Source organism: Burkholderia sp. Bp9140 (genome assembly GCF_003853425.1).
Classification (GTDB): domain Bacteria; phylum Pseudomonadota; class Gammaproteobacteria; order Burkholderiales; family Burkholderiaceae; genus Burkholderia.
The window spans coordinates 115,344-228,731 of the sequence record NZ_QTPQ01000002.1 but is presented as its reverse complement, the minus strand read 5'-3'; the positions used below and the strand labels follow the sequence as shown (position 1 = coordinate 228,731).

The 113,388-nt window shown below is 67.9% G+C and carries 104 protein-coding genes and 1 riboswitch (2 of these 105 running past the window's edge); of the genes, 64 read left to right on the top strand and 40 right to left on the bottom strand.

The window, feature by feature from the left end; translation table 11 throughout:
• The 5 genes in view from DIE21_RS02660 to tssJ are tightly spaced (at most 13 nt apart) and all read left to right on the top strand, a layout consistent with a single transcriptional unit that may run on beyond the window.
• A protein-coding gene (locus tag DIE21_RS02660; RefSeq protein WP_124495756.1) for an ImcF-related family protein crosses the window boundary here: on the top strand, positions 1-865 show its final stretch. It extends 2,873 nt beyond the left edge of the window; the window shows 865 of its 3,738 coding nt (coding positions 2,874-3,738); its start codon lies beyond the left edge, outside the window; its stop codon occupies positions 863-865.
• A gap of 8 nt (positions 866-873) precedes the next feature.
• Entirely contained in the window at positions 874-2,457 is a 1,584-nt protein-coding gene (gene tssA / locus DIE21_RS02655; RefSeq protein WP_124495754.1) for a type VI secretion system protein TssA, read from the top strand.
• A 9-nt stretch (positions 2,458-2,466) separates the two neighbouring features.
• On the top strand, positions 2,467-4,278 hold the full coding sequence (gene tssF, locus DIE21_RS02650) for a type VI secretion system baseplate subunit TssF (RefSeq protein WP_124495752.1): 1,812 nt from the start codon (positions 2,467-2,469) through the stop codon (positions 4,276-4,278).
• Positions 4,275-5,393 (top strand): type VI secretion system baseplate subunit TssG, encoded by a 1,119-nt coding sequence (tssG, locus tag DIE21_RS02645; RefSeq protein ID WP_260432263.1) that lies wholly within the window; start codon positions 4,275-4,277, stop codon positions 5,391-5,393. The genes tssF and tssG overlap by 4 nt, the downstream gene beginning before the upstream one ends.
• Before the next feature lie 13 nt (positions 5,394-5,406).
• A complete protein-coding gene (gene tssJ / locus DIE21_RS02640) occupies positions 5,407-5,940 on the top strand; it encodes a type VI secretion system lipoprotein TssJ (RefSeq protein WP_124495748.1) in 534 nt (177 codons plus the stop codon).
• 47 nt (positions 5,941-5,987) lie between these two features.
• Here tssJ and catC read toward each other — a convergent pair whose 3' ends face one another.
• From catC to DIE21_RS02625, 3 genes are read right to left on the bottom strand one after another with little or no spacing between them, the layout of a single operon-like run.
• A complete protein-coding gene (catC, locus tag DIE21_RS02635; RefSeq protein WP_059448784.1) occupies positions 5,988-6,278 on the bottom strand; it encodes a muconolactone Delta-isomerase in 291 nt (96 codons plus the stop codon).
• Positions 6,279-6,321: 43 nt separating this feature from the next.
• A complete protein-coding gene (gene catA, locus DIE21_RS02630) occupies positions 6,322-7,224 on the bottom strand; it encodes a catechol 1,2-dioxygenase (RefSeq protein ID WP_124495746.1) in 903 nt (300 codons plus the stop codon).
• A 36-nt stretch (positions 7,225-7,260) separates the two neighbouring features.
• Entirely contained in the window at positions 7,261-8,394 is a 1,134-nt protein-coding gene (locus DIE21_RS02625; protein ID WP_124495744.1) for a muconate/chloromuconate family cycloisomerase, read from the bottom strand.
• Positions 8,395-8,485: 91 nt separating this feature from the next.
• Here DIE21_RS02625 and DIE21_RS02620 point away from each other — a divergent pair, with 91 nt between their 5' ends.
• Positions 8,486-9,376 carry a LysR family transcriptional regulator gene (locus tag DIE21_RS02620; RefSeq protein WP_124495742.1) on the top strand — a complete coding sequence of 297 codons (891 nt, stop codon included), beginning with the start codon at positions 8,486-8,488 and terminating at the stop codon, positions 9,374-9,376.
• A 237-nt stretch (positions 9,377-9,613) separates the two neighbouring features.
• Here the strand turns inward: DIE21_RS02620 and andR are convergent, their stop codons facing one another.
• Complete coding sequence (gene andR / locus DIE21_RS02615; RefSeq protein ID WP_124495740.1) at positions 9,614-10,570, bottom strand: anthranilate 1,2-dioxygenase regulatory protein AndR; 957 nt, start codon at positions 10,568-10,570, stop codon at positions 9,614-9,616.
• A 213-nt stretch (positions 10,571-10,783) separates the two neighbouring features.
• Between andR and andAc the strand changes: the two genes are divergently transcribed.
• The 5 genes from andAc to DIE21_RS02590 all read left to right on the top strand — a co-directional run bounded on the left by andAc (position 10,784) and on the right by DIE21_RS02590 (position 15,584).
• Positions 10,784-12,055 carry an anthranilate 1,2-dioxygenase large subunit AndAc gene (andAc, locus tag DIE21_RS02610; protein WP_124495738.1) on the top strand — a complete coding sequence of 424 codons (1,272 nt, stop codon included), beginning with the start codon at positions 10,784-10,786 and terminating at the stop codon, positions 12,053-12,055.
• Between the two features lie 17 nt (positions 12,056-12,072).
• Entirely contained in the window at positions 12,073-12,558 is a 486-nt protein-coding gene (andAd, locus tag DIE21_RS02605) for an anthranilate 1,2-dioxygenase small subunit AndAd (protein ID WP_124495736.1), read from the top strand.
• Between the two features lie 26 nt (positions 12,559-12,584).
• Positions 12,585-12,911, top strand: coding sequence for an anthranilate 1,2-dioxygenase ferredoxin subunit AndAb (gene andAb, locus DIE21_RS02600; protein ID WP_124495734.1), 327 nt, complete (start codon positions 12,585-12,587; stop codon positions 12,909-12,911).
• Positions 12,901-14,121, top strand: a complete 1,221-nt coding sequence (gene andAa / locus DIE21_RS02595; protein ID WP_124495732.1) for an anthranilate 1,2-dioxygenase system ferredoxin--NAD(+) reductase — start codon at positions 12,901-12,903, stop codon at positions 14,119-14,121. Before andAb ends, andAa begins: the two co-directional genes overlap by 11 nt.
• Positions 14,122-14,297: 176 nt before the next feature.
• On the top strand, positions 14,298-15,584 hold the full coding sequence (locus tag DIE21_RS02590) for a DUF445 domain-containing protein (RefSeq protein WP_124495730.1): 1,287 nt from the start codon (positions 14,298-14,300) through the stop codon (positions 15,582-15,584).
• A gap of 39 nt (positions 15,585-15,623) precedes the next feature.
• On the opposite strand, the gene DIE21_RS02585 is transcribed toward DIE21_RS02590, so the two are convergent.
• Together DIE21_RS02585 and DIE21_RS02580 are read right to left on the bottom strand one after the other, a co-directional pair.
• A complete protein-coding gene (locus DIE21_RS02585; RefSeq protein WP_006750245.1) occupies positions 15,624-15,923 on the bottom strand; it encodes an addiction module antidote protein in 300 nt (99 codons plus the stop codon).
• A 3-nt stretch (positions 15,924-15,926) separates the two neighbouring features.
• Complete coding sequence (locus DIE21_RS02580; protein WP_124495955.1) at positions 15,927-16,244, bottom strand: type II toxin-antitoxin system RelE/ParE family toxin; 318 nt, start codon at positions 16,242-16,244, stop codon at positions 15,927-15,929.
• A gap of 387 nt (positions 16,245-16,631) precedes the next feature.
• On the opposite strand from DIE21_RS02580, the gene DIE21_RS02575 reads away from it, so the two are divergent.
• The 11 genes from DIE21_RS02575 to DIE21_RS02520 all read left to right on the top strand — a co-directional run bounded on the left by DIE21_RS02575 (position 16,632) and on the right by DIE21_RS02520 (position 32,510).
• A complete protein-coding gene (locus DIE21_RS02575; protein ID WP_124495728.1) occupies positions 16,632-18,272 on the top strand; it encodes an acetolactate synthase large subunit in 1,641 nt (546 codons plus the stop codon).
• Between the two features lie 28 nt (positions 18,273-18,300).
• Positions 18,301-19,734 carry an aldehyde dehydrogenase family protein gene (locus tag DIE21_RS02570; RefSeq protein WP_124495726.1) on the top strand — a complete coding sequence of 478 codons (1,434 nt, stop codon included), beginning with the start codon at positions 18,301-18,303 and terminating at the stop codon, positions 19,732-19,734.
• Between the two features lie 245 nt (positions 19,735-19,979).
• A complete protein-coding gene (locus tag DIE21_RS02565) occupies positions 19,980-21,563 on the top strand; it encodes a Na+/H+ antiporter (protein ID WP_124495724.1) in 1,584 nt (527 codons plus the stop codon).
• A gap of 521 nt (positions 21,564-22,084) precedes the next feature.
• Entirely contained in the window at positions 22,085-23,218 is a 1,134-nt protein-coding gene (locus DIE21_RS02560; RefSeq protein WP_124495722.1) for a hybrid sensor histidine kinase/response regulator, read from the top strand.
• 123 nt (positions 23,219-23,341) lie between these two features.
• The gene (locus DIE21_RS02550) at positions 23,342-25,018 is read left to right on the top strand and encodes a methyl-accepting chemotaxis protein (RefSeq protein WP_124495720.1); all 1,677 of its coding nucleotides are present in this window, start codon (positions 23,342-23,344) and stop codon (positions 25,016-25,018) included.
• Entirely contained in the window at positions 25,015-25,527 is a 513-nt protein-coding gene (locus DIE21_RS02545) for a chemotaxis protein CheW (protein ID WP_124495718.1), read from the top strand. The genes DIE21_RS02550 and DIE21_RS02545 overlap by 4 nt, the downstream gene beginning before the upstream one ends.
• Positions 25,524-26,963: a protein-glutamate O-methyltransferase CheR gene (locus DIE21_RS02540; RefSeq protein ID WP_124495716.1), complete on the top strand. Its 1,440-nt coding sequence runs from the start codon at positions 25,524-25,526 to the stop codon at positions 26,961-26,963. Before DIE21_RS02545 ends, DIE21_RS02540 begins: the two co-directional genes overlap by 4 nt.
• 45 nt (positions 26,964-27,008) lie before the next feature.
• Positions 27,009-27,713 (top strand): chemotaxis protein CheW, encoded by a 705-nt coding sequence (locus DIE21_RS02535; protein ID WP_124495953.1) that lies wholly within the window; start codon positions 27,009-27,011, stop codon positions 27,711-27,713.
• Positions 27,710-30,010 carry a hybrid sensor histidine kinase/response regulator gene (locus DIE21_RS02530; protein WP_124495714.1) on the top strand — a complete coding sequence of 767 codons (2,301 nt, stop codon included), beginning with the start codon at positions 27,710-27,712 and terminating at the stop codon, positions 30,008-30,010. Before DIE21_RS02535 ends, DIE21_RS02530 begins: the two co-directional genes overlap by 4 nt.
• The gene (locus DIE21_RS02525; RefSeq protein WP_124495712.1) at positions 30,007-31,026 is read left to right on the top strand and encodes a chemotaxis response regulator protein-glutamate methylesterase; all 1,020 of its coding nucleotides are present in this window, start codon (positions 30,007-30,009) and stop codon (positions 31,024-31,026) included. The genes DIE21_RS02530 and DIE21_RS02525 overlap by 4 nt, the downstream gene beginning before the upstream one ends.
• A gap of 59 nt (positions 31,027-31,085) precedes the next feature.
• Positions 31,086-31,189, top strand: a riboswitch (Fluoride riboswitch).
• Positions 31,190-31,268: 79 nt separating this feature from the next.
• On the top strand, positions 31,269-32,510 hold the full coding sequence (locus tag DIE21_RS02520; protein WP_124495710.1) for a voltage-gated chloride channel family protein: 1,242 nt from the start codon (positions 31,269-31,271) through the stop codon (positions 32,508-32,510).
• 86 nt (positions 32,511-32,596) lie between these two features.
• On the opposite strand, the gene DIE21_RS02515 is transcribed toward DIE21_RS02520, so the two are convergent.
• Together DIE21_RS02515 and DIE21_RS02510 are read right to left on the bottom strand one after the other, a co-directional pair.
• Positions 32,597-33,310, bottom strand: a complete 714-nt coding sequence (locus DIE21_RS02515) for a riboflavin synthase subunit alpha (RefSeq protein WP_124495709.1) — start codon at positions 33,308-33,310, stop codon at positions 32,597-32,599.
• Between the two features lie 207 nt (positions 33,311-33,517).
• Positions 33,518-35,380: an ABC transporter ATP-binding protein gene (locus DIE21_RS02510; protein ID WP_124495707.1), complete on the bottom strand. Its 1,863-nt coding sequence runs from the start codon at positions 35,378-35,380 to the stop codon at positions 33,518-33,520.
• A gap of 486 nt (positions 35,381-35,866) precedes the next feature.
• Between DIE21_RS02510 and DIE21_RS02500 the strand changes: the two genes are divergently transcribed.
• Complete coding sequence (locus tag DIE21_RS02500; RefSeq protein WP_124495705.1) at positions 35,867-36,748, top strand: Dyp-type peroxidase; 882 nt, start codon at positions 35,867-35,869, stop codon at positions 36,746-36,748.
• A 139-nt stretch (positions 36,749-36,887) separates the two neighbouring features.
• Here DIE21_RS02500 and DIE21_RS02495 read toward each other — a convergent pair whose 3' ends face one another.
• Both DIE21_RS02495 and DIE21_RS02490 read right to left on the bottom strand, forming a co-directional pair.
• Complete coding sequence (locus DIE21_RS02495) at positions 36,888-37,289, bottom strand: OsmC family protein (RefSeq protein ID WP_059466564.1); 402 nt, start codon at positions 37,287-37,289, stop codon at positions 36,888-36,890.
• 117 nt (positions 37,290-37,406) lie between these two features.
• Entirely contained in the window at positions 37,407-38,327 is a 921-nt protein-coding gene (locus tag DIE21_RS02490; protein WP_124495703.1) for a LysR family transcriptional regulator, read from the bottom strand.
• A gap of 439 nt (positions 38,328-38,766) precedes the next feature.
• Between DIE21_RS02490 and DIE21_RS02485 the strand changes: the two genes are divergently transcribed.
• The 6 genes from DIE21_RS02485 to DIE21_RS02455 all read left to right on the top strand — a co-directional run bounded on the left by DIE21_RS02485 (position 38,767) and on the right by DIE21_RS02455 (position 44,695).
• Positions 38,767-39,828: a helix-turn-helix domain-containing protein gene (locus tag DIE21_RS02485; protein ID WP_124495701.1), complete on the top strand. Its 1,062-nt coding sequence runs from the start codon at positions 38,767-38,769 to the stop codon at positions 39,826-39,828.
• Positions 39,777-41,093 carry an Nramp family divalent metal transporter gene (locus tag DIE21_RS02480; protein ID WP_124495699.1) on the top strand — a complete coding sequence of 439 codons (1,317 nt, stop codon included), beginning with the start codon at positions 39,777-39,779 and terminating at the stop codon, positions 41,091-41,093. Before DIE21_RS02485 ends, DIE21_RS02480 begins: the two co-directional genes overlap by 52 nt.
• A gap of 81 nt (positions 41,094-41,174) precedes the next feature.
• Positions 41,175-41,762 carry a phosphatase PAP2 family protein gene (locus DIE21_RS02475; protein WP_124495697.1) on the top strand — a complete coding sequence of 196 codons (588 nt, stop codon included), beginning with the start codon at positions 41,175-41,177 and terminating at the stop codon, positions 41,760-41,762.
• Positions 41,763-42,186: 424 nt separating this feature from the next.
• A complete protein-coding gene (locus DIE21_RS02465; RefSeq protein ID WP_124495693.1) occupies positions 42,187-42,975 on the top strand; it encodes an SDR family oxidoreductase in 789 nt (262 codons plus the stop codon).
• Between the two features lie 34 nt (positions 42,976-43,009).
• Positions 43,010-44,026, top strand: coding sequence for an NADP-dependent oxidoreductase (locus DIE21_RS02460; RefSeq protein ID WP_124495691.1), 1,017 nt, complete (start codon positions 43,010-43,012; stop codon positions 44,024-44,026).
• A 165-nt stretch (positions 44,027-44,191) separates the two neighbouring features.
• On the top strand, positions 44,192-44,695 hold the full coding sequence (locus tag DIE21_RS02455) for a thioesterase (protein WP_124495689.1): 504 nt from the start codon (positions 44,192-44,194) through the stop codon (positions 44,693-44,695).
• 9 nt (positions 44,696-44,704) lie between these two features.
• Here DIE21_RS02455 and DIE21_RS02450 read toward each other — a convergent pair whose 3' ends face one another.
• The 4 genes from DIE21_RS02450 to DIE21_RS02435 all read right to left on the bottom strand — a co-directional run bounded on the left by DIE21_RS02450 (position 44,705) and on the right by DIE21_RS02435 (position 49,154).
• Positions 44,705-45,757: an AI-2E family transporter gene (locus DIE21_RS02450; RefSeq protein ID WP_124495687.1), complete on the bottom strand. Its 1,053-nt coding sequence runs from the start codon at positions 45,755-45,757 to the stop codon at positions 44,705-44,707.
• A 230-nt stretch (positions 45,758-45,987) separates the two neighbouring features.
• Positions 45,988-46,572 carry a YSC84-related protein gene (locus DIE21_RS02445; RefSeq protein WP_124495685.1) on the bottom strand — a complete coding sequence of 195 codons (585 nt, stop codon included), beginning with the start codon at positions 46,570-46,572 and terminating at the stop codon, positions 45,988-45,990.
• A gap of 64 nt (positions 46,573-46,636) precedes the next feature.
• On the bottom strand, positions 46,637-47,023 hold the full coding sequence (locus DIE21_RS02440; RefSeq protein ID WP_124495683.1) for a YqjD family protein: 387 nt from the start codon (positions 47,021-47,023) through the stop codon (positions 46,637-46,639).
• Between the two features lie 328 nt (positions 47,024-47,351).
• Entirely contained in the window at positions 47,352-49,154 is a 1,803-nt protein-coding gene (locus tag DIE21_RS02435) for an ExeM/NucH family extracellular endonuclease (protein WP_124495681.1), read from the bottom strand.
• Positions 49,155-49,361: 207 nt separating this feature from the next.
• On the opposite strand from DIE21_RS02435, the gene DIE21_RS02430 reads away from it, so the two are divergent.
• From DIE21_RS02430 to DIE21_RS02390, 8 genes are all read left to right on the top strand, one after another.
• Positions 49,362-49,715, top strand: a complete 354-nt coding sequence (locus DIE21_RS02430) for a YciI family protein (protein WP_124495679.1) — start codon at positions 49,362-49,364, stop codon at positions 49,713-49,715.
• Positions 49,716-49,840: 125 nt separating this feature from the next.
• On the top strand, positions 49,841-50,263 hold the full coding sequence (locus DIE21_RS02425; RefSeq protein ID WP_124495677.1) for a YciI family protein: 423 nt from the start codon (positions 49,841-49,843) through the stop codon (positions 50,261-50,263).
• Between the two features lie 38 nt (positions 50,264-50,301).
• Entirely contained in the window at positions 50,302-50,718 is a 417-nt protein-coding gene (locus DIE21_RS02420; protein WP_124495675.1) for a VOC family protein, read from the top strand.
• Positions 50,715-51,983 (top strand): RNA polymerase sigma factor, encoded by a 1,269-nt coding sequence (locus DIE21_RS02415; RefSeq protein ID WP_124495673.1) that lies wholly within the window; start codon positions 50,715-50,717, stop codon positions 51,981-51,983. The genes DIE21_RS02420 and DIE21_RS02415 overlap by 4 nt, the downstream gene beginning before the upstream one ends.
• A 337-nt stretch (positions 51,984-52,320) precedes the next feature.
• Complete coding sequence (locus tag DIE21_RS02410; RefSeq protein ID WP_124495671.1) at positions 52,321-52,743, top strand: rubrerythrin family protein; 423 nt, start codon at positions 52,321-52,323, stop codon at positions 52,741-52,743.
• 121 nt (positions 52,744-52,864) lie between these two features.
• Positions 52,865-54,202 carry a heterodisulfide reductase-related iron-sulfur binding cluster gene (locus DIE21_RS02405; RefSeq protein WP_124495669.1) on the top strand — a complete coding sequence of 446 codons (1,338 nt, stop codon included), beginning with the start codon at positions 52,865-52,867 and terminating at the stop codon, positions 54,200-54,202.
• A gap of 44 nt (positions 54,203-54,246) precedes the next feature.
• Positions 54,247-54,828 (top strand): DUF3501 family protein, encoded by a 582-nt coding sequence (locus DIE21_RS02400; RefSeq protein ID WP_124495667.1) that lies wholly within the window; start codon positions 54,247-54,249, stop codon positions 54,826-54,828.
• A gap of 709 nt (positions 54,829-55,537) precedes the next feature.
• On the top strand, positions 55,538-56,479 hold the full coding sequence (locus DIE21_RS02390; protein ID WP_124495665.1) for a transposase: 942 nt from the start codon (positions 55,538-55,540) through the stop codon (positions 56,477-56,479).
• A gap of 123 nt (positions 56,480-56,602) precedes the next feature.
• Here DIE21_RS02390 and DIE21_RS02385 read toward each other — a convergent pair whose 3' ends face one another.
• Positions 56,603-58,129 (bottom strand): mannose-1-phosphate guanylyltransferase/mannose-6-phosphate isomerase, encoded by a 1,527-nt coding sequence (locus DIE21_RS02385; protein WP_124495663.1) that lies wholly within the window; start codon positions 58,127-58,129, stop codon positions 56,603-56,605.
• A 438-nt stretch (positions 58,130-58,567) separates the two neighbouring features.
• On the opposite strand from DIE21_RS02385, the gene DIE21_RS02380 reads away from it, so the two are divergent.
• From DIE21_RS02380 to DIE21_RS02335, 10 genes are all read left to right on the top strand, one after another.
• Complete coding sequence (locus tag DIE21_RS02380) at positions 58,568-59,941, top strand: undecaprenyl-phosphate glucose phosphotransferase (protein ID WP_124495661.1); 1,374 nt, start codon at positions 58,568-58,570, stop codon at positions 59,939-59,941.
• Between the two features lie 67 nt (positions 59,942-60,008).
• On the top strand, positions 60,009-61,424 hold the full coding sequence (locus DIE21_RS02375; protein WP_124495659.1) for a UDP-glucose/GDP-mannose dehydrogenase family protein: 1,416 nt from the start codon (positions 60,009-60,011) through the stop codon (positions 61,422-61,424).
• Positions 61,425-61,464: 40 nt separating this feature from the next.
• Positions 61,465-61,908 carry a low molecular weight protein-tyrosine-phosphatase gene (locus tag DIE21_RS02370; protein WP_124495657.1) on the top strand — a complete coding sequence of 148 codons (444 nt, stop codon included), beginning with the start codon at positions 61,465-61,467 and terminating at the stop codon, positions 61,906-61,908.
• A complete protein-coding gene (locus DIE21_RS02365; RefSeq protein WP_124495655.1) occupies positions 61,902-63,080 on the top strand; it encodes a polysaccharide biosynthesis/export family protein in 1,179 nt (392 codons plus the stop codon). The genes DIE21_RS02370 and DIE21_RS02365 overlap by 7 nt, the downstream gene beginning before the upstream one ends.
• Positions 63,081-63,133: 53 nt before the next feature.
• Positions 63,134-65,356 (top strand): polysaccharide biosynthesis tyrosine autokinase, encoded by a 2,223-nt coding sequence (locus DIE21_RS02360; protein WP_124495653.1) that lies wholly within the window; start codon positions 63,134-63,136, stop codon positions 65,354-65,356.
• Between the two features lie 62 nt (positions 65,357-65,418).
• Entirely contained in the window at positions 65,419-66,378 is a 960-nt protein-coding gene (locus DIE21_RS02355) for a glycosyltransferase family 2 protein (protein WP_124495651.1), read from the top strand.
• Positions 66,379-66,421: 43 nt separating this feature from the next.
• Complete coding sequence (locus tag DIE21_RS02350) at positions 66,422-67,558, top strand: glycosyltransferase family 4 protein (protein ID WP_124495649.1); 1,137 nt, start codon at positions 66,422-66,424, stop codon at positions 67,556-67,558.
• 10 nt (positions 67,559-67,568) lie between these two features.
• Complete coding sequence (locus tag DIE21_RS02345; protein WP_124495647.1) at positions 67,569-69,035, top strand: O-antigen ligase; 1,467 nt, start codon at positions 67,569-67,571, stop codon at positions 69,033-69,035.
• Positions 69,032-70,216 carry a glycosyltransferase family 4 protein gene (locus DIE21_RS02340; protein WP_124495645.1) on the top strand — a complete coding sequence of 395 codons (1,185 nt, stop codon included), beginning with the start codon at positions 69,032-69,034 and terminating at the stop codon, positions 70,214-70,216. The genes DIE21_RS02345 and DIE21_RS02340 overlap by 4 nt, the downstream gene beginning before the upstream one ends.
• Before the next feature lie 41 nt (positions 70,217-70,257).
• Positions 70,258-71,382, top strand: a complete 1,125-nt coding sequence (locus tag DIE21_RS02335; protein ID WP_124495643.1) for a glycosyltransferase family 4 protein — start codon at positions 70,258-70,260, stop codon at positions 71,380-71,382.
• Between the two features lie 144 nt (positions 71,383-71,526).
• Here DIE21_RS02335 and DIE21_RS02330 read toward each other — a convergent pair whose 3' ends face one another.
• Positions 71,527-72,762, bottom strand: a complete 1,236-nt coding sequence (locus DIE21_RS02330) for an MFS transporter (protein WP_124495641.1) — start codon at positions 72,760-72,762, stop codon at positions 71,527-71,529.
• Between the two features lie 151 nt (positions 72,763-72,913).
• On the opposite strand from DIE21_RS02330, the gene DIE21_RS02325 reads away from it, so the two are divergent.
• Positions 72,914-73,384 (top strand): helix-turn-helix domain-containing protein, encoded by a 471-nt coding sequence (locus DIE21_RS02325; RefSeq protein WP_124495639.1) that lies wholly within the window; start codon positions 72,914-72,916, stop codon positions 73,382-73,384.
• Positions 73,385-73,650: 266 nt separating this feature from the next.
• Here the strand turns inward: DIE21_RS02325 and DIE21_RS02320 are convergent, their stop codons facing one another.
• A complete protein-coding gene (locus tag DIE21_RS02320) occupies positions 73,651-74,418 on the bottom strand; it encodes an AraC family transcriptional regulator (protein WP_124495637.1) in 768 nt (255 codons plus the stop codon).
• A 25-nt stretch (positions 74,419-74,443) separates the two neighbouring features.
• Entirely contained in the window at positions 74,444-74,785 is a 342-nt protein-coding gene (locus tag DIE21_RS02315) for an FKBP-type peptidyl-prolyl cis-trans isomerase (protein WP_044846591.1), read from the bottom strand.
• 581 nt (positions 74,786-75,366) lie between these two features.
• On the opposite strand from DIE21_RS02315, the gene DIE21_RS02310 reads away from it, so the two are divergent.
• From DIE21_RS02310 to DIE21_RS02300, 3 genes are all read left to right on the top strand, one after another.
• Positions 75,367-76,284 (top strand): metal-dependent hydrolase, encoded by a 918-nt coding sequence (locus DIE21_RS02310; protein WP_124495635.1) that lies wholly within the window; start codon positions 75,367-75,369, stop codon positions 76,282-76,284.
• A gap of 439 nt (positions 76,285-76,723) precedes the next feature.
• On the top strand, positions 76,724-78,196 hold the full coding sequence (locus DIE21_RS02305) for a sigma-54 dependent transcriptional regulator (RefSeq protein WP_124495633.1): 1,473 nt from the start codon (positions 76,724-76,726) through the stop codon (positions 78,194-78,196).
• 61 nt (positions 78,197-78,257) lie between these two features.
• Positions 78,258-78,731, top strand: coding sequence for a hypothetical protein (locus tag DIE21_RS02300; protein ID WP_124495631.1), 474 nt, complete (start codon positions 78,258-78,260; stop codon positions 78,729-78,731).
• Positions 78,732-79,173: 442 nt separating this feature from the next.
• Here DIE21_RS02300 and DIE21_RS02290 read toward each other — a convergent pair whose 3' ends face one another.
• Positions 79,174-79,956, bottom strand: coding sequence for an ABC transporter substrate-binding protein (locus tag DIE21_RS02290; RefSeq protein WP_124495629.1), 783 nt, complete (start codon positions 79,954-79,956; stop codon positions 79,174-79,176).
• A gap of 235 nt (positions 79,957-80,191) precedes the next feature.
• Between DIE21_RS02290 and DIE21_RS02285 the strand changes: the two genes are divergently transcribed.
• A complete protein-coding gene (locus DIE21_RS02285) occupies positions 80,192-80,611 on the top strand; it encodes an MbcA/ParS/Xre antitoxin family protein (protein ID WP_124495627.1) in 420 nt (139 codons plus the stop codon).
• A 2-nt stretch (positions 80,612-80,613) separates the two neighbouring features.
• Positions 80,614-81,309: an RES family NAD+ phosphorylase gene (locus DIE21_RS02280; RefSeq protein ID WP_124495625.1), complete on the top strand. Its 696-nt coding sequence runs from the start codon at positions 80,614-80,616 to the stop codon at positions 81,307-81,309.
• Between the two features lie 60 nt (positions 81,310-81,369).
• On the opposite strand, the gene DIE21_RS02275 is transcribed toward DIE21_RS02280, so the two are convergent.
• Positions 81,370-82,095: a metallophosphoesterase gene (locus DIE21_RS02275; RefSeq protein WP_124495623.1), complete on the bottom strand. Its 726-nt coding sequence runs from the start codon at positions 82,093-82,095 to the stop codon at positions 81,370-81,372.
• A 136-nt stretch (positions 82,096-82,231) separates the two neighbouring features.
• Between DIE21_RS02275 and DIE21_RS02270 the strand changes: the two genes are divergently transcribed.
• Positions 82,232-82,885, top strand: coding sequence for a DUF1345 domain-containing protein (locus DIE21_RS02270; RefSeq protein WP_124495621.1), 654 nt, complete (start codon positions 82,232-82,234; stop codon positions 82,883-82,885).
• 6 nt (positions 82,886-82,891) lie between these two features.
• Here DIE21_RS02270 and DIE21_RS02265 read toward each other — a convergent pair whose 3' ends face one another.
• The gene (locus tag DIE21_RS02265) at positions 82,892-83,560 is read right to left on the bottom strand and encodes a glutathione S-transferase (protein WP_124495619.1); all 669 of its coding nucleotides are present in this window, start codon (positions 83,558-83,560) and stop codon (positions 82,892-82,894) included.
• 133 nt (positions 83,561-83,693) lie between these two features.
• The gene (locus DIE21_RS02260; RefSeq protein WP_124495617.1) at positions 83,694-84,404 is read right to left on the bottom strand and encodes a class I SAM-dependent methyltransferase; all 711 of its coding nucleotides are present in this window, start codon (positions 84,402-84,404) and stop codon (positions 83,694-83,696) included.
• Positions 84,405-84,700: 296 nt separating this feature from the next.
• On the opposite strand from DIE21_RS02260, the gene DIE21_RS02255 reads away from it, so the two are divergent.
• On the top strand, positions 84,701-86,350 hold the full coding sequence (locus DIE21_RS02255) for a DUF3459 domain-containing protein (RefSeq protein WP_124495615.1): 1,650 nt from the start codon (positions 84,701-84,703) through the stop codon (positions 86,348-86,350).
• A gap of 37 nt (positions 86,351-86,387) precedes the next feature.
• Here DIE21_RS02255 and DIE21_RS02250 read toward each other — a convergent pair whose 3' ends face one another.
• The 5 genes from DIE21_RS02250 to DIE21_RS02230 all read right to left on the bottom strand — a co-directional run bounded on the left by DIE21_RS02250 (position 86,388) and on the right by DIE21_RS02230 (position 91,084).
• On the bottom strand, positions 86,388-86,972 hold the full coding sequence (locus DIE21_RS02250) for a thiamine phosphate synthase (protein WP_124495613.1): 585 nt from the start codon (positions 86,970-86,972) through the stop codon (positions 86,388-86,390).
• A 22-nt stretch (positions 86,973-86,994) separates the two neighbouring features.
• Complete coding sequence (locus DIE21_RS02245; protein WP_124495612.1) at positions 86,995-88,338, bottom strand: hemolysin family protein; 1,344 nt, start codon at positions 88,336-88,338, stop codon at positions 86,995-86,997.
• 76 nt (positions 88,339-88,414) lie between these two features.
• Positions 88,415-89,194: a sensor histidine kinase KdpD gene (locus tag DIE21_RS02240; RefSeq protein ID WP_124495610.1), complete on the bottom strand. Its 780-nt coding sequence runs from the start codon at positions 89,192-89,194 to the stop codon at positions 88,415-88,417.
• A gap of 67 nt (positions 89,195-89,261) precedes the next feature.
• Positions 89,262-90,185, bottom strand: coding sequence for a DMT family transporter (locus DIE21_RS02235; protein ID WP_124495608.1), 924 nt, complete (start codon positions 90,183-90,185; stop codon positions 89,262-89,264).
• A gap of 41 nt (positions 90,186-90,226) precedes the next feature.
• Positions 90,227-91,084, bottom strand: a complete 858-nt coding sequence (locus tag DIE21_RS02230) for a LysR family transcriptional regulator (protein WP_124495606.1) — start codon at positions 91,082-91,084, stop codon at positions 90,227-90,229.
• A 109-nt stretch (positions 91,085-91,193) separates the two neighbouring features.
• On the opposite strand from DIE21_RS02230, the gene DIE21_RS02225 reads away from it, so the two are divergent.
• The 3 genes from DIE21_RS02225 (at position 91,194) to DIE21_RS02215 (ending at position 94,237) form a co-directional block, all read left to right on the top strand.
• Complete coding sequence (locus tag DIE21_RS02225; RefSeq protein WP_124495604.1) at positions 91,194-91,577, top strand: tautomerase family protein; 384 nt, start codon at positions 91,194-91,196, stop codon at positions 91,575-91,577.
• 138 nt (positions 91,578-91,715) lie between these two features.
• Positions 91,716-93,341 (top strand): CHAD domain-containing protein, encoded by a 1,626-nt coding sequence (locus tag DIE21_RS02220; protein WP_124495602.1) that lies wholly within the window; start codon positions 91,716-91,718, stop codon positions 93,339-93,341.
• A 56-nt stretch (positions 93,342-93,397) separates the two neighbouring features.
• Positions 93,398-94,237 carry a TOBE domain-containing protein gene (locus DIE21_RS02215; RefSeq protein ID WP_124495600.1) on the top strand — a complete coding sequence of 280 codons (840 nt, stop codon included), beginning with the start codon at positions 93,398-93,400 and terminating at the stop codon, positions 94,235-94,237.
• Between the two features lie 192 nt (positions 94,238-94,429).
• Here the strand turns inward: DIE21_RS02215 and DIE21_RS02210 are convergent, their stop codons facing one another.
• The 4 genes from DIE21_RS02210 to DIE21_RS02195 form a co-directional block, all read right to left on the bottom strand.
• On the bottom strand, positions 94,430-95,131 hold the full coding sequence (locus tag DIE21_RS02210; protein ID WP_124495598.1) for a sulfate/molybdate ABC transporter ATP-binding protein: 702 nt from the start codon (positions 95,129-95,131) through the stop codon (positions 94,430-94,432).
• Between the two features lie 106 nt (positions 95,132-95,237).
• Positions 95,238-95,915: a molybdate ABC transporter permease subunit gene (gene modB, locus DIE21_RS02205; protein ID WP_124495949.1), complete on the bottom strand. Its 678-nt coding sequence runs from the start codon at positions 95,913-95,915 to the stop codon at positions 95,238-95,240.
• A 10-nt stretch (positions 95,916-95,925) separates the two neighbouring features.
• Positions 95,926-96,723: a molybdate ABC transporter substrate-binding protein gene (gene modA, locus DIE21_RS02200; RefSeq protein WP_124495596.1), complete on the bottom strand. Its 798-nt coding sequence runs from the start codon at positions 96,721-96,723 to the stop codon at positions 95,926-95,928.
• 136 nt (positions 96,724-96,859) lie between these two features.
• On the bottom strand, positions 96,860-97,558 hold the full coding sequence (locus tag DIE21_RS02195; RefSeq protein ID WP_124495594.1) for a phosphatase PAP2 family protein: 699 nt from the start codon (positions 97,556-97,558) through the stop codon (positions 96,860-96,862).
• 247 nt (positions 97,559-97,805) lie between these two features.
• On the opposite strand from DIE21_RS02195, the gene DIE21_RS02190 reads away from it, so the two are divergent.
• Positions 97,806-98,915, top strand: a complete 1,110-nt coding sequence (locus DIE21_RS02190; RefSeq protein ID WP_124495592.1) for a PHB depolymerase family esterase — start codon at positions 97,806-97,808, stop codon at positions 98,913-98,915.
• A gap of 81 nt (positions 98,916-98,996) precedes the next feature.
• A complete protein-coding gene (locus tag DIE21_RS02185) occupies positions 98,997-99,173 on the top strand; it encodes a DUF3563 family protein (RefSeq protein WP_006753395.1) in 177 nt (58 codons plus the stop codon).
• Between the two features lie 113 nt (positions 99,174-99,286).
• On the opposite strand, the gene DIE21_RS02180 is transcribed toward DIE21_RS02185, so the two are convergent.
• The 5 genes from DIE21_RS02180 to DIE21_RS02160 form a co-directional block, all read right to left on the bottom strand.
• Positions 99,287-99,706 carry an organic hydroperoxide resistance protein gene (locus tag DIE21_RS02180; protein ID WP_011658280.1) on the bottom strand — a complete coding sequence of 140 codons (420 nt, stop codon included), beginning with the start codon at positions 99,704-99,706 and terminating at the stop codon, positions 99,287-99,289.
• Positions 99,707-99,873: 167 nt separating this feature from the next.
• Positions 99,874-100,326: a MarR family winged helix-turn-helix transcriptional regulator gene (locus DIE21_RS02175; protein WP_124495590.1), complete on the bottom strand. Its 453-nt coding sequence runs from the start codon at positions 100,324-100,326 to the stop codon at positions 99,874-99,876.
• A 180-nt stretch (positions 100,327-100,506) separates the two neighbouring features.
• On the bottom strand, positions 100,507-101,316 hold the full coding sequence (locus DIE21_RS02170) for a BPSS1780 family membrane protein (RefSeq protein WP_124495588.1): 810 nt from the start codon (positions 101,314-101,316) through the stop codon (positions 100,507-100,509).
• Positions 101,307-102,305 (bottom strand): homoserine kinase, encoded by a 999-nt coding sequence (locus DIE21_RS02165; protein ID WP_124495586.1) that lies wholly within the window; start codon positions 102,303-102,305, stop codon positions 101,307-101,309. The genes DIE21_RS02170 and DIE21_RS02165 overlap by 10 nt, the downstream gene beginning before the upstream one ends.
• 106 nt (positions 102,306-102,411) lie before the next feature.
• Positions 102,412-102,819 carry a hypothetical protein gene (locus tag DIE21_RS02160; RefSeq protein WP_124495584.1) on the bottom strand — a complete coding sequence of 136 codons (408 nt, stop codon included), beginning with the start codon at positions 102,817-102,819 and terminating at the stop codon, positions 102,412-102,414.
• 140 nt (positions 102,820-102,959) lie between these two features.
• Here DIE21_RS02160 and DIE21_RS02155 point away from each other — a divergent pair, with 140 nt between their 5' ends.
• On the top strand, positions 102,960-104,486 hold the full coding sequence (locus DIE21_RS02155; RefSeq protein ID WP_124495582.1) for an AMP nucleosidase: 1,527 nt from the start codon (positions 102,960-102,962) through the stop codon (positions 104,484-104,486).
• A 27-nt stretch (positions 104,487-104,513) separates the two neighbouring features.
• Here DIE21_RS02155 and DIE21_RS02150 read toward each other — a convergent pair whose 3' ends face one another.
• The 4 genes from DIE21_RS02150 to DIE21_RS02135 all read right to left on the bottom strand — a co-directional run bounded on the left by DIE21_RS02150 (position 104,514) and on the right by DIE21_RS02135 (position 107,922).
• Complete coding sequence (locus tag DIE21_RS02150; RefSeq protein WP_124495580.1) at positions 104,514-105,077, bottom strand: Tautomerase enzyme; 564 nt, start codon at positions 105,075-105,077, stop codon at positions 104,514-104,516.
• A 148-nt stretch (positions 105,078-105,225) separates the two neighbouring features.
• Positions 105,226-106,218, bottom strand: a complete 993-nt coding sequence (locus DIE21_RS02145; protein WP_124495578.1) for a GlxA family transcriptional regulator — start codon at positions 106,216-106,218, stop codon at positions 105,226-105,228.
• Between the two features lie 274 nt (positions 106,219-106,492).
• Positions 106,493-106,789, bottom strand: coding sequence for a hypothetical protein (locus DIE21_RS02140; protein ID WP_124495576.1), 297 nt, complete (start codon positions 106,787-106,789; stop codon positions 106,493-106,495).
• Positions 106,790-107,163: 374 nt separating this feature from the next.
• On the bottom strand, positions 107,164-107,922 hold the full coding sequence (locus DIE21_RS02135; protein ID WP_124495574.1) for a TIGR00730 family Rossman fold protein: 759 nt from the start codon (positions 107,920-107,922) through the stop codon (positions 107,164-107,166).
• Between the two features lies 1 nt (position 107,923).
• Here DIE21_RS02135 and polA point away from each other — a divergent pair, with 1 nt between their 5' ends.
• The 3 genes from polA to DIE21_RS02120 form a co-directional block, all read left to right on the top strand.
• Complete coding sequence (polA, locus tag DIE21_RS02130; RefSeq protein WP_124495572.1) at positions 107,924-110,677, top strand: DNA polymerase I; 2,754 nt, start codon at positions 107,924-107,926, stop codon at positions 110,675-110,677.
• A gap of 280 nt (positions 110,678-110,957) precedes the next feature.
• Positions 110,958-112,292, top strand: coding sequence for an NAD(P)/FAD-dependent oxidoreductase (locus DIE21_RS02125; RefSeq protein WP_124495570.1), 1,335 nt, complete (start codon positions 110,958-110,960; stop codon positions 112,290-112,292).
• 399 nt (positions 112,293-112,691) lie between these two features.
• Positions 112,692-113,388, top strand: the 5' portion of a protein-coding gene (locus DIE21_RS02120) for a dienelactone hydrolase family protein (protein ID WP_124495568.1). The gene runs 179 nt beyond the window's last position; the window shows 697 of its 876 coding nt (coding positions 1-697); the start codon lies at positions 112,692-112,694; the stop codon falls past the right edge of the window.

Here is a 113,388-nt window from a genome sequence, read left to right as displayed (position 1 = left end):
CTGGGTTGCTTCGCAGGGGGCCGATTCCGGTGCACTGGCGATCGATCCCGTCTTCCTGACCGGCCTGAACAAGCTCACGCGCACGTCGACGGTGCTGTTCCCGTCCGGCGATGCGCGCGTGCGCTACGAATTGCAGGCGGTGCCGACGCCGGGTGTCACCGACATGCGATTCGTGCTGTCCGGCCGCGAATTGCACTACTTCAACCAGAAGCAGGAATGGACGCCGTTCGAATGGCCCGGCCAGTCGCTCGAAAACCGGGCGCATATCGCGTGGCGGACCGAGCAGGGCGGATTGCGTACCGCGCTCGATTCACAAGGGCGCTTCGGCCTGATCCGGCTGCTGGAACGAGCGAAGGTCACGCAACAAGACAACGCACGTTATTTGCTGACGTGGACGCCGGACACGAGCCAGGGTATTGCGCTGAGCGTGCAGTTGCGCAGCGAGGCGGGTGCCGGGCCGCTCGATGTGCTCCAGCTTCGCAATTTCGCGTTGCCGGCACGGATTTTCATGACCGGCGCGACGAGCGTCGGGCCGAAGGGTTCGACGGCCAGTCCGCCGCCGTTGCCCGCGGCGGCGATCGCTGCGGCAAAGCACGCTGCCGTGCCGCTGCCGCCCGGGCTCCCGGGTGTCATGTCGATGCGGGATGCGCCGATGACCGAGATGTCGCAACCGGCACCGCGTCGATCCGCGGCGACGCAATTGGCTCGACCGGACGTGCAACCTGTCTCGTCCGGCACGAAGCAACCCGGGACCCATCCGGGCATGGCGGTATCGTCGTTGGCGACGACTTCAATGTCCGCCGACGAGCCATCGAGACCCTTTGGACACGCCCTCCGGTTGTTGGGCGATGCATTTGCGTTTTGAGAACGGCCATGACGCTCGCCCATTTCGTCAAGACACTCGTCGGCGGTTCCCGCATCGATTCGCTTCGCGCATCTCGTCAGTCCACCTGGTCGGCATGGCTCGCGCCTATACCGGGCGAGCACGCGTACGGCCGCGATCCCGGCTACGAGGACGCATTCTTCGCACTGAAGGACGAAGCGACCAAGCTGTCGGGAATCGACGACGGGCTGATCGTTCGCGCATGCGAACAGCTTCTCAAGGAAACCGGCAAGGATCTTCGTCTGGTCGGTTACTACGCATTTGCGCGGCTGCGCCAGGATGGGCCGGCGGGATTCGCCGACGGGCTCGAACTCGCCGCGTCACTCGTCGACCGGTTCGGCGAAGCCGTGCTGCCCGCACGGGCCGAAGCGAAGCGGGCAGCGCTGGAAATGCTGGCAACCGCCCGCGTGACCGAGGCGCTGGACGCACGCGGCGACTTTGCGCAAGCCGATCTCGAGCGTACGTTGGCCGCGCTCGACGAGCTCATCGAACAAACGGGAAACTGGCAGGACGCCGCTCGCCCGAATTTGCAGCCGCTGGTTACTCGCTTCGAGCGCAAGGAGGAGCCGGTTCGAGGCACGGATCCACACGCATTGCCTGCCCCGAAGGCTGCTTTCGCGTCCATGTCGAGCGGCGCCATCACTTCGGCGCGCGACCTGCTCGAGCAGGCTCGCTCGATGTCGGCGTGGCTCAGGGATCAGGAAAACGGCTATTTGCCCTCGGTGCGGCTCGTGCGAAGCATTCGCTGGGACACGCTGCACGACGTGCCGCCGTCGGATGCCGCGTCGCATACGCGTCTGGCGCCGCCACGCGCCGAGTTGCGTCAGCAGATGAAGCGCCTCGTGCTGCAGAAGCACTGGCACGAGCTGCTGGAGCGTGTCGAGGGGGCGTTCATGGAAGGCGTGAATCATCTGTGGTTCGACCTGCAGTACTTTCAGCACGTCGCGCTCGACCACGTCGGTACGCCGTACAGCGCATGGCGCGAACTGCTGCGCGCCGACTTCGCGCTGTTCCTCGAGAGACTGCCGGGTATCGAACGGCTGGCATTCAGCGATGGAACGCCATTCTCCGACGACACGACACTCGAATGGATTGCACGGCATGCGGTCGTGCGCGACCTCGAGGCGGGGGAGGCGGTCGCCCCGCTGCCCGTCTCGGCAGACAGCGAGGCCGATGCCGCCGGCGACTGGCCGGAAATCGAGACGCAGGCCCGCGAACTGACGTCACGCGAAGGTGTCGAGACTGCCTTCGCATGGCTCGAGGCGCTACCCGGCATGAAAACCGATCGACATCGCTACCTGCAGCGGCTCGTGATGGCCCGGCTGGCCGATCACGCCGGCCGCCCCGACGCGGCCCTCGCTCTCCTTGCCGAACTCGATGCATCGTCACGATCGTTGCCGTTGATGCGCTGGGAGCCGGCGCTGACGTTCGAGGTCAAGCAGCAACTGGTCAAGGTGCTGAAGGCGCTGGGCAACCGCAAGGACGCGGACAAGCCGGCGCTCACGCGTCGCATCGCCGAGCTGCAGGCCGAACTGACGGTGCTCGATCCTGCACGCGCGCTGACTCTTTCGTAACGAAACGCCATGAACGACAACGATTCCATCCTGCGCTACTACGAAGCGGAAATGCGCTACCTGCGCGAATCCGGCAAGGCATTCGCGAAGGCGCATCCCGATCGCGCGCGCCTGCTCAATCTCGACCGCGTCGGCGATCGGGATCCGTACGTCGAGCGGCTGTTCGAGGGCTTTGCCTTTCTGACCGGCCGACTTCGACAAAAACTCGACGATGAACTGCCCGAGCTGACCGAGGGGCTCGTCAGCCTGTTGTGGCCGCACTATCTGCGAATGATTCCGTCGCTGTCGATCGTCGAGCTGATTCCGTTCGCGCAGAAGCTTCAAAAGACCGAAGTGCTGCCGGCCGGCATCCCCGTCAGGTCCGCACCGGTCAATATCCCGTCGCCAGGCGGCGACGGTTCCGCGCCGCGGGCAGTTCAGTGCCGGTACCGGACCACGCAGCCCGTTGCGCTCCAGCCGATCGCGATCACGCATGCCGGTCCAGGCGTGCGCCATGACGGCCGGTCGGTGATCCGGATCGGTTTCGCGCTCGAAGGCTCGGCGTTGCGCAACGAAACCGATCTGTCCCGCCTGCGTTTGCATTTGAACGCGGATTTGCCGACCGCATTCGCGATGCATCTCGCGCTGACGCGACAGGTCGACGCGATCCACTGGCGCATCCCGGAAGTTCGCGACGGCGAGCCGGTGCCGCTCACCGCCGTGACGATCGAGCCTGCGGGGTTTTCGACGGAAGAACGGCTGTGGCCGAAGGCCGACGCGGCGTTTTCCGGGTATCAGCTGTTGCTCGAGTACTTTACGTTCCGCGAGAAGTTCCTGTTCGTCGATCTGTGCGGGCTGGATGTGACGAAGCTTCCGGAAGGCGCGACGCGTTTCGAACTCGAGATCGTGCTGAAACATGCGTATCCGTCCGATCAGCGTTTCAACGCGGAGAACCTGCGCCTGTTCTGCACACCGGTCATCAACCTGTTCGAACTCGACGCCGAGCCCATCGAGATCGACCATCATGAAACGGAGTATCGCGTCGTTCCGGCCGGCCACCAGGGCGAGCATGTCGAAACGTATTCCGTCGATGCGGTTGCGACGTTCGACCACGACACGGCCGAGCGATACGAGTACGTGCCGTTTGCCACGTTCCGGCATCGCGGCGGCATGCTGCGGCACGAAGCGCCGGAGCGCTATTTCCATACACGGGTGCGTCCCGGCATGTCGGGGCTGCACGAAACCTGGGTGATTCTCGGCGGCCATGCATGGGAGACGATGGACACGCTTCCCGAGGAAAGCCTGTCCCTGCGCGTGACCGGCACGAACGGGATGTTGCCGCGCAAGGGGTTGAGGGAGGCGAGTCTCGAAGAGGTCGTGGTCAGTTCGCAGAGCGTCGCCGGCGTGCGTAATCTCGTGTCGCCGACGATGCCGCTGTATCCGCCGACCGAGGATCGCTTCCAGTGGCGTGTACTGTCGCATCTGGCGCCGAATTTCCTGTCGATGATGAACGCGGAAGTGTTGCGCGGCGCCTTGGCGCTGTACGACTGGACGGACGACGAGCTGAACCGGCGCCGGCTCGCGGGCATCCTGCACGTGTCTCAGGAATTGATCGAGGAAGTGTCGGGCGGCGCGGTCGAGCGCGGCGTGCTGATCGAGGTCACGCTCGATTCGCATGCGTTTTCCGGCGAAGGTGACGTGATGCTGTTCGGCGAGCTGCTGCATCGGTTCTTCGCGGCGTATGCGGAGATCAACCTGTTCACCAAGCTGGCGATCGTCAGCCTGCCTGCCCAGGTCCGAACGGAATGGCCGCGCAGCAAGGCGAGCCGGGCGGCGTTATGAAGTACGCGCTCAATCGGGATGGCATCGTGACGGCCGGCGAGCGACGACTTCCGCCATTCGTCGCGGCATTGCTGGCGAGTGCGCCGAAGATGAGCTTCATGCAGTTCTGTCGGCTCATCGAAGCGAGCGCCCCTGACACACCCGGTTTCGGCATGCGCGATACGCCGGAACAAGAACCGGTGCGGTTTCGTCCGCGTCCGCGCCTGGGCTTTCCCGCAGGCGAGATGGCCGCGGTCGAGCGTGACGATCCCGATGCACCGCCGACCGTACGTACCACGTTCATGGGACTGTACGGCGTCGATGCCGCGATGCCGTCGCATACGATCGACGAGATTGCGCTGCGCGAAGAGGGGCATGAAGCGGTCGAGGCCTTTCTCGACCCGTTCAATCATCGCATCGCGACGCTGCTGTATCGCGCATGGAAGAAATACCGCTATCCGGAGCGTTTCCAGGCCGGCGGTACCGACGACTATTCGCGGAGCCTGTTGTGTCTGGCCGGATTCGGATGGGGCGACAAGCCTTCGCGTGCCGGATTGCCGGCGTCGCGCATGCTTGCGTTGCTCGGTCTGCTGATTCAGCGCACGCGGACGTCCGAAGGGCTGGCTGGCGTCATCGCGCTGGCCGCGCCGGGTGCCGACGTACGCGTCGACGAATTCTGGGCGGTCATGACGAGCGCGGGCAAGCAGCGGCCGTTGACGTCGACGAATTCGGCCGCCGCCGCTGACGAGGACGCCGGGCGTGTCGGTCTCGGCGGCGGTTACGTGCTCGGCAAGCGCATTGCGTACCGGAGTCGGGCGGTGCGTGTCACGCTGCGACCTGCCGACGCGCGGCAGGCGCACGATCTGTTGCCGGGCGCATCGCTGCATCGTGAGCTGATGGCGTTCATTCGGATGTATGTCGGCATCAAGGCCGACGTGCATGTGCGAATGAAGGTGTCGTCCGGATTCGTCCCGAAACCGGTCGTCTCGATCGGGCGCGCCGATCCTGCGCCGCGCCTCGGCTGGACGACCGTCCTGCCGTCGTCGGACACGCGTTTGATCGATATCGGGTTAGGCGTCTATGAAGCGTTTCCGATGCCTCGACCCAACCCGCATCTCGTGCGTCGCACGATCTGATTTCGGAGTCTCAATGTTCAATCGAATGAGTGTGGCAGCCGTTGCTGCAGGATTGCTTTTGTCGGGCTGCGGCGCCTGGCAGTCGGTGTCGGATGCGTCGTCGAACGCGTATCGCGCAGTGTTTTTCAAACAGGTGAAAGTGCTGAACGTGGATCTGACGGCGCGCGCCGAACTGAATCCCGACGAAGCGGGGCGGCCGACATCGGTGGCGGTGCGCGTGTATCAGTTGAAGGATCGCAAGGCGTTCGATGGCGCGTCTTACGAGGATCTGCTGAAGCACGATCGAACCGTGCTTGCGCAGGACTGGCAAGCCGACACGTCAACGGTCGTCAATCCGGGGGCGTCGGCAAGCCTGTCCCAGCCGATGCAGCGAGAGACGAATTATGTCGCGATCGTGGCGCTTTATCGGAATCCCGGGGAAAACGGTGGTTGGAAGCGAGTCGTCGAGAAGAAGAAACTCGACGCCGAAAAGCCGCTTAGGCTGGAACTGTCCAGGAACGATTTGCGGGCGGCTGGCGCGATGCCGGGAGTCAGGGAAACGCGGTGATTTCGCGACGGATGCCGTCTTTTCGTGACGGCATCCATCGCATTGAATTACCGATCGTCTTCCCGCACGGAAGACGGATGCCGGCACAGCGCCCGCACCTCCATCTCCATATACGGAAACAACGGCAGCTGGCTCAAGACATCATGCAGCTGCTGCACGCTTTCCACATCGAAAATGCTGACGTTCGCATACTGCCCGGCGATGCGCCACAGATGCCGCCAGACACCTTCGTTCATCAGCCGCTGGCACATCGCCTTCTCTTCGGCCTTCAGCGTCGCCGCCTTGACCGGATCCATGTCCGCCGGCAGGCGGACGGTCATTTCCACATGAAACAGCATCCTGTACTCCTTGCGTGATCGATGCGTCGAACGGGACGGGCGCTCAGGCCTGCGCACGCGCCCGCTCGACTTCGCTCGCCGGCACGTCCTGCTTGTCCTTGAGCAGCGAGAAATCGAAGTCGATCAGCGCGAACTGCCCGTCGACGCCATACGGCTTGCCTTCCGCGCCCTCGGCCTGCTTGACCTGCGGGATCAGCCCTTCGCGGGTCGCGAATGCGAAGTCGTCCCAGATATGCGGATCGCCTTCGATGTTGATCTGCGTCGTCAGCTTACGATATCCGTCCGCGGAAACGAAGAAATGGATGTGCGCGGGACGATGGCCGTGGCGGCCGAGCTGGTTGAGCAGTTGCTCGGTCTTGCTGCCCGGCGGCACGCTGTAGCCGACCGGCAGCACGCTGCGGAAGCTGTAGCGGCCCTCGGCATCGGTGCGGATCGAGCGGCGCAGGTTGAAAGCGGGCTGCGACGGGTCGAAGTACGAGTAATTGCCGAGATGATTGGCGTGCCACACCTCGACGAGCGCATGCGCGAGCGGCGCGCCGTCCTGGCCGAGCACCTGGCCGCGCATGATCAGCGTCTGGCCCGGATCGGTGCCGTCGTCAAGGCGTGCATGGCCGACCGATTCCGGCGCGCCCGCGACATACAGCGGCCCTTCGATCGTGCGCGGCGTGCCGCCCTGGAAGCCCGCCTTCTCCTCGGCCTCGTCCATCCGCACGTCGAGGAAGCGCTCGAGGCCGAGGCCCGCGGCGATCAGCCCGAATTCACGGCCGGCTTCGTTCAGGTAGTTGAGCGCGGTCCAGAACTCGCTCGGCTGCACGTCGAAGTCCTCGATCGTATAGCAGATGTCCTTCACGATCCGGTTGACGATCGCGCGCACGCGCGGGTTGCCGGGCTTTTCCGCGGCGTCGTCGAAGGTCTTCAGCAGGGCGTCGATGGCTTGCTTGTTCATCTGTGTCTCCGGTTTCGGTTGTCGTGTCGTGTGGGATCAGCGGGCGTCGCGTCGCATCCGTTCGATGCGGGCCCAGTCGAAGGTGATGCCAAGGCCGGGCGCGGCCGGCAGGTGCAGCTTGAAATCCTGGTAGCGCAGCGGCTCGACGAGGATCTCCTCGGTGAGCAGCAGCGGGCCGAACAGCTCGGTGCCCCATTTCAGCGAGCCGAACGTGCTGAACAGCTGCGCGGACGCCATCGTGCCGGCCGCGCCCTCGAGCATCGTGCCGCCGTACAGGTCGATGCCGGCCGCCGACGCGATCGATGCGACGCTGGCCGCGCCGAGCAGGCCGCCCGATTGCGCGATCTTCACCGCGAACACGTCGGCCGCGCGGTCCTGCGCGAGCGCGAACGCATCGACGGGGCCGTGCAGCGCTTCGTCGGCCATGATCGGAATCTGCGCGAGCTGCGTGAGGCGTTTCAGCCCCGCGCGATTGGTTGCGGCGATCGGCTGCTCGACGAGGCTCACGCCGGCGTCCGCGAGTCGGGCGCCGGCCCGGATCGCGTCGGTTTCGGACCATGCCTGGTTCACGTCGACGCGCACGTCGCCGCGCTCGCCGAGCGCACGCTTGATCGCGATCACGTGCGCGACGTCGTCGTCGACCGCGTTCGAGCCGATCTTCAGCTTGAACGCGCGATGGCGGCGCGCGTCGAGCATCGCCTCGGCTTCCGCGATGTCGCGCTGCGTGTCGCCGCTCGCGAGCGTCCAGGCGACGTCGACCGCATCGGTCGTGCGGCCGCCGAACAGCTCGGACAGCGGCACGCCGAGGCGGCGCGCCTGCGCGTCGAACAGCGCGGTCTCGAGCGCGCACTTCGCGAACCGGTTGCCCTGGAACAGCTTGCGCGCACGTGCCATCGCGGCGCCCGGGCGCGTCGCGTCCATGCCTTGCAGCAGCGGCGCGAAGTAGGTGTCGATGTTGACCTTGATGCTCTCGGGGCTCTCCTCGCCATACGCGAGACCGCCGATCGTGGTCGCCTCGCCGACGCCTTCGATACCGTCCGTGCATCGAACGCGGACCAGCACGAGGGTCTGGCAATTCATCGTGGCGACCGACAGTTTGTGGGGCCGGATCGTCGGCACATCGACCAGCAGCGTCTCGATGCTTTCGATGGTGGCGGCAGTTGCTATCATGCGATTCCTCCTGTTGGTGCACATGGTAGGAATTCCCGCCCGGCGTCGTCCAACACTCTTTCCGACTACTTCCATACCTTTGAGGCATGAAATGGAATTGCGTCAGCTCCGGTACTTCATCGCCGTCGCGGAAGAAATGAACATCACGCGGGCCGCGGAGCGGCTGCACATGACGCAGCCGCCGCTGAGCCGCCAGCTGCAGGCGATCGAGGACGAGGTCGGGTTGCCGCTGTTCGAGCGCGGCGCGCGGCCGCTGAAACTGACCGACGCGGGGCGCGTGTTCTATGCGCAGGCGACGCGCGTCGTCGAACAGGCGGACGAGCTCGGCCCGCTGACGCGGCGGCTCGCGCAGCTGTCGGAGCGGATCGTGATCGGCTTCGTGCCGTCGACGCTCTATGGCGCGCTGCCGGACGTGATTCGCGCATTTCGCGAGGCGCACCCGGACGTCGAGCTGTCGCTGATCGAAATGTTCACGCTCGAGCAGCTCGGCGCGCTGAAGGGCGGGCGGATCGACGTCGGGTTCGGCCGCCTGCGCTTCGACGACGACCAGCTCGTGCGCGAGGCGCTGATCGAGGAAAAGCTGATCGCGGCGCTGCCGGTCGGACATCCGCTCGCCGATCCGGACCGGCCGCTGACGCTCGCGGACATCGCGAAGGAGACGCTGATCGTCTATCCGAGCACACCGCGGCCGAGCTTCGCGGATCAGCAGCTGTCGGCGCTGCGCGACGGCGCGCTGGTGCCGGCGGCCGTGCACGAGGTGCGCGAGCTGCAGACGGCGCTCGGGCTTGTCGCCGCGCAGGTGGGCGTGTCGCTGGTGCCGGAAAGCGTGGAGGGCGTGCGCGTGAAGGGCGTCGTCTACCGGCGGCTGCCGGAACCCACGGCGACGTCGCCGATCATCATGAGCCGCCGGCTGCACGGCGAAAGCGCCGCGACGACCGCGTTCTGCGCGATCGCGCGGGAGATGATCGCGCCGGCCGGGTAAGGGCGGGGCCGTTTGCGTATCGATCGCAACTAACGGTCAATTTCGGCGCGTCAGGTCGAATGCGGGGAGGGTGTCGCGATGCGACGTCATTCGCCGCTGATGCGAGCGGGCAGGCCGATCGGTCGGATCGGCCACGCCGACCAGCCGACCAGCCGACCAGCCGACCAGCCGACCAGCCGACCAGCCGACCAGCCGACCACGCCGACAATCAGCCAGGCAGCACGCCGGCGCGCCCGCCTAGCGCTTCCCGTCGAGCGTCTCCGACGGCGATTCGCCGAACTTTTCCCGATACGCGATCGCGAACCGCCCGAGGTGCGTGAACCCGCAATCGAGCGCGATATCGGCGATCCGTCGCTCGGACACCGACCCGCGCAGCAGCTCCCGCGCATGCTCGAGCCGCGTCGCGCGCAGGTATTGCATCGGGCTCATCCCGCGGAACTGCAGGAAGGCGTCGCGCAGCGTCCGTTCCGGCACGTTGGCGGCCTGGACGATATCGGCGAGCTGCAGCGGCTGCGCATAGTACGCGTTCACGAACTCCTGCGCGCGCCGCACGAAGCCGGGCGCCGGATCGTGGCGTGCACTCAGCACCGACGGCGGGTGGCCTTCGATCAGCAGGTCGATCAGCAGGTGCTCGAGCTGCGACGCGACGCGCGGGTTGGCATTCGCGCGCTCGAGCAGTTCCGGCGAGCGGGCGACGAGCATCAACTGCTGGCGCCACGCGGCGAGCGCGGCATCGCTGATGTGCAGCACGGGATCGAGCGTCGCGCGCGGGTCGCCGGTCAGCGAACCGACGGTCGCCGCATCGATGCGCAGCACGAACTGCTCGCAGTCGGCGGACAGCACCGCGTCGAAGCGCTCGCCGGGCGCGCACAGCACGCCCGTCTGCCCGTCGACGCCGAGCCGGCGCCCCATTGCGCGGACCTCGGCCTGCCCGGACAGGCAGAACATCAGCAGGTAATAGCCGTCGACGGCGTCGACCTGCACGCGCATCGCGTCGCCGAACGCGATGGTGCCGATCCCGAGCCCGCCGAGCCGGACGAAATCCATGTGCGATGCGCCTTGCACACGGCCGCTCGGCAGCAGCGCGTGCGGCTGCATCACGCGCGAGATCCGCTCGCGCGTCTCGTCGAGATCGCGGGATTCGAACAGCCGGTGCGCGCGCAGCGCAAGCGGCTCGAACGACGTTGGGGACATGGGCCTCAGCCTTGGTTTGTGCGACACGCGCTTCGATCCGACGAATGGGTCGCGATCGCGCGCCGGGTCGCGTGTGCCGCCATGCTAGCGCAGAAATCCGCCGAAAGTGGATATTGCGCCGCCGCAATCGCACTTTCCGGATAGACGCCGAATATTAGCTTTTCAAAAATCGGCTCCATGCAATCAACGAAACGGAACCACAAGGAGTCCGACATGGAGCAGACAGAATCGCCCGTCGTATTCGCCGCGCGCGACGACGCGTCCGATGTGCGTTTTCCGCACGACGACGGCTCGCGCGTACCGTACAAGGTGTTCAGTTCGCGTGCGGTCTACGATCGCGAGCAGGAACGCATCTTCCGCGGGCCGACGTGGAACTTCGTCGCGCTGGAAGCGGAAATCCCGAACGCCGGCGACTTCAAGAGCACGTTCGTCGGCGACACGCCGGTCGTCGTCACGCGCACCGAGGACGGCACGCTGTCCGCATGGGTGAACCGCTGCGCGCACCGCGGCGCGCAGGTGTGCCGCAAGTCGCGCGGCAACGCGAGTTCGCATACGTGCGTGTACCACCAGTGGAGCTTCGACAACCAGGGCAACCTGCTCGGCGTGCCGTTCCGGCGCGGCCAGAAGGGGATGACCGGGATGCCGGCCGACTTCGACCCGAAGCAGCACGGGCTGCGCAAGCTGCGCGTCGACAGCTATCGCGGGCTCGTGTTCGCCACCTTCAGCGATGAAGTGGGGCCGCTGGCCGACTATCTGGGCGAGCAGATGCGGCCGTGGATCGACCGGATCTTCCACAAGCCGATCGAGTATCTCGGCTGCACGCGCCAGTATTCGAAGTCGAACTGGAAGCTGTACATGGAGAACGTGAAGGATCCGTATCACGCGAGCATGCTGCATCTGTTCCATACGACCTTCAACATCTTCCGTGTCGGGATGAAGGCGCGCTCGATTCCGGATGCGAACCATGGGCTGCACAGCATCATCACGGTGACGAAGACGGGCGACGACACGTCGGCCGCGTACAAGCAGCAGAACATCCGCTCGTTCGACGAGGGCTTCCATCTGGAAGACGAGTCGATCCTCGATCTCGTGTCGGAATACGACGAGGACTGCACGAACCATATCCAGCCGATCTTCCCGCAGCTCGTGATCCAGCAGATCCACAACACGCTGGTCGCGCGCCAGATCCTGCCGAAGGGGCCGGACAACTTCGAGCTGATCTTCCACTTCTTCGGCTATGCCGACGACACGCCCGAACTGCGCGCGCTGCGCATCAAGCAGGCGAACCTCGTCGGGCCGGCCGGCTATATCTCGATGGAGGACACGGAGGCGACCGAGCTGGTGCAGCGCGGTACCGTGCGCGACGCCGACGCGACGTCGGTGATCGAGATGTCGCGCGGCAATCCGGACCAGCAGGACACGGTGATCACCGAAAGCCTGATCCGCAAGTTCTGGGTCGGCTACCAGCAGCTGATGGGCTATTGAAGCGGGAGCGCGGAACGATGGAAAACCTGACGGAAGACATGAAGACGTGGTTCGAGATTTACATGCTCCAGAACCGCTACATCGGCCACCTCGACAACGACCGGCTCGAACGCTGGCCGGAAATGTTCACCGAGGACTGCACGTACGAGATCGTGCCGAAGGAGAACGCGGATCTCGGGCTGCCGGTCGGGATCGTCCACTGCACGAACCAGCGGATGCTGCGCGACCGCGTGGTGTCGCTGCGGCACGCGAACATCTATGAAGAGCACACGTACCGGCACATGACGTCGGGCCTCACGATCGTCGCTCAGCGCGACGGCGAGATCGACACCGAGAGCAACTACGTCGTCGTGCAGACGCGCAGCAACGGCGAATCGAACGTGTACCAGGCCGGCAAGTACTACGACACGGTCATGCGCACGCCCGACGGGCTGCGCTACAAGACCAAGCGCGTGATCTACGACACGTCGCGCGTGCAGACGCTGCTCGCGACCCCGATTTGACCGATCCGACGAAGCAAGGAAACGACATGACCGAAGCAACGCTCGCCGAATGGCATCCGCTGGGCGCATTCGACGAATTCTCCGAAGACGAACCGGCGGCGCGCGTCGCCGGCCAGAAGCCGATCGCGGTGTTCCGGATCGGCGACGAACTGTTCGCGATGCACGACCTTTGTTCCCATGGTCACGCACGCCTGTCCGAAGGCTATGTGGAGGACGGCTGTGTCGAGTGCCCGCTGCACCAGGGGCTGATCGACATTCGCACGGGGGCGCCGAAATGCGCGCCGATCACCGAGCCGGTGCGGACCTATCCGATCCGGATCGTCGACGGGCAGGTGGAAATCAATGTCGGCTGACCCGTTCGTGATCGTCGGCGCCGGCCACGCGGCGCGGCGCACTGCCGAGGCGCTGCGCGCGCGCGACGCCGATGCGCGCATCGTGATGATCGGCGCGGAGCGCGAACTGCCGTACGACCGGCCCGCGCTGTCGAAGGACGCGCTGCTGAGCGACGGCGGCGAACAGCGCGCGTTCGTGCGCGATGCCGCGTGGTATGACGCGCAGCGCATCGAGCTGCGGCTCGGCACGCGCGTCGATGCGATCGAGCGCGATGCACGGCGTGTGCGGCTCGACGACGGCGCGACGTTGCCGTACGCACGGCTCGTGCTCGCGACGGGCTCGCGGGTGCGTGCGTTCGGCGGTCCGGTCGACGAAGGCGTGGTTCCGCATTACGTGCGCACCGTGGCGGACGCGCGGGCGTTGCGGGCACAGCTTGCGCCGGGGCGTCGCGTGGCGGTGCTCGGCGGCGGCTTCATCGGCCTCGAAGTGGCGGCCGCGGCGCGCCAGCTCGGTTGCGACGTGACGGTGATCGACCCGGCCGCGCGCTTGCTGCAGCGTGCGTTGCCGGAAGTCGTCGGCGCGTATGCGCGGCAACTGCATGACGCGCGCGGCGTGAACTTCCGGATGGCGACGCTGCCGCGCGCGATTCGCCGAGCGCCGGGCGGCGGCGCGATCGTCGAGACCGATCGCGGCGACGTGCAGGCCGATATCGTCGTGATCGGGATCGGTGTCGTGCCGAATGTCGAACTCGCGCAGGCGGCCGGCCTCGCGGTCGACAACGGGATCCATGTCGATGCGGGATGCCGCACGGCCGACCGTGCGATCTTCGCGGCGGGCGAGGTGACGATGCACTTCAATCCGCTGCTCGGGCGTCACGTGCGGATCGAGTCGTGGCAGGTCGCGGAAAACCAGCCGGCCGTCGCGGCCGCGAACCTGCTCGGCGCGGACGAAACCTATGCCGAACTGCCGTGGCTTTGGTCCGATCAGTACGACTGCAACCTGCAGATGCTCGGGCTGTTCGGCAGCGAGCGGACGACGGTTGTGCGCGGCGATCCGGCGAGCGGGCCGTTCACGGTGTTCGGGCTGGACGACGACGGGAAGATCGCGGCGGTGGCCGCGGTGAACCTCGGGCGCGACATCGGTGCGTCGCGGCGGCTGATCGCGGTGGGGGCGGCGCCCGATCCGGCGAAGCTCGCCGATCCGGCGGTGAACCTGAAAACGTTTCTCTGACGCAGTGCGCGAACGCGACCCGTGTGGCCGGGTTCGCATCGATATCGGGCGACGAGCGGATCGACCGTAGCCAGAGCGCGGTGCGGACAATGTTCCCGGCTCGCGCGTCACGCGCGGGTTTGTCGCGGGCGGGCGATCGGTGCATATTAGCGGCATTGCCGTTTCACCGGTCGCCCATGACGCCAGACAAAGCCCTCGAACTGAAACGAAGCAAGCGCCGCGCGCTATGGCTGCTGCTGGCCGCCGTCGCGGTATTCGTCACGACGATCCTGCTGCCGCGCGGCCCGTGGGTCGACGGTTTCAAGGCGGTGGCCGAGGCCGCGATGGTCGGCGCGCTCGCCGACTGGTTCGCGGTCGTCGCGCTGTTTCGCCGCGTGCCGATCCCGTTCGTGTCGCGCCACACCGAGATCATCCCGAAGAACAAGGACAAGATCGCCGACAACCTCGCGGTGTTCGTGCGCGAGAAATTCCTCGGCCCCGACGCACTTGCCGCGCAGATTCGCCAGCACGACCCCGCGCAGAAGCTCGGCGCGTGGCTCGGCGAGCCGGCGAACACCGACGCGCTCGGCGGCTACGTGACGAAGCTCATGAGCTTCGCGCTCGACATGACCGATGATGCGCGGATCCAGTCGTTCGTCCACGACGCGTTCCGCGCGGTGATCGACCGGATCGACCTGTCGCAATCGGCCGGCGCGATCCTCGACACGCTGACGAAGGACGGCCGCCACCAGGCGCTGCTCGACGACGCGATCGAACAGGTGGTCGACGTGCTCGACAAGGAGGAAAACCGCGAGGTGATCGCGGGCTTCATCGTCGAATGGCTGAAGACGCAGTACCCGAAGGTCGAGAAGATCATGCCGACGCAGTGGTTCGGCGAGAACGGCGCGCGGATGCTGGCGAGCGCGGTGAGCCGCGTGCTCGAGGGAGTGGCGGCCGATCCCGAACACGAACTGCGGCAGCGCTTCGACCGCACGGTCGTGCGGCTGACCGAGCGGTTGAAGCATGACCCCGCATTCATCGCGAAGGGCGACGAGATCAAGCGCTACATCCGCGACGGCGATGCGTTCAACGACTATGTGCGCGATCTGTGGGGTCAGTTGCGCGCCTGGCTGAAGGCGGATCTCGCGCGCCCGGATTCGGCGCTGCACCGGCAGGCCGCGACGCTCGGCGGCTGGCTTGGCGCACGGCTTGCGGAAAGCCCGGCGCTGCGCGCGTCGCTGAACGAGCATGTCGAGAAGGCCGTGCACGAGATGGCGCCGGATTTCGCGGATTTCCTGATGCGTCACATCCGCGATACGGTGCGCAACTGGGATGCGCGCGAAATGTCCCGGCAGATCGAACTGAACATCGGCAAGGACCTGCAGTACATCCGCATCAACGGCACGCTGGTCGGCGGGTTGATCGGGCTCGGGCTGTATCTGGTGTCGCTGGTGCCGCGCTGGGCGGGCGGATGGCTGCATTGACGCGGCCGCGGCCCGCGCGCACTGCCGCGCGCCGTCGAATCACGCGTGCGCCTTCGCGCCGTGCAGTTGCAGGCCGAGCGCCTTGATCACCTTCAGGATCGTGCCGAAGCTCGGATTGCCGTCGTGCGACAGCGCCTTGTACAGCCCTTCGCGCGACAGGCCCGCGTCGCGCGCGACCTGCGACATGCCGCGCGCGCGGGCGATCACGCCGAGCGCATGCGCGATGAAGGCCGGGTCGTCGCCGGCTTCCTGCAGACAGGCCTCGAAGTAGTCGGCCATGTCGTCGTCGGTTTTCAGGTGTTCGGCCGAATCCCACGGCCGGGTCTTGATCTTGTCCATCGATCACTCCAGGTCGAGCCGCTCGAGCATCGCGTGCGCGGCGCGGATGTCCGCCTGTTGCGTCGACTTGTCGCCGCCGCAGAGCAGGATCACCCATATCGTTGCGCGCCTGACGTAATAGACGCGATAGCCAGGGCCGTGGTCGATACGCATTTCGACGACGGGGGAGCCGGCGGATTTCCAGTCACCCGGATTGCCCATCGACAGGCGGTCGATGCGGGCCTGGATGCGTCGCCTGGCGACGCGATCCTGCAGGCCGGCAAACCACGCGTCGAAGACGTCGGTGGTCCGGATGCTGAATGTAGGCGCACTGTAGGGCATGAATCGCAGCATGTCAACCATGGTTCACAGATTGGATGAATGATTTCGGTCCCCCCCACAGTAGGGCCGCGCGCGCCGTTTGACGCCGAATTGGCCGTCAGGCCGATCTTTTCGCAAGGCCGGCCCCGGCCATCCGGTCGAAGCCGGAATTTCTCGAATCCGTCTACAATCAAAAACGTCCTTGCCGCCCGCGCATGCGTGCTTGCCGCGCGCGGGCGGATCCGTTTGTCCTCCTGCACAGGGAGGCGCCGCCGCACGTTGCACGTGCGGCGGGCAGTGCCGTGGTCAGTGTCCAGTAGGTAAAGCGTCCGCGTGCCGTAGGCCGGCGCGCGTTCTGAACGTCGCGCGCCCGTAAGCCGGGCAGGCGGCATCAACCGAGAGTCCCCCATGAAAGCATCGGATCTGTTCGTGAAGGCGCTGGAAGCCGAAGGCGTCGAATACGTGTTCGGCATTCCCGGCGAGGAAAACCTCGATCTGCTCGAATCGCTGCGGCGATCGAAGATCAAGCTCGTGCTGACCCGGCACGAGCAGGCGGCCGGGTTCATGGCCGCCACCTACGGCCGCCTGACGGGCCGCACCGGCGTGTGTCTCGCTACGCTCGGGCCGGGCGCGACCAACTTCGTGACGGCTGCCGCGTATGCGCAGCTCGGCGGCATGCCGATGCTGATGATCACCGGGCAGAAGCCGATCAAGTCCAGCAAGCAGGGCCACTTCCAGATCGTCGACGTTGTCGACATGATGCAGCCGCTCACGAAGTTCACGCGGCAGATCGTGTCGATCGGCAACATCCCGTCGGCGGTGCGCGAGGCGTTCCGCCGCGCGGAGGAGGAGCGCCCGGGCGCCGCGCACCTCGAGCTGCCGGAGGACATCGCGCACGAGGAGGGCGACGGCAAGCCGATCCCGCGCAGCTACAGCCGGCGGCCGGTGGCCGAGGAGAAGGCGGTGGCGCACGCGATCGACGCGATCCAGGCCGCGCGCCATCCGCTGTTGATGATCGGTGCGGGCGGCAACCGCAAGACGACCTGCAAGATGCTGCTCGAATTCGTCGACAAGACGGGCATCCCGTTCTTCACGACGCAGATGGGCAAGGGCGTGATCGACGAAACGCACCCGCTGTGGCTCGGCAACGCGACGCTGTCCGACGGCGACTTCGTGCATCGCGCGATCGAGCACGCGGATTGCATCATCAACGTCGGGCACGACGTGATCGAGAAGCCGCCGTTCTTCATGCGCGCGGACGACAAGACCGTGATCCACGTGAACTTCCTCGGCGCGCAGGTCGATCCCGTCTATTTCCCGCAGATCGAGGTGGTCGGCGACATCGCGAACGCGGTGTGGCAGATGAAGGAAGCCGTGACGCCGCCGCCGCACTGGGATTTCGAGCGCTTCGCGATGATCAAGGCGCATTTCGACGCGCATCTGCAGAAGGGCCAGCACGACCCGCGCTTCCCGATGTATCCGGTACGGATCGTCAACGACCTGTACAACGCGCTGCCGGTCGACGGGATCGTCTGTCTCGACAACGGCATGTACAAGATCTGGTTCGCGCGCTACTGGCGTGCCCACGAACCGAACTCGCTGCTGCTCGACAACGCGCTCGCGTCGATGGGCGCGGGCCTGCCGTCGGCGATCGCGACGAAGATCGTGCATCCGCGGCGCAAGGTGATCGCCGTGTGCGGCGACGGCGGCTTCATGATGAATTCGCAGGAACTCGAAACGGCCGTGCGGCTGAAGCTCGACATCGTCGTGATGATCCTGCGCGACGATGCGTTCGGGATGATTCGCTGGAAGCAGGAAAACATGAATTTCCCCGATTTCGCGATGACGCTGAAGAACCCCGATTTCGTGTCGTATGCGCAAAGCTACGGCGCGCACGGGCATCGCGTCGAATCGGCCGACGATCTCGAGCCGCTGCTGCGCGACTGCTTCGCGACGCCGGGCGTGCACGTGATCGACGTGCCGATCGACTATTCGGACAACGAGCGCGTGCTCAACCGCGAAATCAAGCGCCTGTCGGCGCAACTCTGAATCCGCCGTTCACCGGAAGGAGCGTTCCATGTTGAAGGATACCTATCCGTACTATCTGGCCAACGAAGCCGTCTACGCGAACACCGATCTCGAAGTGACCGACAAGTTCAGCGGCAAGGTCGCGACCCGTGTCGCGCTGGCCGATGCGAAGGCGATCGACGCGGCCATCGGCGCGGCGGTCGACGCCGCGAAGCCGATGCGCGAGCTGCCGGCCTACAAGCGGCAGGCGGTGCTCGACCACTGCGTCGCGCGCTTTCGCGAGCGATTCGACGAACTGGCCGAGGCGCTGTGCATCGAGGCCGGCAAGCCGATCAACGATTCGAAGGGCGAAGTGACGCGGCTGATCGATACGTTTCGCGTCGCGTCCGAGGAGTCGGTGCGCATCGACGGCGAAGTGATCAACCTCGAGATCTCGGCGCGCGCGCAAGGCTATACCGGCTATACGCGGCGCGTGCCGATCGGCCCGTGCTCGTTCATCTCGCCGTTCAACTTTCCGCTGAACCTCGCCGCGCACAAGGTCGCGCCCGCGCTGGCCGCAGGCTGTCCGTTCGTGCTGAAGCCCGCGAGCCGCACGCCGATCGGCGCGCTGATCATCGGCGAGGTGCTCGCGGAAACCGACCTGCCGAAGGGCGCGTTCTCGGTGCTGCCCGCGCATCGCGACGGCGCTGATCTGTTCACGACCGACGCGCGCTTCAAGCTGCTGTCGTTCACGGGTTCGCCGGCCGTGGGCTGGGCGCTGAAGGAGAAGGCCGGCAAGAAGAAAGTCGTGCTGGAGCTCGGCGGCAACGCGGCGGCGATCGTCGACGCGGATCAGCGCGGCCAGCTCGACTACGTGGTCGACCGTCTCGCGTTCGGTGCGTATTACCAGTCGGGCCAGAGCTGTATCGGCGTGCAGCGGATCCTCGTGCATGCGGACCTGTACGACGCGCTGCGCGACAAGCTGATCGCGAAGACGCGTTCGCTGAAGATGGGCGATCCGAAGGATCCGTCGACGTTCGTCGGCCCGATGATCTCCGAATCCGAGTCGCGCCGGTTGTCCGGCTGGATGGACGCGGCCGTCGCGGCGGGCGCGAAGATCGTCGCGGGCGGGAAGGTCGACGGCGCGATGTTCGAGGCGACGCTGCTGGAAAACGTCGGCCGCGAGCAGGACCTGTACCGCAAGGAGGCATTCGGCCCGGTCGCGATCCTCGAGAAGTTCGACCGCTTCGACGATGCGCTCGCGCGCGTGAACGACAGCGACTTCGGGCTGCAGGCCGGCGTGTTCACCGATTCGCTCGCGCATGCGCAACGGGCATGGGACGAACTGGAGGTGGGTGGCGTCGTGATCAACGACGTGCCGTCGTTCCGCGTCGACAACATGCCGTATGGCGGCGTGAAGGATTCGGGGCTCGGCCGCGAAGGGATCCGCTACGCGATCGAGGACATGACCGAGCCGCGGCTGATGGTCGTGCGGCGCCGCTAGCGCGAGGGCAGGCGGCATGGCGGCACGCGGGCGGGCGATCGCGCCGGCCCGCGTGCCGTTTTTCGTTTCGACGCACACCGGCGGGCGCGGCGACTTCCCGCCGTGCGCCATCGACGCGGCGCCGCGCGCCGCGCGTGCCGAACGCGCTCGACTGCAAGCGTCGCATCGTGATGTAATCGCGCGCAATGGCCAACCGGGGTACGACGCCGGCTGGCGCACGCATTCATTCTTCACGAGGTCGATTCATGTCCCCCGTCTCGGCATTCAAGCTGGTTCTGTTGTCATTCCTCGCGATCGTCGCGCTCGAATGCATCGCCAAGCGGTTGCGGTTGCCGCCCGCGGCCGCGCTGCTGATCGGCGGTATCGGCATCGCGTTCATTCCCGGCCTGCCGCCGATCAACCTCGATCCGGAACTCGTGCTGCTCGTGTTCCTGCCGCCGCTGCTGATGGACGGCGCGTATTTCTCCGTGTGGGAGGAGTTCAAGCGCAACGTCGGCGGCATCCTGATGCTCGCGATCGGCGCGGTGGTGTTCACGACGTTCGCGGTCGGCCTTGCCGTGCACTGGGTCGTGCCGTCGCTGCCGTGGGCCGCATGCTTCGTGCTCGGCGCGATCGTGTCGCCGCCCGACGCGGTGGCCGCGAAGGCGGTGCTCGAACGCGTCGCGCTGCCGCGCCGGCTGATGGTGCTGCTCGAAGGGGAAAGCCTGTTGAACGACGCGGCCGGCCTGGTGCTGTTCCGCTTCGCGGTTGCCGCCGCGCTGACGGGCGCGTTCAGCCTCGAGCACGCGGTCGTGCGCTTCTCGGAACTCGCGCTCGGCGGCGTCGTGGTCGGTTTCCTGGTCGGCAAGCTCGTCGTGTGGTTCCTGAAACTGCTCGATGACGACTATCTGGCGATCACCGTCGCGGTGATCGCCGGCTGGATCGCGTACATCGCGGGCGAGATGGTCGAGGTGTCGGGCGTGATCGCGACGGTGACGGCCGGCATGATCGTCGGCTGGCATCAGCACGAGGTGTTTTCGGCGGCCGTGCGCACGCGCGGCACCGCGTTCTGGCAGGTCATCGTGTTCCTGCTCGAAGCGCTGGTGTTCGTGCTGATCGGGCTGTCGCTGCGCGGCGCGGTACACCGGCTCGGCGGCTTCGAGCAGGTGCTCGCCACGATGGTGCCGCCGGTGCTCGCGGTGCTGGCGGCGGTGGTCGTGTCGCGCTTCGTATGGATCTATGCGGTCGAGGTGCTGAAGGTGCCGGTGCGCGGGATCGTCGGGCGCGGGATTCGGCCCGACTGGAAGGCCGCGACGATCATGAGCTGGGCCGGGATGCGCGGGGTCGTGACGCTGGCGATCGCGCTGTCGTTGCCGGAGGCGATGCCGGGCCGCGACGTGATCCTGGTCGCGTCGTTCGCGGTGATCCTCGTCACCGTGCTGCTGCAGGGCACGACCATCGGGCCGCTGATCCGGCTGCTGCGCCTGCCTCAGCACGATCAGCGCGCCGCGCATCACCTGACCGAGCCGATGGCGTGGGCGCACATCGAGGCGGCCCAACTCGCGGCGATCCAGCCGCTGGTGCGCGACGAGAGCGGCCAGGTGATTCACCCGCGCCTGCTGGAGCAATACACGTATCGCGCGCAACTGACCGAGCGGGCGAAGAACGAGCCTGCGTATCCGGCGGAGGTACGCACCGCGCATTACGATGTCGTGCTGGCCGCGATCAAGGCCGGACGTGCGGAACTGTTGCGCCTGCATCGTTCGGGCCGCATCCACGACGAGATGCTGCACATGCTCGAGCGCGACCTCGACCTGCAGGAAGTGTCCGCGCAGCACGCGCGCGGGTAACCTGCCGCGCGGACCGGCCGTGCGCGCACGGCCGTCGTTGTTGCAGTTGCCGGTTCCCGTCCCGCTGTGCCCCGGGCCTTCGCGGCGCGGCCGATCCCGATCGCGGTCGCGGTCGCGGCGCGCGACTTCCCCCCTCCATCTCTTCCGGTTTCGTCGCCTCGGAATCCGGCCCCAATACGCTCGGCGCGCGGGCCTTGCAGCGAATGCAAACCTCGTGGCGCCGGGTTCGCAAACGTTATCGTCTTTCGCGTGCGGAAATGATCTGATTTATCTGAATTCCGCTCTTTCAACATATTTGGCAAAACTAAACCGGAAGGAGATAGATGCTGTGTTCTAATTTCATTTAGAATCAGCCGGTTATCTTTATTGAGAGAAAGCGCGCGGAGGTAATGCGACCGTCGTCGGGGGAAAATCGGCGTTCGGATCCCCGTGAGGCAATGCCGACAGGCCAGATCGGCAGCAATAGGCGGATTTCTCAGCCGCTAAATTAAGATGGCGCCCAAGTCGGATAAACAACTCCTATGAAAGAATCAATTGGAGATTTGGCGTTTGAAACGGTATTTATGAAAGAATCGAGCGGTGAAAATGCGCCGGATTGTCTCGAATCGGGGCTGTCGGTTCTGCTTGTCGACGATCAGCCGTTCGTCGGCGAGGTGATCCGCCGCGCGCTGCGCAGCGAGCACGATATCGACCTGCATGTGTGCACCGACGCACACCGGGCGATGGCGGTCGCGCGCGACGTGAAGCCGACGGTCATCCTGCAGGATCTCGTGATGCCGGATATCGACGGCCTTGACCTCGTCCGCGCGTGGCGCGCGGACGCCGCCACCGCACGTGTGCCGATCATCGTGCTGTCCGCGAAAGAGGAGCCGATCGTGAAGCGCGAGGCATTCATCGCCGGCGCGAACGACTATCTCGTGAAGCTCCCGGACGCGATGGAGCTGACCGCGCGCATCCGCTATCACTCGAATTCGTACCTGATGTCGCGGCAGCGCGACGAAGCACTGGATTTCCTGTCGCACGACATGCGCTCGCCGCAGACGTCGATCCTCGCGCTGCTCGAGGTCTACCGGACCGAGCACGGCGACATGCCGCCGATCATGGAGCGCATCGCCGGCCACGCACGGCGCGCGCTCGCGCTCGCCGACGGCTTTATCCACCTGACGCGCGCGCAGTCGGAACGCCGCGCGCACGAGGTCCTGAGTCTCAACGAGATCGTGCTCGACGCCGCCGATCAGCTGTGGGAAAAGGCGGCCGGATTCGGCAGCCGCGTCGTTGCCCACGTGCCCGACACCGAGTGCGTGACGATGGGCGACCGCATGATGCTCACGCGCGCGGTCGCGAACCTGGTCGACAACGCGCTGAAATACGGTCCGGCCGGCACGGACGTGCACTGCACGCTGAGCGACGACGGCGATGCCTGGCTGATCGGTGTCGAGGACACCGGCAACGGCATCGCGCCCGAGCAGCGCACGGCTGCGACCGAGTCGTTCGTGCGGCTCGAATCCGCGCACGGCGCGGCGCGCAGCGGCTTCGGCCTCGGGCTCGCGTTCGTCCGTGCGACGGCCGCGCGGCATCGCGGCCAGATCCTGATGCGCAATACGCCGCGCGGCTTCATGGTCGCGCTTCGGCTGCCGGCGCAAGCGGAGCGATGATTTCGCGGCGCGGCCCGCCGGTGCCGTGCCGCCCGCAGACCCCGATGCGCTCGTGGCGCGCCGTCCGGCGCGCAGGCGGGCGCGGTTTTTTTCAACGCTGATTTTAGAAAGCCCATAACGAACATGGCCACCGTGACGCCCCGCGCGACCAATGAAAGCCTGCATCCGACGGTCGGCGCTGGCCGGCTGACGCTCGGCAACCGCATCCTGCTCAGCTTCGGCGTGTTGTTCGTGCTGATGCTGGTGACCGCCGGCGTGTCCTACGAGCGTTTGCGTGCGATCAACGCCGAAGCCGTCAGCATCGAACGCGACTCGCTGCCCGGCGTCTATCTCGCGGCGTCGCTGCGCGGCGCGGTCAACGAATCGTTCACGCAGCTGCAGCAGGCAACCTTCGTCGATACCGATCCCGAACTCGTGCAGCGCGATTTCGCGAAGATCGCCGAGGCGCTCAAGGCGGTCGAATCGTTGTCGGTCGACTACCAGAACACGACGTTCCGGGATGACGACCGCCAGCGCTTCGCGACGTTCCGCGGCTCCTTCGACCGCTACCTGCCGCTGCTGAACGACGCGGTGCAGAAGAGCCGCGTGTCGCGCGAACAGGCCGTCGCCGCTTATGCGAAGGTGCAGCCGTCGTGGGCCGAGGTCGTGCGCAACGCGAATATCCTGGTGCAGGAGAACCGCACGTTCGCCGACCAGTCCGCGAAGCTGATCCGCGAATCCGTGCAGGCCACCGAGGTCGTCCTCGCAACGGCGTTGGCGATCGTGCTGCTGTCCGCGCTCGGGCTGGGCTACGGGCTGTACCGTTCCGTTACCGTGCCGATGGCGCGGCTCGTGGAAGTGCACGACGTGATGCGCACCGGCAACCTGACGCGCCGGCTCGACCTGCGCCGCCGCGATGAATTCGGCACGCTCGAGACGGGCTTCAACCGGATGGCCGACGAACTGACCGAGCTCGTCTCGCGTGCGCAGCAGTCGTCGCTGCAGGTGACGACGTCGGTCGCCGAAATCGCGGCGACGTCGCGCGAGCAGCAGGCGACCGCCAACGAAACCGCGGCGACGACGACCGAGATCGGTGCGACGTCGCGCGAGATCTTCGCGACCTCGCGCGACCTGCTGCGCACGATGAACGAGGTGGCCGGCGTGGCCGAGCAGTCGGCGACGCTCGCGGGCGTGAGCCAGAGCGGCCTCACGCGGATGGGCGAGACCATGCGCAGCGTGATGGACGCGGCCGGTTCGGTGAATGCGAAGCTCGCGATCCTCAACGAGAAGGCACTGAACATCAACCAGGTCGTCGCGACGATCACCAAGGTGGCCGACCAGACCAACCTGCTGTCGCTGAACGCGGCGATCGAGGCCGAGAAGGCCGGCGAGTACGGCCGCGGCTTCGCGGTCGTCGCGACCGAAATCCGCCGCCTCGCCGACCAGACGGCGGTTGCGACCTACGACATCGAGCAGACGGTGAAGGAGATCCAGTCGGCCGTGTCGGCGGGCGTGATGGGGATGGACAAGTTCTCCGAGGAAGTGCGCCGCGGGATGCTCGACGTGCAGCAGGTCGGCGGGCAGCTGTCGCAGATCATCGCCGAGGTGCAGACGCTCGCGCCGCGCTTCCAGATGGTCAACGAAGGGATGCAGACGCAGGCGAACGGCGCAGAGCAGATCACGCAGGCGCTGTCGCAGTTGTCGGAAGCCGCGCAGCAGACGGCCGAATCGCTGCGCCAGTCGTCGCAGGCGATCGACGACCTGACGCTCGTCGCGAACCAGTTGCGCACCAGCGTGTCGCGCTTCAAGGTCGACGCGTGACGCGCGCCGAGAGTCACGGCGGCGCGCACGCGCTGTTCCTGATGTTCGAGCTCGACGGCGAGCGCTATGCGCTCGACGCGGCCGACATCGACGAGGTGTTGCCGCTCGCGACCACCAAGGCCGTGCCCGGCGCGCCCGAATGGATCGCCGGGCTGCTGATGCGCGGCGGTCAGCCGGTGCCCGTGATCGACGTGCCGATGCTGGCGCTCGGGCGGCGCGCGCATGCGCTGCGTTCGACGCGGCTCGTGATGGTTCGCTACCGCGTCGAGCAGCGCGATCGCGAGCGCGTGATCGGCCTGATCGTCGAGTGCGCGACGCAGACGCTGCGGATCGACCGCACGGCATTCCGTGCCAGCGGCGTGACGACCGCGCGCACGCGCTGGCTCGGGCGTGTCGCGAACACGCCCGGCGGGATCGTACAGCAGGTCTCGGTAGCGGACCTGATCGACGACGTTGCGCGCCTGTATCTGTTCGACGGCCTGCCGGGCCACGGAGGGGAGTCCGCATGAAAGCGTCCGATTCGCGATTTCGCGGCTGGCTGCTGCGCGAGACCGGTATCGACCCCGATTCGCTCGGCAACGATTTCCTGAGTCGCGCGCTGACGGAGCGCGTGCACGCGCTGCAGGGCGACGGCGAGCGGCTGCCGTCGGCGGCGCGGCCGCCCGTCACGCCGGAAGCGCTCGACGCCTATTGGCAACAGCTCAACGCGTCGGCCGACGAACGGCGCGCGCTGATCGAACTGTTCATCGTGCCCGAGACGTGGTTCTTCCGCGATCGCGAGGCGTTCGCGACGCTCGCGCGGCTCGCGATCGAGCGGCTTGCCGCGATGCCCGGGCGCGTGATCCGCGTGCTGAGCGCACCCTGCTCGACCGGCGAGGAGCCGTATTCGGCGGCGATGGCGCTGCTCGACGCCGGGCTCGATCCGGCCAGCTTTACGATCGACGCGATCGACCTGAGCATACGCGCGATCGAACAGGCGCGGCTCGGCTGCTATGGGCGCAATGCGTTTCGCGGCACGGCGACCGAGTTCCGCGCCCGCTACTTCACGCCGGTCACGGATGGCTGGCTGCTCGACGAGCGCGTGCGCGCATGCGTGCAGTTTCGCCAGGCGAACCTGGTCGAGCCGGGAGCCGATACAGGCACGCGCTACGATTTCGTGTTCTGCCGCAACGTGCTGATCTATTTCGACCGCGACGCGCAGGATCGCGTGATCGGTTCGCTCGAGAGCTGGCTCGTCGACGACGGGATGCTGTTCGTCGGTCCGGCCGAAACGGGCGTCGCGATGCGGCGCGGGATGTGCTCGGCGCGCGTGCCGCTGGCGTTCGCGTTTCATCGCGTGCAGGGCGGCGCAGCGGCGGACGGGTACGCGGCGCGGCATGCGGCACCGATGCCCGCGATCGCGCCGTACCGGCGCGCGGAGCGCTTCACGGTGGCGCCGCCGGCCGCAGCCCGCCCGCTGGTGGCCGTCGTGCCGCCGGCGTGGGGTGGTCCCGCGCCTTCGCCGGCTCCGCTCGCGCCGGCCGAGCGCGCGACGGCGTTCGAGCGGCAGACCGGCATGCGGGCCGACTCGCCGGCCAATGCGGCCCACGCGGTCAACACGGTCAACGCGATCAACGCGCCCGCCGCACCGGTCGCCGACGGCGCCGCGCCGACGCTCGAGGAAGCGCAGGCGCTGGCCAACGCAGGCGCATTCGACGAGGCCGAGCGCGTGCTCGCGCAGTTCTCCGCGCATGCCGGGCCGCACGCGGACGCGTTCTACCTGAACGGGCTGATCGCGGATGCGCGCGGGCGGGTGGCGGAAGCGGGCGACTTCTACCGCAAGGCGCTGTATCTGCGGCCGACGCACCACGAAGCGCTGACGCATCTCGCGACCTTGCTCGACGTCGGCGGCGACGGCGCCGGCGCGCGATGGCTGCTCGAGCGTGCGCGGCGCTCGGCCGGATAATGAGAATACGGGTTGGGAGCCGACATCGGGATGACCGACGAAAGAATGAACCGCGACGCCGTTGCCACTGAAGGCACGACGATCGGCGTCGACGATTGCTGGAACCGGATCGGCACGCACGGCGACCGCTCCTGCGAGCGGCTGGCCGACTGCCTGCGCTGCCTGAACTGCCCGGTCTACGCGTATCACGCGGCGAAACTGCTCGAACGCCCGCTCGGCGTCGCGGAGATGGCCGACGCCACGCAGCGCATCAGTGCGTTCGATGCGACCCGCGTGCACGGCGACGACGATACGCGCCAGGCGGCGCTGGCGTTTCGCGTCGCCGACGAATGGCTCGCGCTGCCGATCGGCGTGCTGCGCGAGATCGCCGGCACGCGTCCGATCCATTCGCTGCCGCATCGCCGCCAGTCGGCCGTGCGCGGCGTGGTCAACATTCGCGGCACGCTGCGCATCGCGATCTCGATCGGCGCGCTGCTCGGCCTCGATGCGGGCAAGGGCGGCAGCCGCAGTGCGGACGGCCGCTTCACGCGGCTGCTGGTCGCCGCGCACCAGGGCGAGCCGGTGGTGTTCCCGGTCGACGAAGTCGAGGGCGTGCTGCGCTTCGGCGCATCCGAATGGGTGCCCGTGCCGGCGACGGTCGGGCGCGCAAGCGGCGGCCTGTCGCGCGGCGTGCTGTCATGGCGCGGCAAGTCGGTGGGCCTGCTCGACGACGATCGGCTGTTCGATGCCGTCACACGGAGCATGCGATGAGCGGCGATGACGACCTGAGTCACCTGTCGCTGCTCGAGCTGTATCGCGAGGAGACGCGCACGCAGACCCAGGCGCTGTCCGAACGCCTGCTCGCGCTCGAATCGGGCGAGCCCGACTCCGTCGCGCTCGAGGCGTGCATGCGCGCCGCGCATTCGCTGAAGGGGGCCGCGCGCATCGTCGGCGTGCCGCTCGGCATCGACATCGCGGGGCGGATGGAAGAATGCTTCGTCGCCGCGCAGGCCGGCACCATCGCACTGACGGCCACGCATGTCGACGTGCTGCTCGCCGGCGTCGACCTGCTGGTGCGGGTCGCCGATCCGCAGGCGCAGCCCGTCTCGTCGGTGGAGATCGACGCGTTCGCGCTGGCGCTGACGGGCGCCGACGGCACGCACGCGATGCCGGCACGGGCCTTCGCGCCGCCGCCGTTCGCCGTGCCGTTTCGCGATCACGACGGTGCGGCGAACGAGCCCGTGGGGACCGGTGCCGCGGTGCCGCCGCTCGCCGTGTCGGCTGCCGTGCCCGATCCGGTCCCGGCCGGACGCGCGGCCAGCGCGGGCGCGATGCGCCGCGTGCGGGCCGATACGCTGAACCGGCTGCTGAGCCTGTCCGGCGAGTCGCTCGTCGAATCGCGCTGGCTCAAGCCGTTCGCGGAATCGATGCTGCGCGTGAAGCGCGCGCAGCGCGATGCGGCCCGCTCGCTCGATCTGTTGTACGAACAGTTCGCCGACGATCTCGATGCGGGCGTGCTCGCGTCGGTGAACGAAGTGCGGCACATGCTCAACGACCTGCAGCGTTCGCTCGCCGAGCGCATGGACGAATTCGACCGCTTCGAGCGCCGCAGCACGCATATCGCCGAGCAGCTGTACGACGAGGCGCTGCAGTGCCGGATGCGGCCGTTCGGCGACGCGACGCGCGCGTATCCGCGCATCGTCCGCGATCTCGCGCGCTCGCTCGGCAAGCAGGTACGCTTCTCGATCGTCGGCGAAGGCACGCAGGTCGACCGCGACATCCTCGACCTGCTCGACGCGCCGCTCGGCCATCTGCTGCGCAACGCGATCGATCACGGCGTCGAATCGCCCGATGCGCGCCGCGCACGCGGCAAGCCGGCCGAGGCGGGCGTCACGCTCGAAGCGCGCCACAGCGCCGGCTCGCTGCTCGTCAGCGTGATCGACGACGGGCCGGGCGTCGACATGGACGCGCTGCGCGCGGCGGTCGTGCGCCAGCGCCTGACCGACGACGAGACGGCCGCGCGGCTGTCCGATCCCGAGCTGCTCGAATTCCTGCTGCTGCCGGGCTTCTCGATGCGCGACGCCGTGACCGACGTGTCGGGGCGCGGCGTCGGCCTCGATGCGGTGCAGGAGATGGTGCGCGGCGTGCGCGGGGCAGTGCGCATCTTCAACGAGCCCGGCGCGGGCATGCGCTTCGTGCTGCAGCTGCCGCTCACGCTGTCGGTGATCCGCAGCCTGCTGGTCGAGGTCGGCGGCGAGCCGTACGCGTTTCCGCTCGCGCACGTGCGCCGCACGCTCGAACTCGCGCACGACGACATCGACGTGCTCGAGGGCCAGCCGCATTTTCCGTTCGACGGCCGGCGTGCGGGCCTCGTCGCCGCGCATCAGCTGCTCGATGCAGGCGAGCCCGACGTCGCGCGGGCGAGCACGGCGGTGGTGGTCGTCGGCGGCGAGCCCGAGCTGTACGGCGTCGCCGTCGACCGTTTCCTCGGCGAACGGATGCTCGTCGTGCAGCCGCTCGACAGCCGCCTGAACAAGATCCAGAACATCGCGGCCGGTGCGTTGCTCGAGAACGGCGACCCGGTGCTGATCGTCGATGTCGAGGACCTGATCCGCTCGGTCGACAAGCTCGTGCGCGGCGGCCAGCTCGCGAAGCTCGCGCGCGATCCGCAGCTCGCGCTCGCCGACCGGCGCCGCCGCGTGCTCGTCGTCGACGATTCGCTGACGGTGCGCGAGCTCGAACGCAAGCTGCTGGAAAAGCGCGGCTACGACGTGACCGTCGCGGTCGACGGGATGGACGGCTGGAATGCGGTGCGCAGCGACGCGTTCGACCTGGTCGTCACCGATGTCGACATGCCGCGCATGGACGGGATCGAGCTCGTCACGCTGATCAAGGGCGACCCGATGCTCAAGCGCGTGCCGGTGATGATCGTGTCGTACAAGGATCGCGACGAGGATCGCCGGCGCGGGCTCGATGCCGGCGCCGACTACTACCTCGCGAAGAGCAGTTTCCACGACGAGGCGCTGCTCGATGCGGTGCACGACCTGATCGGAGAGGCGCGCGGATGAACATCGGCATCGTCAACGATCTGCCGCTCGCCGTCGAGGCGCTGCGCCGCGTGATCGCGCTGCGCACCGATCATCGCGTGCTGTGGGTCGCGACCGACGGCGACGAGGCGGTGGACTTCTGCGTCGCGCATCCGCCCGACCTCGTGCTGATGGATCTCGTGATGCCGAAGCTCGACGGCGTGGCCGCGACGCGGCAGATCATGGCGCGCGCCCCGTGCGCGATCCTGATCGTGACCGCGAGCGTCAGCGCGAACACGTCGTCGGTCTACGAGGCGATGGGCGCCGGCGCGCTCGACGCGGTCGACACGCCGACGCTCGCGCTCGGCCTGCCGTCGGACGCGGCGCCGCAGCCGCTACTCGCGAAGATCGACCAGATCGGCCGGCTGCTCGAAAGCCGGGCCGCGACGCCCGTGCAGCCCGTGCCGGTGCCTGCGCGCGGCGAGCCGACGCTGATCGCGATCGGCGCGTCGGCGGGCGGGCCGACCGCGCTCACTGCGCTGCTGCGCGCGCTGCCGGCCGATTTTCCGGCCGCGCTCGTGATCGTGCAGCACGTCGACCAGGCGTTCGCGCTCGGCATGGCGGAGTGGCTCGACGGCTATACGCGGCTGCCCGTGCGCGTCGCCCGGCAGGGCAGCGTGCCGCAGGCGGGCGAGGTGCTGCTCGCGGCGACCAACGATCACCTGTGCCTGTCGCCGCGCGGCGTGCTCGGCTATACGCGCCATCCGGCCGAGACGCCGTATCGGCCGTCGATCGACGTGTTCTTCAACAGTGTCGCCGACGGCTGGCGGGGCGACGCGCTCGGCGTGCTGCTGACGGGGATGGGCCGCGACGGCGCGCTGGGGCTGAAGGCGATGCGTGCGAAGGGCTGCTACACGATCGCGCAGGACGAAGCGACGAGCGCCGTCTACGGAATGCCGAAGGCGGCCGCGGCGATCGGCGCGGCGTCCGCGATCCTGCCGCTCGACCGGATCGCGCCCCAGCTGATCTCGCGCGTGACGCGCATGCCGCTCGACTGACGGTGCGCAGCGGCCCGGCCGGGCCGCATTGCACGCGACGGGCGGCGTCGCGTACAATTGCCGCCTGCGGAGATGGCATGCCTCCCTGCGGTCGATCGCGGCGCCTCGCGCACGGTTCGGCCCTCAACCGCCGGTTTGCCCGGCTGATGATGCCTGCGTGTTCCTGGGTCGTCAGGAGGTCGCAGGCCGTCCACGCGGTATTCTGCCGCCCAGGTTTTGATGTCCCGTCGAATCTGGAAATCATGTTTTTCTCGACTTCTGCCGATTTTTTCGCGACCGTGCGCTACGTATGCCGCTGGCTCGCGCTCTCGGCCTTGCTCGGCGCGCTGGCCGGCACGGCGTCCGCGCTGTTCCTGATCGCGCTCGACTGGGCGACCGGCACGCGCGTCGCGCATCCGTGGCTGCTGTGGGGGCTGCCGGCCGCCGGCTTCGCGACCGGCTGGGTCTATCACCGGTTCGGTCAGTCGGTCGCGCGCGGCAACAACCTGCTGATCGACGAGATTCACGACCCGAAGGCGCTCGTGCCGAAGCGGATGGCGCCGCTCGTGCTCGTCGCGACCGTCGTCACGCACCTGTTCGGCGGGTCGGCCGGCCGCGAGGGGACGGCCGTGCAGATGGGCGGCGCGCTCGCCGATCGCGTCACGCACCTGTTCCGGCTCGATCGCGAGCACCGGCGCGTGCTGCTGATGGGCGGCATCGCGGCCGGGTTCTCGTCGGTGTTCGGTACGCCGCTCGCGGGCGCCGTGTTCGGGCTCGAGGTGCTCGCGATCGGCCGCGTGCGGTACGACGCGCTGCTGACCTGCGTCGCGTCGGCGATCGTCGCGGATGTCGTGTGCCGTGCGTGGGGCGTGCATCACACCGTTTATGCGATTCCGTTCGTGCCGGTCGTGTCGGCGACGGCGCTGGCCGCGACGGTCGTCGCGGGTGTCGCGTTCGGCGTCGTCGGCCGGCTGTTCGCGTTCGCGACGCATGCGCTGACCGCGTGGTTCCGGCGCGTCGTCCGCCATGCGCCGCTGCAGCCGGTGCTCGGTGGCGCGATGGTGGCCGTGGCGGCAACCGTGCTGAACGTGCCGCAGTATCTCGGTCTCGGGATTCCGACGATCGAGGCCGCGTTTCACGGGCCGCTGCCGGCTTACGATTTCGCGGGCAAGTTCGCGTTTACCGTCGTCACGCTCGCGTCGGGATTCAAGGGCGGCGAAGTGACGCCGCTGTTCTACATCGGTGCGACGCTCGGCAACGCGCTGGGCCAGGTGCTTGCGCTGCCGGTGCCGGTGCTCGCGGGGCTCGGCTTCGTCGCGGTGTTCGCGGGTGCGGCCAACACGCCGATCGCGTCGACGATCATGGCGATCGAACTGTTCGGCGCGGATGTCGGCGTGTATGCGATCGTCGCCTGCGTGGTCGCCTATCTGTTTTCAGGGCACGCGGGGATTTATCGGTCGCAGCGGGTGGCGGTGGGGAAGGGGGCGCAGGTGGAGGCGGAGTGACGTCGGCGTGCGGGGCGGCCGGCCAGGGCGTGTCGACCCGAACCGATACCCGGTGATCCCGCCGATCACCGGGAACAGGGGGGCCGTTACTGCTTCGGCAGCCGCGCGACGTTGCGGGCGAGCAGTTCCTCGATATCGATGCCCTTTTCCGCCAGCAACGCCGTCACGACGCCGGTCAATTCCCCGAGCGTTTCCTTGACCGACTCCCGGATCGTATCCACGACGACCTGGGTGCTGCGCTCGATCTCGATATTGACCTTGTCGTTGCCGCCCTTCGCATCGAAGGTGGTGGCGCGGCGCGTTTCGGGAATCAGCCAGACTTCGAACCAGCCTTCGTCGCGATTGACGTCCGACACGGTGAGGCTGCAGCCGTTGATCGCGATATAACCCTTGCCGAACACATAGCGTTTGAAGTCGGCCGGCACACCGATGCGGATCATCCGGTTGTGTTCGGACGTCGCGACGTGCAGGATGGTCCCCATGAAGTCGACGTGGCCGGACAGCGGATGGCCGCCGATTTCCGCACCGTCCTTCGCGGCCCGCTCGACGTTGACTCGCGCACCGGTCGTCAGGTCGGCCAGCGTGGTGATTCGCAGGCTCGGCAGCATCACGTCGAAGTCGACCAGCACCGGGGAGTGGAGGGTCGTCACCGTCAGGCAGACGCCGTCGACCGACACGCTCGCGCCGATCTCGATGTCGGCGGTGAACCGGTCGGGGAATTCGATGCTGAACGTTCTCAGTTCGCCGTGATCCTTGATGGCCTTGATGACGCCAACGCCCTGAACAATGCCTGTAAACATGATCTGCCTTTTGTCGCGAATTGCCTGGCCGGTATGATAAGTGATCCGGGGAACCCCCATCGCGAACAGGGTCGCGGCGCGGCGGCATCCACCGAAGCCGCGGTAACGAAAACAGGTCGTGCACCGGCACGGCCTCGATTCAAACCCGATCAAGGACGTGACCCGACGGCAACCACCTCGCCATCGGGCCACACAGGCCTGCCTGCTTCAAGCCTCCGCCGGCTCCCCCAGCGGCCCGGCATCACCATCCGCCATGCGCCGCGGCGAATCGATCAAGCCCTTCGCCAGCTCGAGCGCCTGCCGCTCGAACAGCCGGCGATAGATCCCGCCGTCGATGCGGATCAGCGCGTCGTGGCTGCCTTCCTCGATCACCTTGCCGCGATCGAGCACGAGCAGGCGGTCGAGCGCGCGCACCGTCGACAGCCGGTGCGCGACGACGAGCGTCGTGCGGCCGACCATCAGCCGCTCCATCGCCTGCTGGATCAGCACCTCGCTTTCGCTGTCGAGGCTCGACGTCGCTTCGTCGAGGATCAGGATCGGCGCGTCCGCGAGGAACGCACGCGCGATCGCGACGCGCTGGCGTTCGCCGCCCGACAGCTTGATGCCGCGCTCGCCGACGAGCGTGTCATAGCCGTCCGGCAGCGCGACGATGAAGTCGTGCGCGCTGGCCAGACGCGCGGCGCGCTCGATCTCCGCGCGGCTCGCGCCGGGGCGCGCATACGCGATGTTCTCCGCGAGCGTGCGATGGAACAGCACGGGCTCCTGCTGGACGATCGCGATCTGGCTGCGCAGCGAATCCTGCCGTACCTGCGCGATGTCCTGGCCGTCGATGGTGATGCGGCCGCCCGACACGTCGTACAGGCGCTGGATCAGCTTGATGAACGTCGTCTTGCCCGACCCGGAATGACCGACGAGACCCACGCGCTCGCCGGGTGCGATGCGCATCGAGAAGTCGTCATACAGCGGCACCGGATGATTGCCGTAGCGGAACGTCACGTGTTCGAAGCGGATCTCGCCTTGCCCGATCCGGATCGCCGGCGCGCCGGGACGATCGTCGATGCCGAGCGGCTGGCGCTCGAGCGCGACGAGTTCTTCCATGTCGTTGACCGAGCGCTGCAGGTTGCGGATGTGCATGCCGACGTCGCGCAGGTAGCCCTGCAGCATGAAGAACATCGTCAGCGAGAACGCGATGTCGCCGACGCTCGCCTCGTCGTTCGCCCATAGCCGCAGCGCGACGCCGATCATCGCCGCCTGCATCGCGACGAGCATCGCACCCTGCAGCCCGCCGTTGAACGTGCCGCGCACCCACGTGCGGCGCGTGCGCTGACGCCACTTGCCGATCACGCGCGCGAGTCGCGCTTCCTCGCGCGTTTCCGCGCCGAACGCCTTGACGACCGCGTTGCAGCTCACGGCGTCGGCGAGTGCGCCGCCCATGCGCGTGTCCCACAGGTTGCCGAGCCGCGCGGCCGGCGCGACGATGCCGAGCGACACGGCGACCGTCACCGAGATGTACAGCAGCGAACCCGCGCCGACGACGAGCCCCATCACCGGCCAGTGCGTGCCGAGCAGCACGGTTGCGCCGACGAGCATCGTGACCGACGGCAGCAGCGCGATCAGCACCGTGTCGTTCAGCAGGTCGAGCGCCCAGATCCCGCGCGTGATCTTGCGCACGGTCGACCCCGCGAAGCTGTTCGCGTGCCAGTCGGTCGAGAAGCGCTGCACGCGATGGAACGACGCGGCGGCGATCTCGCTCATCATTTTCAGCGTGAGCGTGATGATGTTCAGGTAGACGCCTTGCCGCAGCAGCGTCGCGCCGATCCCGAGCGCGGCCAGCGTGCCGAATGCGGTGACGGCCGCATGCCACGCGGCGGCACGGTCGGTCAGGCCGGCCGACAGCGCATCGACGAGGCGCCCGGCGAACAGCGGCGTGAGCACGTCGGCGAGCGCGCCGAGCAGCGCCAATGCCGCGATCGCCGCGATGCGCACCGGCTGCCTGCGCCAGTAGCGGAACGTGAAGCCGAAGACGGCCTGGAATGCCTGGCCGCCCGAATGGGTGGTTTTTTGGGTCATGTATCGTTGCCCGGCGCATCGCGCGACGGGACTTTCCGGTTCGGAGAACGTCGAAAACGCAACAGCCGGGCCGCACGGACGACGCGGGCGAAACGAAACGGGCTGTCGGGAAAATGCGCGGGCTGGCGGGTTAGCGGAGCACCCGGGGGCTGGCGCGGACGACGGGCTGGGTCAGCCGCGTCGTGGGACCACGTTCGGGAAGGTTGCTGGCATTCGGAACATCTGCACCTCCCTGAAGTGAACGGTTGAAAGGACGCCGAAAAGACGTGAAGGGATTTTATCAGCAGTGCCGGACCCGCCGCAATGTCTGACGAATGCGGCGTTGCAGCGTCGATGCGGTTAGTATTCGGGATTCCGGCCCTTCTTTCGTGCACGTCTCGCGGTGCGGTGCCGCACGAGGCGGCGCCGTGCATCGATTACACTCTGCGGTTGCGCGCCGGCCGCTGCGGCCCCGCGGATTCACCACGATACATTCCTGAGGAAACGATGAGCGACGTTCAGCAAGGCATCCTGGCTCCGATCGACACGGCGGCCCGATACCTCACTTTCACGATTTCGAACAACGGCAATGTCGCGGCGGCGCTGACGGCATTGCGCGAGCTCGTCGATGGGCGCGACACGGTCGCCGGCTTCGGACAGGCGCTGGCCGCGCACCTCGGGCACCCGGTCCCGGGCCTCGCCGAATATCCGGCGTTCGCCGTGAACGACCGCACGCTGCCGATCACGCCGGCCGACGTCTGGATCTGGCTGCGCGGCGACGATCGCGGCGATCTCGTGCTGCGCGCGCGGGCGATCGAGCGGGCGCTCGCGCCGGCATTCGCGCTGCAGGACGCGGTCGACGGGTTCCGCTATTCGAGCGATCGCGACCTGTCGGGTTACGAGGACGGCACCGAGAACCCGACCGGCGACGACGCGCTGGCCGCGGCGATCGTCACGGGGCAGGGCGCGGGGCTCGACGGTTCGAGCTTCGTCGCGGTTCAGCAATGGCTGCACGACTTCGACCAGATGGAGCGCATTGCGTCGGGCGACATGGATCACATCATCGGCCGCCGCCGCTCGGACAACGAGGAACTCGATGACGCACCCGAGTCCGCGCACGTGAAGCGCACCGCGCAGGAGAGCTTCGAGCCGGAGGCATTCATGCTGCGCCGTTCGTCGCCGTGGTCCGATGCGCGCCGCGCGGGGCTCTACTTCGTCGCGTTCGGTGGTTCGTTCCGCGCGTTCGACGTGCAGATGCGCCGGATGAGCGGCGCGGACGACGGCATCGTCGACGGCCTGTTCCGCTTCACGCGGCCGCTGACGGGCGCGTATTTCTGGTGTCCGCCGGTGAAGGACGGCAAGCTGGACCTGTCCGCGCTCGGACTGTAAGCGCCTGCGACCTCGGCAAACGGGCGGGCCGCGCATCGTGCGCGGCCCGCCCGTTTTGCTTGTCGCGCGTCGATTGCGTGCGGCGCGGTGCGGCGCGGTGCGTTTCTCGCCCGGCCCCGCGCGCCCGGCACGTCGCGCGTCAGTTCAGCGTCGTTTCGATGCGCGTGCCGCGCTTGATGAACAGCGTCACCGGCGTCTTCTCGCAGATTTCCGCGAGACGCTGGCGCTGCGCGTCGTCGAGCGGACCATCGAGCGTGACGACGCGGCGCACGTATTGCTGACCTTCGCGATCGGCATGCAGTTCGGTGCGCACGTCGATGCGCACAGCCGGCCACGTCTTGCGCTGCATATACATGCGCAGCGTCGCGGCCGTGCATTGCGCGAGGCCGGCCAGCACGAACTCGAACGGCGCCGGCCCGAGGCCCTGGCCGCCTTCGCGCGGCGCTTCGTCGCCGGTCAGCGCGTGCGTGCCGGCCTGCAGCTGGACGACGTAGTCGGGCGCGTCGGCGGCGAGGGTGGCGGCAGCGTGGATGAGCGGCATGGCAAGTCTCCGGTAAGCGGGAAAGAGGGGGCGCGACGATGCGCGGCGTGCGAGCCGCCAGCATACCGTCCTGGCGGAAACCGCGGGCGCCGTGAGCGTCGACGCGGCTCGACGGGATCAGCCGGCGACGCCGGCAGCCCGGCGCACGAGCGTGGCGACGCGTTCGCGTACCCACTGGTGCGCTCGGTCGGTCTCGCGCGATTCGTGCCAGTACGCGAGCAGCGGAAACGGCTTGAGCCGCAACGGCAGTGGCTGCACGACGACCGGCAGCAACGCCGCCATGCGCAGCGCATACGTGCGCGGCAGCGTCAGCAGCAGGTCGCCCGCCGCCGCGATCTGGCAGGCGGCGAAGTAATGCTGGCACACGAGCTGGATGTGCCGCAAGCGCCCGTCGTTGCCGAGCAGCACGTCGAGCGATTGCGGTTCGCCGAGCGACGACACCGCGATATGCCGCGCGGCGAAGTAGTCGCCGCGCCGCAGCGGACCGCTCGTCAGCGGATGATCGCGCCGCATCGCGATGACGAGCGAATCGTCGAGCAGGTGTTCGGTCGCGATGCGCGGGCCGGTTTGCACGCGTCGATCGACGGCGAGATCGAGATTGCCCGACGCGAGTTCGCGTTCGATGTCGTGCACCGCGACGCGGCGGCTCACGAATCGCAGCCCCGGCGCTTCGTCGGCGAACGCGGCGACGATCTGCGGCAGCGCGATCGATTCGAGCACGTCGCGAATGCCGACCGCGACGCTCAGGTCGAGCGTCGCCGGGTCGAATGCCGACGGGTCGCGCGCGGTGCGCTGCAGGCCGGCGAGGTGAAGCTGCACGTCCGCGATGATCGCGCGCGTGCGCTCGGTCGGCACGACGCGGTTGCCCTGGCGGACGAACAGCGGATCGTCGAAATGCGCGCGCAGCCGGTTGAGCGCATGCGTGACGGCCGGCTGCGTCAGGTGCAGCGCGCGGGCGGCCGCGCCGATGCCGCCGTGCACGTAGACGGCGTCGAGCACGCGGAACAGGTTCAGGTCGAGACGATGATCGGCGGGCACGGACGAAGTCGGCGTGGTGGGCGGTGGAGCGATTCTAATGGATGGGCGGACGACGGAACGCCGGGCGTGCGTTCGTGCGTTCGCAGCGGTGTTGCCGCCGGTGTTGCCGCGAACCTCGCGAGTATCGGGCATGCCGCGCGCGGTGCGGGCCCGCACGTTGAAGGCGCGTTTCGGCACGGCATGCGATCGGCCGGTGACAGCCTGTAGTAATCCGCCATCATGCTGTCACTGTCAGCCATTTCTCGCCAAAGACAGAACCCGTTCGGCTAAGATGCCGTCGCTTCACATTTCGAGATAGCCGTCCTGTCGCACGTGTTCAAACCAAATATAAGCCTGACAGTTCGACGGTATTAGAAGAAGTCGAAACAGTCCGGGGGCTTGGCCAGTGGAAGCAGCAGATCAGAGGTGGGTCGTTGTCTATTTGAGTACGGGGTTTTCTTTGGCCCAGGCCGCGCGTCTCGGCGAGGCCTTCAACCTGGCGAATCGCCTGCACGCGTTCAGTGCCGATTACCAGCTGAAGTACGTATCCGAAAGCGGGGGATTGCTGCAGTCGTCGTCCGGCGTGAGGATTGCCGCCGAGGCGCTCGGCGACGAGCACGGCCATCGTGCGCTCGCGTTCTTTCATCTTCACGGTGACCGCGCGTCGGTCAACTGGAGCGATGCGTTGCGGCGGCGCCTGACCGACATTCGCCGGCATGCGCGGTGGATCGTCGATGCGATGGACCTGCCGACGCTCGCGGCGTCGCAGCGGCAGACGGATGCCGGGCACCCGCGAACGGAGCGCGCCCGCCGTGCGGCGGCAACGATCGAACTGCAGGCCGGCGAGGCCGACGTGTTCGCGGCCGTGCTCGACATGTTCCGCGCCGATCTCGGCGACAGCGCCGCGCAGGAGATCGCCAGCAACCTGATGCGGCCGGTGGAGCAACGCTACGCGCAGTCGATGTGGGCGTTTCGCGAGCTGAGCGCGAGCCCGTCGATCCGGATGTCGGCGCAGCGCCTGCGCGCGCAGAGCGCGAACCGCATTTCGATCGCGGAGGTCGCGCGGACGGCCTCGATGAGCGAGCGCAATTTCCTGCGGCGCTTCAAGAAGGAAGTCGGCGTGACGCCGACCGAGTTCGTGCAGCACGTGCGGCTCGAGCGTGCCTGCCATATGCTGATCCACACGACGCTGCCGGCCGACAAGGTCGCGCGGCGCACGGGCTTCGGCAGCGGCGAGCGTCTGGCGAAGCTGTTTCGCCAGCGCCTCCTGGTGTCGCCGACCGAGTTTCGCGTCGCCGAGCGTGAGCGGATCCTGGCGAACGGCGACGGGGCGCCCGACCCGCAGCCTGCGCCCAGGCCCGCGAAAGCCGGCGGCGAGCGGGCAAGCCGGGGGGCGCGCACCGACGCGCGGGAGAAAGCGGGGCGGATGACCGTAAAATCACCGTGTCGCGATCACGATCCCCGCTTTCCATGCCCCTGCTCCCCACTACCGCCACCGCCCCCTTCTGCCCGTCGGAAGTAAAGGGCAGCATCACGATCGACGCCGGCGCATCGCGCTGGATGAAGCTCAAGCGCTTCTTCGGCCCGGGCCTGCTGGTCGCGATCGGCTATATGGATCCCGGCAACTGGGCCACCGACCTCCAGGCCGGCTCGCAATTCGGCTATTCGCTGCTGTGGGTCGTCGCGTTCTCGAGCCTCGCCGCGATCTTCCTGCAGATGCTCGCAGCGCGGCTCGGCCTCGTCGCGGGCAAGGATCTCGCGCAGGCCAGCTACGACCGTTATGGCCGCTTCGGCCGCGTCGTGCAGTGGGTGACCGCCGAGGTGTCGATCATCGCGTGCGACATCGCCGAAGTGCTCGGCTGCGCGCTCGCGTTCAAGCTGCTGCTCGGCGTGCCGCTCGCGTGGGGGATCGTGCTGACCGCGTTCGACACGGTGATCGTCCTCGGGCTGCAGGGCAAGGGCGTCCGGCAGATCGAGGCGATCGTGCTCGGGCTGATCGCGACGATGGCGTTCTGCTTCGTCGCGCAGGTCGCGATCACGCCGCCCGACTGGCATGCGGTCGCGAAGGGGCTCGTGCCGGGCGACCCCGGCCACGACCGCAATGACGCGATCGTGCTCGCGCTCGGCATCGTCGGCGCGACGATCATGCCGCACAACCTGTATCTGCATTCGTCGGTCGTGCAGACGCGCCGTGTCGTCGGCGGCGCGCGCGGCCTGGTCCGCGACACGCTCGCGCTGGTGCGGATCGATACCTGCGTGTCGCTGTTCGTCGCGATGCTCGTCAATGCGGCGATCCTGGTCGTTGCAGGCGCGGCGTTCCATGCGACCGGCCAGCACGGCGTCACCGACATCGAACAGGCGTACCGGCTGATCACGCCGATCGCGGGCGGCGCGGCCGCGCTGCTGTTCGGCATCGCGCTGCTCGCGTCCGGGCAGAGCTCGACGCTGACCGGCACGATCGCGGGCCAGGTAATCATGGACGGCTTCCTGCATACGAAGATCCCGTGCTACCAGCGCCGGCTGATCACGCGCGGGCTCGCGCTGGTGCCCGCGCTGATCGGCGTGCTGTGGCTCGGCGAAAATTCGGTCGGCCAACTGCTCGTCTGGAGCCAGGTGCTGTTGAGCCTGCAACTGCCGTTCGCGATGTGGCCGCTGATCCGGTCGGTCAGCGATCGCAACACGATGGGCGAGCATGCGATCGGCCGCAAGATGCAGGTCGCCGCATGGGCGCTGTTCGTCGTCATCACCGGCACGAACCTGCTGTTGATCACCGGTGTCGCGGGCTGATACAGCCTGTCACAGGCTGAAACAGGCGCGCGGCGCGCTTGCGTTAAACTTCCGCCTTTCGCTAGCCGTCCGACGTTCGTTATGTGGAGTGAAATCAGCAACCTCGGCGACGCCGCGCTGACCCTGCCGGTTGCGCTGACCTGCGCAGTCTGGCTCGCGCTGTCCAACTGGCGGCTCGCGGTGCGCTGGATCGTGCTGCTCGCGGCCGGCATGAGCCTGGTCGGGGCCACCAAGATCCTCTATGCGGGTTGCGGTGTCGAGATCCCGCAGTTCGATTTCCGCGTGATCAGCGGTCATGCGATGCTGTCGACGTCCGTATGGACCGTCACGCTGTCGATGCTGTGGCAGGCGTTCCGTCCGGGCAAGGCGCCGGGCGTGGCGGCCGGTCTCGCCGTCGGCGCGGTGACGGCCGTCGCGCGCGTGTTCGACCATTCGCACACGATTCCCGAAGTCGTCGTCGGCTGGCTGCTCGGTGCGCTGGTCGCGCTGATGTTCCTGCGCGCCTATGGCCACGCGCACAAGCGCTCGTTCTCGCCGCGCATCGCGGCCGTCTGCCTGCTCCTCGTGTCCGGTATCGCGTACGGTCATCGCGCGCCGTTCCAGCAGATGATCGATACGCATTCCCCGCAGTTCTGCGCGTTCATGCGCGCGTCCGGCGACGGGTTCTGACGGCTGTCGATTCCGGCGCGTCGCCGCCCGGGTGCCGGAGCGTCGCCGCCGCGGCGGCTGCCCGTGCCGGATTCCTCGTTCCATTCGTTCCCTGTCATTGGCAAAAGCCGGCGCCTGGTCTTCATTGAACCGAAATCCGCGGTGATCGGCCGCGCCATATCGTTCCATCCCGCCGGCCGCGGACGCGAAGGTCATGAGCCACGCCTATGACCGGGCATTACGAATATTCATTTCATCGATTGGCGGCAATCGCGTACGCTGGCGTTCGTTCGATCGGGGGCGGCAGCGGTCGCATACCCGGTTTGTCCGGCACGGTGCGGCCGGCTCGCTATACTCGCGCAAACCGCGCGGCCGTCGGCCGGCGCACGGCAACCGTCGTCGCGGCACCGGTCCGCCATGACGATTCACGACAGGAGCAGGTCCCATGACAGTCATTTCCTCGCGCCTCGCAGGCAAGTGCGCGTACATCACGGGCGCCGCCGGCGGCCTCGGCCGCGCGATCGCGCGCCGGATGGTCGAGCAAGGCGCGCGCGTGTTCCTGACCGACATCGCCGACGCGGCGGTGCTCGGCACCTTCGCGCACGAACTCAATGCGGGGCACGCGGCGCCGGTCGCGTTCGCGGCCACGCAGGACGTGCGCGACGAGGCGCGCTGGCAGGCGCTGCTCGCGCAGGCGAACGAAGCGATGGGCGGCTTGTCGGTGCTCGTCAACAACGCGGGCGTCGGGTCGATCGGCGCGCCCGCGCAGATCGAGATCGACGAGTGGCGGCGCGTGATGGCGATCAACGTCGAGAGCATCGTGCTCGGCTGCAAGCATGCGCTGCCGTACCTCGGCGCGAGCCGTCCGGCGTCGATCATCAACATCTCGTCGGTGGCCGCGTTCAAGGTCGAGCCGGATTTCGCCGCGTACAACGCGTCGAAGGCCGCGGTCGCGTCGCTGACGAAGTCGGTCGCGATCGATTGCGCGCGCCGCGAGCTCGACGTGCGCTGCAACTCGATTCACCCGGCGTTCATTCGCACGGGGATCGTCGAGCCGTTGTTCCAGTCGCTCGGCGAACGCGATGCGACGCGCAAGCTCGCGCGCGGCATTCCGCTGCGCCGGCTCGGCGAGCCGGACGACGTCGCGCATGCGGCCGTCTATCTGGCGTCCGACGAAAGCCGCTTCGTGACGGCCGCCGAACTCGTGATCGACGGCGGCATGCGCGCGGTCTGACGCGCATCGAAAACAACACCTGGAGGAGAACATCGTGTCGTCACTCGTGAACCGCCAACTGTTGCTGAAGACGCGCCCCGAAGGACGGGTCGGCCGCGAACACTTTTCGCTCGTCGAAACGCCGGTGCCGGCGCTCGCCGACGGCGAAGTGCTCGTGCGCGTGCTGTATCTGTCGATGGATCCGACCAACCGCGTGTGGATGAGCGACGTGCCGCAATACCTGCCGCCCGTCGCGATCGGCGAGGTGATGCGCGCGCTCGGCATCGGGCGCGTGGTCGCGTCGCGCCATGCGGGTTTCGCGCAAGGCGATCTCGTGCAGGGGCTCGTCGGCTGGCAGGACCATGCGGTCGTCGCCGCCGACCAGGCCGCGCAGCTCGTGAAGCTGCCCGCGCAGTCGGGCCTGCCGCTGCCGACGCTGCTCGGCGCGTGCGGGATGAGCGGGCTGACCGCGTACTACGGGCTGACCGACATCGCGCCGGTGCAGCCGGGCGAGACGCTCGTCGTGTCGGCGGCGGCCGGGTCGGTGGGCTCGATCGCCGGCCAGATCGGCAAGATCCACGGCGCGCGGGTGGTGGGCATCGCGGGCGGCGCGGACAAATGCCGCTACCTGACCGAGACGCTCGGCTTCGACGCGGCCGTCGACTACAAGGCCGACGATTTCCGTCAGCAGCTGAAGGCGGCGACGCCGGACGGCGTGCACGTGAACTTCGAGAACGTCGGCGGCGAGGTGATGCGCGCGGTGCTGTCGCGGATGGTGATCGGCGGGCGCGTCGCGCTGTGCGGCGTGATCTCGAACTACAACAGCGGCCGCGCGGCGGACGATGTCGGCGTGCTGATCTCGAAGCGGATCACGATGCGCGGCTTCCTGATCCTCGACTACCGCAAGAGCCGCGAAGCGGTGCAGACGCTCGCCGGATGGCTGCGCGACGGCCACCTCAAGGCCGAGGAAACCGTGGCCGACGGGCTCGAAAACGCCCCCGACGTGCTCAATCGCCTGTTCGACGGCGATCATCGCGGCAAGCTCGTGCTGCGTGTCGATCCCGACGCGTGAGCGGCAGCGCGCGCACGCGTTGAGTTCGAAGAGGCGGACATCGATTTAGGACTTGTCCCATATATTGTTCCGGTTGCTCTCCTTAAAGTAACTGCAGGCAAACGGCGGCGTGACATGCGCGTCACGCCGCCGTTTTTGTTTGCGCGGCGAGAAGGGAGGCGGAACATGCGAACGAAGGCAACGCAGGCAGCATCGGCGGTGGTGCGCGATCGCACGATGCGGCGCGTGTGCGACAGGCTGCGGATCGTCGCGACGGGGATCGGCATCGCGTGCGCGATGTCGGGCGCCGGCGCGGCCGGGCACGCGAACGCGGACGGCATCGTGCGATTCGCCGGTGCGCTCGTCGATCTGTACGACGTGACGTTCGAGGCGCCGTCGATTGAAGCGGCAGGCAGCGCGACGGCAGCGACGCTACGGTTCGATGCGCACGGCCGGCGCTTGCCGGGCGCGCAGGTGGCGCTCGTGGGGCTGGACGGCCGGCCGCTTGCGCAGTCCGCGGGAGCGGACGTTCGCGCAACGTGGCGCGATGCACGCGACGATCGAAGCGTGCCGCTCGTATCGGGCCGCGCGCATCGCATCGGGCCGTATGGCGGCGTGATGACGATAGCAGGGCCGGACATGAAAACGGGCGCCGTGGCGCCCGTCGTGATCAAGGTCCGTCATCCGTGACGCGCTGCGTCATTCCCCTTGTTCGGCGCGCGCGTAGATGTCCCAGCTCGCCATGAACAGTGCGGCGACGAGCGGCCCGATCACGAAGCCGTTGATCCCGAACAGCGCCATCCCGCCAAGCGTCGAGATCAGCACGACCCAGTCGGGCATCTTCGTGTCCTTGCCGACGAGGATCGGGCGCAGCAGGTTGTCGACGAGGCCGATCACGCCGACGCAGAACGCGACGAGGATCACGCATTTCCAGATCGCGCCGGTCGCGAGGAAGTAGAGCGCGGCGGGCACCCATACGAGGCTCGCGCCGATCGCCGGCAGCAGCGACAGGAACGCCATCAGCGCGCCCCACAGCACGACGCCCTCGATCCCGAGGATCCAGAAGATAAGGCCGCCGAGCGCGCCCTGCACGAGCGCGACCGCGATGTTGCCTTTCACGGTGGCGCGCACGACCGTCGTGAACTTCGCGAGCAGCAGGTTCTTGTGCTCTTCGTCGAGCGGTATCGCACGGCGCACGCGGCGGCCGATTTCGCCGCCGTCGCGCAGCAGGAAGAACACCATATACAGCATCACGCCGAAGCTGACGATGAACTGGAACGTGTTCTGGCCGATGTTGAGGGCCTGCGCCGCCGCGAACTGGCTGATCTGCGCGGCGCCGTCGGTCAGCTTCTTCTGGATGCCGGGGATGTTGGTCAACCCGTATTTCTGCAGCAGGTTCTGGATCGACGTCGGCAGCGCATGAATGATGTCATGGAAGTACTGCGAATAATTCGGCTGCGCGCTCTTCAGTTCCTGGTACACATACGCGATTTCCTGCACCAGCGTCGCCGCGACGAACACGAGCGGCAGGATCACGATCAGGACGATCAGCGACATCGTCACGAGCGCGGCGAGATTGCGCCGCTTGCCGAAGCGCGCGGCGAGCCAGCGCTGCACCGGCTGGAACAGGATCGCGAGAATGGTGCCCCAGAAGACGGCGCCGGAGAACGGCGCGAGTATCCAGCACAGTCCGACGGTGACCGCGAACAGCAGGAAGTAAAAGAATTTTTGGTGATCGTGTCCGCTATCCATGGATGGTTCGCGCAGATTGATGCCTGGTTTGATTGAATCTCGTTGCCTCGGGCGCGATCGGCTCGCGAACGTCAAGGGTTCGCGGCGCAGCGCGCGGCAGGGCGGCCCGATCGGCAGTATGCCCGCAAAGGTGTCGCCATCATAGCCGCTGCGCGCGGCGCACGCGAAAACGCCGCGGCCGGGCCGCGGCGTTGCGGGGGAAGCGGACGCGGCGGAGCCGCGCCGGAGCGTCAGATGTGGAGCCGGGTGACCTTGGTGCCGTTCACCGACAGGTCGCCCATCAGGCCCGCGTTGGTCAGCACCAGCACCTCGACCGGTGCGGTGGCCGTGTTGGAGTCGACCACGCCGTTCGCGCCGACCTTCACGACCGCGACGGAAGCGTCGGCGCCGGCCGACCAGCCTTCGGACTTGCGGAACGAGTCGAGCGCATCCTGCGTCATGAACAGGAACACGATCGCCTTCGATTGCGCGCCGGCCTGCAGGCCGACCGACAGCGACGACGTGTTGTAGTAGCCGACGGTGCTGCCGCCGACGCGCAGTGCGCCGTTGCCGGACTGGCCGCCGACGATGAGGCCGGCCTGCAGCACGTTCGGAAACACCAGCACGCCGCGCGACTTCGCGACGAGCTCACGCGAGCCCGGTACCGTCGAATACAGGCGCGACAGCGTCGCGTTCACGCTCGCGTCGATCGACTCGCGTTTCGACGCGCTGGCTGATGCACTCTCGGGTTTGTCAGGCGTGGTGGTGCAACCGGCGAGCGCGAGACTGCCGAGCATGACGGCGGCGGCGGCTTTCATGCCGAGGGATTTCTGCATGGCGATGCTCCTTCGTTGTCGGGTTGAGGACGGGCGGGGCGGGCAGCGGGGCGGCCGGCCCTGTTCAACGGCGGGCGAGCAGCAGGCCTGCGACGAATGCCAGGCCCGCAACGACGCCCGCCGTCTGCCACGGGTTGTCGTGCACGGCTTGCGACACGCGCTCGGCCGAATCGCGCAGCCGGGCGGCCGCGCTGCCCGACGCGTAGTCGAGTGCGCTGCGCGCTTCATCGAGCCGTGACTGCACGCGCTTGCGCAGCGCGGCGATATCGCCGTCGCCGTCGCTCTTCAGCAGGTCTTCCAGTTCATCGACCAGCCCGCGCAGATCGTCGGTCACGTCCGCGTGCAGATCGCGGGCGGCCGAGCGCGCCGTGCGGCCCACGCGCCGGCCGGTGCGACGGATGTCGGACAGGCCGCGGTCCAGCTTGTGTTCGATCGAGTCGGTGAGCGCCATGGTGTTTATCCTCCTTCGATTTGATTTGCAGACCCATTTGAAGATAAGACGAATCCCAGCAACCAGTGTGATTCACATCAGCCAATTGAGTTTCGAGACAAATTTTCAATTCGTCGGCAAGTTTCCCGGGAAGCCCCGCGCGATGGGGCGGGGCGACGGTTGAAAAAATTTCGCGATCGAGCGAGGCGAGGCCACTGCACGACGTGAAAGCCCGGTAAATATGGCACCGCCCGGCGTGTCAGGTAATTAGTGCCGTTGCACGCGTCGTGTTGATGCAATTGCACTCATCGCCATTTCTTCATCGAGCAGGGTTTGTGCCCGCGGCCGGTCAGGTGGTGCCTTCCTCCAGCGCAAGGTCGATGACGACGGGATCGTGATCCGACGAACGGTATGCATCAGGTGCGTAATAGGCAGCCTGTTGCACCGGGGTTTTGTAATCAGGCACGGATTGCAGTGCAATCGGCTCATCGGCGTTGATGTGCCAGGCATGCACGGCCTTCACACGGGCGGCGAGCGGCGACGTGGCGAGTGCGTGGTCGAGGTTGCCTGCTTCGCCGCGAAATACGTAGCTGTAGCCGGCATTGCCGACGAAGCGGGCGACGAGGTTGGTGTAGCCGCGCGATTCGAGCGTGCGCAGCGGGTCTTCCTTCGCGTAGCTGTTCAGGTCGCCGATCAGCAGCACGCCGTCGGCTGCGGCACCGGTCGGCGACGTGGCGAGCCAGGCCGCGACGCGTTCGGCCGCCCGCGTGCGCGTCGCATTCCAGCAGCCCTGGCCGTCCGACTGGTCGAGATCCGGGCCGGTGGCGTGCGGACAGTTCTTCGACTTCAGGTGGTTGACCGCGACCGTGAACGCGCGGGTGCCGCCCATGCGACGGAACGTCTGCGCGAGCGGCGGGCGATTCCGGCCGCCGAGCACGACGGTCGCGGCACGCCCGACGGGCTCGATCGTCCGGCTGTCATACAGCAGCGCGACCGCGATCGCATCGCGGCCGAGCCGTGCGGTGCCGGGGTCGACCACGCGCCAGCCGCCGCCGAGCCGGGCCGCGAGCCGCTGCACGGCGCTCGCGGGGCCGTGGCCGTTGTTCGCGATTTCCATCAGGCCGATCACGTCGGCGCGCAACGCACGCAGCGCGGCCACGATCTTCGCTTCCTGCCGCGCGAAGGCGGCGGGTGTCTTCGCGCCGCGGTTGGCCGGATCGTCGAAGCCGCTGCCCGTGCCGTCGCCGTTGAAGTAGTTGAATACGTTGAACGACGCGACCCGCACGTCGGCTTGCGGATGCCGTGCCGGCGCATCGGTTCGCGGATTCGACGCCGCGTCGAAGACCGGCACCGCGGACGGTACGGGCTGCAGTCGCCACGTGCCGTAGCGCTTTTCGAGCACGCCTTCGATGCCGCGCACCGTGTAGCCCGCACGCAGCGTGTTGGCGGCGCTCAGCGCAGGCGGCGGATAGCGGGCGGTTGCGGGGTTCACGCGGGGCGAACCGTCGTCGAGCACGATGCGGTTGCGGGCATTGGCCGCCGCCTGCGCGGCGGCTTCGGCCGGCGGCACCACGTGAGTCGGCATGTACAGGCGGCCATGGCTGAGCACGATGCTGCCGTAGCGGCCGAGCGCGTAGGTATCGCTGACCGTCAGCGTTTGTGGAAAGCGCACCCGCATGCCTTCATGCGCGGCGAATACGGACTCGCTGTCGACCGGCAGCATCAGCGTTGCCGGCGTGACGGTCTGTCCGCGCGCGCAGACGGCCACGTGGCCCGACAGCGCGAGCTGCGTCCGGCCGTACTTCTGCTCGATCCTGCCGGTGATGTGCACGCGCTCGCCCGGGCGGGCGCGCGCATTCGGCGCATGGACGAACAGGCCTTCCGGGACGCCCGGCCGGTGCCGTCGCTGCGCGTCCGCCTGCTGGACGAAGAAACCGCCGAAGCCGTCGGTGCCGCCGAATGCCGCGGTGACGACTGCTTCGATCGACGTGGTGTGCCCGGCCAGCGGCGACCGGCCGCCGGGGTGCCGGATGTCGGCGATCGGCGTGGCGGCGCCGCCGCAGCCCGCGCTGACCGGCAGCGCGGCGGCGGCGGGCGCGGCGGAAAGGGCGAGCGAGGCGGCAAGCGCGAGCGGCGGCAGCAGGCGTGACATGGAGCGGTCCACAGGAAGAGAATTCGAAGGTTCGGGAAAGCATCTTGACGGCAAAATCGCGTGCGGCGACCAAAATGGCCATCAGGCCAGTGCCGAACGGCCAACGATGACGGCAGGGCCGGCCGGGGCTGTTACGCTTCGCACCTGACGTGTCATTCCGGCCCGCGATTCGAATGCTTGCGTGCACGGCCCCTACAGGAGATCTCCATGTCCTACATGCTGTTGATTGTCGAACCGACCGGCCAGCGCGCCGAACGCACGCTCGAAGACGGGCAGGCGCTTTATGCACGGATGGTCGATTTCGCCGAGACGCTGAAGGCGCGCGGCGTGCTGCGCGGCGTCGAGTCGCTGGAGCGCTCGGAACGCGCGACGCGCGTGCAGGTGCGCGACGGGGAGACGCGCCTCGTCGACGGCCCGTTCGCCGAGGCGAAGGAAATGGTCGGTGGCTTCTTCATCGTCGACGTCGCCACGCGCGACGAAGCGATCGAGATCGCGCGCCAGTGCCCGGCTGCGCAATGGTGCACGGTCGAAGTGCGGGCGGTCGGCCCGTGCTTCCAGTGACGGCGGCACCCTGGTATTTACCCTGATTCATCGCGCGGCACGTCGATCCGGCAGCCTGCCGCCCGTCGTCCGGATAAGGCGCGGATGAACGGGCGCCCCTTTTCACCGACGACAAGGAGTGAACGATGCGATTCATGATCATGATCCGGGCGAATGCCGTCAGCGAATCCGACGCTTTGCCCGACAACCGGCTGGTCGAGGCGATGACGGTCTATCACGAGGAGCTGGCCAGGGCCGGCGTGCTGCTCGATGCGAACGGCCTGCGGCCGAGCGCGCGCGGCTGGCGCGTGCGGTACACCGGCGGCAAGGGCACGGTGGTCGACGGCCCGTTCGCGGAGACGAAGGAACTGATCGCCGGCTATACGCTGATCCAGGTGCGCTCGCGCGACGAGGCGCTCGAATGGACGCGCCGGTTCCCCGCGCCGTTCGGCGCGGAGATGGACTGCGAGATCGAGGTGCGGCCGCTGTTCGAGCTCGACGACCTCACGCCCAGCGACGCGGTCGAACGGTTCCGCGAACTCCACGTCGGGCGCAACAACGCCGCCTGAATGCCCGCCTGAATCCAACCCCACCGGGAGCATCCGTCATGCACAAGATGGTTTTCATCAACCTGCCCGTAGCCGACCTGCCGCGCGCGAAGACGTTCTACCAGGCGCTCGGCTTCGAGGTCGTGCCGGCCTATACCAACGATCAGGCCGCCTGCCTGAAGATCAGCGACACGATCTTCGCGATGCTGCTCGTGCGGCCGTTCTTCCAGACCTTCACCGACAAGACGATCGTCGATCCGGCGACGCACGTGCAGGTGTTGTCGTGCCTGTCGTGCGAAAGCCCTGCCGAAGTCGACGAAGTCGTCGCGAAGGCGCGTGCGGCCGGCGGCACCACGCCGCGTCCGCCGATGGAATACCCGGGCATGTACGGCCACAGCTTCGCCGATCCGGACGGCCACGCATGGGAGCTGATGTACGTGGCGCAGGACGCGTCCGCGCAGGGGCACGCGTCGTGACGCGTGAGGCGACTCACCGTGCGATCGAAGCGGTCTGGCGAATCGAGGCGCCGAAGATCATTGCCCGCGCCGCGCGCGTGGTGCGCGACGTCGGCGTGGCCGAGGAACTCGCGCAGGACACGCTCGTCGCGGCGCTCGAGCACTGGCCCGTCGACGGCGTGCCCGACAACCCGGCTGCGTGGCTGATGACGGCCGTGAAGCGGCGCGCGCTCGACCGGGTCAGGCAGGAGTCGCTGCACGCGGCGAAGCGCGACCAGCTCGGGCATGAAATGGACGCGCTCGAGGCGCACGTCGTTCCCGACATCGCGGAGGTGCTCGCCGATGCGCGCGACGACGATATCGGCGACGACCTGCTGCGGCTGATCTTCACGTCGTGCCATCCGGTGCTGTCGACCGATGCGCGCGTCGCGCTGACGTTGCGGCTGCTCGGCGGGCTGACCACGAGCGAGATCGCGCGTGCGTTCCTGTCGCCCGAGCCGACGATCGCGCAGCGCATCGTGCGCGCGAAGCGCACGCTTGCGGCGGCGCGCGTGCCGTTCGAGGTGCCGTCCGCCGGCGCGCGGCCCGCGCGGCTCGCGTCGGTGCTCGAGGTGATCTACCTGGTGTTCAACGAAGGCCATGCGGCAACCGCCGGCGACGACTGGACGCGCCCGGCGTTGTGCGACGAGGCGCTGCGTCTCGGCCGCGTGCTGGCCGGGCTCGTGCCGGACGAAAGCGAAGTGCTCGGGCTCGTCGCGCTGATGGAACTGCAGGCGTCGCGCATGCATGCGCGGACCGATGCGCAGGGGCGCCCCGTGCTGCTGCTCGACCAGGACCGCAGCCGCTGGGATCCGCTGCTGATCCGGCGCGGCCTCGCGGCGCTCGATCGGGCAACGCAGCTTGGCGGCGTGCGCGGCCCGTATGCGCTGCAGGCCGCGCTGGCGGCGTGCCATGTACGCGCGCGGCAGGCGTCGGAAACGGACTGGGCGCAGATCGTCGCGCTGTACGACGCGCTCGCCGAAGTCGCGCCGTCGCCGGTCGTCGAGCTGAACCGCGCGGTGGCGGTGGGGATGGCGTTCGGGCCTGCCGCGGCGCTGGAGATCGTCGACGTGCTGCGCGACGATCCGGCGCTCGCGCGCTATCACTGGTTGCCGAGCGTGCGCGGCGACCTGCTCGCGAAGCTCGGCCGCGCCGACGAGGCGAAGGCCGAATTCCGCCGCGCGGCGGAGTTGACCCGCAACGAGCGCGAAAGGGAATTGCTGCTGAAGCGCGCGACAGACGCGTGACGTGTAACAAGCGACGCCGGTGCGCATGCACCGGGCGTCGCGCCGACCGCCGACCGCCGACCGCCGACCGCCGACCGCCGACCGCCGACCGCCGACCGCCGACCGCCGACCGCCGACCGCCGACCGCCGAACCCGCCGGCGACCCATTCCGACCCGTCAACCGTTCCCCGTTCCCGTCCGCCGCTATCGCCCGGATTGAAAAAGCCTATTGGGGGATGCGAACGCCAGCGCCTAGATTGAAAAGCACGACGCGTGCACGTCTGGCGTACGCATCGTTCCCCACATACATCATCGGCCGGCTTCGCACGCGGTCGCGCCGACTCGTACGGAGGCGCAAATGGCTCAACTCAAGGGCAGCAAGACCGAAGAGAACCTGAAGGCCGCGTTCGCGGGCGAATCGCAAGCGAACCGGCGCTATCTGTATTTCGCTTCGAAGGCGGACGTCGAAGGCCAGAACGACGTCGCCGCGCTGTTCCGCTCGACCGCCGAAGGCGAAACCGGCCATGCGCACGGCCACCTCGAATACCTCGAAGCAGTCGGCGATCCGGCGACGGGTTTGCCGTTCGGCCCGTCGCGGCTGAACCTCGAATCGGCGATCGCCGGCGAGACGCACGAATACACCGACATGTATCCGGGCATGGCGAAGACGGCACGCGACGAAGGTTTCGACGAAATCGCGAACTGGTTCGAGACGCTCGCGAAGGCCGAACGCAGCCACGCGAACCGCTATACGAAGGCGCTGGACGCACTCGTCGACTGACGCGGGCGCCGCAAGGCCGCACGGCCGGCCGGGCATTGCCCGCGGCCGGCCGTCTGTTGATCGCTGCCCGCATCGTGCGGGCGGCGCGCCCGCGCGCATGCGCGCCACGCTGGAGCGCCCCATGCCCCACAAGGAAGGCAGTCTCGAAGCCCCGACCCGGCATCCGCTCGACTGGCAGTCCGAAGCGTTCTACGACCAGGCCGCGATCGATGCGGAAATGACGCGCGTGTTCGACATCTGCGCCGGGTGCCGCCGCTGCGTATCGCTGTGCGGCGCGTTTCCGAGGCTGTTCGATCTCGTCGACGAAACGCCGACGGGCGATATCGAGGAGGTGCCGAAGGAGGCATTCGGCAAGGTCGTCGACCAGTGCTACCTGTGCGACCTCTGCTACATGACGAAGTGCCCGTACGTGCCGCCGCACGCATGGAACGTCGATTTCCCGCACCTGATGCTGCGTGCGAAGGCCGCGCGCTACCAGCGCGGCGAAGCGCCGCTGCGCGACAAGGTGCTGTCGAACACCGACGCGCTCGGCCATTTCGCGGGCATCCCGATCGTCACGCAGACGGTGAACGCGGTGAACCGCACGCCGCCCGCGCGCCACGCGCTCGAGGCGGCGCTCGGCGTCGATCGCAACGCATGGCTGCCGGAGTTTGCGCCGCGCAAGTTCCGGCGCGCAGCGAAACGCTCGGACGGCCCGCCGGTACGCGACGGCGAACGCACGCCCGGCAAGGTCGCGATCTACGCGACGTGCTACGTGAACTTCAACGAGCCGGGCATCGGCCACGACCTGCTCGCGATCCTCGCGCACAACGAGATCCCGTACGAGCTCGTCACGCGCGAAGCCTGCTGCGGGATGCCGCTGCTCGAGCAGGGCAATCTCGCGGGCGTCGCCGCGAAGAAGGCCGTGAACGTGCCGGTGCTGGAGCGCTATGCGCGCGAAGGCTATGCGCTGATCGGCGCGATCCCGAGCTGCGTGCTGATGTACAAGAGCGAACTGCCGCTGATGTTCCCCGGCGACGAAGCCGTGCGCGCGGTGGCCGACGCATTCTGGGATCCGTTCGAATACGTGATCGCGCGGCATCGCGACGGTTTGCTGAAGACCGATTTCAAGCAGGGCCTCGGCACCGTGTCGTATCACGTGCCGTGCCATGCGCGCGTGCAGAACATCGGCCGCAAGACGGCCGACGCGCTGTCGCTCGTGCCCGATACGCGCGTCAACGTCGTCGAGCGCTGTTCGGGGCACGCGGGCACGTTCGGCGTGAAGAAGGCGTTCCATGCGGACGCGATGCGGATCGGCGCGCCCGTGTTCAAGGCGATGGCCGAGCCGAAGCCCGATTTCGTGTCGTCGGACTGCGCGCTCGCCGGCCATCACATCGTGCAGGGCATCGACGACAAGGGGCTGCCCTCCGCGCCGCTCGCGCATCCGCTGACGCTGCTGCGCCGTGCGTACGGCATCTGAGACGGCCGCCCGGCGAACACACCGACGACATCCGAGGACATCCCATGACGCTGACCCGCGACTCGCTGCTGACGCTCGAAGCGTACGCGAAGATCCGCAGGACCGAACACGCGCGGCTCGTCGCGTACAAGCGCCGCCGCGCGGTGGCGCTCGGCAACCATCTGCGCCTCCTGTTCGAGGACGAGACCACGATCCGCTACCAGATCCAGGAGATGCTGCACATCGAGAAGATCTTCGACGAGGCGGGCATCGAAGGCGAACTGGAAGCCTATCTGCCGCTCGTGCCCGACGGCTCCAACCTGAAGGCGACGCTGCAGATCGAATACGAGCACGAGGCCGAACGGCGGGCGGCACTCGCGCGACTGATCGGCGTCGAGGATCGTGTGTACCTGCAGGTCGACGGGCATCCTGACGTGTATGCGATCGCCGACGAGGATCTCGATCGCGACAACGCGGAGAAGACCTCGGCCGTGCATTTCGTGCGCTTCGAATTGAGCGGGGCGATGCGCGCGGCGCTCAAGGACGGCGCGACGCTGTCGATCGGCTGCGACCATCCGGCCTATACGTTGCCGCCGCAACGCGTGGACGCGGACGTGGCCGCGTCGCTGGCCGGCGATCTGCGCTGACGCACGGCCGCGCGTGGCCGTGCGCATCGCCTGTTCGGCACGTCGTTCCAACCCGAATCACGCTCATCCGGCCGACCGTTTCCCGAGGATGTAACAGACGGGCTGCGCTTGCATGCCGGGAAACAATGTGCATTGCACGTCAGATCGCTTTCATCGTTCGCAGAGAAACAATAAAAAGATTGTGCACGGAGAAAATTCAGTCCATTGGAATTTGAATGATTTACCGATCCGTGAATATCTTGTTACGAAATTTTCCCTGATTTACCGATTTTAGGCGGCAATTCCCGCAATTGTTGCCGTCAAGGGTCGGAACACATCGGGAGGCCCGCCGGCCGGGGCGCGGTCGCACCCCGCAGAGCCCCGCCAGACGGGGCTTCCCGGCGTCGCGCATAACGATCGCGTAAAAAAATTCAAGCGTAAATAGATCACGCATCCATGGCAGGTTGTTTCAGTGCGTAACATTAAGTCATTGTCATATTGAGATAAACCCTGAGGATGGTATGCTTCGTGCACAAAAATTCCCACATTGGAGTGAGACCGTGATTTGTGCGCCATTGCCGGGAATGGCGGCACCGCGAAAGTGCGGTGCCGCGCCGGCATGCACAACAATCGGATAACCATAATGTGCAACCGGGGCGCCCCGTGACGCGATGCGTGACGACGGCGCCGACAATCGCAGCCCCGGCCTGGCTGCGTGGAGAAATCAACTATGTTCTTCGATGAGCTTAACGATGAAGAGTGGTTTCGTCTTTCAACGCTGATCGCGGATGAACCCATCCGGCTGAACCGTCGAGGCCGTCCGCGCGCCGAACCGCGCGTCGTCGCCAACGCGGTTCTCTGGATCCTGACGACCGGTGAAGCGTGGTCCAAACTGCCCGGGCGCTATCCGTCCGGGCCGACGTGCCGCCGCCGCTACGAAGAGTGGCTCGCGAACGGCACGCTGCTGCAGATGATCGACGTGCTGACCCAGTTCAGCGGGCGCACGTTCGCGTATGTTCCGCCGCCGCCGGTGCCGGTCGCGCCGGCATGCCGTGCGGAGCCCGTGCCCGACAACGATCGTCTGCGCGGCGTGTTCTGGCAGAACCCCGAGTCGTGGCAACTGCCGGTCGCGCAGGCAAACGTTTGGGAGGGCGAGGGCGCGACGCTGACCGCGATGTCGAACGCCGGCGCGGACGCGTCGTCCGGTTCGTCGTTCGCGGTACCCGGCGCGCAGCCCGCGGGGCTGCGCCACGGGCGTCCGTCCGCCGCGAGCTTCGCCGCGGCCGAACCGCAAGTCGACGAGTATCGCGGCTACACGGTCTACGGCAGCGCACAGCCGGTGCAGAACCTGATGTACCGCGCGTGGGCCGAGATCATGCAGGACGACCGGCGCGTCGAGCGCTCGGGCCTGATCGGCCCGCGCTTCACCGACGCGGACGAAGCGGAGCAGTACGCGCTCGACTGGGCGCGCCAGTGGATCGATCGTCATGGTGCGAGCGACGAGCCGGTGCGTGCGCCGCAAAGCGAAGTGCTGGCCGGCCTGTCCGCGCTGGCGCGTGCCGAGTCGGACATCAAGCGCTTCATCGCCGAGCGTCGCGCGGGTGCGCTGTCCGAGGGCCGCAACGACCCGGTGCAGTCGGATCGCCGCGAGTATGCGTACCGCGTAGGTTGATCGTCATCCGAACGAAAACGCGCGGGTCGTCGTGTGTCACGGCGCCCGCGCGTTATTCCTTGTCTCCCCCATGCCCGTGATGCCGGGCGCGCCGTCGAGACGGCGCGCCCGGCATGCGCTGCGTCACTGGCGTCCGTAGGTGTCGTCGAAGCGGACGATGTCGTCCTCGCCGAGATACGCGCCCGATTGCACTTCGATCAGCTCGAGCGGCATCTTGCCCGGGTTCTCGAGACGGTGCGACACGCCGAGCGGGATGTACGTCGATTCGTTTTCGGACAGCAGGAAGGTTTCGTCGCCGCGCGTGATGCGCGCGGTGCCGCGCACGACGATCCAGTGTTCGGCGCGGTGGTGGTGCATCTGCAGCGACAGTCGCGCGCCCGGCTTCACGACGATGCGCTTCACCTGGAAGCGCTCGCCCATGTCGACCGAATCGTAATGACCCCACGGGCGGTGGACCTTGCGGTGATCGGTCGCCTCCGCACCGCGCTCGGCCTTGATGCGTCCCACGATCTTCTTCACGTCCTGCACGCAGGACTTGTCGGCGACGAGCACGGCGTCGGGCGTTTCGACGACGACGAGATTCTGCGTGCCGACGCACGCGACGAGCCGGCTTTCCGAATGCGCGAAGGTCGATTCGGCGTTCTCGAACAGCACGCGGCCGCGGCCGACGTTATCGGCATCGTCCTTCGGCAGGATCTGCCAGATCGCGTCCCACGAGCCGACGTCCGACCAGCCCGCATCGAGCGGCACGACGACGCTTTCGCACAGCTGCGGCAGGTTCGCGAGCGGCTCCATCACCGCGTAGTCGATCGAGTTCGACGGCGACGCGGCGAACGCGTCGCGATCGACGCGGAAGAAGTCGCCGTCTTCCTTGCCGCGTGCGACGGCCTGCTCGCAGGCCGTGTAGATTTCGGGTTCGAGCTGGCGGATCGCGTTCAGCCACACCGACGCGCGCACGATGAAGATCCCGCTGTTCCACCAGTATTCGCCGGACGCGACGTACTGCTGTGCGAGTTCGAGATGCGGCTTCTCGACGAAGCGGTCGAGGCGGCGCACGTCGAGGCTGCCGGTGGCGGCGTCGCCGAGCGGCGCGCCGACGCGGATGTAGCCGTAGCCCGTTTCGGCGCGGCCCGGCACGATGCCCATCGTCGCGATCTTGCCCTGGGCCGCGCAGTGCACGCCGGCCGCGACCGCCGCATGAAAGCGCGGCTGGTCGGCCACCGCGTGGTCGGCCGGCATCACGGTCATCACGGCGTCGCCGCCGCGGGCGACGATCCGCAGCGCGGCGAGCGTCAGCGCGGGCGCGGTGTCGCGGCCGAGCGGCTCGAGCATGATCGATGCGCGCTTGCCGGTCAGGCGCAGTTGTTCGGCGGTCGTGAAGCGGTGATCCTCGCCGCACACGATCAGCACGTCGTCGTTCAGCGGATGACCGGTCGTGAGGCCGTCGAGCCGCAACGCGGTGGATTGCAGCAGCGAATGATCGCCGAGCAGGCCGATCAGCTGCTTCGGATAGTGTTCGCGCGACATCGGCCACAAACGCGTGCCCGAACCGCCGGCAAGGATCACCGGCTGCACCGCGACGCGCACACTGGCGTCGGTTGCGGCGGAAGAAGAAGGGCGCGTATCGGCTGCCACGGCCGGAGCATTCATGATGACACTCTCCTCGATTGAAGTCAGTGCCTGTTTGTAGCATGAAGTAAATCGACAATAAAACCGGACGCCTTGCACGATATTCGTCGCGCACTTCGTCGCGCACGTATCCGGGAAAATTTTCCGCGATAGCATCGGATGCAAACAAAAAAATAAAAAATAATTCGGGCAATCGGGCTGACGTCCCGTCCTGCAAGGGGCTGGCGGGAACCGTAAAGTGTTCGAAAAAATCCCGATTCGCGCTCGTTTCGGGAAAACGTGCCGATTTAATTCAAGAATTTCGCGGCAAGAATTTCCGATTATTTTTCGAAATACTTGTGCGCTTGAGGAGAGATTTTCTTGTCGCTTCAATAGCGTCATGCAACGTTTGAATCGAATGTGCGGCACGGGCGGCACAAGGAGCTGTTCGACAAACGCCTGTTCAAAGAGGAAGCGAACATGTTGAGCGTGCTGGCGAGAGTCATCGATATCGCGATGGTCGTGTTGGGGGCGTTGATCGCCGCCACGCTGCACGGCGGCAGCATCTGGCTCAACGACCTGCAGCGCACGACGGTATTGTTCGACTGCCTGCTGGTCGTGGTGTTCTTTCCGGCGATCGGCATCTATCAGTCGTGGCGAGGCAAGCGTCTCGTCGGGCTGGTGGGGCGCGTGGCGTTCGCGTGGCTGGTGGTCGAGCTCGCGGGCATCCTGATGAGCTTCAGCTTTCACCAGTCGGGCGACCTGTCGCGGCTGTGGCTGGGTTACTGGGCGCTCGTGACGATGGCGCTGCTCGTCGGCTCGAAGGCCTGCGTGCACGTCGTGCTGCGACAGCTGCGGCGCGGCGGCTACAACCTGAAGGCGGTCGCGATCGTCGGCGGCACGCCGGCCGCGCGGCGGCTGATCGCGCAGATGCGGGCGCGTCCGGAAGCGGGCTTCAACCCGGTATGCGTGTACGACGAAAGCGAAGTGCCGGGCGAGGTCGCGCTCGACGACGTGCGCATCGAGCGGCAGTTCGAATCGCTGGTGTGGCTGGTGCGCAGCCGCGCGATCAGCGAGCTGTGGCTCACGCTGCCGATCACGGAGGAGCGCCGGATTCACCAGATCGTGACGGTGTTCCGCCACGACTTCGTGAATATCCGTTTCATTCCGGACGTGCGCACGCTGTCGTTCTTCAACCAGGAAGTGGTCGAGGTGCTCGGCGTGCCGGCGATCAACCTCGCGGCGTCGCCGATCACCGACGTGCGGATCCTGCCGAAGTTCGTGTTCGACCGGCTGTTCGCGCTGGCGGCGCTCACGGCGCTCGCGCCGGTGATGGTGCTGATCGCCTGCCTGATCAAGTTCACGTCGCGCGGGCCGGTGTTCTTCCGCCAGAAGCGCAAGGGGATCGACGGGCACGAGTTCGAGATCTACAAGTTCCGCTCGATGAAGGTGCATCAGGAAGTCACGGGGCAGGTCACGCAGGCGACGAAGAACGACTCGCGCGTGACGCCGGTCGGCCGCTTCCTGCGCCGCACGAGCCTGGACGAACTGCCGCAGTTCATCAACGTGCTGAAGGGCGAGATGTCGGTCGTCGGCCCGCGGCCTCATGCGCTCGCGCACGACGACATCTACAAGGATCTGGTGAAGGGCTACATGTTCCGCTACCGGATCAAGCCGGGCATCACCGGCTGGGCGCAGATCAACGGCTTTCGCGGCGAGACCGACCAGATCGAGAAGATGATGGGACGCGTGAAGCTCGATCTGTACTACATGCAGAACTGGTCGTTCTGGCTCGACATCAAGATCGTCGTGCTGACGCTCTGGAAAGGCTTCACCGGCAGCAACGCTTACTGACGCGGAACGCGCGCAGACACTCCGGTTTTACGAATTTCGAATCATTGGTCACGAGGTCCGACATATCATGAATCTGACTATCATCGGCAGCGGTTACGTAGGTCTTGTCACCGGCGCCTGTCTCGCCGACATCGGGCACGACGTGTTCTGTCTCGACGTCGATCGGGCGAAGATCGACGTCCTGAACAGCGGCGGCGTGCCGATCCACGAGCCGGGCCTCAAGGAAGTCATCGCGCGCAACCGCGCGGCGGGCCGCCTGCGCTTCTCGACCGACATCGAGGCCGCGGTCGCGCACGGCGACGTGCAGTTCATCGCGGTCGGCACGCCGCCCGACGAGGACGGCTCGGCCGACCTGCAGTACGTGCTCGCGGCGGCGCGCAACATCGGCCGTTACATGAAGGGCTTCAAGGTGATCGTCGACAAGTCGACGGTGCCGGTCGGCACGGCCGAGCGCGTGCGCGCGGCAGTCGCCGAGGAACTCGCGAAGCGCGGCGACGACGACCAGATGTTCTCGGTCGTGTCGAACCCGGAATTCCTGAAGGAAGGCGCGGCGGTCGACGATTTCACGCGGCCGGACCGCATCGTGATCGGCTGCGACGAAGACGTGCCGGGCGAGCGCGCGCGCGAACTGATGAAGAAGCTCTATGCGCCGTTCAACCGCAACCACGAACGCACGCTGTACATGGACGTGCGCTCGGCCGAATTCACGAAATACGCGGCGAACGCGATGCTCGCGACGCGCATCTCGTTCATGAACGAGCTTGCGAACCTGGCCGACCGCTTCGGCGCGGACATCGAGGCCGTGCGCCGCGGGATCGGCTCCGATCCGCGCATCGGCTATCACTTCCTGTACGCGGGCTGCGGCTACGGCGGCTCGTGCTTCCCGAAGGACGTCGAGGCGCTGATCCGCACCGCCGACGAGCACGGCCAGTCGCTGCAGATCCTGAAGGCCGTGTCGTCGGTCAACGCGGCGCAAAAGCGTGTGCTCGCCGACAAGATCGTCGCGCGCTTCGGCGAGGACCTGACGGGCCGCACGTTCGCGATCTGGGGCCTGGCATTCAAGCCGAACACCGACGACATGCGCGAAGCGCCGAGCCGCGAGCTGATCGCCGAGCTGCTGTCGCGCGGTGCGCGCATCGCCGCGTACGACCCGGTCGCGCAGCAGGAAGCGCGCCGCGTGCTCGCACTCGATCTCGCCGACCACCCGAGCTGGCTCGAACGCCTCACCTTCGCCGACGACGAGGCGCAGGCCGCGCGCGATGCCGACGCACTCGTGATCGTCACTGAATGGAAGGCGTTCAAGAGCCCGGATTTCGCCGCGCTCGGCCGCCAATGGAAGTCGCCGGTGATCTTCGACGGCCGCAACCTGTACGAGCCGGAGACGATGAGCGAGCAGGGCATCGAATACCACCCGATCGGCCGCCCCGGCTCGCGCCAGGCCGTCGCCGCCCGCGTGCCGGGCGCCGCGCGCGCGAACGCCTGACCCGCGCGTCGCCGTTACCCGTAACCCGATTCGAGCTGCCATGTTCCGGAACATCCTGATCGTCTGTCACGCGAACGTCTGCCGCAGCCCGGCGGCGGAAATGCTGTTCAAGTCGCACGCGGCGTCGCGTGGCGGCCCGCGCGTGACGTTCCACTCCGCCGGTGTACGGGCGAACGACGGCGACGGCATCGATCCGGTGATGCGGCAACTGCTCGCCGAGCGCGGCGTCGACGCGACGCCGCACCGGTCGCGGCGGCTGTCGCGCCGGATCGTGCGCGACGCCGACCTGATTCTCGTCAGCGAGCGCGAACAGATCAAGGCCGTCGAATCGGTCGATCCGTTCGCGCGCGGCAAGGTCCACCTGCTGGGCAAGTGGGAGGACGCCGAGATCGCGGATCCGCATGGCGGCCCGGAGGCCGACTATCGCGAGAGCTACTCATTGATCGAACGTCTGGTTCAAGGATGGCTGCAAAAACTATGCTGAAACGTCCCATGCGCCCGCTGGCGCTTGCCGTCGCGATGACGACATTCCTGTCGGCCTGCGCGACCGCGCCCGGCAACTATCTCGACTCGTCGAACCTGAAGGACGAAGGCCGGCAAGGCCAGGCCGAAACCTATCCGGTTCATTACATCGACGCGAAGCTGGTGATGGATCAGCTGCAGAAGCAGCAGGTCGAGCACCCGCTGCCGCCGGGCCGTTACACCGATCCGTCGCAGTACGTCTACCGCGTCGGCCCGCAGGACATCCTCGGCGTCACGGTGTGGGATCACCCCGAGCTGACGACGCCGCAGGGCCAGTCGTTCTCGAGCGGCGGCAACACGACGCAGTCGGTCGCGGGTGCGCTGCAGCAGCCGTATACGACTGCGCTGCCGGGTCAGGCCGATCCGTACGGCCAGACCGTGGCCGCCGACGGCACGATCTTCTTCCCGTTCGTCGGCCGCATCCGCGTGGCGGGCAAGACGGTTGCACAGATCCGCGAGCAGATGGCGTCCACCCTCGCGCGCTACGTGAAGAATCCGCAGCTCGACGTGCGCGTGCTGTCGTTCCGCAGCCAGAAGGTGCAGGTGACGGGCGAGGTGAAGCAGCCGGGCCCGCTCGCGGTGAGCGACGTGCCGCTGACGCTCGTCGACGCGATCTCGCGCTCGGGCGGCTCGACCAACGAGGCCGACCTGCAGCGCGTGCGCCTGACGCGCGAAGGCAAGCTCTACACGCTCGACGCGAACGGCGTGCTCGATCGCGGCGAAGTGAAGCAGAACGTGATGCTGCAGCCGGGCGACATCATCAACGTGCCGGACCGCAGCGACAGCCGCGTGTTCATCATGGGCGAGGTCAAGACGCCGGTCACCGTGCCGATGCTCAAGGGCAGGCTGACCCTTGCCGATGCGCTGACGTCCGGCGGCGGCATCCTCGACACCGATGCGAACCCGCGCAAGATCTACGTGATGCGCGGGATGCATGACAACCCGACGAAGCCGGAAGTGTTCCGTCTCGACATGACGCAGCCGGATGCGCTGATGCTGTCGAGCCGCTTCCCGCTTCAGCCGCTCGACGTCGTCTATGTCAGCACGGCCAGCTCGGTGCAGTTCAACCGTGTGCTGCAGCAGGTGTTGCCGACGATCCAGACGATCTTCTTCATGCGGCAAATCACGCGCTGATAGCCCGCCGGGGCGGCGCCTCCGCCCCGGCACCACTCAAGCGGGAACGAACGGTGAACACGCAAGCGAAACACTCCTACGCGGATCTGACCGCGAAAACCGAGGAAGAGGACGTCGTCCTCGGCCAGCTGCTCCAGGTGCTCATGGACGACATCTGGCTGCTGCTCGGCATCGCGGTGACCGTCATCGCGCTCGCCGGCCTGTACTGCTACGTCGCGAAGCCGGTCTATCAGGCCGACGTGCACGTGCGGGTCGAGGGCAACGACAACACGTCGCAGGCGCTCACGCAGACGCAGACGGGCGCGATGATCAACAGCGGTCCGCAGCAGGCGCCGACCGATGCGGAAATCGAGATCATCAAGAGCCGCGGCGTCGTCGCGCCGGTCGTCGAGCAGTTCAAGCTGAACTTCTCGGTCGTGCCGAAGGCGCTTCCGGTGCTCGGCAGCCTGGCCGCGCGCATCGCGACGCCGGGCGAGCCGTCGCGTGCCTGGTTCGGCCTGCGGTCGTACGCATGGGGCGGCGAAGTCGCCGACATCGACACGATCAACGTCGTGCCGGCGCTCGAAGGCAAGAAGCTGACGCTGACGGCCGGCCCGAACGGCACCTACACGCTGGTCGACCAGAACGGCAACCGTCTTCTGTCGGGCCGCGTCGGCGAATCGGAGCAGGCAGGCGGCGTGACGCTGCTCGTGCAGAAGCTCGTCGCGCGTCCGGGCACGCAATTCACGGTGGTCCGCTACAACGATCTCGACGCGATCGGCGGCTTCCAGTCCGGCATCCAGGTGAGCGAGCAGGGCAAGCAGACGGGCGTCGTGCAGATCTCGCTCGAAGGCAAGAATCCGGACCAGACCGCCGCGATCGCGAACGCGCTCGCGCAGTCGTACCTGAACCAGCACGTGATCGCGAAGCAGGCCGAAGCGACCAAGATGCTCGACTTCCTCAAGGGCGAGGAACCGCGCCTGAAGGCCGACCTCGAGCGCGCGGAAGCCGCGCTGACGCAGTACCAGCGCACGTCCGGCTCGATCAACGCGAGCGACGAGGCGAAGGTCTACCTCGAAGGCAGCGTGCAGTACGAGCAGCAGATCGCCGCGCAGCGCCTGCAGCTCGCGTCGCTCGCGCAGCGCTTCACCGATTCGCATCCGATGGTGATCGCCGCGAAGCAGCAGCTCGCGGAGCTGCAGGGCGAGAAGGACAAGTTCAGCAACCGCTTCCGCAGCCTGCCGGCGACTGAAGTGAAGGCCGTCCAGCTCCAGCGCGACGCGAAGGTTGCCGAGGACATCTACGTGCTGCTGCTGAACCGCGTGCAGGAACTGTCGGTGCAGAAGGCCGGCACCGGCGGCAACATCCACCTCATCGATTCGGCGCTGCGCCCGGGCGACCCGATCAAGCCGAAGAAGGTGCTGATCCTGTCGGCCGCCGTGTTCCTGGGCCTGATCCTCGGCACCGGCGTCGTGTTCCTGCGCCGCAACCTGTTCCAGGGCATCGAGGATCCGGACCGCGTCGAGCGTACGTTCAACCTGCCGCTGTACGGGCTGGTGCCGCAAAGCGCCGAGCAGGTGAAGCTCGATGCCATGGCCGAGAAGGGCGGCGGCCGCGCGCGGCCGATCCTCGCGAGCCTGCGCCCGAAGGACCTGAGCGTCGAAAGCATGCGCAGCCTGCGTACCGCGATGCAGTTCGCGATGATGGATGCGAAGAACCGCGTGATCGTGCTGACCGGCCCGACGCCGGGCATCGGCAAGAGCTTCCTGACGGTCAACCTCGCGGTGCTGCTCGCGCATTCGGGCAAGCGCGTGCTGCTGGTCGACGCCGACATGCGCCGCGGGATGCTCGACCGCTACTTCGGCCTCACCGCGCAGCCGGGCCTGTCCGAGCTGCTGAGCGATCAGTCTTCGCTTGAAGAGGCGATCCGCGAGACGCCGGTGCCGGGCCTGTCGTTCATCTCGGGCGGCACGCGCCCGCCGAACCCGTCGGAGCTGCTGATGTCGACGCGTCTGCCGCAATACCTCGAAGGGCTCGGCAAGCGCTACGACGTCGTGCTGATCGACTCGCCGCCGGTGCTGGCGGTGACCGACGCGACCATCATCGGCCGCATGGCCGGCTCGACCTTCCTGGTGCTGCGCTCGGGCATGCATACCGAAGGCGAGATCGCCGACGCGATCAAGCGCCTGCGCACTGCGGGCGTCGATCTGGAAGGCGGGATCTTCAACGGCGTGCCGCCGAAGGCACGCGGCTACGGCCGTGGTTATGCGGCCGTCCACGAATACCTGAGCGCCTGACCGCATTGCACGAAACCGGGCCGGCGCGCGCAGCACCGGCCCGGCCGACTGGAGAACCCTCGATGAAAATTTCCGTGCTCGTTCCGACCTACCGGCGCCCGGCCGACCTCGCGCGCTGCCTGCTGGCGCTGCAGCGCCAGCAGCGGCTGCCCGACGAGGTGATCGTCGTCGCGCGCCCGGAGGACGATGCCACGCACGAGCGCCTCGCCGATCCGTCGGTCGGCGGCGCGCTGCCGCTGCGGGTCGTGCCGGTCGACGTGCCGGGACAGGTCGCGGCGCTGAACAAGGGGCTCGACTCGGCGAACGGCGACATCGTCGCGATCACCGACGACGATGCGGCGCCGCGCGCCGACTGGCTCGCGCGCATCGAAGCCGTGTTCCTGGCCGATCCGCGCGCCGGCGCGGTCGGCGGCCGCGACTGGGTGCACGAGAAAGGCCGCGTGCTCGACGAGTCGCGCGAACTCGTCGGCCAGCTCATGCTGTCCGGCAAGATCATCGGCAACCATCACCTGGGCGTCGGCGGCGCGCGCGAAGTCGACATGCTGAAAGGCGCGAACATGAGCTACCGCCGCGCCGCGATCGAACGGCTGCGCTTCGACACGCGGCTGCGCGGCGCCGGTGCGCAGGTGCACAACGACATGGCCTTCAGCATGCACGTGCAGCGTGAAGGCTGGAAGCTCGTCTACGACCCGGCGATCGCGGTCGATCATTTTCCGGCCGAGCGCTTCGACGACGACCGGCGCGATGCTGCATCGCTGAATGCGATCAGCAACGGCGCGTACAACCTGCACCTGATCCTGCGCGAGCATCTGCCGCTGGTGCGGCGCGAGATCGCATGGTGGTGGTGGACGCTGGTCGGCACGCGCGTCTACCCGGGCCTCGCGCACGTGCTGCTGTCGCTGCGTGGCGCGCAGCGCGACCGCGTGCGCGAGCACTGGCGCGCGGTGCGCCGCGGCGCCCGCGATGCGCGCCGCGCGAACCTTGCCCCCCACCGTGCGGCGATGCCGCCGGTGACGTCTTGAACGGGCCGCGCGCATCGCGCACGGCTACCCCCGGAGGGCTTGCATGACCACGACGAAAGTTCACGTCCACCTGTTTTACGGCGCAGATCCGCGTACCTACCGGAAAGGCGAGGACATCGGCTGCCTGTACGGCTATCACCACGCCGAATCCGACGAATTCCGGCTGACCTATTCGCAGGACCGGCGCGAGAGTCGCGTCGCGAGCCTCGCGCGCCGTGCGCTGAAGGCGACGCTCGGCTTCGACGTCGTGCACGCGTGGCGCAATCGCGCCGCGCTGCTGGGCACCGACGTGATCTGGACGCACACCGAGCAGGAGCACCTCGCCGCCGCGCTGATCCTGAAGCTCGCCGGTGCGCAGGGCAAGCGCCCGCTGCTGCTCGCGCAGAGCGTCTGGCTGTTCGACAAGTGGAACACGTTCGGCGGCCCGCGCCGCTGGCTGTATCGCAAGCTGCTCGCGCGCGCCGACGCGCTGACGACGCTCGCCCGCGACAACGCCGAGCTGTGCCGCCGCTATCTCGGGCGCGACGCGGAGTTCGTGTACTACGGGCTGAACACGCAGGACTTCCCGCCCGCCGAGCCGCGGCAGTGGCAGCCGAACCGGCCGCTGCGGATCGCCGCGATCGGCAACGACCGCGATCGCGACTGGCGCACGTTCCTCGCCGCGTTCGGCGGCGACGAGCGCTACGACGTGCGGCTCGCGACGCGGCGCCGCGTGCCGCGCGAGTGGCATGCGCCGAACGTGAAGATCGGTTCGGCGTCGGGCCTCGCGAAGCAGCACGAGCTGTATGCGTGGGCCGACGTGATCGTCGTGCCGCTGCGGCCGAACTTCCACGCGTCGGGCATCACGGTGATGCTCGAGGCGGCGGCGGTCGGCAAGCCGATGATCGTGTCCGACGTCGGCGGGCTCAGCGACTACTTCCCGCACGACACGGCCGCCTACGTGCCGGCGTTCGATGCACCGGCGATGCGCCAGGCCGCCGACCGCTTCGTGGCCGAACCGGCCGCCGCGCTCGAATGCGCGCGTGCCGCGGCGGCGTGCCTGCGCGAGCGCGACCTGACCACGCAGGCGTTCGCCGAACAGCACGTGCGGATCACGCGCGACATGCTGCGCCGGCGCCGCACGCCGGCGGCCGCCGGTCTCGCGATGCCGCTCGCGGATTCGCGTCCTTCGTCGCGGTGAGAGCGGATCGATGAGTACGATTGCCGCCGAACGCGCACCGTCGCGCAACCGCCGCCGGTTACCCGAACCGAAGCACTGGGCCGGGCAGGCCGGGCTGTGGACGTTCACCGCCGCGCTGATCGCCGTTCACCAGGGCAAGGTGCTGACGCTCGCGTTTCCGGTGCTGGCGATCGCGGTCGGCATCTGGCTGTATTTCAAGAGCCCGGCGCGCTACGTCGGCTTCATGTGGTGGGTGTGGTTCCTGAGTCCCGAAGTGCGGCGCCTGGCCGACTGGTCGAAGGGCGCGTTCACGCCGACGAGCCTGATCCAGGTCGCGCCGCTCGCGGTGACGATGATCGCCGGGTTCGGGCTCGTCAGGCATTACCGCGTGCTCGCGCAGCGGCGCGGGATTCCGGTGCTGCTGATCCTGTTCGGGCTCATGTATGCGTATCTCGTCGGGATCGTGTCGAGCGGCGTGATGGCCGCGACCTACGACCTCGCGAACTGGGTGTACCCGGTGCTGATCGGTTTTCACATCATGGTCAACTCGCGCAACTATCCCGAGTACCGCGACGTGCTGCTGTCCACGTTCATGTGGGGCATGCTCGTGATGGGCGTGTACGGGGTCGTGCAGTACTTCGTGATGCCGCAGTGGGACGTGCTGTGGATGGTCGGCTCGCAGATGGGCTCGCAGGGCGAGCCGGTGCCGTACGGCGTGCGCGTGTTCAGCACGATGAATTCGTCGGGGCCGTTCGCGTTCGCGATCATGGGCGCGCTGGTGTTCGTGTTCGCGGCACCGCAGAAGGTCCGCTGGTTCGCGGGCGCCGCCGGCTTCGTGTCGTTCGCGCTGTGTCTCGTGCGCTCGACCTGGGGCGGCTGGGTGATCGCGCTCGCGATCCAGCTCGTGCAGTCGAGCAACCGCGTGCGGATGCGGATCCTGATCAGCGGCGTCGTGCTGGTCGGGCTGTGCGTGCCGCTCCTGACCGTCGGGCCGGTGGCCGACCGGCTCGGCCAGCGTCTCCAGTCGATCACGAACCTGAAGGACGACCGCAGCTATGACGACCGCAACAAGTTCTATGCGACCTTCGCGCAAACGGCGTTCACCGACGTCGCCGGCGAAGGGATGGGCGCGACCGGCGCGTCCACCAAGCTGTCGAGCGACAGCGGCGAACTCGGCAAGTACGGCAGCTTCGACAGCGGCGTGATGAACGTGCCGTTCGTGCTCGGCTGGCCCGGCACGCTGCTGTACCTGTCGGGCGTCGTGATGCTGCTTGCCCGCACGCTGCGCGCGGCGTTCAAGCTGCGCAAGGACAAGTTCGTCGGCGCATGCCTGAGCCTGTGCCTGTCGGTGTTCGCGATGCTCGTGTTCACGAACTCGCTGATCGGCACGGGCGGCCTGCTGCTGTTCACGGCCATTTTTTCAATACTATCCGCGGCGCACTGGCAGAAGGCGCAGCGCCTGCTGGCCGCCGCGCGTTCACGGGGAGGCGACCATTGAGAATCGCGATCGTCACGCACGTCGTGCGACATAACGACGGGCAAGGCCGCGTCAATTACGAAATCGCGCGCGCGGCGCTGGCTGAAAACTACGAGGTCACGCTGGTCGCGTCGCACGTCGCGCCCGAGCTGCTGGCCGACCCGCGCGTGCGCTGGGTGCCGGTGAAGGTCGGCCGCTTCTGGCCGTCGAATCTCGTCAAGCAGCAGGTGTTCGCGCTGAAGAGCGCATGGTGGCTGCGCGCGCATCGCGGCGAGGTCGACGTGCTGCACGTGAACGGCTTCATCTCGTGGATCCGCGCCGACGTGAATACCGCGCACTTCGTGCATGGTGGCTGGTTCAAGAGCCCGTACTACCCGTTCGGTCTGACGAAGGGGCTGTGGTCGGCCTACCAGTACGTCTATACGCGCGTGAATACCGCGCTCGAGCGCTGGGCGTACCGGCGCTCGCGCGCGATCACGGCCGTGTCGCAGAAGGTGGCTGACGAGATCGCCGGGCTTGGCATCGACAGCCGCAAGATCAGCGTGATCTACAACGGCGTCGACGGCAGCGCGTTCGCGGGCGCGCAGGCCGATCGCGCGGCGTTCAAGCTGCCGGACGACGCGTTCCTGCTGCTGTTCGTCGGCGACCTGCGCACGCCGCGCAAGAACCTCGGCACCGTGCTGAAGGCGCTGACGAAGCTGCCGGCGAACGTCCATCTCGCGGTGGCAGGCTACTTGCCCGGCAGCCCGTATCCGGACGAGGCGCGCGCGCTTGGCATCGCATCGCGCGTGCATTTCCTCGGGCTCGTGAAGAACATGCCGACGCTGATGCGCTCGGTCGACGCCTACGTGTTTCCGTCGCGCTACGAAGCGATGAGCCTGTCGCTGCTGGAAGCGATGGCGGCCGGGCTGCCGGTCGTCACCGCGCGCACCGCCGGCGGCGCGGAAATCATCACGCGCGACTGCGGGATCGTGCTGGAAGACCCTGACGATCCGGCCGCGCTCGCGCAGGCGATCGGCTCGCTCGCGGCATCGCGCGACACCTGTCGCGCGATGGGCGACGCGGCCCGCGAACTGATGACCCGTTTCGGCTGGGCGCACATGGGCGCCCAGTACGTCGCGCTCTACCGGCGCATCGGCCAACCCTCGCAGCCGTCCGCCTTCGAGCGGGTCGAGCATGCGGTCACGCAGGAGCAATCGTGAAGTCTCTTTCTTCCCGGCCGATCAAATCGTTGCAAATCGGCATGCACTGGTTTCCCGAACGCGCGGGCGGCCTCGACCGGATGTACTACTCGCTCGTCGGTGCGTTGCCGGGCGCGGGCGTCGAGGTGCGCGGGCTCGTCGCGGGCTCGCCGAAGGTCGCCGACGATACCGGCGGCGCGATCCAGGGCTTCGGCCCCGCGTCGCAGCCGCTCGCACGCCGGATGCTCGCCGCGCGGCGCGCGCTGCGCGACGAGATCCGCGCCGAGCGGCCCGACGTGATCTCGTCGCACTTCGCGCTGTACACGTTCCCGGGCCTCGACGTGACGCGCGGCATTCCGCAGGTGTCGCACTTCCAGGGGCCGTGGGCCGACGAAAGCCAGGTCGAGGGCGCCGCGTCGCTCGGGCAGCGCGCGAAGCGCTATCTCGAACAGGCCGTGTATACGCGCTCGTCGCGGCTGATCGTGCTGTCGCAGGCGTTCGGCCAGATCCTGACGAACCGCTACGGGATCGATCCGTCGCGCGTGCGCGTGATTCCGGGCTGCGTCGACACCGCGCAGTTCGATACGCCGCTCACGCCGGGCGAGGCGCGGCACAAGCTGCAACTGCCGCAGGACCGGCCGATCGTGCTGGCCGTGCGCCGGCTCGTGCGGCGCATGGGGCTGGAGGATCTGATCGACGCGATCGGTCTCGTCAAGCACCGTCACCCGGACGTGCTGCTGCTGATCGCCGGCAAGGGCAAGATCGGCGAAGAGCTGCAGCAGCGCATCGACGCGGCCGGGCTGCAGGACAACGTGAAGCTGCTCGGTTTCGTGCCCGACAACCATCTCGCGGCACTGTACCGCGCGGCGACGGTGAGTGTCGTGCCGACGGTCGCGCTCGAGGGTTTCGGGCTGATCACGGTCGAGTCGCTCGCGTCCGGCACGCCGGTGCTGGTCACGCCGGTCGGCGGGCTGCCGGAGGCGGTCGCCGGGCTGTCCAGCGATCTCGTGCTGCCGTCGACCGGCGCGGATGCGATCGCGGAAGGGCTCGGCGCCGCGTTGTCCGGCGCGATCACGCTGCCGGACGAAGCCGCGTGCAAGCGCTATGCACGCGATCACTTCGACAACGCGGTGATCGCGCGACGCGTCGCCGGCGTGTACGAAGAGGCGATTCAGGCGGCGGGTTAAGCGAACGCGGCACGCCGCCGCCCGATTCGAGCCAGTGCACGCGTGAGCGTCCGGTTCGCGTGCCGGCCGCCCGATTCGGGCGAGCCGGCTTTTTGTCGTTCCTTGCCGGACTCGTCGCGATTCGCTCGCCGCTTCCGACATGCATCATGCACGCCCGAGCGTCGCGGCCCAAACGCCGAACGCGACCACGCTGACCGCCGCGCCGAGCCCGCAGACGCCGATCCATCCGGCGTGCGCATACATCGTCGTCGATGCAATCGCGCCAAGCCCGCTGCCGACCGAATAGAACAGCATGTAGCAGCCGACGAGGCGGGCATGCGCATCGGGCCGTGCGCCGAGGATCATGCTCTGGTTCACGACGTGGACGGCCTGCCCGCCGACGTCGAGCAGCACGATACCGGCGACCAGCAGCGCGATCGACGTGCCGGCGAACGCGAGCGGCAGCCACGAGAACGCGAGCAGGGCGAGCGCGGCGCCGGTCGTCGCTTCGCCGAGCCCGCGATCCGCGAGCCGGCCCGCGCGCGCGGCGGCGGCCGCGCCCAGTGCGCCGACGAGCCCGAATGCGCCGATCTGCGTATGCGACATCGCATGCGGGGGCGCGCTCAGCGGCAGCACGAGCGCGCTCCAGAAGATGCTGAACGCCGCGAACATCAGCAGCGCGATCGCCCCGCGCACGCGCAGTACGCGTTCGTTGCGCAGCAGCGTCGCCATCGAGCCGAGCAGCGCCGCGTAGCCGATGCGCTCGCGCGGCGCATCCGCATCGGGCAGCAGCCGCGCCAGCGCCACGAGCATCGCGATCGCAAGCGCGCCCGACACCAGATAAACCGCACGCCAGCCGGCGATATCCGTGACGACACCCGCGAGCGAACGCGCCGCCAGCAGGCCGATCACGACGCCGCCCTGTGCGGCGCCGACCACGCGGCCGCGCTCGCCGGCAGCGGCAAGCGCGGCCGAGCAGGCGATCAGCCCTTGCGTCATCGCGGTGCCGAGCAGCCCGACCGCGACCATGCCTGCCAGCAGCGCGATGCGCGTCGACGCGGCGGCCACGCCGACGCACGCCGCCGTCAGCAGCAGAAGTTGAACGGTGATCAGGCGCTTGCGGTTCAGCAGGTCGCCGAGCGGCACGACGAACAGCAGCGCGAGCGCGCAGCCGAGCTGCGTCGCGGTGATGACGCCGCCGACCGCCGCCTGCGATACGCCGAAGTCGTGGGCGATCGAATCGAGCAGCGGTTGCGCGTAGTAGACGTTCGCGACGCTTGCCGCACAGCAGGCCGCCAGCAGCGTGACGAGCGCCGCGGACACGCGTGCGCCGTCGGCCGGACGCGCGCTGCGCGATGTCGCGCTCGACGCGACGGTTCCTGAGCGACAAGACGATTCCATGGGTTTCCTCGCGTAAGTAGTTGCAATTTGAAACCAGTATGAGTGTAGGAAAAGTGGTTTTAAAATGCAACTTGTTGGGTGGCGGGCGACGGGCTCGCGCACGGATGGCCGGCGGCCCGGGAAGGCGGCCGGCACGGCAGTGGAGAGCAATATGGCCAGGCAGAAAAGTCTTGCGGATTCGCCGTGCCCGGTGGCGCGGGCGACCGATATCGTCGGCGATCGCTGGGCGTTGCTGATCGTGCGCGACGCGTTCGACGGCGTGCGGCGGTTCGGTGACTTCCGCGCGAGCCTCGGCGTCGCGAGCAACATCCTGGCGGACCGGCTCAGGATGCTGGTGGACGCCGGCGTGTTCGAAGTCGTGCCCGCGTCGGACGGCAGCGCGTATCAGGAGTACGCGTTGACGAAGAAGGGCGAGGGGCTGTTTCCGGTGATCGTGATGCTGCGGCAATGGGGCGAGGCGAACCTGTTCGGGCGCGGCGAGCCGCATTCGGTGCTGGTCGAGCGCAAGACGGGCCGCGCGATCCGCAAGGTCGCGCTGCGGCACGACGATGGCCGGCCACTGAGGGCGGCGGAGACGGTCGTGCGCAAAGTGGGTGACGAGGAAGGCGCGACGCGGGGATGAGTGGCGGATCGTCGCGCGATGCAAGGACTGCGCCGTTTCCGTTTCGCAGCATCGCCTGATCGGGCGCGGGCGGGAACGCGGGGGAGGAAGTGGCCGTGTCCCTCTCCGCATCGCGGGGCGCGACGCGCGGGCGATGTTTCAGGGCGGCGTGAAGCGTCAACACCGTCGCCGGCCGCGACGCCATGCGATCGCTTTGCGAGCGGGAAGGCGCTGCTCGTCTCGCCATGCGACTGCGTTAGGGCAGGCCGGGATCGTCCGGCGGAATCTCAGTGCCGTTCGCCGCGCCAGCGCCCCGGCGCGACGCCGAAGCGCTTCGTGAACGCGTGCGTGAAGGTGCTCTGGTCGGCGAAGCCGACCATGCCGGCGATGTCGACGAGCGGATGGCGGCCGTCGGCGAGCAGCACGACGGCGGCATCGAGCCGCAGCCGCTGCAGGTAGCGATGCGGGGTTTCGCCGAACGCGTCGACGAACAGTTGATGAAACCGGCGCATCCCGTAGCCGCAGTGCGCGGCGAGATCGGCGATGCGCAGCGGCTCCGCGAGCCGCGCGCGCAGCCAGCGGTCGATGCGTGCGAAATCGAGACCCGCCGCGGGGGCGGCGAAGCCGGCGTCGTCGAGCAATGCGCTGCACAGACGTGCGGCGGCCTGCCACTGGAAGCGATGCGCGTGCCGCGCGTCGCCGGCCGGCCCGTCGAGTTGCGCGGCGCCCGCCGCGACCTGCGCGACGAGCGACGCCAGCGCCGGGTCGATCGGCACGGCACGCGCGCTGTCGAACAGCCGCTGCGGCACCGCGAGCGACGCGGCGGGCAGGTCGAGCACGAGCTGGCGATTGTTGCCGAGGCCCGCGTAATCGTGGCGCGCGCCGGCCGGGATCAGCCAGGCCGCGTGCCGGTCGATGCGCTGGCCGACGCCGTCCACCGCCATCACCATCGCGCCGTCGACGCCGAGCACGACCTGGTGAAAGTCGTGCACGTCGGACGCTTCGCACGTGTCGTAACGGCGCAGCGCGATGGCGGGAGACGGGATGCGTTGCATCGGAGGGAGCCGGCCGGCGGCGTCGTCAGACGGCGAGCAGTTCGACTTCGAACACGAGCGTCGCGTTCGGCGGGATCACGCCGCCTGCGCCGCGCGGGCCGTAGCCGAGTTGCGGCGGGATCGTCAGGCGGCGCACGCCGCCGACCTTCATGCCCTGCACGCCTTCGTCCCAGCCCTTGATGACCATGCCGCCGCCGAGCACGAACGCGAACGGGTCGTTGCGGTCCTTGCTCGAGTCGAATTTCTGACCGTCGGTCAGCCAGCCCGTGTAGTGGACGCTGACGGTCTGGCCGGCTTGCGCTTCCGCGCCGGTGCCTTCGGTCAGCTCTTCGATTTTGAGGCCCGACGCGGTCGTGGTGACAGACATGACTTCTCCTGAAAGGGGTTGGGTAAAGCCGCTATTGTAGGCGAGCGCGCAGGGGGCCGCCGCACGCGGCGAAGGCCCGGCTGCGCGTCGATCTTGCGTCGGTCGCGACGGCGGTCACGCATCTCGCCCGACACGCGAATGGAACGCGCGTTTGAATTTTCCTCGGGCCGAAGCGACGCGGTTGCACCGCGCGAATGGGGGCGCGTATGAATCGGCGCTGTCCGGGCCGATCGGCGTCGCGTCGACGGCTGCCGCGCGATCCAGCGAGACGCCCGTCGCACGGGGCTTTCACGCCGGTTGCGGTTCGCGTGTTTGCCGCCCGCCTGCCGGTCGCGCGCCGGTGCGCGCGTTCGAATCCCGGCACGCGCGGACCCCGTTCGAACGTCGTCCTTTCCGCGCTGCCGACCGTGCCCCGTTTGGAAGTGCGCGTCTAACGCGCGGCTTGCGCACCGCGCCGCCAGGCGCCTATCTTTACAGTTATCGATGTCAAGATTGCGGCGTTGCGCGATGCGCCGCCCGGGCCCGCGCCGGCAAGGCCGCGACGGCTGCCGGGCCGCCCGAAGACAAGGAGAACGACGAACATGAAGTCAGCCGCTTCCGCCACCGCGGCCGAGGTGATGCCGGTGCGCCGCGACCTGCGCTTCGACCTGCCGGTCGAACGCGCGAAGGACTGGCACGGGCTCGGCCCGCACGTGACCCATTTCTTCAACGCGCTGTCGCTGCTGTTTCCGGCCGGCGAACGCTTTTTCATGGATTCGGTGCGCAACTATCGCGACCGGATCGACGATCCCGTGCTGAAACGCCAGGTGCTCGGCTTCATCGGCCAGGAGGCGATGCATACGCGCGAACACGTCGAATACAACGAGTTGATGCAGGCGAACCGGCTGCCCGCGCGCAAGCTCGACAAGCGCATGTGGGCGGTGCTCGGCTTCATGAAGCGCACGCTGCCGCGTTCGGTGCAGCTCGCGCACACGGTGGCGGCGGAGCACTACACGGCGATGCTCGCGGACTGGATCCTGAGCGACCCGACGCGTCTCGACGGCTCGGTCGAAGGCTACCGGCAGATGTGGGTATGGCATGCGCTCGAGGAAACCGAGCACAAGGCCGTGTCGTACGACGTGTGGAACGCCGTGATGAAGCCCGGCCTGCGCCGCTACCTGATCCGCGTCGGCGTGTATCTGCTGACGACGCTGACGTTCTGGCCGACCGTGTTCCTGATGCACGTGACGCTGTTGTCGCGCGATCGCGACGTCAAGCATCGCGTGCGCGGCATGTTGCGCATGATTGCCTTCCTGTACGGGCCGCGCCGCGGGCTGTTTCCTCGCATCGCGGGTGAATGGCTGAGCTTTTTCCGGCCCGGCTTCCATCCGTGGGACCACGACAACCGCCATCACCTCGCACGCGTCGATGGGCTCGTCGCCGCGTACGGCGAACACGACGGCGCGGCGGCCGGACGCGGCCGCGCCAACGCGCCCGCACCGCTCGCATCGGGGCGCTGACGCCGCCGCCGCGCCGTGCGGCGCGTGTTGCGTTCGTGCATCAAACCCGTTTCATCTGATGATTGACCGGCGTCAAGCGGAAAACGGTTGCGGGCGCGGGCGCCGGACGGCCCCCGGGCCGCGCCGGCGCGTGCGGCCGGTCCGGTCCCGCATGCCCGGCATCGCATGCCGGGCCGGCGCGCCCGCGCCGGCGCGGTTTCGCGCGCTCGCTACCCGGACGGCCGTATTGCGCGTCCGCCCCGCGCCACCGGGATAACACCCATCTAGCCGCGCGTCGGCGGCATCGATATACCGTTCATGAAAGGACCGGCCCGGCGCACGATTGTTGCCCGGGGGGATTTTATTCGGACGGAAATGCGGCCAATATGTCGGTTCGATCGAGGTCCGTCGGACCCGGCGGCGAGCCGGCGCACGATACCAACGCCAAGCGGGGAACAACATGGTTGCAAGGTCACCCGACGCAAGCGGGACGGCGGCGCCCGAAATGCCGCTCGTATCCGTTACTGCTCCCGAGGCCGGACGCAAGCTGTTCGTGATCATGCGTTCGCCGGACGAGCCGTTGCTGGCGCAACTGCGCGGGCTCGGCTGGGAGATCTCGGTCGCGAAGACGGCCGGTGCCGCGCAGAACATGACGTCCGGCGTGAACGTCGCGGCCGGGCTCGTCGATTTCTCGGGCTTCACGTCGCGCGACTATCCCGCGCTGAAGGCGTGCCTGAGCCAGCCGGCGATCGGCTGGATTTCCATCGCGCAGGCCGGCATCACGATCAGCACTGCCGTGCGCGAACTGATCCGCAGCTACTGTTTCGATTACGTGACGCTGCCGTTGCCGTACGAATGGATTTCGCACGTGCTCGGCCATGCACGCGGGATGGCCGCGCTCGATCGCGTCGACGGCGCGGCATACGCGGCGTCGATCGGCGAGCACGGGATGATCGGCAACTGCGAAGCGATGCAGCAGCTATTCAGCACGATTCGCAAGGTCGCGAAAACCGACGCGAGCGTGTTCATCTCCGGCGAGTCGGGCACCGGCAAGGAACTGACGGCGCTCGCGATCCACGAGCGCTCGGTGCGCGGCAAGGGGCCGTTCATCGCGATCAACTGCGGTGCGATTCCGCATCACCTGCTGCAGTCGGAACTGTTCGGCTACGAGCGCGGCGCATTCACCGGGGCGAACCAGCGGCGCGCGGGCCGGATCGAATCCGCGAACGGCGGCACGCTGTTTCTCGACGAAATCGGCGACATGCCGGTCGAAAGCCAGGCGAGCCTGTTGCGCTTCCTGCAGGAAGGGAAGATCGAGCGGCTCGGCGGCCAGGAATCGATTCCGGTCGACGTGCGGATCATCTCGGCGACGCACGTGGATCTCGACGGCGCGGTCGAGGCCGGACGCTTCCGCGCGGACCTCTATCACCGGCTCTGCGTGCTGCGCATTCACGAGCCGCCGCTGCGCGCGCGCGGCAAGGACATCGACATCCTCGCGCATTACGTGCTGCAGAAATACAAGGCCGACAGCGGACGCAAGATCAGCGGCTTCACGTCGGCGGCGCTCGACGCGATGCGCCGCTACGAGTGGCCCGGCAACGTGCGCGAGCTGATCAACCGGGTGCGCCGCGCGATCGTGATGGCGGAGAGCCGGCTGCTGACGCCGCACGATCTCGGGCTCGAGACGCCGGGCGAAACGGAACCCGTGACGCTCGAACAGGCGCGTTCGCTCGCCGAGCGCACCGCGATCGAGAACGCGCTGCTGCGCAACGATCACCGGATCAACAAGGCTGCCGCCGAACTCGGCATCTCGCGCGTGACGCTCTACCGGATGATGATCGAGCACGGGCTCAACGACCACGACAACAACGGCGATAACGGCGGGAAGGACGGCTCGCCGCCCGGCGACGCCGACCACCAGCGAGTCGGCTGAACGGCGGCAGGGAAGCGTCCGCGCCGGTCCGTGCGCGGGCGTCCGGCGGTATGTAAAGGACGTGAAACGTTTCCTGCCGGCAGCCGTGCGACTGGACCCGGCAAATGCGGGCGGCGGCGTGCCGCCCGCGCCGGGAAAATTTTCCGCATCGTCCGTGCGCCTTGTCCGGCAAGGCGTTGCCGCCGCGCGGCCGAGGCCGCCCGTGCGCGGCATGTTTCAGTTTTGCAACGTCCTGCATGTCCCGACCGAGCGGGCCGCAGGCTTGTCCGATGAAAGCCTTGTGCAGACGGCCGCGTACGAAGCTGGCCCGCTCCTTGCGGAGGTTGAGGTGCGAGAGTCGACGACGTGGCGTCCGGCCGGTCAGGCAGCGAACCCTGCAAGGGCCGGCAAGGACGCAGTCCGCGGGGATGATCGGCGGGACGGGCGGCACTGCCCCGTTCCGGCCGGCACGGGCCGTCGTCGTCGGATCGTCGGGGCACCGGCGATGTCCGGTTGCCGGCACAAGCAACGACTCGAATACGGGGTAGAAAAATGATGAACGATCACCACACGCCGCGGCCGGCAGGCCGCGATCGCAGTGATTCGACCCATCGCCGGTCGACCGCGCACCTTGCTGCCGGCCGGCATGCGTCGACAGGCCATCTCTCCGCGCCCGGTGCGAGGCGGATCCGGCTGATACCCGGTCATCCGCGCCGGGCCGGCGCTTTCCTGCTGGCCAACCCGCTCCGCATGGGGATGTGCACGCGGGCACCGGTACCCCGGCGCCCGATCTTCGCTTATTGACGTCGAGCGCCTGCGGTCGCCAGCGCAGGTGATCCGTCTGCAATGCGAATGATGTGCGGCATCCGGGTGCGCGACACGGACGATGAAACCGGTGTGACGGCAGATGTCAGGGAGGCGTCGCCGTCCGGCGAGCAGGGGAGGGGCGGTCGGACCGCGCGCGACGGGCATCTCACCCGTCCGCGCGCGGCGCCGCTTCAGCCGCCGTAGATGTCGAAGTCGAAGTACTTCGACGCGAGCCGCTTGTAGGTGCCGTCCTTGACCATGTCGAGGATCGCGCGGTCGATCTTCGCCTTCAAGTCGGCATCTTCCTTGCGCAGCCCGATGCCGGCGCCGATGCCGAGCACCTTCTCGTCGACGAGTTCGGGCCCGACGAACTGGTAGCCCGCGCCGCGCGGCGACTTCAGGAACCCGATCGCAGCCTGCACCTCGTCCTGCAGCGCGGCGTCGAGGCGTCCCGACGTGAGGTCCGCATACACGCCGTCCTGGTTCTGGTACGACACGACGTTCGCACCTTGCTTCGCCCAGTACGCCTTCGCATACGCTTCCTGCGTCGTGCCCTGCTCGACGCCGATCGACTTGCCCTTCAGCGATTCGGCCGTCGGCAGCAGCGGCGAACCCTTCTTCACGACGAGCCGCGTCGGCTGGTTGTAGATCTTCGTCGTGAAGCCGATCTGTTCCGCGCGTTGTGGCGTGATCGACATCGACGACAGGACCGCGTCGAACTTCTTCGCCTTCAGCGCGGGAATCATCCCGTCGAAATCGTTCTCGAGCCACACGCATTTGGCCTTCAACCGCGCGCAGATCTCGTTGCCGAGGTCGATGTCGAAGCCGACGAGCTTGCCGTCGGGCGCCTTCGATTCGAACGGCGCGTAGCTGGCGTCGGTGCCGAAGCGCAGCGTGGTCCAGTCCTTTGCGGCGGCGGGGCCTGCCGATACCGCGAGCAGGGCGATCGAAACGGCGGCAATCAGTCTCTTCATGATGGTGGTTCCTTGGCGTGGTCTATCCGGTTCGGGCGCCCCGGTTGCTGCGGACACGTACCGCATGCCGGTGCGCTGTCCGCACGGCCATTAACGCAGAAAATAAAATTGCAGTCCAGAATGGACAAAAAATATCGACTCGATGGGTGGGATGCCGGCATCGCGGGGGGCGACCCTTGCAAAAATACGAAAATGGACTAATCTTGTTAGTAGATTCATTTCGAGACTAACGATCATGTCACAGCCCGCCTTCGATCCGCATTCCGCCCCGCGGCAGGCTTCGGTCGCGCAGATGTCGGCGGCCGGCCTGCGTGCGTTCTTCAACATCGCGCGCGACTGGGCGCTGACGATCGACGAACAGATCGTGCTGCTCGGGTCGCCCGGCCGCTCGACGTTCTTCAAGTGGAAGGCATCGCCCGAATCGGCGCGCCTGCCGCGCGATACGCTCGAGCGGCTATCGCTGCTGCTCGGCATCTACAAGGCGCTGCAGATCCTGCTGCCGCAGCCGGCCGCGGCGGACGCGTGGGTCAAGCGGCCCAACGACGCGGCGCCGTTCGGCGGCAAGCGCGCGCTCGACCGGATGCTCGCCGGCAACGTCGGCGACCTGGTCGCCGTCCGGCAATATCTCGATGCGATGCGGGGTGGCTGGGCGTGACGATGCCGACCGAAACGCAACACTGGCCCACGATCGTCGTCGACTGGGCACCTGCCTATCGCGTGATTCCCACCCGTTTTCCAGCCATCAACCTGTTCGACCGCGTCGCGTCCGCCGAGGATTTCGATGCACTCTATGCGCTCGAATCGCTGACCAACGACCGCATTCGCAACGAAGTCGGCACGCTCGAACTCGTGCCGCCGGCCGAGCGCCGCTACGGCCCGGGCTGGGGGCCGATCATGGCCGCATTCACGCACCTGAATCCGCAGGGCAGCCGCTTTTCCGACGGCAGCTACGGCGTGTTCTACTGCGGGCGGTCGCGCGATACGGCGATCGCCGAAACGCGCTATCACAGCGGGCTGTTCCTGGCCGCGACGAAGGAGCCGCCGATGCGCCAGCAGATGCGGCTCTACACGGTGGTCGCGCAGGGCGATGTCGCGGACGTGCGCACCTGGCAGCAGCGCAGTCCGGGCTTGCTCGACCCGCTCGATTACAGCGCGGGGCAGGCGCTCGGCCGCGCGGTGCGCAATGCGGGCGGCGCGGGGATTGTCTATCCGTCGGTGCGCGACCCGCGCGGCGAGTGTCTCGCCGCGTTCCGCACGACGCTGCTGCGCGACTGTCATCACGCGGCGTATCTGGAATACAACTGGAACGGTGCGGCGATCGATGCGGTGTTCGAACTGAACCAGGTAGGCTAGCGGGGCCCGCGCGTGCAAACGCGTGCGCGTGGGCCCGTCATTAGCGAACAGACCCTGCACCTATGGCAGCGGCAGGTCGCCCGCGTGACGTGCGCGCGCGTCGGCCTGGGTGAGCGACCACGTCTCGCCCGTGCGAGGTTCGACGATCGTCAGCCGTCCGGACGGTGCGAACGCGCCCGTGTCGATGAACCATTGCGCGCCGATGCGCTGCGGCGCACGCACGGGCGTATGACCGGTGCAGGTGAGCGACAGGCCGGCCTGCCGGGCCGGGTCGACGAGCCCCTGGACCAGGTCGCGCCCCCAGATCAGCCGTTCGCGCACGTCGGGCGAATAGCTGCCCGCATCGAGCTCGGCATCGGAACCGAAGAATTCCGCATGCAGCACGTTGAAGCGCACGGCGCCGTCGCCGATCACGCGCACGAGCGGCAGCGCGTCGACGCGCGCCGCATGGGCGTGCAGCCGTTCCGGCGGCAGATCGGCGCCCCAGTCGCCGCCGATGCCGCGCCACGCATCGGGCGGCAGCTTGCCGCGCGACACGAGGCTCAGCACTTCTTCGTGATTGCCGCGCACGACGTGGCACCACGGGCGGTCGAGCAACTCGAGCGCGGTTTCGGACGCAGGGCCGCGGTCGACGAGATCGCCGACCGAGAACAGCCGGTCGTGAGCCGGGTCGAAGCCGATGTCGTGCAGCAGCGCGCGCAGCACATCCACGCAGCCATGCAGATCGCCGACGACGAAGTCGCGGCCGGCCGCGTTCACGGGGTGGTGGCAGAGGGCAGGTGTCATGCCGATATCTTAGGCGCTCACGCCCGTCGCAACGTCATGCAGGAATGGCGATAATCGGGGCGGTACCCGCCGGCGCGGCGCAGCGGGCCGTTTGCGCGCCGGTCGAACCCTTTCCATCCGCTTTCGGAATCACACGATGACCCTTTATCCGCAGGTATTACGCAACCGGCCGCGCATGGTCGCGGCCTTCGTCGCGGGCGTGCTGTGCGCGGGGCTGCTGCCGTTCCAGTTGAGGCCGACCGCGCGTGTGCTGATCGGCTGGGATTGCGCGGTCTGGCTGTATCTCGTGCTGATGTGGGTGCGCATGGTCACCGCCCATCATCACAAGGTGCGCGAAGTCGCGATCCGCGAGGACGAGAACGCGACGACCGTGCTGACCGTCGTGTGCCTCGCGACGGTCGCGAGCGTCGCCGCGATCGCGATCGAGCTCGCCACCGCGAAGAGCGTCGGCTTTCGCGCGGGGCTCGGCCATTACGCGGTCACGGGTGCGACGCTGTTCGGTGCATGGTTCCTGATTCCGACGATCTTCACGCTGCACTACGCGCGGCTCTATTACGGCTCGCCGAGCGGCGATCGCGCATTGCGCTTCCCCGACCGCAATCCCGAGCCCGACTACTGGGATTTCCTGTATTTCGCATTCACGCTCGCGGTCGCGTCGCAGACGGCCGACGTGTCGCTCGCGAACCGTTCCGCGCGCCGCTCGGTGCTCGCTCAGTCGATCCTGTCGTTCTACTTCAACATGGCCGTGCTCGGGCTGTCGATCAACGTCGCGGCGGGGTTGCTGAGCTGACGCGGGCTATCTGAGCAGTTCGTACGGACCGCCGCGCTCGAGTGCGCGGCGGTAGGCGGGCCGCGCGTGGATCGCGTCGAGAAAGCGCGCGATCGCCGGATGCTGGCCGCGGTCGCCGCGCGCCATCGCGGCTTCGAGCGGGAAGCTCATCTGGATGTCGGCCGCGCTGAAGCCGTCGCCGACGAACCAGCCCGTGCGCGTCAGCGCGTCGTCGACATGGCCGAGATGCAGCGCGATCTGCGGATCGACGAAGCCCGATTGCAGCGTCGCGGCGATCTTGCGCGCGATCGGCCGCGCGAAGAACGGCATCGGCGCATGCGCGATCCGCAACGCGACGAGCTTCAGCAGCAGCGGCGGCATCGCCGACCCTTCCGCGTAGTGCAGCCAGTACGTGTAGTCGTGCCGCTCGGGCGTGCCGCTCGGCGGCGCGAGCCGGCCGTTGCCGTAGCGTTCGACCAGGTACTCGATGATCGCGCCCGATTCCGCGATCGTGCGGCCGTCGTCGGTGACGACGGGCGACTTGCCGAGCGGATGGATCGCGCGCAGCGCGGGCGGCGCGAGCATCGTCTTTGGATCGCGCTCGTAGCGCACGATCTCGTACGGCACATCCAGTTCTTCGAGCAGCCAGAGCACGCGCTGCGAACGCGAGTTGTTCAGGTGATGGACGGTCAGCATGTCGAGGCCGGAAGAGGGGTGGGAACGACATCATACCGAGCGCGGATGACGCCGCGCCGGTCATGCCGCCGTGCGATTGCCTGGCAGCAGCCCGGCTCCCGGCGCGGCGTGTGCCGCCTGCCGTCACGCGTCGTCACGTGCTGCGCCGCACCGCGATCCACGCGCCCCAGAACAGGCTCGAGAAAAAGCGCAGCGGCGCATCGAAACCCGCGTCGTGCAGCAGTGCGGACACGGCTTCCTCCGACGCAGGCGGATCGGCGCCCTGCAGGATTTTCGCCAGCTGCGCACGCACGGCGTCGGGCGTCGCGCCCTTCATGCGCCAGCGCTGCTGCCACGCGTCGAGCAGGCGAGGGTGGTCCGCGTAGCGGCGATGGTTGCCCGCCAGCACGAGCGGTGCGCCGGGCTTCAGGCGGCGCGCGATCGCGTCCAGCAGCGCGGCCTTCGCCGGGGCGCCGGGGACGTGATGCAGCACGCCGATCAGCGTCGCGCCGTCGAAGGCCGGTGCTTCGGGCAGCGCATCGACGCCGGCCTCGATGAAGTGCGTGCGCGCGGCGAAACCTGCCGCTTCGACGTTGGCACGCGCGAGCGCGAGCATCGGCGCGGACGGGTCGACGGCCGTGAACTGCCAGCCCGGTTCGAGCGCGGCGGGCACGCAGATTTCCTGCCCCGTGCCGCCCGCGCCCACCACGAGGATCCGCGCATCGGCCACGCCGATCGCCGACGCGAGCATGCACGCGGCGAGCTCGTGGCACGCGTCATAGCCGGCCAGCGCGATGCGGGATTGTTCGGCGTATTCGTGCGCGCGTGCCGGATCGAATTTCGCGGCGCCGGCGGTGAGCGACATGGCGGATTCCTCAGGTTCGGGCGCGGACGGCGTGTCCGCGCATCGAACCGAGCGTAAGCGCGGGCCGGCGGCGCAACAAGGCGAGCGGCCATTCCGGTATGCGCACTACCTGACTCGGCGTGCAGCGCGCAAACGTTGGCGGGGTCGATTCGCATTTAAAAATGTGAGGATTCGATGCGTTGCGATCATGAAACCGGCGCATACTTTTGTTCCCCCCCCTGCCTGGCCGTCGCATGCCGGGCCCCGATGCGCCGCGCCGATCGCGCGGCCATGCCGCTCGGCACGAGGAGCGCATCATGTCAGATTGTCCGCACGATCCGTATGCGCAGCACTACATTCACTGCCTGCCGTCCGGCGCGCAGCCCTGCGGCGCGCTCGGTACGTCGCCGCGCACGCATTTCCGCGTGTGGGCGCCGGGCAGCACGCACGTTCAGCTCGAACTCGATACCGGTTACGGCCCGACGCTCGTCCCGATGACGGCCGCCGGCCCAAGCTGGTTCGAAGCGTTCGTCGAATGCGGTGCGGGCGCGCGTTACCGTTACCGGCTCGACGATGTCGCGTCGATTCCCGATCCCGCATCGCGTTCGCAACCCGACGGGCTCAACGGCCCGAGCGAGGTCGTCGATCCGCGCGCGTTCACCTGGCGCAACACGTTCTGGCGCGGCCGTCCGTGGGAAGACATCGCGCTGTACGCGATTCGTCCGCACGCGGTGGGCGGCTTCGACGGCGTGCGCCGCCGGCTGCCGAAGCTCGCGCGCCTCGGCGTGACCGCGCTCGAGCTGCTCGCGTCGCCACACGACAGCCTGCCGTTCGCGCCGCTCGCGGCCGAGGGCGGCCCCGACGCGCTGAAGGCGCTGATCGACGACGCGCACGGCTATGGTCTCGCGGTGCTGCTGGAGCTCGATTACGCGCGCTTCGGCAGCGGCACCGACGCGCTGCGCCATTACGCGGCGCCGTTCTTCCATACGCGCGACGATCCGCTGCAGGCGCCGCCGCTCGCGCTCGACCACCCGGAAGTCTGCGACTTCTTCTGCGACAACGCGCTGTACTGGATCGACGAATACCGTTGCGACGGGCTGCGGCTGCGCGAGGCCGACCGGATCGGCACGTCATGGCTGCGCGAGATCGCCGACCGCGTGCGCGCGGCCGTGCCGGCCGACCGGCTGATCCACCTCGTGCTCGGCAGCGAGCGTCATCCGGTGCATCTGGCCGATACCCATTTCGATGCGCAATGGAACGGTTGCGGCGAACGCGCGCTGCATCGGTTGACGGACCGCGACGCGGCCGCTCACGAGGGGATCTCGACACACCAGTCGATCCATACCCTCGCTCGCGCGCTGACCGCGGCCGGCACGGCGTTCCAGCCGGCCACGGCGGGCGACGGCCCATGCGCCCAAGGGTTGTCGCTGACGTCGCTGGTGCTGTCCGACGGTGCTTGGCGGGAGAGCGAGCATGGCGACGACGAACAGGCGCCGGGCCTCGCCGCGCTCGCGCTGTCGCTCCTGACGCCGCAGATCCCGCTGATCTTCGATGAAACCGCGCGCGATGCCGATCGTGCGCATTTCGTGCAATCGGCGCTCGCGGTGCGCGCGAAGCTGATTGCGCCGCGGCTGGCCGATTGCCGGCCGCAGGACGCGCATACGCTGAAGGCGGACGATAACGGCGAGGCCGACGCGCTGCTCGCGTCATGGCGGCTCGCCGATGACGAGACGCTGACCATCGCACTGAACCTGTCGCCCGACGCGGTGCCGTTCGACGCGCCGAGAGGGCAGGTCGTGTTCGAGACGCCGGCACGCGCACGCGACCGCGTCGACGAGGGATCGTTGCCGCCGTATTCGCTCGTCGCGTGGCTCACGGGCGACGTCAACCGGTACGCACTCACGCACGACGTGCGCCGGATCGACGACGGCGCGAGGCGCGGGATGCGCCCCGATCTGAACGCGTGATGCCGGGCAGGTCGGGCGCCGGTGCGCCCGGCCGCATTTACCAGAAGCTTCGAATACCCGCGACCCCGTACGCGCCGTGGCGGCGCGCGTCGTCGAGATGCGCGCGCGTCATGCCGCCGAGCGCATAGACCGGCATCACGGCCTGCGCGGCCAATGCCGCGAACTGTGTCCAGCCGAGCGTCGGCGCGCCGGGATGGCTGAGCGTCGGCAACACGGGCGACAGCGTGACGAAATCCACGCCCGCGCGCGCAGCCAGCACGAGATCGTCGGCCGTGTGGCATGCGGCCGACACGCGGCGCGCGGCCGGCAGCGGCCGCTGCGCGACGGCGCGCAGCGCGGCGCCGTCGAGATGCCAGCCCGCGCCGTCGAGCTGCATGACACCGGCCGCGTCGATCGGCCCGTTGACCATCAGTTGCGCGCCGGCCGCGTCGCAGCGCGCGAGCGCATCGGCGGCCAGCCGCGCGAACGCGGCCGGGTCGAACGACTTCACGCGCAACTGCACGAGCGTCTCGCCGCGCGCGAGCACGGCCGACAGGCGCTCGAGAAAGGCCTGGCAATCGGCGGCCGACGCGGATGCCGGCTCCGGCGTGATCACGCAGCAGCGCGGCAGCGTCGCGCTCATCGCGAGCGGCGAGCGGCGGCCGTCATTCGTCGGCCTCCTTCGCGATCTTCGGATAGACGCGCACCAGCACGATGCGCGGCCCGTTCATCTTTTTCACGACGACGTCGAAGCGATCGAACGACACGCGCTGTCCTTCGGTCGGCAAATCGCTCAAAGCCTGGATCACGAGGCCGCCGACCGACTCCGCGCGCCCTTCGTCGATGTCGATGCCGAGCGCCTGCTCGAGCGACACGACGGGCAGGCTGCCCTTGCCCATCAGGGTGCCGTCGTCGAGGCGGGTCCAGTCCGCGTCGCCCTGGCGGAACTCGTCGTGGATCTGGCCGACCAGCGCGCCGAGCAGGTTGTCGAGCGTCAGGAAGCCGATCGGCTTCTCGCCCTTGTTGCCGACCAGCGCGAAGTGCGGCGCACCCTTGCGGAAGCGGCGGAACAGCTCCAGCGCCGGCGTGTCGGGCTTCACGTACTGCACCGGGCGCACGTAGTCGGACAGGTCCTCGAGCGCCGCGCCCGCGTGACGCGCGAGCAGCAGGTCCTTCAGGTGGATCAGCCCGCTTACCTGTTCGCGCGCCGTATCCTCGAACAGCGGATAGCGGCTGAAGCGGTGGCGCGCGACGATTTCCATGTTGTCGGGCAGCGGCAGGTCGCGGCGCAGGCCGATCATTTCATGCGCCGGCCGCATCAGGTCCGACACCGTCATCGACGAGAAATCGAGCGAATGCGCGAGCGTGTTCCACTCGTCGTTGGTGTACGTGCCGCGCGCCGGCTGGGCCGTGTTGCCGGCCGTGCTGCGGCGGCTGCGCAGGATCAGCTTCAGCTCGTCGGTCGAGTAGTGCGCATCGCCGCCGTGGTCGGCCGACAGCCCCGCGAGCTTCAGCACCGCGTTCGCGCTGGTGTTGAGCACCCAGATCGCCGGGTACATCGCCCAGTAGAACGCGTACAGCGGCAGTGCGACCCACAGGCCGACCTTCTCCGACTGGCGGATCGCCATCGATTTCGGCGCGAGTTCGCCGACCACGATGTGCAGGAACGAGATCAGCGAGAACGCGAACACGAGCGAGATCAGGTGCACGATGCGTTCGGACTGCACGCCGATCAGGTCGAGCAGCGGGCCGATCAGTTCCGCGAACGCCGGCTCGCCGACCCAGCCGAGGCCGAGCGACGCGAGCGTGATGCCGAGCTGGCACGCGGACAGATACGCGTCGAGCCGGCCGTGCACGATGGCGAGGATGCGCCCGCGCAGGCCGTGCTTGCGGGCAAGTGTCTTGACGCGCGTCGCGCGCAGTTTGACGAGGCCGAATTCGGCTGCGACGAAGAACCCGTTCAGGGCCACCAGGAACAACGCGCCGATGAGCGCGAAGATCTGTAACAAGGAATCGCTCCAGTCATGACAGGCCCGACAGTATAGGGCCAGAAAGGAAAATGTAATGTGTCGGGCGGCCGGTTGCTTACACCGGCGCCTCGCAGGGGACGGAGAGCGAGAGGGTGACGGCGGCGCCGTCGGCGAACGGGGCGTGCGTGAAGGTGCCGGCGTGCGCGAGCGCGACACGCTGGCACAGCGCGAGCGTCCAGGCGACGCGCTTCGCGTCGCGCGGGCGCAGCATCTCGTGGCGTGCGAACGATTCGAAGGCGTGCGGCAGCGCCGGGTCGGCAAGGGCGCCGGCGCTCACGTCGCAGGTGACCTGCGCGGCGCACAGCGCGCCGTCGCGCGTGCACGCGAACGTCACGCGGCCGCCGGCGGCGCTGGCTTCGACGGCTGTCGTCAGCATCGTCCAGAGCGCCTGCGCGATGCGCTCGCGATCGGCGGTCAGTGACGGCTCGCCGTCGGGCAGCGTCGCATCGAGGCTCACCTGCCGTGCGTCGGCGAGCGCGAAGCGCACCAGGGCGAGCGTGTCGTCGAGCAGCGGGCGCAGCGCGAACGGCTGCGCGGTGATCGCGAGCGCGCGCGTTTGCGCGCGCGGCGCGTCGAGCACGTCGTCGATCAGCGCGACCTGCTGGTCGATCCCCGTGCGGATGCCCGCGAGCGCGCGCTGCAGGTTCGGGTCGGCGCTGGCGAGCTGGCGCTCGAGCACATACGCCCAGCTGTGCATTGCGTTCAGCGGGCTGCGCAGGTCGTGCGATGCGGTGGAAAGCGCCTGGTCGCGCAGGAACAGCGCGGCCTCGGCGGCATAGTGCGCTGCGCGTTCGCGCAGCAGGTCGGCGGCGGGATCGGCGGGAATGGACGTCACGGAGCTGGCCTGTCGGAAGCGGTTGGCATGAAAAACACGCGAACCGCCATTATAGGGATCGCGCATGTCACGCCGGCAGCGCGTCCTCGTCCTTTTTCCGGGCGTCGCCGTTCGGCAGCAACTGGCAGGCGAGCAGGCCGGCCAGCATCAGCGCGCAGCCGACCAGCGCGCGCAGCGTCAGCATCTCGCCGAGCGCGGCCCAGCCTGCGATGGCCGCGAACACGCCTTCCATGCTGAAGATCACGGCTGCATGCGCGGGCGCCGCATCGCGCTGAGCGACGACCTGCAGCGTATAGGCGACGCCGACCGACAGCAGCCCGCCGTACAGCAGTGTCGGCAGCGCGCTGCGCAGCATCGCGACGCTGATCGGCTCGATCACGAGGCCGGCCGCGAGACACAGCACGCCGCACGTGACGAACTGCAGAAAAGCGAGCACGAGCGGATCGTGCCGTTTCGCGAAATGGCCGACGGCCATCACGTGCGCGGCGATGACGACCGCGCCCGCGAGCTGGAACCAATCGCCGTAGAGCACCGAGAAATGCTCGTCGATGCTGAGGAAATACAGGCCGATCGCCGCGAGCAGCGCGCCGAACCACGTGCCGGCGCCGATCCGGTGGCGGACGAACACGCCCATCAGCGGCACGATCACGACGTACAGCGAGCTGATGAAGCCCGCGTTCGCGACCCGCGTGTACTGCAGGCCGAACTGCTGCAGCGAGATCGATACGGCGAGCAGCCCGCCAAGCGCGAGGCCAGGCACCAGCAGCGCCGGCTCGCGGCGAATCGCCGCCAACTGCGCGCGCGACGCCGCATTGAGCGCCAGCAGCGGGATCAGCACCAGCGCGCCGAGCAGGAAGCGCAGCCCCGTAAACAGGAACGGTCCGATCACGTCGAGGCTCAGCCGTTGCGCGACGAACGCCGAGCCCCAGATCGCGGCGGCGGCGAGCATCAGCAGGTTGGCGTGGAGGTGCTTGCGGGCTTCGGGCTTCATCGGCATTCGTCAGGAGATTGCGGGCGGCGAAACCGCTTAGTTTACGCCGAGATTGCAATGCTGTCGGAAAACCTGCGCAGTGCGGCCGCCGCGCGGGTGTCGCGCACGCGCGAATACAGCACGACCCGCGAGTGCGGCAGCGGCGGCAGGCCGAATTTCACGCCGACGTCGACCAGCGTGCGCGGTGCGACGCGCCGGGCCAGCGGACAGACCGCGAGCCCGGCCGCGGCGGCGGCCGTGACCGCGGCAACGCCGCCGCCCGTAAAGCGCTCGCGCCACGGCCGCCCTGCATGCTCGAGCGCCCGCAGCGCGGCGGCCCGCACGCCGCACGGCCCGGCCAGCACCGCGAGCGGCAGCGGTTCGCCTGCCCGTGGCGCCCAGTCGGGCGCGGCGAGCCATGCGAGCGGTTCGGTAAACAGCAGCGTGCAGTCGTCGCGCGGGGGATCCTCGCCCGGTTCGTGCCGCACGATCGCCGCGTCGAGCCGGCGTTCGTCGTACTGCACGAGCAGGCTCGACGACATCCCCAGATGCATCTCCAGCGACAGCCCGGGATCCTGCCGATGCAGGCTCGTCAGCACGGCCGGCAGGTCGGGCACCGCGACATGCTCGCTGACGCCGAGCGACAGGCGGTGCGTGCCGGCCGAAATCGCGCCGAGCGCCTGGTCGTGCGCGTCGAGCAGCGCCCGGGCGGCCGGCAGGAAGTTTTCGCCGTCCGCCGCCAGCTTGACGACGCGCGGCGTGCGCGCGAGCAGCGGCTTGCCGAGGTGCGCTTCGAGCCGCTTCAGTTTCAGGCTGACGGCCGACTGCGTGGTGCCGAGCGCGTCGGCCGCGCGCGTGAAGCTCGCGAGATCGGCGACCAGCACGAACGCGCGCACCGCATCGAGGTCGAGGACTTTCATTTCTATCGTAAATGAATGAAATATCGATTGATGACTGTTAATTATAGTCGTGCACGCCTAACCTGACGTCGCGTTCCCGTTTTTCAACGTCACCGAAAGGAGCAGGACCATGCCATTCACCCGGATCGCAGTGCGCGAAGGCAAACCGGCCGCCTACCGCGCGGCGCTCGTCGACGGCGTGCATCGCGCGCTGATGCACACGTTCAACGTGCCCGAGGACGACATCTTCATGGTCGTGACCGAGCACCCGGCCGAGAACTTCGTCTTCGGCCGCCATTACCTCGACATCGAACGCAGCGACGATCTCGTGATGATCCAGATCACCGCGAACAACACGCGCACGCTCGAGCAGAAACAGGCGCTGTACCGGACCATCGCCGAGAACCTCGCGCGGCAGCCCGGCGTGCGCCAGCAGGACGTATTCATCAGTCTTGTCGAAGTGCTGAAGGAAGACTGGTCGTTCGGCAACGGCATCGCGCAATACGTCGCCTGATACGTCGTTCGATGCGCGACGGCGTGGCAGGGCCGGATCGTCGCCCGCGCGCTTTTGCGCCGTGTACTATGGAAGCTGCTTCACGGGCGACGCTGGCACGCAGGATGCGCCGGCGATTCTTCATGTGCGGGAGCCTCCATGTCGCGTGTGCTTGAAGTCGTGTTGTGTCTGTCGCTGGAAGGTTGGCCGGTCAAGACGGGAAGCCCGGTTCGTGGCGAGCAGCGCGACTTCGGCGCTGAACTCGTCCGTGCGTGGCGGATCTGTCCGCAGGTGCGGATGCGGCGCGGCCACGAGCGTGTGACGATCGAGCCGTGCCAGGTCGAGGAGGCCGAGCCGAGCCCCGGCGAGTGCTGGTGGACGTGGATCGAGTCGAACGTGCAAGGGCGGCGTGTCGTTGCATCCCGCACGAAGCGATTCGCGCCCGGCGTCGTGGCGCGCGAGCTGTTCGACGCCGAGCATGCCGGCATCGCCGTGGCCACGCCGGCGCCCGCGGCGCAAGCGGATGCGGAATCGGCAGACACGGCGGGCGAGGGCGTGACGCCCGGCCCCGTTGACGAAGCGGCGGTCGCCGCATCGTCCGGGCCGGCACCGCCGAGGCTCGTCAGCGAGCGGCGGCGCGGGCGATGGGCGGACGACAGCGGCGTGGTGGTCGAGATGACGCTCGACGACGTCACGCTGCACGGCGGCACCGAGTCGCCGCGCCGCCATGTCGAACTGCGCCTTGCGGCGCCCGACTGGGAAACCGTCGCCGCACGCACGGCCGCGCTGCGCGCGCTGTTCGCCGCCGCGCGCGAGCTCAGCGGCGCATGGCCCGCGTTCGTGCAACTGACCAGCGTGATCGATCGCGCGTGCGCGGGCGAGCCTGACGCCCCTCGGCCGGTCAAGGCGCAGCTCGTCGACCTGGCCGGCATCCGCACGCAGCGGGCCGCGCTGTTCGCGCTGTCTGGCGACATCGCGGCGCAATGGCTCGGCAACGAGAGCGGCGTGCTGGATCGCGACGATCCCGAATTCGTGCACCAGATGCGTGTCGCGCTGCGCCGGCTGCGCACGCTGGTGCGCTTCTTTCCGCGCTTCGCGGATGATCAGTGGACGGATACCTTCGGTGTCGACCTGCGCTGGCTCGCCTCGCTGCTCGGCACCGTGCGCGACTGGGATGTGTTCTCGACCGAAAGCCTGCCCGCGCTGATCGCGGCCGACGGCGGCAGCGTCGACTGGGACGGCACGCTCGACGCCGCGCGCGCGCAGGCGACGGCGGCGCGCGTCGAGTTGCGCCAGGCGCTGCATTCGGCGCGCTATGCGCGACTGACGCTCGGCTGGCTCGAATGGTTGAGCACGTTCGCGCTGCCGCCGGCTGCCGGCGACGACGACGCGCCGTCGCTGCGGCGTCACGCGACCAGGCGCGTGCGGCGGCTGTTCGGTCATCTGTATGCATCGCCGTCGCTCACGTCGCTCGATACGGCCGCGCGGCACCAGGTGCGGATCGACGCGAAGCGGCTGCGCTACGCGCTGGAATTCTTCGCGTCGCTGGCCTCGCGCCGCACGCGCACCGAAACGGTCAAGACGCTCGCGCGCGTGCAGAGCGTGCTCGGTGAGGCGAACGACACGATGGTCGCGCTGCATCATCTCGAGCACCTGGCGGCGCCCGCGTACCAGCGCGGTTTCGTGCGCGGCTACGGTGCCGCGCTCGAGCAACGCGCGGCGAGCGACGCCGAGGCGCTGCTCGCGAGCCTGCGCCCGCCGAAGCTCGACGGCAAGCCGCGGTGATGCGTTGAGCGGCGCGCGATCCCTATAATGGCCCCCCGTTTTCTTCAGACAGACCGATGAGCGACGCGACGCCTCCTTCCTCCTCCGCCGGACCGCTCGAACTGGCCGGCGAACTGTGGTTGCGCGCGGGCCAGCAGACGCTCGGCGGCGCCACCCGCATCGCGCTGCTCGCGGCGATCGGCGATACCGGGTCGATCACGCGTGCGGCAAAGGCCGTCGGCCTCAGCTACAAGGCCGCGTGGGATGCGATCGACACGATGAACAACCTGGCCGGCGAGCCGCTCGTGACGCGTTCGACGGGCGGCAAGGGCGGCGGCGGCACGACGCTGACGCCGCGTGCGACGTCGCTGATCGCCGCGTTCCGCACGATCGAGCGCGAGCATCGCCGCTTCATCGACGCCGCGAGCGCGGCGGTGTCCGGCTTCGACGTCGACTGGGCGCTGATCGGCCGGATCGGGATGAAGACGAGCGCGCGCAACCAGTGGTTCGGCAAGGTCGAGTCGATCGTGCGCGGCACGGTGAACGACGAGGTGACGCTCGTGCTGCCCGGCGGGCAGGTCATCGTCGCGGTGCTCACGCACGAAAGCGCCGACGCGCTCGGCCTGGAGCCGGGGGCGGATGCATGCGCGCTCGTGAAGGCGTCGTGGGTCGTGCTGGCGGTCGACGATGCAGCCGAAGCGACCTTGAAGGTATCCGCGCGCAACCAGCTGCACGGGACGGTCGAAACCGTCGCGGCGGGCGCGGTGAACAGTGAGGTGACGCTGGCGCTCGACGGCGGCGGGACGCTCACGGCCGTGGTGACGAACGACAGTGTCGGCGCGTTGCAACTCGACGCCGGCCGGCGCGCGATCGGGCTGTTCAAGGCATCGAGCGTGATTCTCGCGGTGACGGGCTGACCGCGCGCGGCGGCGCGCGCCCATTCAGGCGGCGGCCGCGCGCGGACGAGGCGAAACCGGCGCCGCGCATCGTGCACGAGGCGTCGGCTTCGATCCCCTTTTCAGCTTGTTCCAGCTGGTTCCAGCGTGTGCCGCCGGTGCGGCGTCTCTCAGGCTCCAACGTGGCCACGAGGGGCCACGGCCTTCGCGCGCTCAGGTGACGCGCGTCGGCCACTCGGCGTGCGGTGTTGCGGCCTGCACGCGTCCTTCGTTCAATTGCACGACCTGGTCGCCGAACGCGGCGACGTCGTCGGGGTCGTGCGAGATGAGCATCATCGGGATATCGAGCCGCGCCTGCAGTTCGGCGAGCTCGTGGCGCATGCGCTGGCGCATCGTGCTGTCGAGCGCCGCGAACGGCTCGTCGAGCAGCAGGATGCGCGGCTGGGCGACCAGCGCACGGGCCAGCGCGACGCGCTGCTTTTGTCCGCCCGACAACTGCGACGGGAATTGCCCGGCGAGCGTGTCGAGTTCGAACGCCTGCAGCCAGTACGCGACTTCGGGCAGCACCGTCTTCGCACGCGGGTTGCGCAGGCCGGGCGTGAGCCCGAACGCGATGTTCTGGCGCACGTTCAGGTGCGGAAACAGCGCGTAGTCCTGGAACAGGTACGCGACGCGGCGCGCACGGGTCGGCACGTCGATGCCGCGCGCGGAATCGAACAGCGGTTCGTCGTTCAGCGTGATCGTGCCTTCGTCGGGCGACAGCAGGCCGGCAATCGCCTGCAGCGTCATGCTCTTGCCCGCGCCGGAGGGCCCGAACAGCACGACGCGCTGCGTGGTGGCCGTGAACGACACGTCGAGCGTGAAGCGGCGCTCGGCGTTCGCGTAGGTCTTGCGGATATCGACGGCGACACTCATGCGGGCCTCCGTCGTGCCGCGCCGCGCGTGCGGGAAACCGCCCGCGCGACGGGAAGGCATTTTGCCGCGACCGGTGAGGCGCAGCGGCACGGATGCGGCGCGCGCGTCATGTCAGCTGGCTCCGCCCGGCGCGCGACGGCACGAGCCAGCCGGTCGCGAGCAGCACGAGCACGCAGGTGATCGACGTCACCAGCACGAGGAAGTTGGCCGTGTTGTCGTCGCCGGCCTGCACCGCCGCATAGATCGCGACCGACAGCGTCTGCGTGCGGCCGGGCAGGTTGCCGGCGATCATCAGCGTCGCGCCGAATTCGCCGAGCGCGCGCGCGAAGGCGAGCAACGCGCCGGCCAGGATGCCGCGCATGGCGAGCGGCAGCGTCACGCGGAAGAACACCGCGGCTTCGCCGAGCCCGAGCGTGCGTGCCGCGCGCTCGAGATGCGGATCGACGCTTTCGAACGCGGTGCGTGCCGACTTCAGGATCAGCGGGAACGCGACGACCATCGATGCGATCACCGCGCCCTGCCACGTGAAGACGAGTTCGATGCCGAGCGTGTCGAGCCACGCGCCGAATACGCCGCGCCGGCCGAGCAGCACGAGCAGGTAATAGCCGAGCACCGTCGGCGGCAGCACGAGCGGCAGCGTCAGCAGCGAATCGACCACGTCGCGCAGCGGGGAGCGCCAGCGCGCGAGCATGAAGGCGGCGGCGACGCCGAGCACGATGTCGAGCGCGGTCGCCCAGCCGGCGACCTTCAGCGACAACAGCAGCGGTACCCAGGCGTCCTGCATCATGTTGCGCTCACTTGCCCGCGGGCTTGAAGCCGAATGTCGACAGCACGGCCTGGCCCTGCGGTGACACGACGAAGTCGATGAACGACTGCGCCTGCGCGGCATGGCGGCTGTCCTTGACCACCGCGATCGGATAGGTGATGGCCGTCTGCGTCGGCACGGTCAGCGCGACCTTCACGCGGCCCGGCATGATCGCCGCGTCCGTGCCGAACACGAAGCCCGCGTCGACTTCGCCGCGCGCGACGTAATCGAGGCTCTGGCGCACGTTGGCGGCCAGCACGCCCTTTGCGCTGACGGCATCCCACACGCCTGCGGCGCGCAGCGCACCTTCCGTATAGCGGCCGACCGGCACCGACGCCGGGTCGCCGTACGCGATGCGCTTCACGCCGGGCGCCGTCAGGTCGTTCAGCGAGGCCGGCGCGGCCGCGTGGCTGTCCGCCGGCACGATCAGCACGAGCGAATTCGCCGCAAAGTCGCGACGCGTGCCGGGCACGATGACCTTTTCGCCGACCGCGCGATCCATCGCCTTCTGGTCGGCCGATGCGAACACATCGGCCGGCGCGCCCTTGGCGATCTGCTGCATCAGCACGTCGGACGCGCCGAAGTTGAACAGCACCTTGGCGTCCGGATGCTGCTTCTGGTACGCGTCGCCGACGGCCTTGAACGCGTTCGTCAGGCTCGCGGCCGCCGACACGACCAGCTCGTCGGCGGCGGAAGCCGGCGCGCTGAACGCGATGCCCGCTGCAAGCGTGGCGAGCGGCAACAGGCGGAGCAGGGTGCGGCGAAGCGGGCGGACGGTCGAGCGCATGGTCTGGTCGTTTGAATGGTTGAAAACCATAATCGTAATATAGGGCGGGTTATAACGCTCGACATACCGCTCATGCGACGGTGCGCATGAAACCTTTAGCCTTGAAAGGCGGCGGGAGCGGCGTGCGTGCGGCCCGTCACGCGTGCAGCGACGGCAGCAACGACCCGGTGCGGTGCAGCGACGCCGGCTGCGACGCCGGCCGGTAGTTCGGATTGGCTTTCCAGCGGGCGCGGACGAACGGCCGCTCGTGCCCCGACAGCTCCAGCGCGACCTTGGTGACCCACTGGTGCGACGGCACCGTGATGCCGTGCAGCGCGACGGTGACGAGCACGAGGCTCGCAACGACCGCCGCCACCGACCAGCGGTGCGGCACCGCGTGCCACGAGCCGGCGATGAACGCCAGCGCGGCGATCGCGCCGACGATGCAGCCGGTGATCGATTCGGACGGCGAATGCGCGTCGAGCGCGACGCGCGACACGCCGACCGCGATGCCGGCCGCGAGCCCGAGCGCGATGCCGGCGATTCGCACCGGCGTGCGCGTGCGGATCAGCGCGAGGAAGATCGCGACGGGATAGACCGACGTCGACAGCATCGCGTGGCCGCTGAACCCGGTGAAGTCCCACGAGCGGATGCCGATGCCCCAGCCGAGGAACGCGATCTTGGTGAGCGCGACGATCCCGATCGCGGCCGCGAGCACGCCGAGCCATGCGGCCGCGCGCTGCCACGAGTAGCCGAGCGCGAGCCACACGGCGATCGTGATCGCGAGCGGCAAGGTCAGGCCGGCGCCACCGAACGCGGTGATCGTGATCCACAGGTGAGACGACAGGTCGAACATCGGGAGGGGAACGGGCAGAGGCGGGACGAATGCTTAAATCAACGCGCGAGCCGGAAAGAACGACTACAACGGAAACAAGCGGCTAACCCCCAGTATAGCGCCGCGTGTGATCGAGGCCCGTTTTTGCGCCGCGGGGAACTATCCGCGTGCAGGAAAAATCCCAGAAACAATGTTATGGTGCATTGCACAAAGTCGAACGATGCACCCAGCATCGTGTCCCTATTTTTCCTGACTGCGAGCCCGATCGATGACCAAAAGTCTGACGAAAGTATGGCTGGGCGGCATGAAACGCATGCTGTCTCCGGCCGCCAAGCGTGCGACGCGCGATGCACAGCGGATCGCGCGCGACACGCTCGAAGCCGCAGCGTCGCCCGCCGGAACCGATCTGTCCCCGCTGCGCGAGTCGCGCGTGCGGCCACGCGCGGCCGCCTGGGCGGCCGGCGAATGGACGCGCGGCGAGCATCCGATGGCGCCCGCGCTCGGCCGCCTCGTCCAGCAGCTTGCATACGGGCTTTACGTTCCGCCTGGCCACCGGCGCGGCGCGATGCCGCTCGTCGTCATGCTGCACGGCTGCCAGCAATCGGTCGACGAGTTCGCGCAGGGCACCCGGATGAACCTGCTCGCCGACAAGCACGGCTTCGCGGTGCTGTATCCGGAGCAGTCGCAGCGCGCGCACGCGCACGGCTGCTGGCACTGGTATGAGGATACCGACCGCGCGGGGCGTGGCGAAGCGGGTGCGGTTGCATCGCTCGTCGATGCGCTCGTTGACGAGCACGGGTTCGACGCTTCGCGCGTCTACGTCGCGGGGTTGTCGGCTGGCGCGGGCCTGGCGACGCTGCTCGCGCTGCACCATCCGGACCGCTTCGCGGCGGTGGCGCTGCACTCGGGCCCCGCGCTCGGCGAGGCGAATTCCGGCATCAGCGCGATGGACGTGATGCGGCGCGGGCTGCGGCAGAACCCGGCGGCGGCCATCGACGCGCTGGTCGACGCCAGTGGGTATCCCGGCATGCCCGCGCTGATCGTGCAAGGCGACGGCGACCATGTCGTCGCGCCGAAGAATGCCGACCAGCTGACGGTGCAGTTCATGCGCCTGAACGGGCTCGCGGACAGCCGCGGCGCACTGCGCGGCGGCGAGCGCGTGGAGACGCGCGAGGCAGGCGCGCAGATCACCGACGTGCGCCGCGACGGCGAGTCGGTCGTGCGGCTTTGCCACGTCAAAGGGCTCGATCATGCATGGTCGGGCGGCGACGAAGCGGTGCCGTTTCATGCGGCGGTCGGCCCCGATGCGAGCACGATGATCTGGTCCTTTTTCGAAGAGAATCGTCGCACTGTGGCGACCGAACGACGCACCGTCTGATCGACGCTAGCCAGAAGCTAGGGTTTTCCCTATAATTCGGGAAAACCCTAGTCAAAGAACCTTTGGATTGCGAGATCGACCATGTACCTGCTGAGCCACCTCTTCCTGATGCTGACCAAGAACGCTGAAAAGGCCGCAAAAGAGCGCGCCGATGCGTACCTGTCCGAAGCAACCGACATCTACGATCTCGAATTCCGCATGCGCAAGATCGATCGCGAAGCCGCGATGAACCGTCCGTTCTCGTTCGGCTCGCGTTAAGCAGCGCAGCGCAGCACGGGCCGGCTCGCCGGCCGGTCCGGCGAATCACGCAAAAGGGCGTGTGCGGCAGGCAGCCGCACACGCCCTTTTTGCATTCGGCGCCGCGCGTCGCGTCAGACGACCGTCAGGCGCACCGGCACGTTGTTGCGGGTCGCGTTCGAGTACGGGCACACGTGGTGCGCCTTGTCGACCAGTGCCTGTGCATCGGCCTTGTCGAGCCCCGGCAGCGACACGCGCAGTTCGATGTCGAGCCCGAAGCCGCCTGCGTCGTTCGGGCCGATGCCCACTTCCGCGGTCACTTGCGTGTCGGCCGGCAGCGTCTGCTTGTTCTGGCCGGCGACGAATTTCATCGCGCTCAGGAAACAGGCCGAGTAACCTGCGGCAAACAACTGCTCCGGATTCGTGCCTTCCGCGCCCGTGCCGCCGAGCTCGCGCGGCGCGGCCAGCTTCACTTCCAGCTTGTTGTCGGCGGAAACCGCGCGGCCGTCGCGGCCGCCCGTGCTCGTGGCGCTGGTCTTGTACAGAATGTTCATCGTGCAGCTCCTGTCGGAAGAAAGGGAGGAAAGCGGTCAAGCGGTCCGGTCGGACGGGATGTCGCCGGCCACGAGAGAAAATATAGAACACAAATGATTAGTGCGCAAATGAAATTTTAAAAAAAACGGGCCGGCAGTGCCGGACCCGTTTGCGATCGAGCGGTGCGTCAGCCTTCGTTGGCGGCCGACAGCGCGTCGCGCAGCTGCTGGAGATCCGCGCGCAGCCTGACCAGGAACTCGGGCGTTTGCTGCATTGCGCAAAAGAGATCGGCGGGTACCGAGCGCGCCTTGTCCTTCAGCGCGCGGCCTTCCGCCGTCACGCGCACGTTCACGACGCGCTCGTCGGTCGCGCTGCGCACGCGCTCGACGTAGCCGAGCGCCTCGAGCCGCTTCAGCAGCGGCGTGACGGTGGCCGGGTCGAGGTCGAGGCGGGCGGCGATGTCCTTCACCGCGATGTCGTCGCGTTCCCACAGGACGAGCATCGCCAGATATTGCGGGTAGGTCAGCGACAGCTTGTCGAGCAACGGCTTGTAGGCCTTCGTCATCGCATGCGAAGTCGCGTAGAGCGCGAAGCATAGTTGCTCGTCGAGCGTCTGGGGCAGCGGGGGCAGGCGGTCCATGATTCGGGTGGCGCGGCGGACGCGCTAACGATTTGCACACAAATTATTTTGCGCGCAAAAGATCCGGTTGAACAGGGCCGGGTGTGCGGGCATCGGGCGCGAGCGGGGACCGCGAGACTGGTGCCGGGCCGGCCGGGAGGAGGATGGACGGCCGGCGGCACGCGCCGGCCGAGGTCGGCCTCAGCGGCCCGACGTGGGCGTCGCGGCGCCCGGCTCCTGCACGCCGAAGCAACCGCGATAGGTTGCGTAGAACGAGCAGTACATCATCGTGACGATGATGATCGTCACCGGCATCATGATCGTCAGCCCATAGGCGCCGGCGCCGAGCGCCTGCAGCAGCAGCGACAGGCCGAACGACGTGCCGAGCGCGACGCCGAACCACAGCAGCCCGTACACGACGAACGCGCCGCGATTGCGCCAGCAACTGACGATGCTGAAGAACAGCGCCTTGGCGGGCGGGATGTCGTGCCACGCGGTGAGCACCGGCGCGAACCAGAACAGCATCGCGACCGGCGCGTAGAGCAGTGTCGCCAGCAGCAGCGCGCCGAGCGTGCCCTGCGTGGCAAGCGCTTCCGGCGTCGGGCTCGCGTCGCTCGTCGCGCCCAGCATCATCTGGAGCAGCCCGCCGCCGTCCACGATGGACGACGCGGCGAACACCAGCACCATCAGCGCGACATAGACCACGCCCAGGAGGAGCAGCCGCTGCGTCGTCGTGGTGCCGTACGAGCGGAACCCGTCGATGAGGATCGTCGGCATCACCGGCTTGCCGGCGACCGTGTCGCGGCACGCGGCCATGAAGCCGACGGCGATGCCGGGAATGAACAGCAGCGGCAGCGCCGCGCCGATCACCGGCACCATCGACACCAGCGTGATCGCCAGCAGGTAGGTGAAGAACAGCGTGATGAACGCGAGCGGGTTCCGGCGGAACAGCCAGACGCCTTGACGGAACCAGACATAGCCCGCTTTCGCGGGCACTTCGATCAGTTGCATGCGGTATGGGTCTCGGGAAGCGCGGGCGTGTGGGCGATACGCTCACGCAGGATGCGTTCGAAATGACCGGGGTCGTGCGGTTTGAGCATTTCGGCCGCGCGCGGCAGGTAGAAGTCGTACAGGCGCGACACCCAGAAGCGGTACGCGCCCGCGCGCAGCATGTCGCTCCAGTGGCGGCGCTCCTCGGCCGTGAACGGCCGGACCGTCTGGTACGCACGCAGCAGTGCGTCGGCGCGCGCGACGTCGAGCACGCCCGTCGCGAGGTCGACGCACCAGTCGTTGACGGTCACCGCGACGTCGAACAGCCATTTGTCGCAGCCCGCGAAATAGAAATCGAAGAAACCGCCGAGCCGTACGTCATGACCGGTGCCGGGTGCCGCGTGCGCGAACAGCACGTTGTCGCGGAACAGGTCGCAGTGGCACGGGCCGCTCGGCAGCGCCGCGTAGTCGTCCGACGCGAAGAACGCGGCCTGGTGCGCGAGTTCGCCCTCGAGCAGCGTGCGCTGCGCGTCGGAGATGAACGGAACGATCGCCGGGACGTTCTCCCGCCACCACGGCAGGCTGCGCAGGTTCGGCTGATGGCGCGCATAGTCGCGCCCCGCGAGGTGCAGGCGGGCGAGCATCTGTCCGACTTCGATACAGTGTTCGACCCCCGGCGCGAGTTCGGCCGCGCCGTCGAGCTTCGTGACGATCGCCGCCGGCTTGCCGTGCAGCTCGCCGAACAGCGCGCCGTCGTCGCGCGGGATCGGGTCCGGCACCGGCACGCCGTGGCTCGCCAGATGGCGCATCAGGTCGAGGTAGAACGGCAGCTGTTCCGCCGTCAGCTTTTCGAAGATCGTCAGGACGTACTCGCCACGCGTCGTCGTCAGGAAGAAGTTGCTGTTTTCGATACCGGACGGAATACCGCGGAACGCCAGCACGTCGCCCAGTTCATAGTGGCGCATCCATTGCGCGAGATCGGAGTCGGAAACAGCGGTGAAAACGGCCATGCGAGATGCGTCTGGTCAGTTGTCGGCACGCGCGCGGCGTGCAGCGCGACAGGAGGTGAAGGGGGGCCCGCGCGCCGCGTCGGGACCGGCGCGGCGCGGCAGGAAATCAGTAGCGCAGGTTGACCGACGGCAGGCGCGTGATCGGGACGCCCGCGTCGTGCGGCTTCGGCGACGTGTCGGGCGTCGAGCTCATCTGGTAGCGCGTGCCGAAGTTCGACTTCACGTTGATCTCGACCGGCTTGCCGCGATCGCGATACTCGGTGACCTCGGTGCCGTTCCTGCTCTTTTCATGGAAGCTCGGCGTGCGGCGGATGTCGGCGAAGTCGACTTTCGACGTGACTTCGGCGCCCGGCCGGTTGATCTTGCGGAGATCGGGCAGGCCGGCGGCCTCGTTGGCCTCGGCCCGGGCCTGTGCGTCGGCGCCAGGCGTGCTGCCGGCGGCGTAGGCGGCGCCGGCAGCGGCAAACGTGCCAGCAAACGCGGCGGCAGCGGCGACGAGAATGAGCGGCTTCATGATGAGTCTCCAGTGAACCTTCCGATTTTAGCAAATACTGCGCGCTGCCCGGCCCTCGCGTGCAAGCGGCATGCAAGCGGGCGGCCATGAGCGTGACCGGGTTCCGTGGTAATGTCGTTCGATCAGACGAGGTGATGAAAATGAAGAACGATTTGAGCCGCCGGCACCGGGTGCTGACGCCCGAGAGCCCGCCCGTCGAAGCATTCGACGATTCCGTCGCAGCCGTCGCGCGGCTGTCGGCCATCTACGACACCAATACGGGCTTCCTGCGCGATGCGTTCGCGCGTTATCGCCGCCACGAACAGATCACCGAGCACGTGCGCGCGTGCTACCCGTTCGTGCGGATCCGTACCGACGTGAACACGCACGTCGATTCGCGCCGCTCGTACGGCTTCGTCGCGGGCCCCGGCGTGTTCGAGACGACGGTCACGCGTCCGGACCTGTTCGCGAACTACTATCGTGAGCAATTGCGCCTGCTGTCGAAGAACCACCATGTGAAGATCGAGATCGGCGTCTCGTCGCAGCCGATTCCGATTCACTTCGCGTTCCCCGAAGGCATCCACCTCGAAGGCGAGCTCGACCGCGACCGCCTGCTCGCGATGCGCGACATCTTCGACACGCCCGACCTGTCGTACCTCGACGACCGGATCGTCAACGGCACGTTCGAGCCGGCGCCGGGCGAGCCGCATCCGCTCGCGCTGTTCACGGCCGCGCGCGTCGACTTTTCGCTGCACCGGCTGCGCCACTACACGGCGACGTCGCCGACGCATTTCCAGAACTATGTGCTCTACACGAACTACCAGTTCTATATCGACGAATTCGTGAAGCTCGGCCGCACGCTGATGACGGAGAGCACCGATCCCGAGGAACGCAAGTACCGCAGCCAGTACAGCGCGTTCGTCGAGCCGGGCGATGTCGTCACGTACAACGCGAACCTCGGCAGCGAGCCGGGCGAGGGCGCCGCGCCGCCGCGCCTGCCGCAGATGCCCGCGTATCACCTGAAGCGCGCGGACGGCAGCGGGATCACGATGGTCAACATCGGCGTCGGTCCGTCGAACGCGAAGACGATCACCGACCACATCGCGGTGCTGCGTCCGCACGCGTGGGTGATGCTCGGCCACTGCGCGGGCCTGCGCAACACGCAGCGCCTCGGCGACTACGTGCTTGCGCACGGGTACGTGCGCGAGGATCACGTGCTCGACGCCGACCTGCCGCTGTGGGTGCCGATCCCGGCGCTCGCCGAAGTGCAGCTCGCGCTCGAGCGCGGGGTGGCCGAGGTCACGCGGCTCGAAGGCGCCGAACTGAAGCGCGTGATGCGCACGGGGACGGTCGCGAGCGTCGACAACCGCAACTGGGAACTGCGGGATCATCGCGAGCCGGTGCAGCGGCTGTCGCAGAGCCGCGCGATCGCGCTCGACATGGAAAGCGCGACGATCGCCGCGAACGGTTTCCGCTTCCGCGTGCCGTACGGCACGCTGCTGTGCGTATCGGACAAGCCGCTGCACGGCGAGCTGAAGCTGCCGGGCATGGCCGACACGTTTTATCGCGGGCAGGTCGACCAGCATCTGCAGATCGGCGTGAAGGCGATGGAGATCCTGCGCACGAACGGGCTCGACAAGCTGCATAGCCGCAAGCTGCGCAGCTTCGCGGAAGTGGCGTTCCAGTAAGCGCGATTTGCCGGCCGGCGCGCGCGGTCAGCGCGCAGGCTCGGCGGCGCGGTCGAGCGACAGGCCGCGATGCGTGTCACGTAGCGCCTCGAGCATCGCTTCCAGAATCCCGATCGCGTCCGCCTGCCGCTTGATCGCAAGGCGCCGTTCCCCGACGGCGCGCAACGGCGCTCCGCCGAAATAATCCATGATGTCCGGCAGGCGGCGTACGACGCCGCGACTGCCCCAGCAGCCGTCGTCGATTTCCGTCGGCATGACCCACACGCGCGACGCGATGGCGTCGAGCGGCACGCCTTCCGCGCGTGCGACGGCGGCCGTCACGTCCGCGATCAGCCCGGCGCGCGCCGCGTCCGTGTACTGGCCTTCCGGCACGGTCGGCACGATCCGGTAGATCGGCGCGGACGCGAGCGCGCCGGATCGATACACGGCCGCAGGCCGATGGACGAAGATCCACGTGACGTCCCGCACGCGTGGATCGTCCGGATCGAGTCCTTCGTGGCGAATCAGAATCGTGGTCAGTTCGTTCATCAATTGCGCTTCGGCGTGCTGGGCGAGCGCGCCGGCGGGGATGGCGACGTCGATCATCGGCATGATGTTGTCCTGGTTCGGTTGAGCGGGCGTCGGCCCGGGAACGGGCGACGTGAACCCAGTGTAGGAAGCCGTTCCCCTTGCGCGAAGTGGCGAAACTGCCATTCGACAATGCCATTTACGACATCGCGATCGATGCGTGCGTCGCCGGCTATCGTGTGAAGCGGCGCCGATATTCGCCTGGCGCGATGCCGGTCTCGCGCTTGAAGAGCTGGCGAAACCCGCTGAGGTCGGTATAGCCGACGCGCTCGCACACCGCATCGATGCCGAGCTTCGTTTCCGCCAGCAGCTTTTTCGCCACCTCGATCCTGAGCGTCTGCAGGTAGCGGAGCGGCGGCGTGCCGACGGCATCCTTGAAACGGCGATGGAGCGTGCGTTCGCTCAGCGCGACGTGCGCGCCCAGCCGGGCGAGGCTGAATGGCTCGCGCAGATGGCGTTCCATCCAGCGCAGCGCGCGTGCGACGACCGGGTCGTCGTGCCCGGGGTGTTCCAGTTGCGCGAAATCGACGAACGAATCCTGCGAAACGCGCTGCAGGTCGATCAACATCAGTTTGGCGACGGACGCGGCGAGGCGGGCGTTCGCGAGTCTGTCGACGATGCGCAGCGCCAGATTCTGGTACGACGTGATCGCACCGCCGCACAGAATGCCGTCCTGTTCGGTCAGCACGTCCGACGCACGCAGCGCGACGTCCGGATAGCGGGCCTGGAAGCGCGCGGCCTTCGACCAGTGGGTAGTGGCGGCGCGGCCGTCGAGCAGTCCCGCTTCCGCCAGCAGGAACGCGCCCGTGCAGTAGGTCGCGATCAGCGTGCCGCGCGCGTGCTGACGGCGCAGCGCGCCGAGCAGCGGCGCAAGCCGGGTGGGGCGGGCGAGCAGCCGCTCGATGTCGGCGACGAACGGTGCGGTGAGCCAGATCGCGTCGGCGCCGCTGCTGCCGTCGATCGTCCCGTCGACCGGGACGCTCTGGCCGGATGCCGTGCGAACCGGCTTGCCGTCGATCGATTCGATGCGCCAGCGGAACGGGGTGTGGGGGTGGCCGGCGCGGCTCGACGGGGCGAGATGATTGGCTGCCGTGAGGATGTCGGTCGGGGCGGCGATGCCCGACGCGAGCGCATGGTCGACTGCCCAGATCCGGATGAGTGGCATGGCTGGCGGGAATGGCCTTGTACAGGGCCGATACTATCATCGGAGTTCAACGCTCGCGGCGGACGAATCGGCCAGCCGGACGAACCGTCGGCGTAAGCGCGGATCGGCCGGACGTTAATGGCCGGGCTAACGGCCGGGCGGTACCCGGGCGCGAGGTTTGCGCGCACGTGGCGGCGCATCGTTTCGCGACGCATGCTGCCGGTAAACGGCGAAGCCGCCCGGCGCCGAAGCGCGCGGGCGGCCTTGGTCGGTCAGGCGACGCGTGCCGTGTCGTTCAGCACTCGCCCTTCTTCGCGTGTCCCGGCGGGCAGTGGTATCCGCCGTGACCGCGATGGCGCTGATAATCGTCCCACTCGCGGCGCTCCCAGTAGCGGCGGCCGTCCCAGTAGCGGTCGCCGTGCCAGCCGACGATGATCGCGGGGGCCGGTGCGACCACGACGGGCACGGGGGCGGGGGCCACGACGACCGGCGCGGGCGTGCCGATGTTGACGTCGACGTTGACGGCGTGGGCGAGACCGGACAGCGAGAGGCCGAGGCCGGTGAAGGCGAGAGCGATCAGCGAGCGCTTCATGTTTTTTCCCTGATGTCGTTGTGAAGAGGTCGGCGCGACGCAGCGGAGCGATTTCGAACCGCGAACCGTTCCACCGGGGGATCGCCGACGCCGATTGATTGCAGTGTGCAGCGGCACGGCGGAAAAGGCGAGCCGCGTTTATTACGGTGAATTGACGTCTGGACGCGAGCGGAAGCGCCTGTCGCGCGACGCGATTTGACAATGGCGGGCCGCGGGTCGGGCCGTCGTGACGCGCGTCGCGGCGCCTGTCGCGCGGATTTGACGTTTGGCGGCGCGCGGCCGCGTGGGGGAATTAACAGCGTGTTACAAAGTGACGCGCGGCAGGCGGCGGAACCGCCGCGCCTGCCGCGCGAGAGGCGGGGTGCCGGAGCGAATTACAGGTAGAACATCCGGTCTTCCTCGGGCCGCGGCGGCTGCCCCTCGGCGTCCGCACCTTCCTCCTCGCCGCTGTCCTCGTAGAATGCGAGCACCGCGTCGAGCACCTGGTCGGGATCGTCGATCACCTGCATGAGATCCATGTCTTCCGCATTGATGAGCCCGTTCGGGATCAACTGGTCGCGGAACCATTGCAGCAGCCCCTTCCAGAACTCGCTGCCGACGAGGATGATCGGCACGAGGCGCGACTTCTTCGTCTGGATCAGCGTGAGCACCTCGGACAGCTCGTCGAGCGTGCCGAAACCGCCCGGCATCACGATCACCGCATCCGAGTTCTTCACGAACGTGACCTTGCGCGTGAAGAAGTGACGGAAGCGCAGCGAGATGTCCTGGTAGTGGTTGCCGGCCTGCTCGTGCGGCAGCTCGATGTTCAGGCCGACCGACGGCGCCTTGCCGGCATGCGCGCCCTTGTTCGCGGCTTCCATGATGCCGGGGCCGCCGCCGGAGATCACCGCGAAGCCGGCGTCGGACAGCTTGCGCGCGATCTGCACCGCGAGCTTGTAGTGCGGCGTGTCGGGCTTGAGACGGGCAGAACCGTAGATGCTGACGGCCGGGCGGATCTCCGACAGGTACTCGGTCGCCTCGATAAACTCTGCCATAATCGTGAACATCTGCCACGATGCGCGCGCCTTCTTGGCCGTCGCGCGTTCTTGATCTGCGAGCGAACGCAGACTCGGAATCACTTTTCTCTTGTTCATAATGCCTGAAGAACGAAATCTGGAAGGTAAGACCCTGCTATTGGTTGACGGTTCGAGCTATCTGTATCGGGCTTACCATGCGATGCCTGATTTGCGTGGCCCTGGCGGGGAGCCGACCGGAGCGCTCTACGGAATCATCAACATGCTGCGCCGTATGCGCAAGGAAGTCAGTGCAGAGTATAGCGCTTGCGTGTTCGATGCAAAGGGCAAGACGTTCCGCGACGACCTTTATGCCGACTATAAGGCAAACCGTCCGTCGATGCCGCCCGATCTCGCGTTGCAGGTCGAGCCGATCCACGGCGCGGTGCGTGCGCTCGGCTGGCCGCTGCTGATGGTCGAGGGCGTCGAAGCCGACGACGTGATCGGCACGCTCGCGCGCGAAGCCGGGCGGCACGGAATGAACGTGATCGTGTCGACGGGCGACAAGGACCTCGCGCAGCTCGTCACCGACCGCGTCACGCTCGTCAACACGATGACCAACGAGACGCTCGATCGCGATGGCGTGATCGCGAAGTTCGGCGTGCCGCCCGAGCGGATCATCGACTACCTCGCGCTGATCGGCGACACCGTCGACAACGTGCCGGGCGTCGAGAAGTGCGGGCCGAAGACGGCCGTGAAGTGGCTGTCGCAATACGACAGCCTCGACGGCGTGATCGAACACGCGGGCGAGATCAAGGGTGTGGTCGGTGACAACCTGCGCCGCGCGCTCGACTTCCTGCCGCTCGGCCGCACGCTCGTGACCGTCGAGACGGCCTGCGATCTCGCGCCGCATCTCGAATCGATCGAGGCGTCGCTGAAGACGGACGGCGAAGCACGCGACCTGCTGCGCGACATCTTTGCACGCTACGGCTTCAAGACGTGGCTGCGCGAAGTCGAGAGCGCGCCCGCCGAAGGCGGCGGCGCCGATGCGCCGGAAGGCGAGCCGGCACAAGTGGTCGCGGCGGACATCGTCCGCGAATACGACACGATCCAGACCTGGGAACAGTTCGACGCATGGTTCGCGCGGATCGATGCGGCCGCACTGACCGCGTTCGACACCGAAACCACGTCGCTCGACCCGATGACCGCACGGCTCGTCGGGCTGTCGTTCTCGGTCGAGCCGGGCAAGGCCGCGTATCTTCCGGTCGCGCACCGCGGCCCCGACCTGCCCGAGCAATTGCCGATCGACGACGTGCTCGCGCGCCTGAAGCCATGGCTCGAATCGGCCGATCGCAAGAAGGTCGGCCAGCACCTGAAGTACGACGCGCAGGTGCTCGCGAACTACGGCATCGCGCTGAACGGCATCGAGCACGACACGCTGCTCGAATCGTACGTGCTCGAATCGCACCGCACGCACGACATGGACAGCCTCGCGCTGCGCCATCTGGGCGTCAAGACGATCAAGTACGAGGACGTGGCAGGCAAGGGCGCGAAGCAGATCGGCTTCGACGAAGTGGCGCTCGAGCAGGCCGCCGCGTATGCGGCCGAAGATGCGGACATCACGCTGCAGCTTCATCACGCGCTGTATCCGCAGATCGCGCGCGAAGCGGGCCTCGAGCGCGTGTATCGCGAGATCGAGATGCCGGTATCGCTCGTGCTGCGCAAGATGGAGCGCACCGGCGTGCTGATCGACGACGCACGCCTGCAGGCGCAAAGCAGCGAGATCGCGACGCGGCTCATCGAGCTCGAAGGGCAGGCGTACGAACTGGCCGGCGGCGAGTTCAATCTCGGTTCGCCGAAGCAGATCGGGCAGATCTTCTTCGAGAAGCTGCAGTTGCCGGTCGTGAAGAAGACGCCGAGCGGCGCACCGTCGACCGACGAAGAAGTGTTGCAGAAGCTGGCCGAGGATTACCCGCTGCCGAAGCTGCTGCTCGAGCATCGCGGGCTGTCGAAGCTGAAGTCGACCTACACCGACAAGCTGCCGCGCATGGTGAATCCGGAAACGGGCCGCGTGCACACCAACTATGCGCAGGCCGTCGCGGTCACGGGGCGCCTCGCGTCGAACGACCCCAATCTTCAGAACATTCCGGTGCGCACGGCCGAAGGCCGGCGGATCCGGGAGGCGTTCATCGCATCGCCCGGTCACCGGATCGTGTCGGCCGACTATTCGCAGATCGAACTGCGGATCATGGCGCACATTTCCGGCGACGCGTCGCTGCTGCGCGCGTTCTCGCAAGGCGAGGACATCCACCGCGCAACCGCGGCCGAAGTGTTCGGCGTGACACCGCTGGAGGTCAACTCCGACCAGCGCCGCATTGCGAAGGTGATCAACTTCGGGCTCATCTACGGGATGAGCGCGTTCGGCCTCGCGTCGAACCTCGGCATCACGCGCGATGCGGCGAAGCTCTATATCGACCGCTACTTCGCGCGCTACCCGGGTGTCGCGCAGTACATGGAAGACACGCGTGCGGTGGCGAAGGAGAAGGGCTACGTTGAAACCGTTTTCGGCCGCCGCCTGTGGCTGCCGGAGATCAATGGCGGCAACGGCCCGCGCCGCCAGGCCGCCGAGCGCGCGGCCATCAATGCACCGATGCAGGGCACGGCGGCCGACCTGATCAAGCTGTCGATGATCGCGGTGGACGACTGGCTCACGCGCGACCGGCTCGCATCGCGGATGATCATGCAGGTGCACGATGAACTGGTGCTCGAGGTGCCCGACGACGAACTGTCGCTCGTGCGCGAGAAACTGCCGGAAATGATGTGCGGTGTGGCGAAGCTGAAGGTGCCGCTGGTTGCTGAAGTGGGCGCCGGCGCGAACTGGGAAGAGGCACACTGACGCACCCCCGCGCGATTCCCGCTTCCCGCGGCATATTGTTGCAGGGATGCTGAATATCGAGATGGTTTGCTTGTCGTCAACGCGCAAGCTCCCGGACAATGCAGGTCAGTCGGGCGATTGTCGCGGGGGCGGCGCGCCCCGCATTCCGGGATCGGACGCATCGAAGTGTTTCGAACTGCACATCGACGATGTCCGAACCGGTTAATCCAACGGACGGCGCGACCACATCGCACCCGCATCGTCCGGCGGCAGCAGTTTCGAATCGCAAAGGGGGAATCGGATGCATCGGATCATCATCGTAGGTGGAGGCGCGGGCGGCCTGGAACTGGCGACGCGGCTCGGCGACCGTTACGGCGCGCGCGGCAATCGTCCCGCGCGTGCGCTCGTCACGCTCGTCGACCGCAATCCGACTCACATCTGGAAGCCATTGCTGCACGAGGTCGCGGCCGGCAGCATGGACCCGTTCACGCAGGAACTCGAATATGCAGCGCAGGCGCGCTGGCATGGTTTCGAGTTTCAGCAGGGCGAACTGACCACGCTCGATCGCGCCGCGAAGCGCATCACGCTGTCGCCCGTCAACGACAGCGACGGCGCGGAACTGCTGCCCGCGCGCGACCTGGAATACGACACGCTGGTGATCGCGATCGGCAGCACGACGCACTTCTTCGGCGTGCAAGGCGCCGCCGAAAATGCGATTGCGCTCGATACGGTCGGCGAGGCCGAGCGCTTCCGCAAGCGCTTGATCGCCGCGTGCATGCGCGCCGAGCATCAGGCGCCGGCGCAACCCGCGCCGGGCGCGGCGGCCGAGCCGCGCATCCAGGTCGTGATCGTCGGCGGCGGGGCAACGGGCGTCGAGTTGTCCGCCGAGCTGCGCAATACCGCGCAGGTGCTGTCCGTGTACGGGCTGCACAAGCTCGACCCGCGACACGACGTCGGCATCGTGCTGATCGAATCGGGGCCGCGGATTCTCCCGGCGCTGCAGGAGCGCGTGTCGACCGCAACGGCCGAGCTGCTCGAAAAGCTCGGCGTGCGATTGATGCTTGCCGAGCGCGTGACCGAGGTCGCGCCGGGCGTCGTGCACACCGCGAGCGGCAAGGCGGTGCGCGCGGATCTCACGGTCTGGGCGGCCGGCATCAAGGCGCCGTCCGTGCTGTCGCATCTCGACGGCCTGCAGGTCAACAAGCTTGGCCAGCTCGACGTGCGCCGCACACTGCAGACCTTCACCGACGACAATGTCTTCGCGCTCGGCGACTGCGCGGCATGCGCATGGCCCGGCAACGAACGCAACGTGCCGCCGCGCGCGCAGGCCGCGCACCAGCAGGCGAGCTTCCTGCTGAAGGCGATCGGATGCCGGCTCGACGGGCGAGCGCTGCCCGAGTTCACGTATCGCGATTTCGGTTCGCTCGTGTCGCTCGGTCATTTCAGTGCGGTCGGCAACCTGATGGGTGGGCTGATCGGCGGCAACATGCTGATCGAGGGGTTGTTCGCACGGTTCATGTACATGTCGCTGTACCGGCTGCATATCGCGGCGCTGCACGGCTATCCGCGCATGATGCTCGATACGGTCGCGCACTGGCTGCGCCGCACGACGCTGCCGCGCGTCAAGCTGCACTGAGCGGGCGTTCGTGCACCAGGCGGGCAGGGGATGCGCAGCGAGCGCGTTTCCTGCCCGTTGTCTTTTCGGGCGCCGGATGACCGCGCAGGCGCGTGCCAGACCCGTGCGCCGCACGTCTTTTCGTTTCAATCCGAAAGCGTCCGATCGCGCGGCGACACTCGCTGCGTGCATGCCGCACATGGACTGGAGGGCCGGTCGACGGCCATCGACACCACGATCGATGCCGCCGGATTACACCGTCGTAACCGAGTCTTACACATCCGACAGTTGACGCGACAACGGATTATTGGGCATCTTGTCCGGGTTTCCGCTTGCGGCGTGGTGTCAACCGCCGCGACATCCGCGCCGTCAGGTCGAATCCGTGGCCATGACGGCGGCGCCCAATCGAGGAGTGCATTCATGTTGAAACCCGAAATCGACAGCCTGGTTCCCCACGTTCCGTTCTCGCGCCGCAAGTTCATGCAGGCCGCGCTGGGCGGCACCTTCGCGGCGGCCGTGCTGCCCGTGTCGGCGCAGACGGTCACGACCGACAGCGCCGGGCTGGACGTCGACACCATCGAGATCCGCTCGGGCGACGCGAGCATCCCCGCGTATCGCGCGCAGCCGGCTAACAAGACGAACCTGCCGGTCGTCATCGTGATCCACGAGACCTTCGGCGTGCATGCGCATATCGCCGATGTCTGCCGCCGCTTCGCGAAGCTCGGCTATCTGGCGATCGCCCCCGACCTGTTCGCGCGGCAGGGCAATGCGTCGAAGTATTCGACGATCAAGGAGCTTGACGAGCACATCGTCAGCAAGGTGCCCGACCGCCAGGTCACCGAGGATCTCGACGCGGCCGTCGCGTGGGCCGGCAAGAACGGCGGCGATCCGTCGCGTCTCGGCGTGACGGGGTTCTGCTGGGGCGGCCGGCAGGCCTGGCTGTATGCGGAGCACAATCCGCACGTGCTTGCGGCTGTCGCGTGGTACGGATTCGTCGAGGGCAAGACCGACGAGATGACACCGTTCAATCCGGTCGATCATGCGTCATCGCTGAAGGTCCCGGTGCTCGGCCTTTATGGCGAGAAGGACACGAACATCACGCAGGCGGCGCTCGCGG

Bases quoted from the DNA above. Each gene is read 5' to 3' on its own strand.
- andAa (WP_124495732.1), top strand. From the start codon at position 12,901: ATGTCGGCTGACCCGTTCGTGATCGTCGGCGCCGGCCACGCGGCGCGG.
- DIE21_RS02580 (WP_124495955.1), bottom strand. From the start codon at position 16,244: ATGCCCTACAGTGCGCCTACATTCAGCATCCGGACCACCGACGTCTTC.
- DIE21_RS02590 (WP_124495730.1), top strand. From the start codon at position 14,298: ATGACGCCAGACAAAGCCCTCGAACTGAAACGAAGCAAGCGCCGCGCG.
- DIE21_RS02125 (WP_124495570.1), top strand. From the start codon at position 110,958: ATGCATCGGATCATCATCGTAGGTGGAGGCGCGGGCGGCCTGGAACTG.
- DIE21_RS02270 (WP_124495621.1), top strand. From the start codon at position 82,232: ATGACCCTTTATCCGCAGGTATTACGCAACCGGCCGCGCATGGTCGCG.
- DIE21_RS02135 (WP_124495574.1), bottom strand. From the start codon at position 107,922: ATGAACAAGAGAAAAGTGATTCCGAGTCTGCGTTCGCTCGCAGATCAA.
- DIE21_RS02500 (WP_124495705.1), top strand. From the start codon at position 35,867: ATGAGCGACGTTCAGCAAGGCATCCTGGCTCCGATCGACACGGCGGCC.
- polA (WP_124495572.1), top strand. From the start codon at position 107,924: ATGCCTGAAGAACGAAATCTGGAAGGTAAGACCCTGCTATTGGTTGAC.
- DIE21_RS02495 (WP_059466564.1), bottom strand. From the start codon at position 37,289: ATGCCGCTCATCCACGCTGCCGCCACCCTCGCCGCCGACGCGCCCGAC.
- DIE21_RS02235 (WP_124495608.1), bottom strand. From the start codon at position 90,185: ATGAAGCCCGAAGCCCGCAAGCACCTCCACGCCAACCTGCTGATGCTC.
- DIE21_RS02560 (WP_124495722.1), top strand. From the start codon at position 22,085: ATGAAAGAATCAATTGGAGATTTGGCGTTTGAAACGGTATTTATGAAA.
- DIE21_RS02160 (WP_124495584.1), bottom strand. From the start codon at position 102,819: ATGAAGCCGCTCATTCTCGTCGCCGCTGCCGCCGCGTTTGCTGGCACG.
- DIE21_RS02575 (WP_124495728.1), top strand. From the start codon at position 16,632: ATGAAAGCATCGGATCTGTTCGTGAAGGCGCTGGAAGCCGAAGGCGTC.
- DIE21_RS02265 (WP_124495619.1), bottom strand. From the start codon at position 83,560: ATGCTGACCGTCCATCACCTGAACAACTCGCGTTCGCAGCGCGTGCTC.
- DIE21_RS02140 (WP_124495576.1), bottom strand. From the start codon at position 106,789: ATGAAGCGCTCGCTGATCGCTCTCGCCTTCACCGGCCTCGGCCTCTCG.
- DIE21_RS02230 (WP_124495606.1), bottom strand. From the start codon at position 91,084: ATGAAAGTCCTCGACCTCGATGCGGTGCGCGCGTTCGTGCTGGTCGCC.
- DIE21_RS02525 (WP_124495712.1), top strand. From the start codon at position 30,007: ATGAACATCGGCATCGTCAACGATCTGCCGCTCGCCGTCGAGGCGCTG.
- DIE21_RS02335 (WP_124495643.1), top strand. From the start codon at position 70,258: ATGCACTGGTTTCCCGAACGCGCGGGCGGCCTCGACCGGATGTACTAC.
- DIE21_RS02190 (WP_124495592.1), top strand. From the start codon at position 97,806: ATGACCAAAAGTCTGACGAAAGTATGGCTGGGCGGCATGAAACGCATG.
- DIE21_RS02285 (WP_124495627.1), top strand. From the start codon at position 80,192: ATGTCACAGCCCGCCTTCGATCCGCATTCCGCCCCGCGGCAGGCTTCG.
- DIE21_RS02515 (WP_124495709.1), bottom strand. From the start codon at position 33,310: ATGTTTACAGGCATTGTTCAGGGCGTTGGCGTCATCAAGGCCATCAAG.
- DIE21_RS02305 (WP_124495633.1), top strand. From the start codon at position 76,724: ATGGTTGCAAGGTCACCCGACGCAAGCGGGACGGCGGCGCCCGAAATG.
- DIE21_RS02350 (WP_124495649.1), top strand. From the start codon at position 66,422: ATGACCACGACGAAAGTTCACGTCCACCTGTTTTACGGCGCAGATCCG.
- DIE21_RS02355 (WP_124495651.1), top strand. From the start codon at position 65,419: ATGAAAATTTCCGTGCTCGTTCCGACCTACCGGCGCCCGGCCGACCTC.
- DIE21_RS02210 (WP_124495598.1), bottom strand. From the start codon at position 95,131: ATGAGTGTCGCCGTCGATATCCGCAAGACCTACGCGAACGCCGAGCGC.
- DIE21_RS02180 (WP_011658280.1), bottom strand. From the start codon at position 99,706: ATGAACATTCTGTACAAGACCAGCGCCACGAGCACGGGCGGCCGCGAC.
- DIE21_RS02280 (WP_124495625.1), top strand. From the start codon at position 80,614: ATGCCGACCGAAACGCAACACTGGCCCACGATCGTCGTCGACTGGGCA.
- andR (WP_124495740.1), bottom strand. From the start codon at position 10,570: ATGTCCCCAACGTCGTTCGAGCCGCTTGCGCTGCGCGCGCACCGGCTG.
- DIE21_RS02450 (WP_124495687.1), bottom strand. From the start codon at position 45,757: ATGGATAGCGGACACGATCACCAAAAATTCTTTTACTTCCTGCTGTTC.
- DIE21_RS02540 (WP_124495716.1), top strand. From the start codon at position 25,524: ATGAAAGCGTCCGATTCGCGATTTCGCGGCTGGCTGCTGCGCGAGACC.
- DIE21_RS02255 (WP_124495615.1), top strand. From the start codon at position 84,701: ATGTCAGATTGTCCGCACGATCCGTATGCGCAGCACTACATTCACTGC.
- tssF (WP_124495752.1), top strand. From the start codon at position 2,467: ATGAACGACAACGATTCCATCCTGCGCTACTACGAAGCGGAAATGCGC.
- DIE21_RS02465 (WP_124495693.1), top strand. From the start codon at position 42,187: ATGACAGTCATTTCCTCGCGCCTCGCAGGCAAGTGCGCGTACATCACG.
- andAd (WP_124495736.1), top strand. From the start codon at position 12,073: ATGGAAAACCTGACGGAAGACATGAAGACGTGGTTCGAGATTTACATG.
- DIE21_RS02430 (WP_124495679.1), top strand. From the start codon at position 49,362: ATGTCCTACATGCTGTTGATTGTCGAACCGACCGGCCAGCGCGCCGAA.
- DIE21_RS02510 (WP_124495707.1), bottom strand. From the start codon at position 35,380: ATGACCCAAAAAACCACCCATTCGGGCGGCCAGGCATTCCAGGCCGTC.
- DIE21_RS02185 (WP_006753395.1), top strand. From the start codon at position 98,997: ATGTACCTGCTGAGCCACCTCTTCCTGATGCTGACCAAGAACGCTGAA.
- DIE21_RS02155 (WP_124495582.1), top strand. From the start codon at position 102,960: ATGAAGAACGATTTGAGCCGCCGGCACCGGGTGCTGACGCCCGAGAGC.
- DIE21_RS02420 (WP_124495675.1), top strand. From the start codon at position 50,302: ATGCACAAGATGGTTTTCATCAACCTGCCCGTAGCCGACCTGCCGCGC.
- catC (WP_059448784.1), bottom strand. From the start codon at position 6,278: ATGCTGTTTCATGTGGAAATGACCGTCCGCCTGCCGGCGGACATGGAT.
- DIE21_RS02290 (WP_124495629.1), bottom strand. From the start codon at position 79,956: ATGAAGAGACTGATTGCCGCCGTTTCGATCGCCCTGCTCGCGGTATCG.
- DIE21_RS02565 (WP_124495724.1), top strand. From the start codon at position 19,980: ATGTCCCCCGTCTCGGCATTCAAGCTGGTTCTGTTGTCATTCCTCGCG.
- DIE21_RS02260 (WP_124495617.1), bottom strand. From the start codon at position 84,404: ATGTCGCTCACCGCCGGCGCCGCGAAATTCGATCCGGCACGCGCGCAC.
- DIE21_RS02400 (WP_124495667.1), top strand. From the start codon at position 54,247: ATGACGCTGACCCGCGACTCGCTGCTGACGCTCGAAGCGTACGCGAAG.
- DIE21_RS02320 (WP_124495637.1), bottom strand. From the start codon at position 74,418: ATGCAACGCATCCCGTCTCCCGCCATCGCGCTGCGCCGTTACGACACG.
- tssA (WP_124495754.1), top strand. From the start codon at position 874: ATGACGCTCGCCCATTTCGTCAAGACACTCGTCGGCGGTTCCCGCATC.
- DIE21_RS02175 (WP_124495590.1), bottom strand. From the start codon at position 100,326: ATGGACCGCCTGCCCCCGCTGCCCCAGACGCTCGACGAGCAACTATGC.
- DIE21_RS02625 (WP_124495744.1), bottom strand. From the start codon at position 8,394: ATGATAGCAACTGCCGCCACCATCGAAAGCATCGAGACGCTGCTGGTC.
- DIE21_RS02435 (WP_124495681.1), bottom strand. From the start codon at position 49,154: ATGTCACGCCTGCTGCCGCCGCTCGCGCTTGCCGCCTCGCTCGCCCTT.
- DIE21_RS02455 (WP_124495689.1), top strand. From the start codon at position 44,192: ATGCGAACGAAGGCAACGCAGGCAGCATCGGCGGTGGTGCGCGATCGC.
- DIE21_RS02585 (WP_006750245.1), bottom strand. From the start codon at position 15,923: ATGGACAAGATCAAGACCCGGCCGTGGGATTCGGCCGAACACCTGAAA.
- DIE21_RS02310 (WP_124495635.1), top strand. From the start codon at position 75,367: ATGAAGTCAGCCGCTTCCGCCACCGCGGCCGAGGTGATGCCGGTGCGC.
- DIE21_RS02405 (WP_124495669.1), top strand. From the start codon at position 52,865: ATGCCCCACAAGGAAGGCAGTCTCGAAGCCCCGACCCGGCATCCGCTC.
- DIE21_RS02220 (WP_124495602.1), top strand. From the start codon at position 91,716: ATGTCGCGTGTGCTTGAAGTCGTGTTGTGTCTGTCGCTGGAAGGTTGG.
- DIE21_RS02425 (WP_124495677.1), top strand. From the start codon at position 49,841: ATGCGATTCATGATCATGATCCGGGCGAATGCCGTCAGCGAATCCGAC.
- DIE21_RS02195 (WP_124495594.1), bottom strand. From the start codon at position 97,558: ATGTTCGACCTGTCGTCTCACCTGTGGATCACGATCACCGCGTTCGGT.
- DIE21_RS02385 (WP_124495663.1), bottom strand. From the start codon at position 58,129: ATGAATGCTCCGGCCGTGGCAGCCGATACGCGCCCTTCTTCTTCCGCC.
- DIE21_RS02370 (WP_124495657.1), top strand. From the start codon at position 61,465: ATGTTCCGGAACATCCTGATCGTCTGTCACGCGAACGTCTGCCGCAGC.
- DIE21_RS02390 (WP_124495665.1), top strand. From the start codon at position 55,538: ATGTTCTTCGATGAGCTTAACGATGAAGAGTGGTTTCGTCTTTCAACG.
- DIE21_RS02380 (WP_124495661.1), top strand. From the start codon at position 58,568: ATGTTGAGCGTGCTGGCGAGAGTCATCGATATCGCGATGGTCGTGTTG.
- DIE21_RS02215 (WP_124495600.1), top strand. From the start codon at position 93,398: ATGAGCGACGCGACGCCTCCTTCCTCCTCCGCCGGACCGCTCGAACTG.
- DIE21_RS02170 (WP_124495588.1), bottom strand. From the start codon at position 101,316: ATGCAACTGATCGAAGTGCCCGCGAAAGCGGGCTATGTCTGGTTCCGT.
- andAc (WP_124495738.1), top strand. From the start codon at position 10,784: ATGGAGCAGACAGAATCGCCCGTCGTATTCGCCGCGCGCGACGACGCG.
- DIE21_RS02150 (WP_124495580.1), bottom strand. From the start codon at position 105,077: ATGCCGATGATCGACGTCGCCATCCCCGCCGGCGCGCTCGCCCAGCAC.
- DIE21_RS02325 (WP_124495639.1), top strand. From the start codon at position 72,914: ATGGCCAGGCAGAAAAGTCTTGCGGATTCGCCGTGCCCGGTGGCGCGG.
- DIE21_RS02315 (WP_044846591.1), bottom strand. From the start codon at position 74,785: ATGTCTGTCACCACGACCGCGTCGGGCCTCAAAATCGAAGAGCTGACC.
- DIE21_RS02410 (WP_124495671.1), top strand. From the start codon at position 52,321: ATGGCTCAACTCAAGGGCAGCAAGACCGAAGAGAACCTGAAGGCCGCG.
- tssJ (WP_124495748.1), top strand. From the start codon at position 5,407: ATGTTCAATCGAATGAGTGTGGCAGCCGTTGCTGCAGGATTGCTTTTG.
- DIE21_RS02330 (WP_124495641.1), bottom strand. From the start codon at position 72,762: ATGGAATCGTCTTGTCGCTCAGGAACCGTCGCGTCGAGCGCGACATCG.
- DIE21_RS02250 (WP_124495613.1), bottom strand. From the start codon at position 86,972: ATGAGCGCGACGCTGCCGCGCTGCTGCGTGATCACGCCGGAGCCGGCA.
- DIE21_RS02480 (WP_124495699.1), top strand. From the start codon at position 39,777: ATGCCCCTGCTCCCCACTACCGCCACCGCCCCCTTCTGCCCGTCGGAA.
- DIE21_RS02520 (WP_124495710.1), top strand. From the start codon at position 31,269: ATGTTTTTCTCGACTTCTGCCGATTTTTTCGCGACCGTGCGCTACGTA.
- DIE21_RS02535 (WP_124495953.1), top strand. From the start codon at position 27,009: ATGAACCGCGACGCCGTTGCCACTGAAGGCACGACGATCGGCGTCGAC.
- DIE21_RS02570 (WP_124495726.1), top strand. From the start codon at position 18,301: ATGTTGAAGGATACCTATCCGTACTATCTGGCCAACGAAGCCGTCTAC.
- DIE21_RS02475 (WP_124495697.1), top strand. From the start codon at position 41,175: ATGTGGAGTGAAATCAGCAACCTCGGCGACGCCGCGCTGACCCTGCCG.
- tssG (WP_260432263.1), top strand. From the start codon at position 4,275: ATGAAGTACGCGCTCAATCGGGATGGCATCGTGACGGCCGGCGAGCGA.
- DIE21_RS02365 (WP_124495655.1), top strand. From the start codon at position 61,902: ATGCTGAAACGTCCCATGCGCCCGCTGGCGCTTGCCGTCGCGATGACG.
- modB (WP_124495949.1), bottom strand. From the start codon at position 95,915: ATGCAGGACGCCTGGGTACCGCTGCTGTTGTCGCTGAAGGTCGCCGGC.
- DIE21_RS02445 (WP_124495685.1), bottom strand. From the start codon at position 46,572: ATGCAGAAATCCCTCGGCATGAAAGCCGCCGCCGCCGTCATGCTCGGC.
- DIE21_RS02620 (WP_124495742.1), top strand. From the start codon at position 8,486: ATGGAATTGCGTCAGCTCCGGTACTTCATCGCCGTCGCGGAAGAAATG.
- DIE21_RS02145 (WP_124495578.1), bottom strand. From the start codon at position 106,218: ATGCCACTCATCCGGATCTGGGCAGTCGACCATGCGCTCGCGTCGGGC.
- andAb (WP_124495734.1), top strand. From the start codon at position 12,585: ATGACCGAAGCAACGCTCGCCGAATGGCATCCGCTGGGCGCATTCGAC.
- DIE21_RS02345 (WP_124495647.1), top strand. From the start codon at position 67,569: ATGAGTACGATTGCCGCCGAACGCGCACCGTCGCGCAACCGCCGCCGG.
- modA (WP_124495596.1), bottom strand. From the start codon at position 96,723: ATGCGCTCGACCGTCCGCCCGCTTCGCCGCACCCTGCTCCGCCTGTTG.
- catA (WP_124495746.1), bottom strand. From the start codon at position 7,224: ATGAACAAGCAAGCCATCGACGCCCTGCTGAAGACCTTCGACGACGCC.
- DIE21_RS02440 (WP_124495683.1), bottom strand. From the start codon at position 47,023: ATGGCGCTCACCGACTCGATCGAACACAAGCTGGACCGCGGCCTGTCC.
- DIE21_RS02165 (WP_124495586.1), bottom strand. From the start codon at position 102,305: ATGGCCGTTTTCACCGCTGTTTCCGACTCCGATCTCGCGCAATGGATG.
- DIE21_RS02550 (WP_124495720.1), top strand. From the start codon at position 23,342: ATGGCCACCGTGACGCCCCGCGCGACCAATGAAAGCCTGCATCCGACG.
- DIE21_RS02530 (WP_124495714.1), top strand. From the start codon at position 27,710: ATGAGCGGCGATGACGACCTGAGTCACCTGTCGCTGCTCGAGCTGTAT.
- DIE21_RS02375 (WP_124495659.1), top strand. From the start codon at position 60,009: ATGAATCTGACTATCATCGGCAGCGGTTACGTAGGTCTTGTCACCGGC.
- DIE21_RS02225 (WP_124495604.1), top strand. From the start codon at position 91,194: ATGCCATTCACCCGGATCGCAGTGCGCGAAGGCAAACCGGCCGCCTAC.
- DIE21_RS02275 (WP_124495623.1), bottom strand. From the start codon at position 82,095: ATGACACCTGCCCTCTGCCACCACCCCGTGAACGCGGCCGGCCGCGAC.